A 110347-nucleotide genomic window follows, 5' to 3' on the forward strand; every position below is an offset into this window, starting at 1 on the left:
CGGCGAAGATGTGTCGCCGGTTTGCAGTCCACGACTCATGGCCGGCAAGCACCCGTTGCGGACACCCGAGGATCTCAAATATCACACCCTTATTCGCGACGGCTATCCGATCGATTGGGCGGCCTGGCTTGAGAGCGCAGGCGTGACGGGCCTAGACCCAAACGGGGGGCTGACCTTCGATTCCTACACCTTCGCGATTGAGGCGGCGGTTCAGGGCGAAGGCGTCGCGCTTGGCCGGACGATGCTTGTGGAAGGCGACCTCGCAGCGGGGCGGCTGGTCCGCCCGTTCGAACATGCGTTGAAGGCCCAATCCAGTTTTTATCTTGTTTACCCTCCCGATGCGATCCGGCAGCGCAAGGTGAAGGCGTTTCGGGACTGGCTTTTTTCCGAGATGGGTGAAGACGGATAGCCTGTAACTAGTCCGGCCCGCATCGTTCTCGATCCGTCGCGGCTTGCCCCGCCAAAAGCGGAGCGTACGCTGCGAGCCTGCGGGATACGAACTCCGTGAAGAGCCGCACGCGCTTCGTCTTGCGTGTCTCCCCGTGTGTGAGAAGCCAGAGCGTTCCGTACATGTGCAGGTCGGTGCCCGGCACCCTCACCAGGTGGGGATCGGCATCTCCGACGAAACATGGCAGCGTCGTGATCCCGAGCCCTTGCCGCACAGCAGCGATCTGCGCCTCGGCGTCCGTGACCCTGAAGGGAACCCCCGTGGTGCGAACCTCACCCGCGCTGGCCCAATCCGGAATTCCATGAATGCTTATGACGATCCACCGGATGGGATCAGGTGCGCCCGCACCCCATGCGGCTAGCCGATCGCGGGACATGTAGACGCCGCCAAACAGATCCGGTCCCTTCAGGCCGTGAAGATTGACCGGCAGGGTTTTGCGGTCGTAGACGACGCGGATCGCCACGTCGGCCTCTCGGTTGGTCAGATTTGCGAGCTCGCCGGACGACAAGATGTCCATCTCGATGTCCGGATGCAGACGCGCGAAATCGGCGAAGTCCGGCATCAGCAGGTGTGTCGCGAGGGTCGGGGCCAGCGTCACCCGCAGAAGCCCGCGCACGCTCTGGTCGCGCCCGAAGACGCGCGTCTCCAGCTGGTGCGACGACGCTTCCATCTGGTTGGCGAGTTCGAGGACTTCTTCGCCCGCAGCCGTCAGGCGGTAGCCGGAGGGCAACTTTTCGAACATCTGCGCCCCGAGGCGTTCCTCGAGCTGTGCGATGCGTCGCAGCACGGTCGAGTGATACACCCCGAGGTCCTCGGCGGCAGCCCGCACCGAGCCTCCGCGCGCCACGGCAAGAAAGTAGCGAATGTCATCCCAGTCGATCATGGTGCAATCCCGCACCGCGCGGTGCGCCTTCCCAAGCCCGTATCCAACGCGTCGTACAGCAGCACGGGCGGTCATCATAGCTTATGTGGGCATGTGCGGTCTGATTTCAAACGGCGGACACCGATGGTTGCGGTTGGCGTCATTCGTCCTGCCGGAGCGATTTTGCACCACCGATGTGCGCGCTTCCGCACTCAACGCCTGACTCCGTCGGACCTATCTGGAGGTTCTCGGGGCATCCCCGAACGACCAAAGGCAGAGCCTAGAAGGAGAAGTCATGGGAAAGCTTGAAGGTAAGATTGCAGTCATCACCGGTGGATCGAGCGGCATGGCGCTGGCAAGCGCCAAGCGGTTCGTTGAAGAAGGCGCCTATGTTTTCATCACGGGCCGGAGACAGGAAGCGCTGGACGAGGCCGTCAAGCTGATCGGCCGGAACGTGACCGGCGTGCGCGGCGACGTGTCCAATCTCGACGACCTCGACCGCCTGTTCGATACAGTCAAACGGGAAAAGGGCAAGATCGACGTCCTGTACGCGAGCGCTGGCACGGGCGAAGCTGTCCCCCTGGGCGAGATTACCGAGCAGCATTTCGATGCGACCTTCAACCTGAATACGCGGGGCACGCTGTTTACGGTTCAGAAGGCGCTGCCGCTGTTCAACGATGGCGGATCGATCTTCATGACCGGGTCAGTTGCTTCGCTGAAGGGTTTTCCTGGCTACAGCGTGTATGCGGCGAGCAAGGCGGCGCTGCACGCCTTCGCACGCGGGTGGCTCAACGAACTCAAGGGCAGGAATATCCGGGTGAACGTGCTGCACCCGGGGCCGATCGCCACGCCGATGCAGGACCAGGTTCTCACCGCCGAGGCGAAGCAAATGTTCGAATCCTTGATCCCACGGGGAACGATGGGTCGTCCTGAGGAAATTGCGGCGGCCGCGCTGTTCCTTGCTTCAGACGATTCGAGCTTCGTGAATGGGTTGGAGTTGTCAGTCGACGGCGGCTTCTCGGCCATCTGATTTCGCACCGGATCGCGGGAGGCGGCTGATCGGCGGGAACTAGCGTGTCCATGGTGAAATGACTTCCGCGTTGAACGGTCGGTCCGGCCGCTAGGAAGTCGTTCACGACGGGACGTCTACGCAAAGGTCGGCGCACGGCAACCCGGCGTCGTTGAGGGCGGGGAATCAATATCAACGCAGGAGAAACATTATGAGCTACGCAATTATAGGATTCGGTGCCGTAGGCCAGGCTCTCGCCCGTGCCTTCGCTCGTAGAAATATCGAGGTGGCCGTCGCGAGCCGCCGTCCGCCCGAGGCGTTTGCGCCGCAGGCTCGGGCGATTGGCTCCACGGTCGTCGCCAAGCCGCTGCGGGATGCAGTCGAGGCCGACACAATCATCCTGGCGGTCCCGTTCGGGGAGCATCGCGAGGTTGCGAAAGTCCTGCCGAGCTGGGAAGGCAAGACAATCATCGACGCGACGAATGCGTTTGGAGTTCCCCCTGAAGAGCTGGACGGCCTCCCGTCCTCCGCCTTCGTCGCGAAGTCGTTCACCGGCGCCAGGTTCGTGAAAGGTTTCAATCACCTGATTGCGGCCACCCTGGCTGCCGATCCGATCGTCGAGGGCGGGCACCGGGTCGTCTTTCTGTCGAGCGACGACGAGGGCGCGATCGCTCCCGTGGCGGATTTGGCCAAACAGCTCGGGTTCGCACCCGTCAAGCTCGGAAAGCTCAACGAGGGTGGCGCGCTGGTGCACGCACGCGGCCGCACTTGGGGCCAGCTCATATTCCAGGATTTGTTCAAGAAGGAGCAGTAATCGATCTGCGGCCGTGTGATCGGCGCCGAACACTGGTCGCGCGCTAACGTCTTTGGGCAGCGCGCGGCCGAATATTTGAAGGCCGCACAAGGTTGGGTGGCCTGACGGCCCGTGGGCGCCGTTCGCAGCCAGTGTCATGTTGCCGGGTTTGCCAGCCCTTCCACCAGCGTGTCCAGGGCCGCATCCAAGGGGGCCGATCCGACCTTCTCGGACACCAGTAGCCCATCGATCGCAAGCATGGTGATGCCGTGGATGAGCCCCCACCAAGCTGCTGCCTGACCTTCTATCGGTCGCTTGCGAATGCTTCCTTCGGCCTGGCCACGCCGAAGGATTTCGAGCGCCACATCGAAGACCGCAAGCGACCGCTCATTGAGATGTACCCCTTCGGCTTTCTCCTCCCCTGCGCTGAACATCAGGCGGTAGAGAGCCGGGTTGTCCGTTCCGAACGCGACGTAGGCACGAGATATTGGGGCAATTTCGTCGTGCAGAGTTTTGGGCGCTTCAGACTTCGTTGCCGATAGGGTCTCGCGCAGCCGGTCGAAGCCGATCATGGCGAGTTCTGCAAGCAGCGCCGCTTTGTCCGGAAAGTGCTTATAGGGTGCTGCGTGGCTGACGCCAGCCCGGCGCGCTACTTCCCGCAGCGTGAACTGCCAGCCCTTCTCCTCGGCAAGCATGTCCAACGCTGTCTCGATTACCGCGCGACGGAGATCACCGTGGTGATAAGGGCGGTTGGGAGCGTCTTGCATGATGCCTCAAAGTTTCTTGTGGTTACATTGTTGACAGTGGTTACTTAAACGCCTACGTCAAGAGCGAAAGTTTCTCCTGTCTACATTGGAGTGGACCATGAACGCAACCGTAAATACCGCCGACGCCGATCGGCTAGGCAGTCTCCTCGCGGCTCAGCGCGCTGCCTTCCTGCATGAGGGCGCACCGTCGCTGGCGCAGCGACGCGCTGATCTGACTAGGTTCAGGGCCGCGATCATCGGGCACCGCAAAGTGATCGAAGAGGCCATCAATGCCGATTTCGGGCATCGCTCGAAGTATGAAACGGCGATCATGGAGGTGGGAGGGGTCGCCGACGGCACCAAGTATATGATCCGCAACCTTGCCAAATTCATGGCGCCGACCCGCCGCCACGTTGCTCTGCACATGCGAATGGGCAAGGCCCGCATCGAATACCAGCCGCTTGGCGTCGTCGGCGTGATGTCGCCGTGGAACTATCCGGTAAACCTCGCGCTGATGCCGGTCGCAATTGCTATCGCCGCCGGAAACCGGGTGATGCTGAAGCCCTCGGAGTTCACGCCCGTCACCAATACGCTGCTCGCAAAAATGCTCGGCGAGGTATTCGCCGAAGATCAGTTCGCGATCGTCACTGGCGATGCCGCCGTGGGGGCTGCCTTCACGACTTTGCCGTTCGACCACTTGGTCTTTACCGGGAGCACTGCTGTAGGGCGATCGGTGATGAAAGCCGCAAGCGACAACCTCGTTCCGGTCACCCTCGAACTCGGAGGCAAGTCGCCGAGCATCGTTGCCAAGGGACACGCCCTCGACCAGGCGGCGGCGTCAATTGCCTACGGAAAGCTGCTCAGCGCCGGACAAACCTGCATCGCCCCGGACTACGCACTGGTCCACGAAAGCGAGGTTGACGCATTCGTCAAGGCATATGACCGGAAGGTGGCTTCCTTCTATGCGGATGGTCCGACGAGTGAACATTACACCTCGATCATCAACGAGCGGCACTATGCCCGGCTCCAGGGCTTGATCGACGACGCCCGCTCCAAAGGAGCGCAGATCATCGAGGTCGGCAATCGGCCCGGTGAAGCATCCCTTCGCCTCAACACGCTGGCGCCAACCGTGGTGCTTGGCGTCACAGATGACATGCGCATCGCTCATGAGGAAATCTTCGGCCCGATCCTGCCGATCTTTCCCTACCGCGACGTCGAAGAAGCGATCGCATACGTGAACGCCCGGCCTCGGCCGCTTGCGCTTTACTACTTCGGTGCGGATGACGAAGATCGACGCAAGGTGCTGAGCCGAACGACCTCCGGCAACGTCACCGTGAACGGCACGATCATGCACATCGCCCAGGATGACCTGCCTTTCGGCGGCGTCGGGACCAGCGGGATGGGCGCATATCATGGCATCGAAGGCTTCCGTACCCTCAGCCATGCCAAGGGGATCTACGAGCAGGGGCGTTGGAACCTCTCCAACCTTATTCGCGCGCCCTTCAGACAGCCGATCGATACCATCCTCAACGTGATGCTCCGGTGACCAGCATGCCGTCATCAAATCAAGCTCGGGAGCAAGAACATGACCAATGACGCGTCGTTGCCGTTACGCGGCTCATGCGAATGCGGCGCCTGCTCGTTCGAGGTGCATGCCTCGCCCAAAGCCAGGTTCCGGTGCCACTGCCTGATCTGCCAGGCGTTCAACGGCAAACCGTTTGCGGATGTGATCGCCGTCCGCGGCAAGGATGTCGTGCTGAAAAACGCCGGCACTATCTCATTCAAGAAATACCGACCCCCACCGAACTTCAATCGCGGGGTCTGCCGGACCTGCGGCAAGCCCGTTGTGGAGGTTGCCGGCTTCGGGCCTTTCAAGGTGATGTTCATCCCGGCGAGCAACTTCGAGCCCGAGGCCCGGCTGCCGCCGGTTCGGTTCGACATGTTCTATCATCGTCGAGTGCTGGACATGCCCGATAGCGTGCCCAAATACAGCGGCTATTTCGCGAGCGAGTTGGCGGTCGGGAAACTGATCATGGGTGGCTTATAGGGCTCCGGCTAAAGTACAGTTCGCGCGGGAAACGCCTCGTGAAGGGCGGCTTTCATTGGATTTCAAAGCTGCAAAAAAGTACTGTCAGACCGGGATGACGGCACTTAGAGCGAAAATCGCCGAATACGAACGCCGTTTCGAGACATGATGCCGCGCCCTTGGCAGGATGGAATCAATTTCCAAGCTATCCGCGCCGGTTAAGGCGCTATCCCTAAGGCGTTCAGTTCTTGTACTGCTTGCGAAACTTAATCGGGGTGAAACCGGTTTCGCGGCTGAAAAACTTGGCAAAATTGGTTGCCTCCTCGAAACCGAGGCCCTCTGCAATGAGGTAGATAGGTCTGTTGGTATGGACCAGGAGCCGTTTGGCTTCCAAGGCGATGCGCGCCGTGATGGCGTTTTTGGCGCTTTGCCCGGTCGCCTCCAACGCCGCTCGCGTCAGGCTTTTCTCGGTACAGCCTAGAGCTGCCGCATAGGCGGATACCTGATGCCAGCCGGCATAGTTTCGTTCGACTAGCCTGCGAAACCTGGCATAACGCTGCACACCCGGGCTTTGTGCCACGTCAATGCCCATGTGCTGATCCTGCAGGATGGCAAGGCGCAGAAGCAGCGCACAAAGTTCGTATCGCAGGAGCGCGTGTATATCCTTGGGCGGGGCAGGGCTCGCGGCGTCCTGCTGCATCCTGGCGATCGCCTCCTTTACAGCGCCGAAATCGGCAGCGATCAGGGATAGGTGATCCGGTAACCGATCCAGACCCAGGACAGGCAGCAGATCGGCAGTCGCCTGCGTCTCCGATGGGAGGAATTCTGCGCGGAACAGGACCATCCATCCGTCCCAACCTTTATCACTACCGAAACTGTGAACCTGCCCGGGCCTCAAGACGAGGAGGGATCCAGCCGCGCAATTGACTGGCTGGAAGTCCACGACCTGGGTCACCGCACCTTCGGTCACGCAGATCAGGGTGTGGAAGGAATAATGGTACAGCGCCAGGATTTGCTCGGAGCTCACGCGGCGCCGCAAGTCCGAAAAATGAAATATCTCAACATCCAGATCGCGCCCACTCGGACGGTAATTCAGTTGATCCAGCTTCGCTCGGCTCTTTGTCATTCGCGTTGCGCCAATTCCGGTCAGACATGTCCGATAAGTATCATATTTCGGCGCCTATGAACCACGATAGAATGGCATTCCACCCATTATTATCACTCTTATGAGCTGCGAAGGGCACTTCGCAGCAGGTTCTAACATCTGCAAATGAGAGACCGAAATGACCACTATCGACACCGGAAAAGCTTATATCAAAGCCGTCCAGACCGGCGATCAGGCCACGCTTGGCGAACTGCTTTCGCCCCAGGTCATTTGGCATCAGCCGGGCAACAACCAGTTCTCGGGCACCAAGAACGGCATTGCCGAATTTGGTGCCATGATGGGCGCCATGATGGCAAAGTCTGGTGGTAGTTTCGCGATCACCCATGCCCATCGTTATCTCGCCAACGGGGATCTGGTTGCCATCGAGATAGAGTTCGCGGGTCAACGCGAAGGCGCCAAGGTCGACCAGTCCGGTATCGATCTGCTGCGCGTGCAGGACGGCAAGATCGTCGAAGTCTGGCTGTTCTCCTCCGATCCGGAAGAAGAGGACCAGTTCTGGGGCAAATAAGTCACCGCATCTGGAGCAGCGGGACGAAAGTGGCCCTGCTCCAACGACTTGTCCATTTTCCAGGGAGCTTCGCGACGAGCGCGAACAACAAGCAGATCGTCACCGACGCCTACCGACGCCTACCAGCGAATTTTCGGTGATTTGGACGGCTCTGAAGTAGACAACAACATGAGCACCAAACGTTCGTCCGCATACGACACGTTACCTTCAACGACAGAATACGAATTCCCACGCCAGGCGACGCTAAATCCCTACTCCCACTCTATTATTTTTTCTGCACCAAGCATTTGTTTTTATTGACGAAAATTATTTCATGCGCTCCATGCACCGTGGAGGGGAACGTCAAAAAGTTAGCCTTATGATTTTACAGCGTTTTTCGACGCAGCTGCCGCACTAAAAATTCTGTGGACTATCGATATCTATCGACCATTTCGCGGGGTGCCGTAGGCGGCGAAGGTCGAATCTAGCCCGCCAACAAAGTACCGTCAAAACGGATAAAATCAATACACCCTCTCCCGTCCTGGGTTGGGGGATGGGGGTAGTGCCCACGCGTAAAATGCAGGGGTTGAAAGGATGACGATGGTTCTCGCGAACAGGAATAGCCAAAGCTGTCGGCTTGCAATCAGCGACCCTGTTCCAGACGATTGTTCATAATGAACGCCATCGACTTTCGCCGGACGGATAGGGCCGGCATTTGCGAACTGCATAATCGCAGCTTACCACCTTAGAAAGCGTCGGCCGGCAAAATACCCCGCAACGGCCACAATCAGTATGGCGATTGGATACCAGGTTGCGACGAACAACGGACTGTCGTCGGGGCAATTGGAGGCGTAAAGGGTGGCTGCAATACCGGCGGATGCCAATGCCGCGATTGCCCCAGCCTGACCGGGGTGATCCGGCGCACCATGGCGCATCACCAGAAAGAGGAATACGGTCGGCGCTAACGAAAGGATCGGGATGACCGTCAGGCAATGCAACGCATTGTGGCCAACCAGTCTGCTTCCCCAAAGATCGGCCGGGGTGACAATCATCTCGATGGCGGCGGCGGCGATCAGCAGCGCTGGTGCGAGCAGCAACAACCAGCGCCCGGCCGTTGCGCCGTGCCCTGGACGGATAAGGCTCTCCATCAGCGATGCCGCCACAAAAAACAGCGCCAGGGTGGCGATGAACTTGAATGCGAAACGCACAGTCAAGATGGCTTGAGCAAAATCAGGTCGAACACCCAGGACCGAAAAGAACACCAATCCCGCCATCAATGCGCCAGCAGCTGTCGCCAGAGCAAGCGCCCTCGTGAGGTTGACGGGCCGCCGTGTGTCCTCTGATATCAGATTGATCAGGTCTTCCGTGTTCACTCAAGTACTCCGTGTGCGGCCGGCTCGACGAGAACCGTTCCGCTTTGTTGCGCAACCTTACCCAGGATTGGCTATCTTAGCATCATCAATCAGGTTGCCATATCCGCAAGCGGATCTCGACCTCGCGTTCGACAAAACGCCATTCTTCAGTCGCACGCAATCGAAGGAGCATGGCATCAAATTGGGGGGCATCTTCCTCCGCGAATTCGAACCAGGTGAGAAAATCAAAAGGCTCGCCAAGATCACGACTGTGATAGAGTCGTCTAGCGACGGCAGGCAAATAGTCCATCCCGATCTGAAAATGCGCCGACCTCTCCTGAATGATGGCCCTGCGCTCGTCCTGTGCAAGAGACCACCAAAGATCCGACTTGCGGATCGGGATCAAGACCGCGAGGCATGCCGCTTTGCGGCCCAACGGAGGTTGGCGTTCTCCGAGCCGATCGAGCTCGACACGGGTCGTGTATCGCGCGCTGCCGGCTGTTCCGCGCAGAACCCAGGCCGCTGAATCGGGTAGTATGACCTGATTGGTGTCCATGACACCAAGACGAGGCGCAACATCCAGACCCTTACCAGCAATGGCGCGCGTTGCCTCGACCTGCCATTGGCCACTCTCACCAGCCACGAAGTATGTCGGCTTTACCATCATGACCTACCAGCGCAACAGTCTGTGGCCAAGCAGAGCACCGGTTCCGGCAACCATCGAAATGGCGATGGGGTACCACAACATTACAAAGAGCGGGCTGTCATCATCGCAATTGGCTGCGTAGAATGTCGCCGCGATCCCTGCCGCGACGAGCCCGGCAACAGCTCCGGCGACCGCGGGTCGGGTGGGGGCAGCGTATCGAAGCGCGTAGAGAAAACAGGCAAGAGGACCGACCGATAAGAAAGGGATAATCGTAAGGCAGAGGCTGGAATTGTGCCCGATCATGCGCGTCGCCCATGTCTCCGACGGCATGACCAACAGTTCAAAGATTGCCGCTGCACTTATCAACAGAGCTGGAACCGTCAAGCCCAATGCCATCAACCGAACCGGGACGCCCGGTCTTCCGATCCGGAACATGACCAGCCCACCGGTCAAGCCGAGAGATCCTGTGATCACGAATTTGAACAGGAAGCGGCCGGTCTCGATGGCCGTGCCGAAGTCCGCACGCAAGCCGATGGCGGCAAAGAACAAAATGGCGGCGATCAATGTGGCGGCTGTGGCAGCATGCATCAGGGCATGATCAAGATTCAGTCGAACCGGCGTATCCTGCACGAGCAGGTCGATCAATTCGTCAGTCTTCATGTCGCGCGCGCCGAATAAAGAGCAGCCAACCCCTTCAATGCCCTATGCAGGGAAACACGAACCGCCACCTCTGTCATTTCCAGCCGATGGGCGGTTTCCCGAACACTCGACCCTTCAATCGATATCGATTGAACGATCGTTCGTTGCGGATCCTTGAGCTTGCCCAGAATCTGTTCGATATCGATGCGATCCGAGGCTGCGATGCGTTCGTCTGTTTTGAGTGTTGCAATGACGTCCTCAAGCGGTACCGACTGCCTGCCACGGCGCCGCAGGCTATCGACCACCTTGTTGCGAACGATTGCCGATAGCCATGGCCCCAAAGGCCGTGACGGATCCCAGGTCCCCCGCTTGAGATGGATAGTAAGCAGCACTTCCTGAACCACGTCCTCAGCCTCGCTGGCCGGCGCACCGAACTGGTCACAACGCTTCCGCGCCATCACCCGTAAATGTGGTGTGAGGGCCGTCAGGAATTTGTGATAGGCATGGCTGTCGCCCGCAATCGCGGAACGCAACCAGGATGCCCATTCCTTCTCACGCGCCAGATCGTTCATCCGACATATCCTTCTTCGGCGGTTCTCGTGCAATTGTTACAGAGACCAGCCAGATTTTTTTGCGTGTGAGATATCGGGCCAAAGCGTGCAAGCATTTGAACGTTCATGTCATCGATCGTGAGATAAGATTGTCTGACTGTGATTGGGGTTCCAGCAGTGCAAAAATGGGCCGGATAAGACCTTCCAGAAGGTCTCGATCAGGACGCGTGCGCGCAAGCACACGAATACCAAGCAGCGTGCCGAGCAACGTGCCGGCCATGTCCGATGCATTTTGGCAACGATTGATGGATCCGTCTTTCTGGCCACTTTCGATGCAGCGCCTGAAGAAAGCCTCAACCTGCACCAGGACTTGAGCCACCACCCGCTGAAACTCATCATCATGTGGTGCGACCTCGAGCGCGGAATTGACCAGCATGCAGCCTTTCCGCTTGGTATCACTCAACGACCGGTCGATAATTTCGTTGAAAAATGCGCCAATCGCCTCACGCGGCGGTTTCGTCTCAAACCGGCCGACACGGTCGCCGAAGCTCCGTTCGACATAGAAATCGAGCGCTTTGCGATAAAATGCGCGCTTGTCGCCAAAGGCATTGTAGATGCTTGCGGTGGTCAGCCCGATTGCCTGGGCCAGATCGCGGATTGACGTTGCCTCGTAGCCGTGTTCCCAAAACCGCTCCACAGCCAGCAGCAATACTTTTTCTTCATCAAATTCTCTGGGTCTGGCCATACATCCTGTCTCCCAGAACATGGATCGAACGGGCGACTGCCCAGGGGCTGTTGCCAATCCATTTTAGAACATATGATCTAAAACTCAACCCATGCGGTTCGACCTTTGACTGCTTTCTACTTCATCAATCTCAGCGTCAGGCTGTTAAGGGCGGAGAGCAACCCGACAACGGCAACCCCGAAGATCACGTAGCGCAGCTCCTCGAACGGGGTGCCGCTCAGATAGCCCAGACCATACTGCCATGCGAGAATGATCATGATGATAGCAATCAGCGCCAGCAAAAGACCGAACAGATGGCGCCAGAATCCTCTGACATTCCGGGTCATGCTCCCGCCTTCTCGCTGAAACTGTCGATCTTGAAAATCAGCAGATCGTCGCGGCGTTCGATATCGCCTTCGAGCACCACCGGTAAACCGGTCTTGTCAAGCAAGGCCGCCGGCATCGGTCCTCCGTCCTTGGAAGCGAGAAGAAAGAAGATGTGGCCGTCCACGGGTGAAGCGGAAACGAAGACGGGTGGAACACCTCCGGAAATACACAGATTGGCGCAGGCCTTGTGCGCAAGGCCAGTCCCCGGCTTCATGGCGCCGGCACTGCATTTTCCATCACAGATCTCGCCCGTCAAACGCCACCGACCGAGATTCTCCGGCACGGACGTAACCGGCAGGGCCGGCATTTGCGGATCGCCTGCTTTCAGGTCGTCTTCGCCGCCGATCAGCAGCATGACCAGGTCTCCACGCTTAACGAAGATGCCACCAGCCTGTGCGGTTTTGCCCGCAAGTGGCAGCGCCCTGTCGTCCACCCCGAACTTGCCCGAGCCCGCCAGCATGACAGCGCGCGCGGGTTTTGTGCCGCTGGCGGGAATGCGCAGTATCGGATAGGGCTTTACCTCCATGGTGCCGATCAAATGCTCGCCGGAGAGCTCATCCGCATAACTGCCCGCGCCTGGGCTTTCGGTATTAAGGGACAGCAACACCGAAGTCGTCGCCATGGCGGCAATGAAGAACACGATGAACCCGATCATCAGCCCCCTGACATCGGCTGGGACTTTCTTGAAGTAACCGACAAAAAATCCGCGTTCGACGGGCTTCAGCATCAAACCGTTCCTCCATTCTTCGGCGCGGCAGCCGTGGGAAGCAACTCGGCGGGGATGGCCAACGGCACCAGCTTTGTGCCAAGCGGCAAAGGTTCCGGATCAACCAGAATGCTCGTGCCCTCCAGGCGAAGGCGATATTTGCGAATCCGCTCGCGGAACGGCGGCGGCGAACAACCGTCCTCGGGGCGATACTGATAGCCATGCCAGGGGCAGGTGATAAAGCCGATGACGACCTTGCCTTCGCCGACGGGGCCGTTCTGGTGCGAGCAGATATTGGATACGGCTGAAAGACCACCCTTTGAACGGAAGACGGCAATGCGCTCGCCGCCCGGTGCCATCCCGATGATCGCCCTGCCTTCGGCAATCTCGCTGACATCGCCGACGATCACCCAAGGCGCCTCGGTGGCCTTTCGCGACGCAGCCGCGTCAGCCGACGTCTCCCGCCGACCTGCGATAAGGTGCAGGACGCACAGCGTAGCCAATCCGCCGAGCGACAAAAATGCCAAAGCAAGATCCCGGCGATCGATCAGAGCGCCGAGCGCCACATGCAGGATGACCGCAACGTAGGCGAAGTAGACGCTCATGTGGATCGCCTTCCACACCGGCGGCGTCAGGAAGGAAAGCCAGAAATCGTGGCTCGTTACCGCAAGGACCGCCAGAATGACGAGCGCGAAGACGCCGAAGAGTTCGAAAGGAAAGCCAGCGATGCTCGTGAAGCTGGTATTGCTGGTGAAGAGCGCCGTGAGCTGTGGTGTTGGACTAAAGGAGAAATACCATCCGAGCACATAGTAGGCGTGCGTGGCTGCAATGATCGCGGTCATCACGCCAAAATGGCGGCGATTGTAGAGGAGCGGAACGAAACGGGCATCGATCCGCGCCAGCGGCCCGATTGCGAGGACGATGGTCAGCATCAGCAAGGCCAGCGACCCGAAGGCACGCATCCGTTGGATCGGCAGGTCGGTATCCCGCAGCGCAGAGGATATGACTGGGCCGAGCCGCAGGAAAATGAGGATGTAGATGAAGATCCCGGCCAGCATGACCGCGTCATAGACGATCTTGGTCTTGTTCCAGATGACCGGCGTGTAGGATAGGCTCACGGGTTGCTATCTCCCTGTGCTGCAGTGGCATCCAGGCGCACGGCCGGGGCATCGGCCGACAGTTTCGGAACGCTCGCGAAGATAACGACAAGCATGATCGGGAGAACGACCGCGATGCCTGTCCAGATCACGGTGTGAGCGCGACGGTGGCGGCGCTGCATACTACGGTTCTCCCCTGGAAAGGGTGATCCACCGCCAGACGACCAGCGGCCAGAGGAGAACGAGCCCGGGGATAAGGAGCGGCCGGACCGCATAGGCATCACGTGCGCCCGGATCGACCTTGTCGAATCCGAACAGCAGAAAGGCGACGGCGATGGCAAGACCGATGCCGGCCCAAAGCATCAATCCTGCGGAGACTGGATCGGAGATCGAAACCATGGGGCCCTCAGATGCGGCCGGTCGCCGGTATGGCCGCACCAGTGACGATGCCTGCTGCAGGCGAAATGAGGAACCCGATAAGCTTGGCGATATCCGTTGGCTGAATCCAGCTGTTCGTCTTCGCATTCGGCATCACTGAGCGGTTTTGCGGCGTGTCGATCGTGCCCGGCAAAATACAGTTGGCGGTAATGCGCTTGTCGCGGTTTTCCGCGGCGATCGCTTCGGTTAGCCGGATCACCGCCCCTTTGGATGCTGCATAGGCGGCTTGATTGGCGCCGGCCTTTAGTCCTGGCGCCGCCGCGACATGGACGATGCGGCCGTAGCCTGCCTGCTGCATCGGTTTCAGGACCGCCGCACTAATTGCATAAGCCGTTCTGGCATTCATGTGAAACAACCGGTCCCATTGGTGTACGCCCGTCTCGTCGACCGGTCCCGTCTGGAAGCCGCCGACGGTATTGGCGAGCGCGTCGAGCCGGCCAAATCTCGCGAGCGTTCTTTCGACCGCCTCCTGGCATGACGTCAAATCGGCGAGATCCATGCCGCCGATCAGCAGGATTTCGCTATTCTCGGGCAGGCTCTCTGCCAATTTCTCCAGGGCTTCCGAATTATGCTCGACACAGACGAGCCGCGTACCGTTCGCCGCAAGCTCCCTGACGACGGCGCTTCCTAGGTTTCCTGCTGCGCCTGTAACCATGACAACGGGGCTTGTTCCTGTTGCTTCACTCATGATGGTCCCGCCCTTTCGAGTTGAGGCCGCCTGCAAAGGCCAGCCCCGGTAATTCGCGGCACCACATGGTTTTGTTACATGTGTTTTCGAAAAATTCCCGCCCTCTATGCCACGTCAGGAAATTTTGGCGCGACTGCGAAAAAGTTCAGGACCGACTGTAACGAACCACCTGACGCGACCGTAAAGGTCTCTGTCGGACGAAGGGTAATGGGATCTCGAGGGTTCCCGATCGGCGTCCTCCTGAAGGAGCAAACGAATGAAGCGCGATGCTTACGGTCTCATGACCAGCACTGACAGCAACGAGGCACAACGGGCATTCGAGAATGCCGTTTTTGGTCTGGCGGCGCATCGGCCAAGTACTGGCGTGGCCATCCAGTCAACTTTGGCAGCCGACCCCCATCATGTTGCCGGCCATGCGCTGAAGGGCTTTGCAAATCTGATATTGGCGCGGTCGGAGCTCGACCAACCGGCTGCCAAGGCACTCGTTGATGCGCAGGCAGCGCTAGTGGTCAGAGGCGGAGGAACCGGTGACGAGCGCATCCTTGTGAAAGCACTGGAGGCCGCCGTCGAAGGCTCGTTTTCGCGTGCGACGGATATTCTCGACGACGGTTTCGAGGATCGGTCGGTGACGTTCTTGCCCTTTAAGATTTCGCAGGCTCTGCGTTTCATGCTTGGAGATGCCCGCGGCATGCTGCGGGCCAGCACACGTGCAGTCGCGCGCCTTGAGGCCGGCACGACGGCGAGGGGCTTTATACTTGGTTGTCATGCGTTTTCGCTTGAAGAGCATGGTCGGTATGCCGAGGCGCTTGCCGCGGGACAGCTTGCGGTTGCTCTGCAGCCCGATGATTCCTGGGGCCTTCACGCCGTCTCGCATGTCTTCGAGATGCGAGGGGATACGGAAGAAGGCATTGACTGGCTCGAGGCGAACCGCAAAGCCTGGTCGCGCTGCAACAATTTCTCTTTTCATATGGCTTGGCATCTCGGTCTGCTACACTTGGAACGCGGCGATCATGATCGGGTGCTGCAGATCTACGACGACGACGTTCGCCCACAGCAAACCGATGATTTCCGAGACATGGCGAATGCTGTCTCGCTCCTGTGGCGGATGGAGCAATCGGGAGCTCATGTCGGTGATCGCTGGACCGATCTGGCAGAAATGGCCCATCGTCGAAAGACAGACACGACCTTGATTTTTGCGGCTCTGCACAATCTCGCCGCCATGGTTGCCGTTGGCGACCGCGATGGAACTGTGGAGCTTGTATCGCATATAGAAGCCAAGGCGCTTGGCATGGATGACCAGGGCCGCGTTGCCGCCGAGATCGGTGTACCGATGGCGCGCGTTCTCACGGGTCTCGATGCTCCGGCGGACCGCCACATGCTCGAACGCATGGTGGCGAACCTGCCAAAGATCGGCGGCAGCAACGCACAGCGCGACTTCTTCGTCCTCGCGCTCGCCAGGGCGATGGCGACCGATGGCAATAATGTCGGTGTTTCGCGTATCGGCCAAATTCGCCAGCGGCTGAAGGCCGACGACCGATTGTTCAAGTCCATCGAACATTCGGTTGGCATGCGTTTGTCTGCCTGATCTCACCTCAAAGAAAGGAAAAACACGATGTCTATGATGGAAATGCAAAAGACGAGCGTCTTCCCCGAAATTCAACCAAGCCTCGGCCGGACGATTATTCTTTCCGGACTTGCCGCCAATATTACCTGGGAAATCTGGGCACGGCTGATCACCCCACTGTGGGTTGGCGGGCCACTGGAGCCGGCTGCTCTCGTTCAATCGGTGTTCGGGTTCAACAATTTGTTTCTGGCCGAAGCGATCCACGCGATCGTGGGCATCGTTTTTTATCCGATCGGCTACCTGTTCATCGCCCGCCCGTTGCAGCGGCTGATCGTCCCCAAGCTGCCGTTACTATTGACGGGTATCGGCTTCGGCATCGGTCTTTGGATCTTTGCCCTTTACGTCATGGCACACCTGTTTGGCGGCCAACCGGCATTTCTCGGTTTTGTTACTCTCACCTGGGCATCGCTGATCGGCCACATGCTGTTTGGTACGGTCGTCGCGTTCGTCGTCCGCCGCATGGAACATTAGACCCGTTGTGGGACTAGGCCTGCCCGGTTCCGTGAGCCACCGGGCAGGTTTTCTAACCGTGCAAGGGTCCAGTTGCCAGTGAGCGCTGAGCACTGCCCATTTCACCTGATTCGAGAGATTGATAGTGACCGCCGAAAGCTTCTTAACGCCGAGAGTTGCCGACATCGTCGCCAGCACGCTTCATGCCCACGGCGTCCGTCATGCCTTTGGCATGCCCGGCGGAGAAGTGGTCACGCTGATAGACGGCCTGGAGGCCTCGGGTATTGCCTTTCATCTTGCGCGTCATGAAACCGCGGCGGCGATCATGGCGGCAGGCGCAAGCGCGATGACGCAAAACCCGGAACTTCTCGTGACGACCGTTGGGCCGGGCCTTGCCAATGCGGTCAACGGCATCGCCGACGCTGCCCAGGAGCGCGTGCCTTTGATCGTCATATCCGGCATTGTCGACCGTTCGACCCGCGCGCGTTACACCCATCAGGTGATCGACCATGCGCAGTTGCTGCGACCGCTGGTCAAGGCTTCTTTCGAAATCGAGCCCGAGAGCGCTGCTTCCACGGTCGCTCGTGCACTCGCGCTTGCCCTGACAAAGCCGATGGGTCCCGTCCATCTCGACCTGTCTCCGGCGACGGCTGCCGCGGTCTCGCCAACCTTGAACGTCATTTCGCCTCCGAAGCTTCTGAAGTCCTCGGTAACAATGACGGATCCAGTTGTTCACACACTTTCCGAAAGGATTGGCCGGGCGCAACGACCGCTTTTTATCGCTGGTCTTGACGCTGTGCGAGATAATGCCGGTCCGGCACTCCAGCACCTGGTCGAAAAAATTGGCGCACCGGTTATCACGACATATAAGGCCAAGGGCATCATCCCGGAGGGCCACCCGCTGTCGCTTGGCGCCGCCGGATTGTCACCGCTGGCGGATCAAATTCTTCTGAACCTGGTCCGGGATTCGGATCTGGTCCTGTCAATTGGATATGACCCAATCGAAATGCGGCTCGGCTGGCTGGATTTCGTCGGAGATCCAGCAAAGCTGGTGGAGATTTCCGATACCGCTACGGACCACGGCATGCATCATGCCGGAACCAGAATCCAGGCTGCACCTCGCGCTTTTCTACAGGCTTTGGCTGATGTTCACGCGGGGCACAAGACCTGGACAGCTGGCGAACCTGCCGCCGTGAAAAACGAACTTGCCCGTTTATTCGCAAGCGATGATAGCTGGGGGCCCCACGCAATCATCGAGGCGCTCAATGCGGCTGCCGGTCAGGAATCGATCGTCACTGTCGACAGCGGGGCGCATCGGATCCTCCTGTCGCAGAAGTGGGTGGCGCCGCGGTCGATGTCATTGCTGCAATCGGCGGGCTTTTGCACCATGAACGCGGCCTTGCCGCTTGCGATCGGTGCCAAGGTCGCCGATCCATCACGTCCGGTTTTCGCGGTGATGGGCGACGGCGGCCTTGAGATGGGAATCGGCGAACTCGCTACGCTACGCGATCTTAATCTGCCTATCACCATCGTGCTTTTTCAGGACCGAAGCCTGGCGTTGATTGCTCTGAAGCAGGCATCCGCCGGCCTGAAATCGGCCGGCGTCACGCTCGGCGAAACTGACTTTGCCGCCGTCGCACGAGGTTTCGGCGGCTATGGCGTCAATGTGGAGAATTGTAATGACTTCCGTAACGAGCTTGAGGCAGCCCGCGAGCGCGAAGGCTTCACCCTCATCGCCTGCAAGTTCGATGCAGGCGCCTACGACGGCGCCTTCTGAACGCACCCAGGCGACAGGTTCAACCCCTCAGAAGCTCAAGCGTCCCCGTGATCCGCGGCTCGACTTTTTCCGTGGTGTCGGCATGCTGATTATCCTTCTGGCCCATATCCCGAACAACGGGTGGGCGCTGTGGATTCCGGCGCGCTTCGGTTTTTCCGACGCCACGGAAATGTTCGTCTTCCAGTCGGGAATGGCCTCGGCCATCGCCTTCGGCTCGACCTTCGACCGCAGCGGCGCGGTTGTGCTCATTGCCCGCGTCGCTCAACGTGTCTGGCAGATATTTTGGACCCACATTGCCGTCTTTGTCGTCGTTGCCGCCATCATGGTCGTCGCCGGAACCCGCTATGACGGGGTCGCTTATGTCGACAGTCTCAACCTCGTACCCTTCGTGAAGGACCCGGGCAATCTTCTCGTCGGCCTGCTGACGCTCAGTTATGTGCCGAACTATTTCGATATCCTGCCGATGTACATCGTCATTCTGGCGTTGATGCCAGCAATGATCCTTGCATCAAAGCTCCACCGCTTTCTGCCATTCGCCATGATGGTTGCCTTATGGCTGGCGACCCAGTTCGACCTGACCGGGCTGCCGGCGGAACCCTGGTCGGATCGCCGATGGTTCTTTAATCCCTTTGGATGGCAGTTGCTGTTTTTCACCGGTTTCTTCCTGATGCGCGGCAGCCTTCCGGCCCCCGGCTTCGACCGCAGGTTGATGGCGGTTGCGGTTGTCGTCGTGATCCTGACCGTGCCGTTTGCCTGGGTGTGGTTCCAACAAGCGCATCCAGCCTTCCAAATGGCCGCCAGCAAGCTTTTCCCACTCACCGACAAGACCGACTTCGGCCTGCTGCGCTTCGTTCATTTCATGGCGCTCTGCTACATCGCCGTGCATCTCGTCGGTAAGAAAGGCTCCCGGCTGCGTGGCCCTGCCGTGCGCGTTCTGACGGTCGTTGGCCAGCAATCGCTCGCCGTCTTCATCACCGGTATTGTGATTGCCCAGCCGATCGGTGTCGCGCTTGATCATGCCGGTCGCACCACTTCTGCAGAGGCAATTGGAAACCTGATTGGCTTCGGCGTGCTGATAGGAACCGCCTATCTCGTACGCTGGTTCAAGAGTTCGCCCTGGAAATCGTGAGAATCCCTTATGTCTGACCATCAAAAACCCGCCAGCCTCGAAGGTCTGCGCATCCTCGACCTGTCGCGGATTCTCGCCGGACCGACCTGCACGCAGTTGCTCGCCGATCTCGGGGCCGATGTCATCAAGGTCGAGCGCCCTGATACCGGCGACGACACGCGCAGCTGGGGACCGCCCTTCGTGCCGGATGCCGATGGCAGCGACAGTGATCTCAGCGCCTATTTCCTGTCCGCTAACCGCAACAAGCGATCGATAGCCATCGATCTCGGCAGCGATGAAGGCGTTACGCTTGTCAAGCGGCTGGCGGCTGTCTCGGACGTGGTGATCGAAAACTACAAGCCGGGCGATCTCGACCGGCGCGGACTGGGCTATGAGGATATTCGCAAGATCAAACCGGATATCGTCTGGTGTGCGATTTCCGGTTTTGGTCAAACCGGGCCCTATGCCGAGAGAACCGGCTATGATTTTCTCGTCCAGGCGATGGGCGGCATCATGAGCATCACCGGCGAAAGCGATACGGCCGGTGGCCGGCCCCTCAAGGTCGGCCTCGGCATTGCCGATGTCATGTGCGGCATGTATGCGACCGTCGGCATTCTCGCCGCTTTGCGCCATCGCGACCGCACGGGCGAAGGCCAGTATATCGATCTGGCGCTTTATGACACGCAAGTTGCCTGGCTTATCAATGCCGCGACGAACCATCTGGTTTCGGGAAAGGTGCCAGGGCGGATCGGCAACCGGCATCCCAACATCGCTCCCTACCAGACCTTCGCAACGGCTGCTGGAGACATCGCCATCGCAGTCGGAAACGATCGGCAGTTCGCCCGCTTCTGTACGGCGATCGGCCGTCCTGATCTGGCGGGCGACGAGCGGTTTCGCCATAACCGTGATCGCGTTGTAAATATCGATGCACTGGACCCGCTTGTGACCGAGGCCCTAAAAGCCGATACCGCCGAACGCTGGGAGCAGCGGCTTGTCGCTGCCGAAATCCCCGCAGGCCGGGTCGCCACGATCGATCAGGTCGTGGCCAATCCGCATACCTTGGCGCGCGAAATGGTGATGACCATGGAAACCGTAGACGGACAAACCGTCCGCCTCCTCGGCAATCCGCTGAAGATGTCTGCAACTCCGGTTCGCTTTGATCGGGCGCCGCCGCATGTCGATCAGGACAGGGACGATATCCTCCGGGAGCTCACGAGGCTCGAAGCCACGCGCGGAACTTAAATCGTCGTGGGCTCGCCCGTCAGGGTATGCGGTCCCGATACCAAAACGCTGCACCTGGTCTCTATCACCCACCTGCTCTTCGAACGACGAGTACCGCTGTTCAGCCAAATCGACGCCTATCAGCCATCATCGCGTCAAGAAGCGCAAACAGCGGGCACGCTGCGACGATCGATGATCGCTTTAAGAATACGCAGTGATAGTTTTGTGCCAGTCTCATGGCCTATCGTCGTTTTTCCGACGAATGTTTTTCTAAAACGGCAAGTTTATCAGAGGATAGATATGACATATACTGAAAATCTTTGGCTTTTCTTTTCACTTCTATTCGGCATCGTCATCGTTCCGGGCGTGGATATGATTTTCGTACTGGCAAACGCGCTGACACATGGTCGATCCGCGGGTCTTTTCGCCACGGCCGGTATCATCGTTGGCAGCCTCGTGCATTCCCTATTTGCGGCTCTGGGCGTCGGCCTCTTTGCCAGCCTCATGCCTGTGCTGTTTCGGCCGCTTCTGATCGTCGGTGCGCTTTATATGGCCTGGATAGGGTTCACTCTGATGCGGAGTTCGATCACCGTCGACCAAGTCCGCGCGACAGATGCCCGCTCGAATGGGGAGGCGTTTCGCCGCGGCATCGTATCCTGCCTGATGAATCCGAAGGCGTATCTGTTCATGCTGGCAGTCTACCCGCAGTTTCTGCGTCCTGATTTCGGCCCGCTTGCGCCACAGGCTGCGGTCATGGCTGCGATGACAGCCGCAACTCTCTTATTCGCCTATGGCGGACTGTCTGTGGCTGCGGGTCGGGCGCGAGAAGTTCTCGTTGGCAACGGTACTGCAACGATATGGGTCGGGCGGGCCGCAGGCCTGCTTCTGATCCTCGTTTCGCTTGTAACTCTTTGGGAAGGCGTCTCGGGCAGCATCCGATAATGAGACAAGTCATCGGAGTCCGTCACGGCGGGACGGAGCAGCGCAAGATATCCGCAAGACCGGGCCGAAAGTCGAGACAACCGAGCCGAATACATGCGTGCCAAATCCAGAGGGGCTCCCCGTGATGGCGAATTGCTGCTGCTCGGAATCGCCTGATGCGGGCGGTGTGGCTACAAACGGCAGGAGGTTGGCTAACCCCGTCGAAGTTATCATCCGTCAAAAGCTCATTCGTCCCGAGGGTTCCGCCAATGCCACCACCTCTCCGGCCGTTCACGAAAATTCCGGGACGAGTGCGGCAGCCGCTTCCTGTATCGCCTGCCAGACCATTTCTATATCGCTCGCAGCCGTCGTTATTGTGCCGATCGAGACGCGGACCATCCAATGCCCGGCCGCCGTTGCCGGCGTGATATAGGTCTGGCCCGAGGTATTGACCGCGTGCGCCCAGGCGCGAGTGAAATCATCGAGACGGTCGGACGCCACAGACTTCGGCCGATAAACAATACAGACGGTCTGCAGAACGACGGGCGCGATAATCTCCCAATCAGGGGTGGCTTCCACCTTCGACCGAAGATCCTGAGCCAGGCTAATGTCTCGCCGCAACCTGGCTTGCAACCCTGATACGCCCTGTTCGCGTATGGCGAACCACAGTTTCAAAGCCCTGAACCTTCGTCCCAAGGGAATACCGGTGTTGCGTAGGTTACGCACTTTTTCGTCGGCACTCGATTGAAGGAAGCTCGGATCGGCAGACATCACCCGAAGCAGATGAGGCTCGTCTCGGACGAAATAGAGCGAGCAATCAAAAGGGACTCCCAGCCACTTGTGCGCGTTTATAACCACGCTGTCTGCGTCCTCGATACCGTCCCACATCCAACGCAACTCCGGCAGGATCATCGCGTTTCCGGCCATGGCTGCATCAACGTGGAGCCACAAGCCGTGTCTGCGTGCGATGTCAGCGACGCTGGATAACGGATCGATGGACACGGTGGCGGTCCCACCGACGGCCGCGACGATCGCACAGGGAGTGGATCCGGAGCGGATATCCGCGGCGATGGCATGCTCGAGCGCCGAAGGATGCATCGCGAAATTGGGGTCGGTATCAACCATGCGGACATTCTCACGACCGAATCCCGCCAGCAGTGCCGCTTTTTCCACCGACGAATGGGCGCTCGCCGACGTGTAGATTGTGAGTGGCCGGTGTTCAGCTTGCAGGCCGCGCCGCGCAAGAGAAAATCTTGTCGTCCTCTCCCGAGCACAAAGCAAAGCGACCAAAGTGCTCGTTGATGCCGTGTCGTTGATAACGCCAAACCACGCCGACGATAGACCAACCATTTGCCTGAACCAGTCGACCGTAACCTCCTCGATCTCAGTCACCGCGGGCGATGACTGCCAGGATAAACCTAGCACCCCGAGGCCACTGCTCACCAGATCGCCCAGAATACCCGAGCCAAGCGAGTTAGAGGGGAAGTAGCCAAAGAACCGTGGGTGTTGCCAATGCGAAATATTCGGAAGAACGACCTTGTCGAGATCAGCGATTATCTGGTCAAAACCCTCAGCTTCTGCCGGCGGTACGGCAGGAAGCATCGCTTTGACATCACCCGGCCGTGTCCCAGGTTGGACCGGATAGTTAGATATCTTCGCATGATAGTCCGCGAGCCAGTCAATGATTTCATGACCTCTCTGCCGGAATTCTTCGGGTGTCATGTAGATCTCCTGCTTGTGCTTAAAAATTCGTGATGTAATTGCGAGCTTTCGAAAAGGTATCTCACGCGACTCCGTATGTTCTCCTTCTCGGACACACTTTCCTGATCATCTGCTCCATGCGGGTGTCGGCCGTGCGCGATATCTCCCAGTGAGCCTAGCGGCGATGATCAGCCGTGACATGACATGAGCCTCGGAGTGGGAAGGGGGAGAGCGTTGACGACTTTCGTGTCCTCAGTCGCGGTCGACAAGGATGTTGCTAGCCAGCGCCGCGATCTGGTCGCGATTCGCCCAGGCTACCATCACGCTCAGCGCGAAGAGCACGATTGCGGGGACGGGCGAACCCGGCAGCACGAAGAGATGGGTCAAGGTGGCGCCGACCATGATCGCGGCGAGCAGAAGCGCACCGAGCGAGGCCACAGCCGGGACGAGTAGCGCGGCCGCGCCAATCAACTCGAGTGTTCCGGTCAAATACCTAAACCACTGTCCGAGCCCGATCTGCTCGAAGTTCTGAACCAACATCGGCAGGCCGTAGAGGTTGGCGCTGCCGGCGGCGATGAAGGCCGCAGCAAGGAGAAGCTTGACGCTCCACAGTCCGATTTGACGCCAGCGCGGGGCGGGCTGCTCTGCCCGGGAGATCCAGGTTGATTCCGCCTCATTCTTTATCGTCGGGCTGTCTGAATTCTGCATGATAAACTCCCTCATATTGAACAATCAATTCTACGACTGCGTATGCATCTGCCTGAACACGGATTCATTGCGAACACATCGAGAGCGCCACCTTCAATTCCAGCTCCCGGATTTTGCGGTCCTTCTCGGACACTTGCCCGATCATCTGCTCCATGCGGGCGTCGGACGCGCGCGATATCTCCCAGAATGTCACGGTGAAAATCACAGGCATGGTGGTGGCAGTTTTATCGTCGATAGCTGCCAGTCGATCCGACTGCTGCGATGGACTTTCCGTCGCGACACGGCCCCAAAGCTTGAGGGTGCATTCGGCGCCTGCATCGCAGCGGATGAAGGCTTCCAGCGCCGCTTCGCGTCGGACAACGGTGCGGCGAAACGCCGTGCTTTCGACGTGTATGCGAAACGTGGATCCATCGATGACATGGGGAAGCATCGCAACGCTCGAGACGGTCTCGAACACAATCCCGGGGCGTATCCGGGAATAATTGATCGCCAACTCCCGCTGCGCCTGAACCAGATGAGCAATGCTCGGAGTGATCACCTGCCCCCAGATAGCCGCACCTTCTCCGAAATGATGAACGATGGCATGGCCGATATTTGGACATGTAATTGACTGCAGCATGAGGGGGTTCCCTTGTAATCCTCGAACGATCCGTCAGCATCGCGTCGGATCAGGTTTGCGACCTTGCTGCCTGCTAATTCGCGGGAATGCAGGCAGTTGTTACAAAGGATCTTCGTTTTTTTGCAACCCAGTGTTCATTTGGGAAAGCCCACCGCCGTCAGGCCAGCGTCAAGCATATCGGACCGGGCCTCGTGGCCACCGTTGTGGATGCACATGACACTGTCGCCCCGAATGCAGTCGGGGACATCGTCGCACTCGATGCTATCCAGCATGACTTTTTTCGCAGCCTTCATGTCGCATTTGCCACGCTCACGCAGAATGGCCAAGCTTTTGAACGCATCGCCCTGATGGAATTTTGTGCCAATCGCCCGACCGGCGAGCGGAAACGTCTCATCCGCGGTCCCATGAAAATGGATCATTGGAGGAAGATCGGCAACGCAATCATCCGGTTCTGGAAGAGGGTTCCAGAACACGCCGGAGAAAGTAACCATCGCCGCGGTTTTCTCCCCTTGCTGGCAGGCGGTGTACCAAGCCATCGATGCGCCGATGGAAAAACCCCCGATTACCGTCCGGTCCGGGGTAAAACCGTAGCGTTGCCGCAGGTCATCAAAGACATTCGTGATGAACGCTTTTTCATCGCGATCCTGGCGGGGACCGTGAGGAAAAGACCAACTCCCGTCGATGCCATCGACGGCTACATAGGCGAGATGATGCGCGAGCGTCATCTCGACCAGAGGGCGCTGCTGCATCTGCAATCTGGCGGCGCTTTTGAAACCATGGAAATAGACAAAGACGCCGCGAATATCGCCGTCGTGCGGCAACTCGATCCGATAGTCTCCGTCCTTGACGGGACAAGCAGTCTGCGCTCCGCAAAGCATTGCGGAAGAAACAGTAAGAGGCATGACGGCGATGAGGAGGAGAGCAGCGGGCAGGCATGTGCGCATGAAGATATCACCGATCTTATAATGAGAAGTCTGCCAGAGTCCTGGCGCGTGGCGAGCAGTTTGCGCGAGGCATGTTGCAATAGCGTGCGGGGCCGCGTCTTCAATTCTGGTGTGGCGTGCCGGCGCTGGAGGGAAAGTCGGCTCCGGGCCGGGCGGTGATCGGGAAGGAGGTAGAAAGTCCGGTCACAGCAGATATTCGCGCATGGGTCGCTGAGCGTTACATTCGACGGCGAAAAATAATGAGGACTTTGCGCGGGGCCACGACCACGCAATCATGGCCAGCGGCAGAGAGTTGCCGCTGAATGCCGTAGCCACAAGGTCCTGCTTCGTAGCAAAACTTGAGGGTCCGGCCCGACTGCGAAAGCTTGGCTAGCATGCGGCTCAAGGCCGTTGGTGTGTTTACGATCTGGCCAAACGCGCGCACGTCACCGCGCTTACCGCCATCGGCAAGTGCCACCGAAATCGTCTCTTTGTGAACATCCAATCCGATATATGTGATAGTCTCTTCCATGGCCCGTCTCCTATGCATGAGGCTCTGTGCGGGGTCACCTTACGCAACCCTCGATACCTGCATATTGTGAGACGGGTCACCCAGCCGCAGGCGAACATTTAGTCTAGAACTTACTACCCGTCCGACCGTTGGAAGAAGTCTCGTAGGCCCTTTCCTACCTCAACCCCCTCCTCGACGGCAGCGGCAACGCCGCCAGACACATCCTGCGGCGGGGGCTTGCGCTCGCGGCGAGCGGAGGCGATCCAGCCACCGGGCAGCCTCACCTGGACCATTAGGTCGACGCGCTCTGGCCCCTTCTCGCGGTCTAGGGCCGCGCTGAGGAAACTGAGGACCGGGTTCGTTGGCTCAGCTCAACAACCCGATTTTCCGAGGAGCCGAGCTAGTGCGGGCGTTCTTCGGACCGGCCCAGGTTGTGAAGCAGCGGCGAACTCGATAGCCCTCGGCGATTGCGGAAACCTGTCGCCGCCCGATTAGTCTAGGCGCGCGGCGCGTCGTCTTCGCCCTCGACCATCAGCTTTCGGATCAATTCGCGAACCCAGCGCTGCCCGGCATGGCCGTGACAACGCTCGTGCCAGATCAAGCCGATATCGAACCGTTCGCTCAGCCAGGGCAGATCGATGATCATCAGCCTTTCCGATTGGGCACGAAACAGCCGCCTGGGTACGAGAGCGACAAGATCGCTGCTGGAAACAATTTCGGGAATGAACAAGAACGAGCCCGCTGACATGACGACATTGCGCCGATAACCGAGAACTCCCAAGGCGTCGTCAACTGGTGTCTCGAAGTTGCCGCCTCGCCGTGAGACGACGATATGTTCCAGCCTGACATAGTTCTCGATCGTCAGACCAGGCTTCAGATCCGGGTGGCCTTGCCTGCCGATGAGGACATATGTTTCCTCGTAAAGATCACATGCACGTAGATGCGGCATCGAGGGATCGGGTGTGGCGATCACCAAATCGATATCGCCGTTCGCCAGCTGCTGTTCCATGAGGGCGGGGGACAGGTGCCAAACCGCCACGCGCACGCCTGGTGCTATCCGCCGGAGCGCCAAGACGAGCGGCATCACAACGGCTGCCTGGACATAATCCGAGCAAGCGATCGACACAGCGAGTTGCGCCGTTTCGGGATCGAAGTCCCTGTGGGACTGCAGTGTCGAGCGCACCCGATCCAACGCCTCGCGCAATTGTGGGGCAAGTTCTGTTGCCTTGGCGGTCGGGGTCATTCCGCGCTGGGCAGGAAGAAGCAACGGATCGTCGAACAAATCCCGCAGCCGCGCGAGTTGCGCACTGACTGCCGGCTGGCTGAGATGCAGCTTCGCCGCCGCCTTGGTGACGTTCCGTTCGGCGAGCAGCACTTCGAGCGTTGCCAGAAGGTTGAGGTCGATGCGGCTGGTATCCACCACATTTATTTCCGAATAAAATATAATCGATTTCAAATATCGCTGAAAAGCCTTCATCCTGCAAGCCTCGACGCGGGAGCTTCACCAATCCCTCCCGCGGGAGGCAAGGATGTCATCGTCAGTTTTCTTTATCCCAATACTGAGCAGGCACGCTTCGATGCCGCCTCGAGAAACATGTGCCCTTGGCCCTGGGCCTGCTTGGCGACGCCGTCAGAGGGGTGATCGTCGAAACCGGCCTTGGCGGCGCACAGCCGGGTGCCCCCGCGCCCTACATCGCCGCGTCTCACGCGCTGTTCGAGTCGCCGGACAGCTTCCAAAAAGCATTCCACGCGCACGCGGCCGAAATTCACGGCGACGTACCGAACTACACCGACATCGCGCCGGTCGTTCAGCTCGGGAATGTGAGCGTCGCGACGTTGATGGCCGACGCAAAGATCATCTCCAACTTCACCAACGCGCTGGCCCATACCGAGCTTGATGATCCGGTGAAGCCGCTGGCTTGGGTACATCCCAGCGAGCGCTGAAGCGCCACCCCACACTCCACGATAGAAACCAGAGAAGCATGATGAAGAAGAATATCCTTATTGTATCTGCGCACCCCGAAGCAACCTCGCTCACCCGGCAGTTGGTCGACGTTACTGTCGAGACGCTTGGCGCCGCCGGACACGAGATCGTGCAATCCGAACTTTACGGTATGAAGTGGAAAGCAGTGTTCGACGCCGACGACTTTCCCGTCCGCACCAATCCCGACCGGCTGTCGTTCATCATGGAATCGGGCCATGCCTATGCGACCGGCAACCAGACGCCGGATGTTGTCGCCGAACAGGCCAAACTCCTTGCCGCGGACGCGGTCATCCTGCAGTTCCCGCTGTGGTGGTATGGCGTGCCCGCGATCCTGAAGGGCTGGATCGAACGCGTCTATGCCTTTGGTTTCGCTTATGGCTACCAGAACGGCACCAACGAGTTTCGCTTCGGGGACGGCATCCTGAAGGGCAAGCGCGCGCTGGTAAATGTTCAGGCCGGTGGACCTGTGGCGGACTATGGCCCGCGCGGGATCAACGCGCCGATTGAGCAGCTGCTCTTTCCGCTGACCCACGGCGCGCTCTTCTATCCGGGCATGGATGTGCTGCCCACGCACGCTGTCTACAGCGTCGGCCATGTCTCCACCGCCGAAGAGGTCGAGGCGATCAAGGCGGGCTGGCGCGCGCGACTCGCCGGGCTGTTCACCGACGCGCCAATCCCGTTCCGTGCGCAGAACGGAGGCGATTTCCCCGATCGCCACACCATGGCGGATGACGTCGCGCCGGGCCAGACCGGCATCGTCGCGCATGTCGCCGAAAGGGTGGTCGAGACGGTTGACGCGTGAGGCACGACGATCATGAAGCCTGCGCTGATCGCGCTGGCCGCCGGAGCATTTGCCATTGGCACGACTGAGTTCGTGATCATTGGCCTGGTTCCCGGGATCGCGCGCGATCTCGGGACAACGCTCCCGGCGGCTGGTCTGCTCGTTTCCGGCTACGCCCTCGCCGTGACCATCGGTGCCCCCACGGTCACGGCGTTAGTCGGGCATCTGCCGCGCCGGCCGTTAGCGGTTGGATTGATGCTGCGGTTCGCGCTCGGCAATCTCTTGAGCGGCTTCGCGTCCGGCTATGGCGCGATGCTGGCGGGACGCATCATCACTGGCGTGGCGCACGGCGTCTTTTTCTCCATCGGCGCCACAATCGCGATGTCGTTGGTGGAACGGTCACGCGGGGCCCGTGCCGTCGCACTGATGTTCGCCGGCCTCACCGTCGCCATGGTGGTTGGCGTTCCGTCAGGAACATTCATCGGCCAGCGACTTGATTGGCGCGCGCCCTTCTTTGTCATCGCCGGGCTGGGCGCGCTGGCGGCGACGTTTCTGCACATTTTGCTGCCGCGCCAGATTTCCTTTGAGCCGTCGGCGGGCTTGCTCTCTCAGTTCAGGCTGTTGCAACAACCCAAGTTGCTCACGCTCTATGCCATCGCGGCGCTAGGATACGGCGGATCGTTCGCGGTCGTCACCTTTCTGTCGCCGCTCATGACCACAGTCACGCATGTGTCCGAGACGAGCGTGAGCCTGGCGCTGATGGTATTCGGCGCCGCCGCGGTGGTGGGCAATCTGGTCGGCGGACAATTGGGGGACGCGCTCGGGACGCGGCGTGGCCTCGCCTTTGCGCTCATCGGCCTTCTATTGGCGCTTGCGGCGCTGCCTTATCCTGCGCCGCACGCCGGCGTGATGTTCGTCAATATCTTCTTCTGGTCGGTCTTCTGCTTCTGCACCGGACCGATCGTACAGGCAGGCGTGATTGCTGTGGCGGAGAAAGAGGCACCCGATGCGGTCGCCACCGCTTCAGGGTTTAACATCGCCGCCTTCAATCTAGGCATTGCTGGCGCTTCGGCTTTGGGCGGAGTGATCCTCGCCGGGCCGGGGCGTGATGGTGACGCCGTTTGCAGCTATCGCCGCCGCCGCAACCGCTCTCGCCATCACCCCATTCGTTGGTGCTGTCGGCATGGCTGAAAGCGCGCCTGCTCTTCTGCCGATCAAGGGAAAGGAAATCGTATGAAAGCTTGGGTAGTCCGCGCGCCCGGTGGGTTCGACCGCCTGGAAATCGGCGAGCGCGATGATCCCGGCGTCCCTGCCCCGGGTGAGATCCGTGTCGCGATCCACGCCACCTCGCTCAATTTCCACGATCTGCTCGTTGCCAATGGCGGCATTCCGGCCGCCGACGGCCGCGTGCTGATGGCTGACGGTGCGGGTGTCGTCGAGGCGGTCGGCTTGGGTGTCACCGAATTCGCGCCCGGCGATCACGCTGTGTCGACCTTCTTCCCGCACTGGCCGGCAGGCGCGCCGTTCGATGCGGTCGGGAATTTCGCGGGCACACCGGGTGACGGCATCGACGGTATGGCAACAACCCATGTCGTGCGCGCCGCCACCGCCTTCACCCGTGCGCCAGCCGGGTGGAGCCATGCCGAGGCGGCGACGATCACTACGGCAGGTCTCACCGCGTGGCGCGCGCTCGTCGTCGACGGCGGGCTGCGCGCGGGCGCGACAGTGCTGATCATGGGCACCGGTGGCGTCTCGATCGCCGCGCTTCAGATCGCCAAAGCGATGGGCGCGACGGTGATCGCTACCTCGTCCTCGGGCGCGAAGCGCGAACGCCTCACAGCGCTCGGTGCCGATCATACCCTCGACTACCGCGAGATGCCCGAATGGGGCCCCGCGGTGCGTGATCTGACCGGCGGTCTCGGCGTCGATCATGTCGTCGAGATCGGCGGGCCGGGCACGCTGCCGCAATCGATCGCGGCGGTGCGCGTCGGCGGGCATATCGCGCTCATCGGTGTCCTCACCGGGCGCGAGGGGCAGGTGCCGACAATGGAGCTGATGCGTAAGCAGGCGCGGCTCCAGGGGCTGATCGTCGGCAGCCGGCGCGATCAGCAGGATTATGTGACGGCGCTGGAGGTGACCGGCATCCGCCCGGTCATCGACAGGAGCTTTGCCTTCGAAGAGCTGGCCGACGCCTTTCGCTACCAACTAAGCGGCGCGCATTTCGGCAAGATATGCGCCGAATGGTAGGCGGAGACTGATCCATGATTCGGCTCGGGCTCGCGAACGCGGCGACGATCGAGGCTCTGGCGTGGATCGCACGGCGGCGCATGCCGGCGATCGCATGCGGCTATCTCGAAAGCGGGACCGGCGCCGAGCTGGCGCTCGCGCGCAACCGCGCCGCGCTCGACGCGATCACGCTCGCACCGCGCTACATGCGCGATACCAGCGGCCGCTCGACCGCGCCGCACTGTTCGGCGGCGATTATAACCTGCCGATCGGCATCTCGCCCGTTGGTCTTGTCAACGCGCTGTGGCCCGGCGCTGATAACATGCTGGCGGCGGCGGCGCGGGCAGCGAACGTTCCCTATGGCCTGTCGACCGTGGGCACGACGAGCATCGAAGCGAGCGGCAGCGATGCTGCGCCCTCCTTCGCGATCGTCTCCTTCATCAATTCGGGGTCGTCTACCGCATCCGCTGTGACGTTCGCGACCAGCGCATTCGCTCTAATGATGACGCCCCGCTACGACTGATGACTAAGCAGGCGCAAACCGCATCCAAAGCGCTGTTCACTGACTATCTAAACGACGACTGCTTCCAGGAACGCACATAATTCGACTGAACGGCCGATTATGGGGCGCTTTGCTGCCTCGCTCGAATGCAGCCCATCCATTTACGGACAGGCCGCTCCGTTAAGATTTCCGTTCGCTCTGCAAGTGTCAGCGCATCTTCAATATCGACACCGAGGTACCTTGGCCGTGTTTTCGATTTTGGTGTGACCGAGCAAAATCTGGATCGCTCGGAGATTGCCGGTCGCCTTATAGATCATTGAGGCCTTGGTTCGGCGCATCGGCCCAACCCGGAGGCACCGGACGACCAATTCTGCCGTGCCTGTCCCGCTGGGCCTTCCCAATCGGGAAAGCCCTCGCACTGGTATCTCAGTATTGTGGTTTCGACCGTGTAACCCAGAACAGGAAGGCGGCGGGGAGAGCTGCGGTGATAGCGAAATGGCGCGTACTGGCTTCCGGCGACCAGCGGCTCGTCCACAGGCTGCGGTCAAAGGCTATTCCGCCAACGGCGTTCACCAGCCCATGCAGCCTGATGCAGGGGATCAGGCTGCCACGGCCGGTCAGCCATAGCCCGCGCCGATGCGGTCGTGACGACGCAGAGCATTGAAGCCCTGCGCCGCCAGCGCCACGCGCCGCGCTTCGGAAACGGAGAGCTCCACCTTCAGGAGCGCGCTCCCGACACCGTCGCGATAAAGGCGCGCAGGTCGGCCAGCATCAGTTCCGGCTCTTCCAGCGCGGCGAAATGGCCGCCCCGCGGCATGTCGGTCCAATGCACGATGTTGTAGGTCTTCTCCGCGAACGAGCGCGGCGGCGGCAAGAACACCGGATCGGGGAAGGCCGCAACGCCGGTCGGCACCTGGATGCGGGTGCCGGCCGGAAGCATCAGCGACTCCTCAAGCCGGCTGCCGTAGTAGATCCAGGTTGCAGTCACGAACGATGCCGGCGCGATGTAGAGCATGATGTTGGTGAGGAGTTCCTCCTCGGAAAACTTGCTCCAGACGTCGGGGTTGCCATCGGCGGTTGTCGGAAGATCGGCCCACTTGCCGAACTTTTCGAGTATCCAGCCCGCCGCTCCGACCGGGCTGTCGGCCATCGCGACGCCGAGCGTTTGCGGACGGGTCGCCTGCTCGTGAAAGTAGGCGCTCTCCCGGTCGGCAATCGCGGCGCGCTTGGCGGCGAAGGACTTCTCCTCGCCGGTCGTCGGAGCGGCGTCCTCCGCACGCACGGTCATCATGTTGATATGGATGCCGAGCAGAGCGTCCGGTCGATCATGCGCTGCCCAGGCCGCGATGCCGTGGCCCCAATCGCCCCCTTGAATGAAATACCGCGCGTCGCCGAACAGTTGGATCACCAGCCCATGCACGAGCACAGCAGCCCGCCGCGGGCCAATCGGGCGCGTGATCGGGTTGGAGAACGCGAAGCCAGGAAGCGAGGGGACGACAACATCGTGCCCGTCCGCCGCGAGCGGCTCCAACAGCCGCTCGAACTCGAGATACGAGCCCGGCCAGCCGTGGAGAAGCAGGACGGGCGGCTTGGAGCCGTCGCCTTTCACATGAACGAAGTGGAGGTGCTCGCCTTCCACGTCGGCCGTGAAGTTGGGGAGTGCGTTGAGGCGCCGTTCGACCGCACGCCAGTCGTAGCTGTCCCGCCAATACGCGGCGAGCCGCTTGAGGTCATCAACCCCGACCCCCGCTGACCAGCCCCCCGCATCCGGCAGCTGGCTCCAGTCATAAGCCTCGACCTTGGCTCTGATCGTGGCGAGCCGTTCGTCAGGGATGTTGATCGTGTAGGGTGAAATCATGATGTTTTCCGCTTAAGCTGGGATGCGGTTCGAGGGAGAGGGCGTCCACTAATCGGCTATCCGTATTATCGATGAATGTTTGAGAGCCGAAGGCCGCTCGGCATACTACTCGGTACGTCGCCGAGGTTGAAATCGAACCTTCTGCATGTTGTTATCCAACGAATGGATACCAGAAACCTCGATCTCGGCCTGCTCGTCACGCTCGAAGCCCTCTTGGCGGAAGGAAACGTTACGCGTGCCGCCCGGCGCTTGAACCTGAGCCAACCCGCCTTGTCGGCACGGCTGGCGCGGCTTCGCGATGAACTCGGCGATCCCCTCCTCATTCCGGCACAGCGTGGGATGGTCCTGACCCAACGCGCTGTCGGGCTTCGGCAACTGTTGCATGACGCGCTGGAGGGTGTCCGCAGGGTTGTGGCAGATGTAATGCCGTCCGACCCGGCAACCATGGAGGCCACCCTGGTGATCGCCGCGAGCGACTATATGCAGTATGCGCTGCTCACCCGCTTCTCGGTCGCGCTCAGGACAGAGGCACCCAAGGTCCGCATCGCCTGGCGTGCCCTGGACGTGCTGGCGCTCGCCACGCAGTTGGAGCGCGGCGAAATCGACCTGGCCTTGGCATCTCCAGACCATGCACCTGCGGCCATGCGCCAGCGCCAGCTCTTTCGTGAGGATTACGCGGTGATCGCTCGGCAGGGACACCCGGCCGTGCAAGGCCGTCTCAGCCTAGATGTGTTCTGCGCTTTGGAGCACGTTGTCGTGTCTCCCAAGAGCGGCGGGTTCTCAGGGCCTGCCGATGCAGCACTTGAGGCCGTCGGCCGCCGCCGCACAGTAGCCCTGTCCACGTCGGGCTTTCTGATCGTGCCAGAGGTCGTGTCACAGTCCGACATGATCGCTTTGATCCCACGGCGGATCGCCGATGGCTGGTCGGATCAGGTGCAGGTGGTGGAACCACCACTCACCATTCCTGGCTTTACTATCGCGAGTGTCTGGCACGACCGGACCACCAACAATCCGGCAAAACGCTGGCTGCGTGAACGGCTAACGATGTTGGCCGCCGAAGGGTAATACCGACTGAACTGAAGGCTGCGCACGACGTTTCCCGAAACGCCATCGTTTTCGAGACAACTGCCGGGGTAGCGAGCGGCAGCTATTCGCTGCGAGGCTCCTGATAGCCGCCTGGCAGAAAAGTCCCCAATATGAGCCGTTATATGCGAGCGGCGAGCAAGGTGAACGAACGACCGGTTTCGGAATGACTGGCCGGCAGGCGCGACGGCAGCAATTGGGCGCAAAGCTGACCCGCCTTTGTGCACGCTATTCTACGCCAGAGCACTTCCACCCATCGAAGCGGATTTACATCATCCTGATAGTGCGCACAGATCGGTGCCGTGAGACAGAAATGGAGTAGGCCAGCTCGATGCGAGTGAAAGACGGACGCGAACGGCAGTCAAGCGAAGGCGAAAACCACCGCCGAAACTACGCTATTGCCGCAGTTTGTATCCGTCACTCCCACTCGATCGTGCCGGGCGGCTTGCTGGTCACGTCGTAAACGACGCGGTTGATGCCGCGAACTTCGTTGATGATGCGGGTGGCCGTGCGGCCGAGGAAGTTCATGTCGTAGGGATAGAAATCCGCGGTCATGCCGTCGACCGAGGTGACGGCCCGCAATGCGCAGACGAAGTCGTAGGTGCGGTAGTCGCCCATGACGCCGACGGTCTGCACCGGCAGCAGCACGGCAAACGCCTGCCAGATCGTGTCGTAAAGGCCGGCCTTGCGGATTTCGTCGAGATAGATCGCGTCCGCCTTGCGCAGGATGTCGAGCTTTTCGCGGGTGACACCACCCGGGCAGCGGATCGCAAGGCCCGGACCCGGGAAGGGATGGCGGCCGATGAAGCTCTCCGGCAGGCCGAGCTCGCGGCCGAGCGCGCGCACTTCGTCCTTGAACAGTTCGCGCAGCGGCTCGACCAGCTTCATGTTCATGCGTTCGGGAAGGCCGCCGACATTGTGGTGGCTCTTGATGGTCACCGAAGGCCCGCCCGAGAAGGAAACGCTTTCGATCACGTCCGGATAGAGCGTGCCCTGGGCCAGAAATGCCGGAGAGCCCTTGCCGTCGGCGGCGATCTTTGCGGCTTCCGCCTCGAACACCTCGATGAACAGCCGGCCGATCGTCTTGCGCTTCACTTCCGGATCGGAAACGCCGGCAAGCTGGGTCAGGAACAGGTCGGACGCATCCACATGGACGAGCGGGATATTATAGTTGTCGCGGAACATACCGACGACCTGCTCGGTCTCACCCTGGCGCATCAGGCCGTGGTCGACATAGATGCAGGTCAGTTGGTCGCCGACCGCCTCGTGGATCAGGACCGCCGCAACCGAGGAATCGACGCCGCCGGAGAGGCCGCAGATCACCCGTTCCTTGCCAACCTGTTCACGGATCTTGCGGATCATTTCGGCGCGATAGGCGGCCATGGTCCAATCGGACTTGAGGCCGACGATCTTGTGCACGAAATTGGAGAGCAGCTTGGCGCCGTCAGGCGTGTGCACCACTTCCGGGTGGAACATGGTGGTGTAATAGTGCCGGCTTTCGTCGGCCGCGATCGCAAAAGGCGCATTCTCCGACGTCGCGATCACTTCGAAACCGTGCGGCAGTTGGGTGACGCGGTCGCCGTGGCTCATCCAGACCGGATAACGCCCGCCCATTTCCCAGAAACCGTCAAACAGCGGGCTCGCCTTTTTGATCTCGACGTCGGCGCGGCCGAATTCCGCCGCATGCCCGCCTTCGACGACGCCGCCGAGCTGGGTGCAGAGCGTCTGCTGCCCGTAACAGATGCCGAGGATCGGAACGCCGCTGTCGAACACCGCCTGCGGAGCGCGGGGGCTGCCTTCGGTGGTGACCGACGCCGGGCCGCCGGAGAAGATCACGCCCTTGGGCTGAAGTTTCTCGAATGCTGCGCTTGCGTGCTGGAAGGGGTGGATTTCGCAGTAGACGCCCGCTTCACGGATGCGACGCGCGATCAGCTGCGTCACCTGGCTGCCGAAATCGATGATGAGAATGCTGTCGGGATGAGCTATCTGGGTCATGCCGAGCCTTTAAAGAAACTTCCCGTTTCTGGCAACGGGGAATGAGGCGAAAATCGTGCCTTCAAAGCGCGATGGCGCCATCCTCCAGCCCTTCGAACAGGCTGTCGACCGCATCCGCCAGCTTCCTGTCGATCACATGCAGGTATTCGGTCCAGTCGCCGACATGCTTCAGCTCTTCCTTGCCGTCGGAAATGCCGCGCAGGCCGATCAGCGGAATCTCGAAAAGCTGGCAGCAGCGCAGCACCGCGAATGTCTCCATGTCGACCATGTCGGCACCGACGAGATCGTAGGCGGCACCGGAGACGATATTGCCGCCGGTCGACAGCGAGGCTTGTCTGACACCCGGGATGAGTAAGGGGAGCGGGATGATCGCCGGATGGTCGAGGAAGGGCGTGCGGCCTTTCTCGAACCCGAGCGGCGAGGCGTCCATGTCGCGATAGGCTACCGACGAGGCCTGGTAGATTTCTGTCTGCTCGAGGTTGCGGGAACCGGCCGAGCCGAGCGAGACGACGAGATCGGGCAGGTCGTCTGTCGCTTCCAGCCTCGTCAGCGCATGGGAAAGCACCACGGCTGCCTCGACCGGGCCGACCCCTGTCATCAATGGCTTGATGCGGGACTGGAGCGCCGGGCCGTATTCAGCGTCGACCGCCATCACGAAGAGAATGGACTTGCCGCCGGCAAGGCTCGGCTCGCCGAGGGGAAGAGAAGAAGTCATCCGGTTACGTCCTCTCGGCCGCGGATCACCATCATGGTGCCGGTCATGGAAGCGATGAGTTTGGCGGGGCCGTCGCCGATCGCATAGGCGCGGCCGTCGGCGACTATGATCGTCGAGCCCGGCTTGGTGATTTCGCCACGGAACAGAAAGCGTTCGCCGCGGCCGGGCGACATCAGGTTCACCTTGAATTCGATGGTGAGGATCGAGGCGTCCGGTTCGATCACCGTATAGGCGGCATAACCGCAGGCGGCATCAAGCGCTGCAGAAATCACGCCGGCATGCAGGAAACCGTGCTGCTGGGTAAGCTTGATGTCGAAAGGGAGCTCGATCTCGACTATCGCCTGTTCGACGCGTGTCAGCTCTGCGCCGAGCATCCCCATCGCGCCCTGCCGGGCGAAGCTCTGGCGCACCCGCTCGCGGAAGTCGCCCGTATCTTTCCCGTTCATGTTCCCGCCCCTTTCGCAGTTGCGAAATTGGCATGGCCGGCGATGTTCGGCAAGCCGTACGATGGAGCGTACTTAATTCATCAGAACGATCGACAGGTTGAGGAGCGTCGCGAAGGCGACCCAGAGTGCATAGGGCACGAAAAGCCACGCAGATTTGCGGTTTTCCCGCCAGCTTGCGCCGATGAAAAGCAGGATGGAGATCAGCAGCGGCACGATGACGACGAGGCCGAGAACGGGGCTTTGCAGGCCGAAGAAAGCCGGCGACCACAGGAGGTTGAGCGCGGCTTGTATGGCAAAGAGAACGAGCCGGCGGCCGTTGTTCTCGTCATACCAGGTTTCGGAAAGCACGACCCCGATCAGGACGTACAAAACCGTCCAGACGGGAGCGAAAATCCAGCTCGGCGGATTGAAGAATGGTTTGTCGAGCGATTGATACCACTCGCCAGGCTGGTTGCTTGCGCCGCTCAAGGCGCCGAGTGCGACGCAGGCGACGATGAAGGCGATCATAACGACGTTCTTGCTCATCCCGCCGCAATTAGGGCGCTCCGGCAGCCAGGAAAGGTCAGTTCAGCCGGACGATGTGCTGGTCCCAGGCAACTTGGCTGCGTGTCTCGTTGAACCGCCCGTCATAGGAGGAAACGGCAACGCCATGCGCGGCGGGCGCGACGCCGGCGGCCTCGCGGACGGTTTCTTCCTTCACCACGGCCCCGGTTTTCGCGTCGAGGGTGACTGCGGCCCCGCCGATCGGCGAGGTGAGGCCGACGACGCCGTCACGGCGGTTGACGGCGATAGCGCCGACATAATTGCCAAGCCGGACGGTCGTTTCCTCCGGCAGCGAGACGAACGAAAGGTCCTCGCCCCTGGAAAACCAGCCGGCAAGCGGCGGCAGCGCGTTGCGCGCACCTTCCCACTGACAGGCGAACCAGATGCGGCCGTTGTCAGTGATGTCGAGATGGCGGGTGGAGAGCTGTTTCAGCGAAGCGGGCAGGCGGTGCCGCTGGATAAGGGCGCCGGTCTTCGCATCGAGCAGAACCAGCGACGGTTCCATGCGGTCGACATTGAGCTTGGTGCGCCCGAAATCCGGATGGGTTTCGATGCCACCATTGGCGATGACCAACAGCTTGCCGTCGTCAGAGACGGTCATGTCATGGGTGCCGATGCCGTGCGCGTCGAACTCGGCGATGCGGTGGAATTTGTCCCAGGTGTCGTAGACGCCGATCGTGCCGCGATTGCCGTCGAAATCGTTCTCGCTGGCATAAAGCCGCGTGCCGTCCGGCGAGAAATGGCCATGACCGTAGAAATGCCGGCCTTCCGGCGAGGTGATCATGATCGGCTCAGTCTGCCGCGAGGGATCGAATACCATGGCAAACGTGCCGGGACGGCGGGCAAAAGCGACGGTGCGGCCGGTGGCGGTGCTATAGGCCATGCCGTGGGCGCGGGCGGGAAGGGCGACGCGGTCGATGATCTCGCCGCGTTCGGAAACGGTGGCGACGCCGAAAGAGCCATCCGGCGCCTTGAAGCCGGAGGCATAGACCGCATCGGTGCGTTCGAGCGCCATCAGCGAGCGCGGCGAAAGGGCGGCGGTGAAAATGACACCCGCCGCTTTCAGAAATCCGCGCCGGTCGATGGCCTCGCCGCGCCACATGGTCTTAGTCGCCGTCGGCAAACGAGAAGCCGGAGCTGAGCCCGATCGCGCCGCCATAACCGTCGTTCAGCTTGGTGATCACGTCCTTTCCGTCCGCGAGCAGCGTATCGAGCTTCTTGCGCTCGACGGCATTCTCGACCGCCTTTTCGAGATCCGGCGTGATCTTCGCCGAAAGCTCGATCATCGACGTCAGCTTCGCCTGCGTGGCGGCGACGATAGGCCGGTCCTTTTCCTTCAGCAGTTCCACCATCCCGGATTTTTCGAGCAGGGCCGAAAGACCTTCCAGGTTGCCCTTGACGGTCGCCCAGGTGTTTTCCGAGCGCCAGAACAGCGCCTGCTTGGGGAATTTCGCCTTTGCGGCGCCCTTGTAGAAGGTCTCGATCCGCTGGTCGCGCACGGCTTCGGCACCATGCACGAGAATGCCGAGCAGCGCCGTAATCGCCTCGCCGCCGGTGCGGAAATTGAGATTGTCAGGCCCCGGCTGTTCCCACGTCTTCTGAATGCCGTCGGGCGCGTCCCAGATATCGGAAAGCTCCTTGGCGACATTGGTGATATTGCCGGCGATGGCCGCGCCGTAGCGGCAGCGATAACTGTCCTTCGCGTTCAGAAGCTCGTCGGAGCCCGTGCCCGCAAGCACGTATTCCAGCGCCCCGAAACCCTGCATGGCGACGCTCTTGGTGCCAAGCGTAGCGGGATCGGTGGCGGTCTCGTCGACCTTGGAGAGGACCGATTGGACCTGCTTCAACCCGGTGCTCTTGCGGTCGGGATAAAAGAGGATGCGCTCGAAGCGGTTCTGCTCGATGACGGGACCGACACGTACCACCTCGATATGCGCCCAGCTGACCGCCGCATCGCGGAAGGCGCTTTTCGCGGCATCGTAGTTCGTCTTGGAGGGTGCCTCGCAGAGCGCCTTCATCGCCGTCGTCATCTTGCCCGCGGACTCGTGGAACGAGTCGTATCCGGGTCGGATGAACCCGTCCACCGCCGCCGTCATTACCTTGGTGACGTCAGCCATCGGCAGATCCACCAAGGGAGCGGGTTCACCTTCCTGCGCGAAGGCGATGGCGGGAAGCAGCGAGACGAGTCCGGCAAAGAATGTCTTGCGCATCAGAGAGACTCCAGGAATTTGAGGAGGGCGGCACGGTCTTGTCTTCCGAGCGCGGCGAAGGCATCGCGGGCCTTCTGCGCCTCGCCACCGTGCCAGAGGACGGCTTCGGTGAGGTTTCTCGCCCGGCCGTCATGCAGGAAGAAGGTGTGGGCGTTGACGGTTTCGGTCAGCCCTATGCCCCAGAGCGGCTGGGTGCGCCATTCGCTGCCGCTAGCAACGCCAACCGGCTGGCCGTCGGCAAGGTCTTGGCCCATGTCGTGCAGCAGGAAATCGGAATAGGGCCAGATCAGCTGGAAAACCTGCGCCTTGTTGCCGGCATCGCGGCTGGTCACGAACTTCGGCGTGTGGCAGGCGGTGCAGCCGGCCTGGTAGAACAGTTCCTTCCCCTTCAGAACCGTCTTGTCGCCGATATCGCGGCGGGCCGGCACCGCAAGGTTTTCGGAATAGAAGGTAACCAGCGGCAGGACCGGATCAGGCGCTTCGACCGGCCCGAGCCGCTGCTGCACGCCGGTCGGCATGGCGAGGCACGCAGCCTCGGCCTTGGTGCAGTCGCCGTGGTCGGACGGATTGTCGGGAGTGGAGATGCCGAGGTCGCCGGCAAAGGCTGACGAGCTCTGGTCACGGACCGAGGCATTCTGCGCCTTGAAGCCGAAGCGGCCGAGCTTCAGCTCGCCGGTCTTGTGGTCGCGCACCATGGCCGGCTTGCCGGAGATCCCGTCGCCGTCCTTGTCGTCCGGGTCGGCCAGGCCGAGAATGTCGGCATCGTGGATAGCCTGGATCAGGCCCATGCCGATCATCGGCGGCGCGATCCGCGGCGACAACGTCACGTCGCCTTCCATAGCACCGTAGCCGAGGTCGGCGACCGAATAGCTCGGCTTGCGCAGGTGGACGATCTCACCGTCGCCGAGCTTGACGGGGATTTCCTCGTAGGAAATCCGCATCCGGCCTTCTGAGGCGAGGCCGGACACGGCGAGGTCCTGCAACTGCTCGCCATAGATCGCGTCGGGAAAATTGAGCTTCCTGTAATCGGCAACAGCTCCGCGCTCATCGTCGGTGCGCGCCGGGCGGGCGAGCCGGAAGAACATCGAGGTCGCGTCGGCACCGCCTTCCGGCGGGTGGCCTCGGCCGTCCTTCAGATGGCAGCTCTGGCACGCGCGGGCGTTGAACAGCGGGCCCAGCCCGTCGGATGCCTGCGTCGAGGACGGCGCCGAGACCCAGAGTTTTGTGAACAGCGCATTGCCGAGCTTGAACGTCCCTTCTTCCTCGAAGGTGATGTTGGCGGAGAAATGCGAAAAGGCGTCGCCATTGACGTCGGCGCGGCTCGTCGCTGCCCCGCCCGACATGGTCTCGAATGGCTCGGGCTTGGAGAAATCGGTCGTCGGGCGGGTAACGCTCTCGACGCGTTTCTGGTCCTTCGGATTGAGATCCGTGCGGACGGTCGGGAAAAGTGCATCGCCACTGGTCGCGATCAGCGGCGTGAGAAGGAAAGCGCCCGAAAGCAACGGCAACAGGAAGATGAAAGACTTGGGCGTTCTCATGGGAAATCGGGCCGCAGGCTGAAGGTCAGCCGCGGCCCGCCTTTTCATTGCTTATTTGAAGACGGCGTTGGGATTATCGAGGCTGGCGGAACCTTCAAGCTCCACTTTGCCAAGCTTCAGCGACGCAATGACGCGCTCGACGCTCTTGCTCTGGTCGATCAGGCCGTCGATCGCCTTCTGGACGACCGCATTGCCCTCTTTATTGCCTTCGCCGATCATCTGGTCGTAGGCCTCGACCTTCTTCGCCCGGTCGGCCATGGCGTTCATGGCGGCGAGCGTCGCGTCGAGCTTGCCGAGCATCTCGGTGTCCAACGACTTGTCGGTCGCGGCAACCAGTTCGGAGAGCGAAGGCCCGGTCATCTTGGTGCCGTCGACGCGGGTATATTCGCCCGTATAGGCCGACTTGATGCCGACCGCGTCGTTGAGATGCGAGTTGTAGGTGTTGTCGGAGAAGCAATCGTGCTCCTCTTCCGGATCGTGCAGCAGCAGGCCGAGCTTCATGCGCTCGCCGGCAAGCTCGCCGTAGGAGAGCGAACCCATGCCCGTCAGGATGGCGGTCAGGCCCTTCTTGGAATTGGCCTCGACGTTCTTGGTCGCCTTGCCCTTCGGGCCCCAGGCGGTGACCATGTCCTTGAGGTCGGAGACCAGCAGGGCGGACGCGGCCTTCAGGTATTCGGCGCGTCGATCGCAATGGCCGTTGGTGCAATTGGCCTTGTCGTAGTCCGTATAGGGACGCTTGCCGGCGCCCGGTCCGGTGCCGTTCAGATCCTGGCCCCAGAGCAGGAATTCGATGACGTGGTAGCCGGTCGCGACGTTGGCCTCGATCTCGCCGGCCTCGTTCAGGCTGCGCAGCGTCTTGGCGTCGAACTTCGAAAGGTTGAGCGTCTTGCCGTTGACCTTGATCTTCGGGTTGGCAATGACATTGGCGGTGTAGAGCGCATTCTCGTCGCTCTCCGTGCCGTAGGAGGCATCGACATAGTCGATCAGGCCTTCATCGAGCGGCCAGGCATTCACCTTGCCTTCCCAATTGTCGACGATCGGGTTGCCGAAACGGTAGACTTCCGTCTGCTGGTAGGGAGCGCGGGCGGCGATCCAGGCGTCCTTGGCAGCCTTCAGCGTTTCGTCGCTCGGCTTGGCGATCAGCGCATTGACGGCCTTGTCGAGCGCTTGCGCTGTCGTCAGCGAATCTCCGTATTTCGCATGCGCCAGTTCGGCATAATGCTTGAGAACGGCTGCGGATGTGGTGGCGGCCTGCGCCTCTGTCACGACGAACGCCGCGGAGGCGGCGAAAAGCGCCAGGGCGGCGCCAAGAACGGTCTTGCGGATCATGTCCCTCTCCTTCACGGCCCGGATCTCTCCCCGGCCGTTAGAGGGTTCATCGCGCAATTGGAAACTGGTGTCAAACAATCTAGTTTAGAATAATTTGAAAGTAGAACTCGACTTTGTCTTCGCTTCCGCTGCATTCAAGCTCTGCGTTGCATGCGGCAGAAAAAGAATCCGTCGGTATCGGTACTTGCGGGCGTCAGCGTCACTGTCCGCGCATCTTTCGAGCGGGGCTGCGGGGCATCTTTTTCGAAGATGCTGTCCCAGTGCTCTGCTGCGGGGACGATCGAAAATTCCGGGTTTTCGACACAGAAGCGGGAAACCTGGGCGTCGTTCTCCTCCGGCAGGATCGAACAGGTGACATAGACGAGTGCACCACCCGGCTTCACGAAGACGGCAGCCTCGGAAAGCGCTTCCTGCTGCTGGGCGATGCGCTCGTCGAGGTTCTTCGGGGTCAGTCGCCATTTGGTGTCCGGACGGCGACGCCAGGTGCCGGTGCCGGTGCAGGGGGCATCGACCAGGACCGCATCGAGCTTGCCTTTCAGGCCATTGAGCTGGCGCGCGTCGTCGTGCACCTGAACGTTGCGGGTGCCGGCGCGGCGCAGCCGCTCGATGATCGGCGCCAGCCGTTTGCGGTCGGCGTCATAGGCGTGGATCTGGCCCTTGTTGTGCATCGCGGCCGCCATGGCGAGCGTCTTGCCACCGCCGCCGGCGCAATAATCGAGGACCTGATGATGTTCGCCGGGCTGCACGAGCTCGGCAACGATCTGCGAGCCTTCATCCTGAACTTCGAACCAGCCTTTCTGGAACGAAAGCTCGGCGGTGACGTTGGGCAGGCGGGACGCTCCCTCGCCAGCGGCAATCCGGATGCCGTTGCGGGCGATGCGCGAAGCCTTTGCGTTCGAGCGTTCAAGCGCCTTGACGACCTTTTCGCGGGATGCCTTCAGCGTGTTGGCACGCAGATCGAGGGTCGGACGGCCGGCCAACGCTTTGGCCTCAATCAGCCAGTTCTCGCCGAAATTGGCTTCGAAGGACGGCTGGATCCAGTCCGGAATGTCGCCCTGAACGTGCAGGGGCGCATCGTCGAGATTGCGGGAGGCAAGCGACGAAAGGTTCGCCTCGGTTAGAGCCGGCGGTGCAAAGCGGTCGTCCGTGAACTCGGCCTGGAGAGCGTCGGGCGTCAGGCCCCACTGCCGGATGAGAACCGCGTAGGCGAGGGCCGCCGGGCTTTCGTCGTCCATCAGCCAGGCATGCGAGAGCCGCATGCGCAGTGCGTCGTAGACGATATTACCGATCGCCGCCCGATCGCCGGAACCGGCGAAACGATGGGCGAGGCCCCAGTCCTTGAGCGCGTCGGCGACAGGGCGTTTGCGCGTTTCGATGTCGGCCAGCACCTCTATGGCCCCGGCAATTCGTCCGCCCAATCGCATGTCAGTCTCCGTCTCGGTTGCACCCGTATGGCACGGGTCGTAACCGCGATTGCGCGATAGGGCAAGAGGCCGACCTAAACGGTCTCTCTGAACAGCTTCAGCCGTCGATCGCTTTCAGGCCCTTGCCTGCGACCTTCTGATCGCCGGCATCGACGATCTGGTAACAGACCTGGGCGGTACCGGAACTGATCATGCCGATGTCCTTGGCCGCGGCCTTGGAAACATCGAGCACCCGGCCGCGGATGAATGGACCGCGGTCGTTGATGCGCACAACGACGCTTTTGCCGTTGCGCTTGTTCGTCACCATCACCTTGGTGCCAAAGGGCAGCGTCCGGTGGGCCGCTGTCATGAGAGAAGGGTTCATTCGTTCCCCGGATGCCGTCTTGGATCCGAGGGCATACCAGGATGCGTGACCGCACCCGGGCGCAGCATTGGCCTGCGCGGAGCCGAGAGTTGCAAAAGCAGCAATGGAGGCCGCGGCGAAAGTCGAGCGTCGAGTTGTTGTCAAGTCGGTCGTCCCCGTTCGTTTTGTCCCTGCACGTTGCGTGCAAAACGGCTAAGCGGGGCGAAAAGTGGCGAAAAAGTGAGGCTTTCGATCACGGAACATTACAGTCTGTAACATTTGTGATTAGATTGCCGCTGATCTTTTTAAGAAGCCAGCTAAGCTTCTGCGGAAGAAAACCTTTAAAAACAGTCAGAAAGCGGAATGTAGTTTCAGTGAGACTTGCAGGGAGTCCGTGATCACGAAAACCGCAGAAAAAAATTTGTCGCGATGCGTGATTTATTGCCTCATTTGGGCAAATTTTGTGACGCTCAGCCGTAAGTATTAAGAAATAATAACTAGATCAACCGATCAGGATGGAAATTTCAACCGTTTCATAATGGGAATTTTATCCTCGCCAGCGGCCCGAAGTCCACATTTCGGCGAGCGACATACGGTAATTGGGGAAGAGGAACTCGAACCCCGCGGCGCGGATTTTGGCATTGGAAACGCGCTTGTTGGCGCCATAGAAGGAACGCGCCATCGGCGTCATGTCAGCGGTCTCGAAATCCAGTTCCGGCGGCGGCTCGACACCCATCAGGCGCGCGGCTTCGACGATGACATCCTGCGGCGGACCGGGCTCGTCGTCGGTGACATTATATATGCCGCCCATATTGCCTCCGGCGAGAAAGAGCGCCGCGCCGCCGATGTCTTCGACGCGGATGCGGTTGAAGACTTGGTCTCTCTTTATAATGCGCCGCGCCGTGCTGCGCGCCAAGTTGACGAAAGCGTTGCGGCCGGGGCCGTAGATACCGGAGAGGCGCAGGCTGGCCACAGGTAGACCGGCGGCCCGCCCTTCGGTAGCCCAGGCATCTTCCGTATCGACCCGTTCGATCGACCGGCCCTGGATCGGGCTGCCCGGCGTCTCCTCGGTGACCCAGCCGCCGCCGTGATCGCCGTAGACGCCGACCGTCGAGAGATAGCCGATCCATTCGAGCTTCGGGCAAAGCGCACGCAGCCGTCCGGAGACGAGCTTCAGCAGTGGATCGCCCTCGGTGCCGGGCGGGATCGACTGCACCAGATGCGTCACCTCTTGAAGCTCCGCCAGCAGTTCGCCGCTGAACGGGCTGCCGTCGAACACGAAGGCCTTGATGTCACGGGCAGCGAGTTCCAGTGCCTTGTGGGCCGTCCTGACCGTGCCGGAGACCCGATGGCCTTCGGATTTGAAGGCCTCGGCGATTGCCTGGCCCGAATAGCCGCATCCGAAGATCATCACATTCATCAGGCCGCTCCCGCCAATCGCCATTCTTGCTGCACTTCCGGATCCTCTTCGGCGCTGCGCGCCTCGGCAAACCGCGCGAAGTCCACATCCGTCATCAAGCGCTTCAGGGCCCATATAGCCATGCCGCGCACCACGGGCGAGGGGTCGCCCGCAAGTTCGAGACATCGTGCGATGAGGCTGGCATCGCCGGAATTGCCCGTAGCGATCAGCACGTTGCGAATGAACCGGTCGCGGCCGATCCGCTTGACAGGCGAGCCGCTGAAAAAGGTCCGGAAGGTCGCATCGTCCAGGGTCAGCAGAAACGCGATCGATGGTTCCTTCAAGTCGTCGCGCGCCTGCAGTTTCATCTCCGAGGCGCTCGCCGCAAACTTGTTCCAGGGACAGGCGGCAAGACAGTCGTCGCAGCCATAGATGCGGTTGCCGATCAACGGCCGGAATTCCGGATCGATCGGACCTTTGTGTTCGATCGTCAGATAAGAGATGCAGCGGCGGGCGTCGAGCCGATAGGGAGCCGGAAACGCCGCCGTCGGGCAGGCGTCGAGGCATGCCCGGCAGGAACCGCAATGGTCGGCCTCGGGCGCGTCTATAATAAGGTCCGCCGTGGTGAACAGGCTGCCGAGGAAAAGCCAGGAACCATGGGTGCGGCTGACGAGATTGGTATGTTTGCCCTGCCAGCCGAGCCCGGCCGCCTCCGCCAGCGGTTTTTCCATCACCGGCGCCGTATCGACAAAGACTTTGACGTCCTCGCCGGCGCGCGCCGCAAAGCGCGTCGCTATCTCTTTCAGCCGGCCCTTGATGACGTCGTGATAATCGCGGTTGCGCGCATAGACGGAGATCGCGGCCTTGTCGGGCTTGTCGAGAATGCCGCGCGGGTCTTCGTCCGGCCCGTAATTCAGCCCGAACATCACGATCGAACGCACCTGATCCCACAACACTCTCGGATCGGCGCGGCGCAGCCTCGTCTCCGCCATCCAGTCCATGCTGCCGTGATGGCCGTCGGCCAGGAAAATCTCCAGCCTCTTCGGCGCCTGCGGAATGCTGTCCGGGCCTGTAATCCGGCAAAGATCGAAGCCTTGGGCCGCCGCTTCCTCGCGAATGAAGGCAGTCAGCTTCTCCCGCCGCCGGAGCGCCTTTTCTTCCTCGCGCGCGGGCGCGTCAGAAATCAAGGTCCGCATAATGGGATACCGGGGTGAGGCCGCGGATGCGTTCGGAAAGCATCGGCCGGAAGGAGGGTCGGGATTTCAGCCGCTGATACCAGTCCTTGGCGACCGGCGTCTCCGACCAGTCGATCTCGCCCAGATAGTCGAGGATTGAAATCGAGGCGGCGGCGGCGAGATCGGCATAACTCAGGCGGTCGCCCGCAAGCCAGGGCCGTGAGCCGGCAAGCCAGGAGAGATACTTCATATGCTGGCGGATATTGGCGCGGGACGTGCGTAACACTTTCGAATCCGGCGCGCCGCCGCCTTGAGCCGTCGTCATCTGCAGCTTGAAGACCCGCTCCCGGGTCAGCGGCCGGGTGACATCCTGCTCCATCTTCTGCAGGAACCATTCCGTCAGACGCCGGATTTCGGCGCGCTGCCACGGGTCTTCCGCCAGCAGCCGGCGGTCACGCTTCAGCACGCCATGGGTTTCGTCGAGGAATTCCAGGAGCACGGAAGGGCCACAAAGCACTCTCATGCTGTCGTCGACATAAACCGGGAGCGTGCCCGCAGGATTGAGCGTCAGGAATTCCCGCCGCTTTTCCCACGGTTGCTCCTCGACCAGGTCCGCCTGGAAGCCATATTCGGCGAGAATCAGCCGGACGAACCGCGAGGCCGAAGACATGGAATGATGATAGAGCGTGGGCATGGATACTTGAACTTCACGAATATCGTATACGAAGGATGGGGCACGTAGCGCGCCCGCGTGACATATGGCAGCTATATGGATTTGGTAGGTCCAACACAAGCAACGGCTCATAAACTGCTTAAAACTGTCCTTATCTGCTCAACAAAGGATTAAGAATGGCTGATCAGTCGATTATCAGCGCCCTCGTTCTCGGTGTGATCGAGGGTATTACCGAGTTTTTGCCGATCTCCAGCACCGGCCATCTCATCATCGCGGAACAATGGCTGGGTCACCGGTCTGATACGTTCAATATCGTCATCCAGGCCGGCGCCATCATCGCGGTAACCATCATCTACTGGCGTCGCCTGCTTAACCTGTTGCTCGGCTGGCGGGAGCCGGCAAATCGCGACTATGCCGCCAAGCTGATCGTTGCCTTCCTGATCACGGCGGCTCTCGGCCTGATCGTCAAGAAGCTCGGTTTCGCGCTTCCCGAGGACGCGGCACCGATTGCCTGGGCACTCATCATCGGCGGCATCTGGATGATCTTTGCGGAATGGGCCGCTGCACGCAGGCCGGCTTCCACGCAGATAACCTGGCTCGTCGCGATCCTGGTTGGCATTGCGCAGGTGGTTGCGGGCGTCTTTCCCGGCACGTCGCGTTCGGGTGCCACGATCTTCATCGCCATGCTGGCTGGTACCGGAAGCCGGGCCGCGGCCACCGAGTTTGCCTTTCTCGTCGGCATTCCGACCATGTATGCGGCCAGCGGCTACGAGCTGCTGAAGACGCTCAAGGACGGCAGCGCCGCTCATGAGGATTGGACCTCGCTCGGCGTGGCTTTCGTCGTGTCGACGATCGTCGCCTTCATCGCCGTGAAATGGCTGCTGACCTATATCCGCAGCAACCGCTTCACCATCTTCGCGATCTATAGAATCGTTCTCGGATTTTTGTTGCTCGGCCTGATCGCCCTGGGATCTGTCCCGCAACGCGGTGAACAGAGTGCCGTGGTCTCAAGCGCCGTCGCGCCGGCCGAGACTGCCCTGCGCCCTGCACTGCTAAAGTGAAGGGCGCTCAATTCTTCATGAAACAAAAAGGCTGCTAAGGAGCGGCCTTTCTGTTTTGTCGATGCTTAGTGATGAATGGATGCCGTGCTGCACGGATCGACACCGTATGCGGGCGTGCATTCGCTCTTGCCGGCTGCGCCCGTCGTCGGAGCCATGAACGAGCCCGCGAGGATGATCAGCGCTGCGCATGCAAAAAAGAGGGCGATGGGCTTGCCCATGGAGGAATGCCTTTCGATGGAAGATTTTATCGTCACGGTTGCGCCGCTTGTTTGGTGAGGGAGGATTTATGGGTTGGATTAGAAGAATTCAATAAAGGATTTTGCTGAACCGGCCGTTAACGCGACTGCTTCGGCCACTGCGACCTTTGTGCCACTATCCTTGCCCGAAACATGAGCGACAACAAAGGGGTGCCCGATTTTTCAGCGGGCACGACCGGAATGTCGAAGCGAAACAAATTGCTGGATATGGTTAATGATATCAGGCCGCGCGGCCAGAGCCTGTGTACTGGCCCTGCGGGCGATACTGCACAAGGTAAGATGGCAAGATAGAGGACGCGAGCGTCGGGCGGATGCCTATTCCCTGCAGTGTGCGGCCTTCCGTGGCGGCCGTATCGGAAACGACATTGTCGATCTTCAGGAGCTTCACTTGGTCACTGGTGATCGGCGGCTGGACGAAAGGGATCAACGACGCGATGCTGCCGATCAGCGATGCGATGCCGAAGGGCAGCGAGACGAGCGCATTGGTGCGATTGGTGACGCGCAGCATCGTTTCGAGACATTGGCGGAAGGTCATGACCTCGCCGCCGCCGAGTTCATAGATCTTGCCGGACGCGATCGTGCCGTCGACGGAGCGGGCGACGGTTTCGGCGACGTCCTCCACATAAACCGGCTGGAACTTCGTTTTGCCGCCGCCGATCAGCGGTAGCGCAGGGAAGGTGCGGGCCATCGAGGCGAACTTGTTGAAGAAGCTGTCTTCCGGGCCGAACATGATCGACGGCCGCAGGATCACGGCATCCGGCAGCGTTGAGAAGATAGTCGCTTCGGCGCGGCCCTTGCTGCGGGCGTACGACGATTGCGAATTGGCATCGGCGCCGATCGCGGAAATATGGGTAAGTCTGGCGCCGGCAGCACGTGCCGCATCGGCAACCGCGCGAGCGCCGAAATCCTGGACCGCATCGAACGTGTTGCGGCCGCTCTCGAACATGATGCCGACGCAGTTGACCACATGCGAAGCGCCTTCGGCGGCCTTCAGGACCGATTGGCGGTAGCGCAGGTTCGCCTGGACCAGCGAGATCTGCCCGACATAACCGGCGGGCAGCAGGAAACCGGCAAGATCCGGACGGCGAACGGCGACCCGGACGCGATAACCGCGTTTGGCAAGCGTACGCACCACATGCCTGCCGACGAAGCCCGATCCTCCGAAAACGGTGACGAGCGGCGGAAGGTTGTTGATGGTCATGGCGTGCTCCGGGAGCCTGTGGGACGAGATGAGTGCTGTTTAACCGAATCGCGGCACGGGTGGAAGTGTCTCCACTGCCGCACCGCTCGCGATAACCGGTTCCTAAAGGCCGTCGAGGACGACGATTTCGCCATCCGCCACTTCCTGGCGGATCTTGATGGCGATCGCATATTCGGGCGAATTGTAGCAGTCGATGGCAGCCTGCATCGACGGGAACTCGATGATGACGTTGCGGGCGCGGGATTTGCCTTCCATCGCTGCCATCGCGCCGCCGCGGGCAAGGAAATTGGCGCCGTATTTCTCGAAGGCGGGCGTGGCCGCTGCGATATAATCCTTGTAGCGTTCCGCGTCGCGAACATCGACGCGAGCGACCCAATATCCCTTGGCCATGGTATCTCCTCCAGCGTGTTTTCGGTTAGGACGACTTCCGGCAAATTCCCGGGCGAGTCAATATGGCGGGCGTTGCGTACATGTCCGGCGGCCACCGGGACTCATCCCGGATCGCGACCGGCAGGATATCTCTCCGGCAACGAAGGATTATCAGAGCACGCCCTGCATCTCGGCGAGGATGGCTTGCGCCGCCGCCTTCGGATCCGGCGCCTTGACGATCGGGCGGGCGACGACCAGATGGCTCGATCCGGCGCGCAATGCGTCGGCCGGCGTCATCACTCGCTTCTGGTCACCCGCTTCCGAACCCGCAGGGCGGATGCCGGGCGTGACGATCGCCAGATCAGGGCCGACAATCTTGCGAACCGCAGCCGACTCTTCGGCCGAGCAGACGATACCGCCCATGCCGGCAGCCAGCGCCTGTTCGGAGCGTCGCAGAACCAGCGTGTGCGGATCGTATTCGTAACCGGCATCGACGAGGTCCGTTTCGTCCATCGAGGTCAGGACGGTGACCGCGAGCAGGCAGAGGTCCGAACCCCTGGCCGCCTCGACCGCGGCGCGCATCGCCTTCGGATAGGCGTGCAGGGTGAGCATGGTCATGCCCATCTTGACGATGTTCTCGACGCCCTTCGCGACCGTGTTGTCGATGTCGAGCAGTTTCATGTCGAGGAAGACTTTTTTGCCATCCTCTGCCAGATCGCGTGCAAGTTCGAGACCGCCGGCAAATACGAGCTGATAGCCTATCTTGTAGAAGGAAACGGTGTCACCGAGCGTGGAGACCATCTTTTCGGCTTCGCTGATGGTCGGAATGTCGAGGCCTACGATGAGGCGATCATGAGCTGTCATGCCTGGAACCCTTCCCATTTTTCGATGGGCGTCCAGTCGCATGAGAGCGTCCGATCCGCAAGGGTGAAGCAGAAGAGATTTCCCCCGCCGCCCGGTTGGTCCCGGTCGCGAGCGATCGGCGAGCCGGTGAGGTGGCATTTCAACAGCGTACCAACGCCGCCATGACCGACGAAGGCGATCGGCGTGCTCGGGTCGTGATCCGCAAGAGTTCTGGTGACCGCCGAGAGGATGCGGCTCTGGGCGTCCACGGCGCGCTCCCAGCCTTTGAAGCTCTCTTCCGGATGGGCGAAAAACCAGTTGGCCGCATCCTCGAACTGCGGCGGCGGCAGAAAGCCTGTCGCCGAGCGATCGTTCTCATGGGTGTCCTCGGCGATCTCGATCGAAATGCCCGAGGCGAGGCTGAGGATTTCGGCAGTCTCGATCGCCTTCACCTCGTCGCTGGAGATGATCCGGCCGAGTTTCCTTGCCCATTCGGATTGGGCGGCCGCGCGAGCGCGGGCGGCGCCAACGTCGGAGAGCCCCCACCGAGGCACCGGCACGTTCGCATCGATGCGGACCTGCGGATGGGTGATGTAGAGGCCGAATGCCATGGTCAGCCGCGACTATAGGTCCAGAGCTGCGCCGGCGGAATATTGCGGACGACGAAATCGTAATGTTTGATCCGGTAGCGGTCGGGCTGGGCGATGATCGGCGAGACGGGGCCATAGGTGATCTGCATTACCGGCCGGCCAGCCGGGATGCGGTCGAGCAGGTCTTCGAGCAGCGCGATGCGGCGCTCCATCGGGAAGCTCAAAAGCGGGATTGCCGAAATGACGCTGTCGAATGTCGTGTCCTTCAAGGCGCCGAGAGTGCGGCTGAGATCGAAAGCGTCGCCATTGACGAACTTGACGCCCGGATAGGTGCGGACGAGATGCTGGAAGAAATCGGTCGAATATTCGATCGAGACCAGGTTTTCCGGCGAGATACCGTGCTTCAGGATCGCCTTGGTGATGATGCCGGTGCCGGGCCCGAGTTCGAGGACAGGCAGGCCGGAGGCCGTGTCGATGACGCTTGCCATGCGTTTGGCGGTGACGGAGGAGGTGGGGCAGATCGCGCCGACCCGTTTCGGGCCATCGATCCAGCCTTTGAAGAACCGGATCTCATCATCGAACTTGCGGCCAAGCCGCTCCTTCAAGCGCAGTTCCATTTTTTTATCCTCTCCCTTTTGCCCCATGTGGAACGCCAATGCCGCAAAAGCAAGGAAAAATGTCGCACCTGGGAAAACCGTATGAAAAAGGCGGCCGGAATTTCCGGTCGCCTTGATGATGTTAAACGCGCATCGGCATCAAGACATAAAGCGCGTCGTCGCCCGCGGTGTCTCGTACCAATGTCGGAGAACCGGCATCCGCCAGCATGAAGATCGCGTCGTCGCCCGAAAGTTGGGCGGTAATGTCGAGCAGGTATTTGGCATTGAAGCCAATTTCCATCGGATCGTTATCGTAACCGACTGCAACCTCTTCCGTGGCGCTGCCCGAATCCGGATTATTGACCGTCAGCATCAGCTGGCCGTCGGTCAGCGACAGCTTTACGGCACGGCCACGCTCGGAGGAAATGGTCGAGACGCGGTCGACAGCCCTGGTAAAGCTCTGGCAATCGACGCGCATTTCCTTGTCATTGCCTGTCGGGATGACGCGCTGGTAATCCGGGAACGTGCCGTCGATCAGCTTGGAGGTCATGACGATCGAGCCAATCGTGACCCGGATCTTGGCGTCCGAAACCTCGACCGTGACCACCGATTCCGGATCATCGACCAGTTTCTGGAGTTCGCCGACCGTCTTGCGGGGAATGATGATGCCCGGCATGCCTTCGGAACCCGATGGCGCCTTCACATCGGCGCGGGCCAGGCGGTGACCATCGGTTGCGACTGCGCGAAGCTTCAGGTCCCCATCGGCTTCGATCGTGTGGAAGAATATGCCGTTCAGGTAATAGCGGGTCTCCTCGGTTGAGATCGCGAACTGGGTGCGGTCGATCAGCATTTTCAGATCGGTCGCCTTCAGCTTGAACGTATGCGTGAAGCTGCCGGCGGTGAGGTCGGGGAAGTCCGATTCCGGCAGGCACTGCAGCGAGAATTTCGAGCGGCCGGATTGCACCGTCATCGAGCTGCCGTCAGGATTGGTGGCGAGCAGCACTTCCGAACCATCCGGCAGCTTCCGGACGATTTCGTAAAGCAGGTGCGCCGGAACGGTCGTGGCGCCGGCAGTCTCGACCATGGCCGGAAGGGCTTCGGTGATTTCGAGGTCGAGGTCGGTCGCTTTCAGGTCGAGACCGGCGCCGGACGCGCGCATCAGCACGTTGGAGAGGATCGGGATGGTGTTCCGTCGCTCCACCACGCGATGCACGTGGTTCAGCGACTTCAGAAGGTTTGACCGCTCAAGAGTAATACGCATGGACGCAATCGCTTTCGACCGTGGCGATCCGGCAGGGCCGGACCCTGATATTCTGCCGGCTTTGGGCCAGCCGGATGATGTGGACCGGCAAAATGGCAGACAACCCGTTCGAAAAGCAAGAGGTGAACAAGGCGTTAGCAAGTCATTTCGCATCTGTCTCACGCGCTGCACACAGAAAATATGCGTTCTCAACAGCTTGGGCTTTACTTGCCGAAGCCGGTCCGCTTGCCCATAAAGGCACATGACCATCCTTTTGTGCGTGACGCCCCTTGACCGATGACCTGAAGAGCAGCCAGCGCGGCTATCGCGTCGCCAATACTTTCGTGGCCGCGCGGCCATTGGAGCCGGCGCTTTATCTGGTCGCGACCCCGATCGGCAATCTCGGCGACATCACGTTGAGGGCGCTGGAGACACTCTCCGGCGCCGATGTGCTCGCCTGCGAGGATACCCGGGTGACCCGCGTCCTGCTCGACCGCTACGGCATCGTCAACCGGCCCTATGCCTACCATGAGCACAATTCCGACGAGGTCGGGCCGAAGCTGATCGCGGCTTTGGAAGAAGGAAAATCGGTGGCGCTGGTCTCCGATGCCGGCACCCCCTTGGTCTCCGATCCCGGTTACCGGCTCGGTCAGATGGCGATCCAGACCGGCCACAAGGTCGTGCCGATCCCCGGCGCCTCTGCGCCGCTCGCAGCGCTCGTCGGTTCCGGCATGCCGTCCGATGCGTTCCTGTTCGCCGGTTTCCTGCCGGTCAAGGACAAGGGCCGCCGCGACCGGCTGGCCGAGCTTTCGAAAGTGCCGGCGACATTGATCTTCTTCGAGTCGCCGCATCGTATCGGCGCGACGCTCGCCGCTGCCGCCGAAGTGCTCGGAACTGGCCGGCGCGCGGCGGTCTGCCGTGAATTGACGAAGACTTTCGAAGAGTTTCGCCGCGGCACGCTGGAGGAACTCGCCGCCTATTACCACGACGACCGTGTGGTGAAGGGCGAGATCGTGCTGCTTCTGGCGCCGCCAGAGGCCGAGGAACCTCCCGGCGAAGTCGAGGTGGACGTGCTGCTGCGCCAGCTTTCATCCTCCATGCCAGCCGCGAAAGCCGCCGCCGAGGCTGCGCGGCTCACCGGCCTTGCCCGCAAGGTACTTTATCAGCGGCTCCTGGAGTTAAAGGGCGAGGATGGCGGCGGAGCGCAATGACAACAGCCTGAAGCGGCGAAAGGCCGAGCGGCAGAAGGCTTATAAAAGAGGCCATCTCTCCGAGTATCTCGCCGCGCTCTATCTGTTTGTGAAGGGATACCGCATCCTTGCCATTCGCTATCGCACAAAGATCGGCGAGATCGATCTTATAGCCCGCAAGGGGGACCTTGTTATATTCGTCGAGGTCAAGGCGCGGAGAGGCGAAAGCGAAGCCATCGACGCAGTCGGCTACATGACCCAGAACCGTATTCGCGCGGCAAGCGCGCTGTGGCTTTCGAAGCGGAAGCATGTAGCGACGCTTTCGCAGCGCTACGACATTATTGCAGTGCTTCCAGGGCGTCTGCCGCGGCATTTTCCCGACGCATTCTAACGAACAAATCAAGTGTCCTTGCTCTGTTAGAAAAATGACATAAAACTGTAACGGTGGTGTCATGGGAGGACCCTATTTGGGGGCCGACACCAATCAAGGTGGAGGAAATAATAATGTTGAGAAAACTCTCAATGGCCGCATTCGCGGTCGCGCTGTCGGCAACGTCGTCGTTTGCCGCGACGGAAGTCACCTGGTGGCATGCCATGGGTGGCGAACTCGGCAAGAAGCTTGAAGAAATCGCTCAGAAATTCAACGAGAGCCAGTCCGACTACAAAGTCGTTCCGGTCTATAAGGGAAGTTATCCGGAAACGTTGACCGCCGCGATCGCCGCGTTCCGCGCTGGCCAGCAACCGGCTATCGTCCAGGTCTTCGAAGTTGGCACCGGCACGATGATGGCTGCCAAGGGCGCCGTCTATCCTGTCTACAAGCTGATGGCGGACGAAGGCGAACCCTTCGACACCAAGACATTCCTGGCTCCGGTTACCGGCTACTATTCCGATACGAAGGGCAACATCCTGTCGCTGCCCTTCAATTCCTCCACTCCGATCATGTATTACAACAAGGACATCTTCAAAAAGGCGGGCCTTGATCCTGAAGTTGCCCCGAAGACCTGGAAGGAAGTCGAGGAGTTCTCGAAGAAGATCGTTTCCTCCGGCGCTGCCAAGTGCGGCCTCACCTCGGCTTGGATTACCTGGGTCCAGACCGAAAATCTTTCGGCGCTGCATGACAAGCCTTTCGGCACGCTGCAGAACGGTTTCGGCGGCGTGAAGTCCGAATTCACCTTCAACGGTCCTCTGCAGGTCAAGCACTGGGCAAACCTGAAGAAATGGCAGGACGAAGGCCTGTTCAAGTATGGTGGCCCGGTCGGTGGCGACCAGGCGGCGACCATGTTCTATTCGCAGGAATGCGCCATCACGATGAACTCCTCCGCAGGCCGCGCCGGGGTCATCAACAACGCCAAGAACTTCACGCCGGGCTTCGCCCCGCTGCCTTATTACGACGATGAGATCAAGGAGCCGAAGAACTCCATCATCGGCGGCGCCACCCTCTGGGTGCTGAACGGCAAGGATAAGGCGACCTACAAGGGTGTAGCCAAGTTCTTCAGCTATCTCTCCAAGCCGGATGTCCAGGCTGATTGGCACCAGTTCACCGGTTATCTGCCGATCACCAATGCTGCTTACGAACTCGGCCAGAAGCAGGGCTATTACGAAAAGAATCCCGGCTCCGACATCGCCATCAAGCAGATCACTCGCGGTACTCCCTCGGAAAATTCGAAGGGCGTGCGGTTCGGCAACTTTACCCAGGTCCGCACCATCATCGACGAGGAATTCCAGGCACTTCTCGCCAACAAGAAGGACGCCAAGCAGTCGCTCGACAGCGCAGTGCAGCGCGGCAATGCGCTTCTGCGTGAATTCGAGGCGGCCAACTCGAACTGATCGTTCCGATCTCCGCAGGGAGGACCGGCTACCGCCGGCCCTCCCTTGCTCGCTTATTACGTTGTGGTGAGGGAACGGTGGATACCAAAAGAACAACCTTCAATAACCGCCTGCTGCCCTATTTGCTGCTCGCGCCCCAGCTCGCTATCACGCTCGTCTTCTTCATCTGGCCTGCCGCGCAGGCAGTGAAGTCTTCATTCGAGCGGGAAGATCCCTTTGGTTTCTCTACCGTTTTCGTCGGATTGACCCATTATCGGCAGCTGATCGAGGACCCGAACTATCTGGATGCTCTCTGGCGCACCGGCGTATTCGCGGTGTCCGTTACCATCCTTTCGATGATGCTCGGCCTTGCATTCGCGGCCGCGGTCAACCGCGTGACGCGATCCGCCAGAATCTATACCACCCTGCTGGTTTGGCCTTATGCCGTCGCCCCTGTCGTGGCGGGTGTCCTGTGGTGGTTTCTCTTCAATACATCCACCGGTCTGCTGCCCTTTTTCCTTGAGCGCGTCGGCATTCGCTGGGACCATGATCTCAACGGCACGCATGCGATGATCCTGATCATCATCGCGGCAGCCTGGAAGCAGATCTCCTACAACTTCCTTTTCTTCCTGGCTGGATTGCAGTCGGTGCCGCAGTCGCTGATCGAGGCCGCCGCGATCGATGGGTCAGGCCCGGTGAGGCGCTTCTTCACTATCTCTCTGCCGCTTCTGTCGCCGACGACGTTTTTCCTATTCATCATCAACGTCAACTACACGATGTTCGACACCTTCCCGATCGTGGATGCCACGACCGGCGGCGGGCCCGCGCAGGCGACGACGACGCTTGTCTACAAGGTCTATCAGGACGGTTATGTCGGTCTGAACATCGGTTCGTCCTCGGCGCAGTCGGTGTTGCTAATGTTGATCGTGATGCTGCTGACCTTTGTTCAGTTCCGCTTCGTCGAACGCCGCGTCCAGTATTGAGGAACGATCATGGTTGAAAACCGCCCCTTCCTGACTTTCCTCACCCACGCATTCCTGATCCTGGGATTTCTGGTGGTCGCGCTGCCGGTCTATGTCGCGATCATGGCGTCAACCCATGACGTCTCGACGCTGATGAGCGGGCCGGTCCCGCTTCTGCCGGGCTCGCATTTCATCGAGAACTATTCGACCATTCTGACGAGCGCCGCGGCCGCTCACGGCCTGCCCAATTATTCGCACATGGCGCTGAACTCTCTGATCATGGCGTTGACGATCACGGTCGGAAAAATTGCCATCTCGATCCTTTCCGCCTTTGCGATCGTCTATTTCCGGTTTCCTTTCCGGCTACTGGCGTTCTGGATCATCTTCGTCACCCTGATGCTGCCGGTCGAGGTGCGCATCATGCCGACATACAAGATCGTTGCCGACCTCGGCATGTTGAATTCCTGGGCCGGTCTGACCGTCCCGTTGATCGCATCGGCCACGGCGACCTTCCTGTTCCGCCAGTTCTTCATGACAGTCCCGGACGAACTTTTGGAAGCGGCCCGTGTGGACGGAGCCGGCCCTATGAAGTTCTTCCGGGACATCCTCCTGCCGCTCTCGCGTACCAATATCGGCGCGTTATGCGTCATCCTCTTCATCTATGGCTGGGTTCAGTACCTCTGGCCGCTCCTGGTGACCACCGACCCCGGTTATTACACGCTGATGATGGGGATGAAGCGCATGGTCACGGCGCAGGACGGCGTCATCGAGTGGCAACTCGTCATGGCGGGGTCCGTACTCGCCATGCTTCCCCCCATCCTCGTCGTGGTTTTCATGCAGCGGTTGTTCATCCGCGGGCTTACTGAAACGGAGAAATAACATGGCTGGCATTCACATTTCAGAGGTTTCAAAGGTTTATACCGGCGGCGTAAAGGCGGTAAGCTCCGTCTCCATCGACATAGCCGATGGCGAGTTCATCGTCCTTGTCGGTCCGTCTGGCTGCGGAAAGTCCACGCTGTTGCGCATGGTCGCGGGGCTGGAAGCCATTTCCGCGGGCGAAGTGAAAATCGCCGGCCGGGTCGTCAACGAGGTCGAGCCGGCCGAGCGCGATATCGCCATGGTGTTCCAGAATTACGCGCTCTATCCGCATATGACGGTGTATAACAACCTGGCCTACGGTCTGAAGAACCGCGGTACGCCGAAGGCTGAGATCGACGCGCGTGTCGCTGAAGCGGCCCGCATGCTGGAGATCACCCAGTATCTGGAGCGCAAGCCGCGCGCGCTTTCCGGCGGCCAGCGCCAGCGTGTAGCCATGGGCCGCGCCATCGTGCGCAAGCCGGCAGCCTTCTTGTTCGACGAGCCGCTCTCCAACCTCGATGCGAAACTGCGCGTTTCCATGCGTGGCGAAATCAAGCGCCTGCAGCGCCGCCTAGGCACCACGTCGATCTACGTCACCCACGACCAGCTCGAAGCCATGACGCTCGCCGACCGCCTCGTCGTTCTGAACGGGGGAGAGATCGAGCAGATCGGTGCGCCGCTGGAAGTTTACCACGCACCCGCCTCTACCTTTGTGGCAAGCTTTATCGGTTCGCCGGCCATGAACCTCGTCAGGGGGGAGTTGCATGGCGACAAGCTGGCGATCGGCCCGGCGATGATCAGCCTCAACGGTTTCGCGCCGACTTCGGGCGCCGTTACCGTCGGCGTCCGCGCCGAGGATCTGCGCATCGCGCGCGACGACGAAGAGGCCCTGCCTTTCCGCCTCGAATATACCGAGGAACTGGGCGCCCAGCGACTGATCCACGGCACCGTCGGCGATCAGCAGATCACTGCCGCCGTTTCGCCGGAGATTGCGCTCTCTGCGGAAATGCGCATCGCCGTCGATGCCAAGCGCCTGCACTTCTTCTCGCTCGATACGGGCAAGCGGCTGCCGGGCAACGTACCGGCCGAGGCAAAGCTCGCACCCGTCGAACCGGTTCTCTAAAGAGAGCGCGAAAATCAGGCCGATCGTTAAAATTGTACGATCGGCCTGAACAGCAGCCTTACTCTTTGCCGCTACATTTTCCCGGAATTGGCAACTTTTGGGGGGAAAGATGAGTTGGCACGTCCTCGCCGCGACCGCAGCGGCACTCGCATTCAGATACAGGTCCGACGCGCCGGAGAAGCCGAAGGTTAAGGCGTTCATCGGCGCCTGTCCGCATTCTCTGGAAATGAAGCCGATGCCGATCGAGCCCACCTGGGTGCTCGCCGGTGATCCGCGGGCGCGCGCCGCCTCCCACTCCACCGCAGAAGACGATTGCGCCACGACCGGCGTGTGGGAATGCACGGCCGGCGAGTTCCGCTGGTATTTCCACTGGGACGAGACGGTGGTGATCCTCGAAGGCGAGGTGCATGTGACTGCCGATGACGGCACGCAGCGCACGCTGACGGCAGGCGATGTCGGCTATTTCAAGGGCCGGACCTGGGCCACCTGGCGCATCGACAACTATCTGAAAAAGGTAGCATTCATCCGCCGGCCTTTCCCGAAGCCGATCGCTATGCTTTTCCGCCTGCGCAACATGTTGCGGGCAAAGTCGCAGGTCGGCATCTCCGCGTGATATCGGCCGATTGCAGTTGCCTTTGGGGGCTCGCCATCCTACATCAGGCGGGCCAATCCTAGGGGGCTGAAGTCATGGCGAAAATCCGCAAGGTCGCGTTTCAGATGGACCATATCTCCGGCATCAGCGTTGCCGGCGATTCCACCTTCGCCATGGCGCTCGAAGCGCAGGCGCGTGGTTTCGAACTCTTTCACTATACCCCCGACCGCCTGACGATGCGTGACGGCAAGATCTTCGCGGCCGTCGAACCGCTGCAGGTGCGCGACGTCAAGGGTGATCATTTCACGCTCGGCGACAAGGAGCGCGTCGACCTGTCGGAGATGGACGTTGTGCATCTGCGCCAGGATCCGCCCTTCGATATGGGTTATATCACCTCGACCCATCTCCTCGAGCGCATCCACCCGAAGACGCTTGTCGTCAACGACCCCGCCTGGGTGCGCAATTCGCCGGAGAAGATTTTCGTCACCGAATTTGCCGATTTGATGCCGGCAACGCTGATCAGCCGCGATCCGGGCGAAATCGCCCGCTTCCGAGAGGAGATGGGCGATATCATCCTCAAGCCGCTCTACGGCAATGGCGGCGCCGGAGTTTTCCATTCCGCCCGCGACGACCGCAATTTCACGTCGCTGCTCGAAATGTTCGGCCAGATGTATCGCGGCGAACCTTATATCGCCCAGGCCTATCTGCCGGCCGTGCGCAAGGGCGACAAGCGCATCCTTCTGGTCGACGGCGAGCCGGTCGGCGCGATCAACCGGGTTCCCGCCGAACACGACAGCCGCTCCAACATGCATGTCGGCGGCCGCGCCGAGGCGACCGAGATCACGCCGCGCGAGAAGGAAATCTGCTCCCGCATCGGACCCGCCCTGCGCGAACGCGGCTTCATCTTCGTCGGCATCGATGTCATCGGCGACTATATGACCGAGATCAACGTCACATCCCCGACGGGCATCCGCGAAGTCAAGAAGTTCGGCGGCGCCGACGTCGCAAGCCTCCTCTGGGATGCAATCGAGGCAAAACGCGGCTGATGAATGCAAGGCGTTTCGGATACGGATCGCCTTTGTTCTCGTGATACAACCGCCCGCAACCCGTTTGCAGCGGATGCGTGAAATTGTTCGGTTAATGTTCTTGTTTCATTCCTATTTCTATGCCAGATTGCAATTCCTGGCACGGAAAGCGTGTATCGCTGGCGTCCCGGACATGAAGTTAGGGGCGGGGTGGATATGGTTTCGCGCGTCAGCACAGTCGCATTCCAGGGCATAGAAGGCGTTCCGGTCGACGTGCAGGTCATGGTCGGGCCGGGCAAGATCAACATGCATATCGTCGGCCTGCCGGACAAGGCGGTAGCCGAGAGCCGCGAGCGGGTGCAGGCGGCTTTGCATGCCTCGGGCCTTGCCATGCCGCCGAAGAAGATCACCGTCAATCTGGCGCCGGCCGACCTTCCGAAAGAAGGATCGCATTTCGACCTGCCGATCGCGCTGGCGCTGATGGCGGCACTGGGCGCCGTTCCCGGAGATGCACTCACCGGTTATGTGGTGCTTGGCGAACTGAACCTCGACGGCACGCTTGCGCCCGTGGCCGGCGCACTTCCGGCGGCAATCGCCGCAAACGCCTTGGGAAAGGGCTTGATCTGCCCGGCCGACAGCGGCGCGGAAGCTGCCTGGGCAGGGGCCGAGATCGATATCATCGCGCCGCGCAGCCTGATCGCGCTCGCAAACCATTTCCGCGGCACCCAGGTCATCTCGCGTCCACAGCCGGCAATCCGCGCCTTGCCTGCCAATCTGCCCGATCTCGTCGACATCAAAGGTCAGGAAACCGCCAAACGGGCGCTGGAAGTCGCCGCCGCCGGTGGCCATAATCTTCTGATGGTCGGCCCTCCCGGCTCCGGAAAATCCATGCTGGCCGCTCGGCTGCCGTCGATCCTGCCGCCGCTTTCGGCTGCCGAACTGCTGGAAGTGTCGATGATCCATTCGATCGCCGGCCAGCTTTCCGGCGGCAAGCTTTCCGACCGCCGACCTTACCGCACGCCGCACCATTCGGCCACCATGGCAGCGCTCGTGGGTGGTGGCCTGCGCGCAAGGCCCGGGGAGGCATCGCTTGCCCATCACGGCGTGCTGTTCCTCGACGAATTCCCGGAATTCTCTCCGCAGGCGCTGGACGCGCTCCGCCAGCCGCTGGAGACCGGCGAATGCATTATCGCCCGCGCCAACCACCGGGTTTCCTATCCCGCCAGTATCCAGCTCGTCGCCGCCATGAACCCATGCCGCTGCGGCATGGCGGGCGAACCCGGCCATTCCTGCGCACGTGGACCAAAATGCATGTCGGACTACCAGGGCCGCATTTCAGGGCCGCTGATGGACAGGATCGATATCCGCATAGACGTGCCGGCCGTCTCGGCCGCCGATCTCATTCGCCCGAGGCCGGCGGAAAGCAGCGCGGATGTCGCCAGGCGCGTGGCGGCTGCGCGTGACAGACAGCGGGAGCGGTTCGAACAGGCTGGTTATCCGCGCGTGCTCACCAATGCCCGCTGCTCGACCGCGCTGATCGAGAAGATCGCCGAACCCGATCCTGGTGGTCTCCAACTGCTCAGGGATGCGGCGGAAAAGCTCAAATTCTCAGCCCGCGGATACCACCGCATTTTGAAGGTCGCCCGCACGCTCGCCGATCTGGACGGCAAGGATACCGTCGGCCGCCTCCATCTCGCCGAGGCGATTTCCTATCGCATGGCCGGCGAACGGCTGGCGACGGCCGCGGCGTGAGGCAGAAGGTTAGGGATGGGGGTTGCGAGGGCCGGGAGATGGCGATGAATTTGCTCTGCGGCCAGGGCAGTCGTCACCGATGACCAAGCTCCACTTAGGCGGACCGCCGCTTAGGCAGACGCGGATAACATACCCTTCCGTCGTCATCCTCGGGCTTGACCCGAGGATTCATCCGCCTGGCGACCCGCCCTAATGTAGTCAACCCTGGTGGGCTTGGCCGTGGATCCTCGGGTCAAGCCCGAGGATGACGACCTGAAGAAGTGCAGCTAACCACCCAATCCTTCAAACAGCGCCGTCGACAGATAACGCTCGGCGAAGGATGGAATGATGACGACGATGGTCTTGCCGGCGTTTTCTTCGCGGCTGCCGACTTCGATGGCGGCCTGCAGCGCCGCACCGGAGGAGATGCCGACCGGCACGCCTTCGAGCCTGGCGACCAGGCGGGCCATCTCCATCGCCTCACCGCTGTTGACGGTGATGATCTCGTCATAGATGTGCGTGTCCAGGATCTTCGGAGCGAAACCTGCACCGATGCCCTGGATCTTGTGCGGCCCGGGCTGTCCGCCGGAGAGGACCGGCGATTCTTCCGGTTCGACGGCAATGATCTTGAGTGCCGGGTTGCGCTCCTTCAGCACCTGGCCGGCACCGGTGATCGTGCCGCCGGTGCCGATGCCGGACACGAAGATGTCGATCTTGCCGTCGGTATCGTTCCAGATTTCTTCGGCCGTCGTCTTGCGATGAATTTCGGGGTTGGCCGGATTTTCGAACTGTTGCGGGATGACTGCATCCGGAAGCGAAGCGGCGAGTTCTTCCGCCTTGGCGATCGCACCCTTCATGCCTTTCGGGCCTTCGGTCAGCACCAGTTCGGCGCCGAGCAGGGCGAGCATCTTGCGGCGCTCGATCGACATGGTTTCCGGCATGGTGAGGATCAGCTTGTAGCCTTTGGCGGCTGCGGCGAAGGCGAGCGCGATGCCGGTATTGCCGGACGTGGGCTCAACCAGCGTCGTCCTGCCAGGCGCGATCTTGCCCTCGGCCTCCAGGCTTTCGATCATCGCCACCCCGATACGGTCCTTCACCGAAGCGATCGGGTTGAAGAATTCGAGCTTGGCCAGAAGGTTGGCCTTCACGCCCTTTTCCCTGGCCAGCTTGTCGAGGCGCACGATCGGCGTGTCGCCGATGGTTTCGGTGATCGAGGAATAGATTCGGCCGCGGCCCGGCTTTCTGGTCTCTGGCATGGTGCTCTCCCTGAGTTTGGAGAGAAGTTAGGGCGTGTTCCCCACGAATGCCAGCAAGGCGGAACCGGACGGAAAGAGAAATGGAAATTTTGTTCCCGGAAGTGGTCGGGAACGAAAACGCCTTTGCGTTCAAAGGCCGGTCGAGCCGAAGCCACCGGCGCCGCGTGCCGTCATCGAGGTTTCTGTAATCTCGGCCAGCCGAGCCTGTGTCACCGGCGCGATCACCATCTGCGCGATCCGCATGCCGCGGGTGATGACGAAATCCTCGTCGCCGAGATTGATCAACAGCACCTTCACCTCACCGCGATAATCGCTGTCGATCGTGCCTGGCGTGTTGAGACAGGTGATGCCGTTCTTGAAGGCAAGGCCTGAGCGCGGCCGCACCTGCGCCTCGAAACCTTCCGGAATTTCGAAAATGAAGCCTGTTGGCACCAGTGCTCTTTTGCCGGGGGCGATTGTCAGCGGCATGTCGTCTTCGACGGCGGCGCGCAGGTCCATGCCGGCAGCGCCGGCGGTTTCATAGGCCGGCAGATCGAGGCCGGCGCCGTGCGGGAGGCGGACGAGATTGAGCTTCGGCGAGGAGGGAGCGTGAACGTTCATCATATCATTTGTCGACCCACGGTCGCTCCGGTCAAACACGAATTGAAAGTTATCCACGGAGTCGTTAGATACGCGGCAACGTAAAGGATCTAGAAAAAATGCCCGAAACGATTGCCGAGGCGGTTTCCCGCCGCCGCACATTCGCAATTATTGCCCACCCGGACGCGGGCAAGACGACGCTGACCGAAAAACTGCTGCTGTTCGGCGGCGCGATCCAGCTCGCCGGTGAGGTGAAGGCGAAGAAGGACCGTATCCAGACCCGGTCCGACTGGATGAAGATCGAGCGCGAACGCGGCATCTCAGTCGTCACCTCGGTAATGACCTTCGAATATGACGGCAACGTCTTCAACATCCTCGATACGCCCGGCCACGAAGACTTCGCCGACGACACCTACCGCACGCTGACGGCGGTGGATGCCGCGGTCATGGTCCTCGACGCCGCAAAAGGCATCGAACCGCGGACGCTAAAGCTGTTCGAAGTCTGCCGCATGCGCGATATTCCGATCATCACCTTCGTCAACAAGATGGACCGTGAAAGCCGCGATCCGTTCGAGATCCTCGATGAGGTCGAGGAAAAGCTGGCGCTCGACACCGCTCCGGTCACCTGGCCGATCGGCCGTTCGAAGAGTTTTTGCGGTTCCTATAACCTGGCGGACAATACCGTCCGCGGCTCGGATACGGACGTCAAGGCGACGCCTGTCAACGGACCCCAGAGCATTGCCGACCGCCTGCCGGAAAACGAACGCGCGGCCTTCGTCGAGGAAACCGAACTGGCGATCGAGGCCTGCCGGCCGTTCGATCGCAAGGCTTTCCTCGAAGGCCACATGACGCCGGTCTTCTTCGGCTCGGCTTTGCGAAATTTCGGTGTGCGCGATCTCATCGATGCGTTGGGCGATTTCGCCCCGCCGCCGCGAGACCAGGTGGCGGACATCCGCACCGTGCACGCGACCGACGACAAGATGACGGCCTTCGTCTTCAAGATCCAGGCGAACATGGACCCGAACCATCGCGACCGTATCGCGTTTGCGCGCATCTGCTCCGGCAAGCTGGAGCGCGGCATGAAGGCGCGGCTCTCACGCACGGGCAAGCAGCTCGGGCTGACGGCGCCGCAGTTCTTCTTCGCATCCCAACGCCAGTTGGCCGATACCGCCTATGCGGGCGATGTGGTCGGCATCCCGAACCACGGCACGCTGCGCATCGGCGATACGCTGACCGAAGGCGAGCAACTGGTGTTCCAGGGCGTGCCGAACTTCTCGCCGGAAATCCTCCGCCGCGTGCGGCTGGAGGATGCCATGAAGGCGAAGAAGCTCAAGGAAGCGCTGCAGCAGATGGCGGAAGAGGGCGTCGTGCAGCTCTTCTCGCCGGAAGACGGCTCGCCAGCCATCGTCGGCGTTGTCGGCGCTCTGCAGCTCGACGTGTTGAAAGAGCGATTGCAGGGCGAATACGGCCTGCCGGTCTCCTTCGAAATGTCGCGGTTCTCGATCTGCCGCTGGATCTCGGCCGATCATCAGGCCGATCTCGACAAGTTCCTGACGGTAAAGCGCGGCGATATCGCCCGCGATCTCGATGGCGATCCGGTTTTCCTGGCGCAGGACAGCTTCTCGCTGCGCTACGAGTCGGAGCGTTTTCCAGCGATCAAGATGGTCGCGATCAAGGAATATCAGGTCGCCAAGGCGGCCTGATACCATCCCTGTGTTTTAGCCGAACTTGACCGCCGTCGTGTTGGAACCGCAGACCAGCACGCAGACGCGTTCGTCGGGGCCGGGAACATATTTGCCGGAAAGCAGGGCGGCGAAGGCCGCAGCGCCGCCGGGCTCGGCAACGATGCGGGCGCCGGACCACAGTGCCTTCTGAGCAGCGAGGATCTCGTCGTCGGTCACCAGCACCGGCGGCTGGAGGAATTTCTGGGCAACGGGGAACATCAGTTCGCCGACCTGCTTCGGCGCAAGCGAATCCGCGGCGATGCCGCCGGCCGGCGCATCCATCGGGTGACCCGCCTTGAAGGCTTCGTAAAGGGTTGGCGCACCGTCGGATTCCACCGCGACGATCTTCACCCGTCCGCGGAACCAGGAGGCGATGCCGCCGATCAGCCCGCCACCGCCGACAGCGACCAGCAGCGTCGTCATCTCCGGCAGGTCGTCCTCGATCTCCTTGCCGAGCGTGCCCTGGCCGAGCAGGGTTTCCACCTGGTCATAAGCATGGGCGGCGATTGCCCCGCTCGTCGCCACATAGGTCTGGCTCGCGGCCAATGCATCATTGTAGCGATCGCCGCCGACCACCAGTTCCGCGCCATAGGAGCGAATGAGGTCGATCTTCGCCTGCGAGGCCACGCTCGGCACGAAGATATGCGCCGGCACACCGAGCCGCATCGCCGCGTAGGCGACGGCCGCTCCATGATTGCCGCCGGACGCGGCGACGACGCCTGCCGCCGGGACATTGCGCGTCAAAAGGTTGGTGAAGGCGCCGCGAGCCTTGAACGAGCCGGAATGCTGCAGCAGCTCGAGCTTCAGGTCGACCGGCAGCGGTGCCCCGCCGAAATCCCGCATGTCGACGCGCATCACCGGCGTGCGGCGGATATGCGGACGGATGAGCGTTTCGGTTTCCGCAATACGTTCGGGCGTGACGGTATGTTCGATCGACATGATGGCCTCTTGGGAATGGAACGGCCATGGGTAGCCGCCAGGCCGCCGAAAGGAAAGTCCCTTTAGGCGCCGATCCGTTCGCTGAGAAAGTCGACGACGGCGCGCACGGCCGGAAGTTGCCCGCGTCGATGCGGCATCAGGATCGTTGTAGTGATGCTGCCGGCGGTCCAATCGGGCAACAGGCGGATCAGCCTGCCCTCGGCAAGCGCCTCGCGGCAGACGGACGTCGGCAGGCAGGTCAGGCCAAGGCCTGTCATCGTCGCCTTCATGATCACCATCGGCTCGTCGGCGGAAAGCACAGATTGAGGTGTCACCACAACCGCTTCGCCATCCTCGGAGGCCAGCTTCCAGACCGTATCCGTCGGGCCGGCAGTGACCGCCCTGTGTCCGGCGAGATCTTCCGGCTGCAAGGGCTCGCCATGGATGCGAACATAATCCGGTGAGGCGACGACGAAGAAAGAGTGCACCGCGAGCTTCTTCTGCAGAAGTGTCGAATCCGGCAGCGGCGCCTGGTGGCTGCGTACCGCGATGTCAAAACCTTCCTGAACGATATCGACGAACCGGTCGCTGACATGCAGCGAAAGATGCAGCTTCGGATAACGGGTCGAAAGCTCGGCAAGATGATCGGCGAGTACGAATTGCGCGGTTGGCACTGCGGCCGTCATCCGCACGATGCCGCTCGGTTCGCCGAGGTGGGTGCGAACGATGGTTTCCGCCATCTCCGCCTCGATCACCGATGCCTGGGCGTGCCGGAAGAAATCCCGGCCGAGGTCGGTCAGCGAGAAACTGCGGGATGTCCGCTGGATCAGCCGCACGCCAAGCCGGTCCTCGAGTTCCGCCACGCGTTTGCTGACGGTGGATTTCGGCACGCCGAGCCGGCGGCCTGCCGCGGAAAAGCCGCCATGCTCCACCGCCTGCACGAAGAAATAGAGATCGTTGAGGTTGGGCAAAGTCATTCTCAGCTTCCATATCTGTAGACTTAAAGGCGGAAAATTGGTGTCTATCGCGCCAGCGTCCACAAACTCATATTGCCGGGGCCTCAAAAATTTCAATCCAGGGAGTATAAAAATGACACCGATCCTGTTTTACGGCGTACCGGAAGGATGTTCCTTCGGCTCGATCGTCGCGCTCGAATGGACCGGCGCGCCCTATCGGCTGTGCCGCGTCGAAATGCCGGCCGTGGTTTCGAGCGAGGCTTACAAGCCGGTCAATCCGATCGGCGAAACACCGTCGCTGATGCTGCCGGATGGCCGGGTGATGAGCGAGAGCATGGCGATCCTCAACCACATCGCCGCGCGCACGGTGGGCAAGGGCTGGGGTTTCGATCCGAAGTCGGAAAAATTCGACCGGCTGAACCAGATGCTGGCTTTCCTCAATACCGCCTTTTTCAACGCCTTCGGTCCGCTCTGGCACACGGTGGAGCATGAACTCGACCCGCAGGCCAAGCAGGCGCTTCGCACCTATGGTATCGCCAAGGTCGAGAGGGCGCATGCGCAGCTCGAAACGCTCCTTGGTGGACGCGAATGGCTGCTCGGCGACGAGAAGAGCTTTGCGGATGCCTATTTCGCCGGCATCGCCCGCTGGAACGATTTCCACCAGGTCGTCGACCGGAGGCAGTTTCCGGCGCTCAATGCACTCTACGAGCGTCTGCAGCAGGACCCGGCGGTGCGGTTCGCCTGGGCCATCGAACATCAGGAAGAAGCGCAGACGAGCGGCCAGTTCCTCGGCCATGTGAGCCTCGACGAAGCGCTCGGATCTCTGAAGCAGGCTGCGTGATCGCCTATCTTCATGCGCAGTCATGGCGTCCTTGGGGCGCCATGACTGCGGTGACCTTCAGGGTTTTGAGGGGCTTACGCCGCCGTGAGATCCTTGAGGAAATCGTCGCACCAGCGCGTCACGTCGTGTTTGAGAAGATGTTCCATCATGCGGCCCCAGCGCTCCTTGCGCTCCTCGATCGGCATGTTGATGCCGCGCGCGATCGCGTTTGCCGTGCCTTCGATGTCATAGGGATTGACCAGCAGCGCCCCGCGCAGTTCCCGCGCAGCACCCGCAAAACGCGACAGCACCAGGACGCCTGGATTTTCCGGATCCTGTGCCGCGACATATTCCTTGGCGACCAGGTTCATGCCGTCGCGTAGCGGCGTGACGAGCCCGATTTTGGCGAGCCGATAAAGGCCTGCCAGAACAGGCCTGCCGATCGAGCGGTTGATATAGCGGATCGGTACCCAGTCGACCGTGCCGATCGCACCGTTCACGCGCCCCGCCTGCTCGGCCACCATCCGCTGCATCTGTTCGTATTCCGGCACTTCGGAGCGGGATTTCGGGGTGATCTGCAGGTAGGTGACGCGGTTGTGATGGGCGGGGTTGGATTTGACGAAGTGTTCGAAGGCATCGATCCGCTGGGTGATGCCCTTCGAATAATCCAGCCGGTCGACGCCGATGATCAGGTCCCGCCCTTCGATGCTCTGCTTGGCCTTGCGCACGATGACGTTGCTCGCGGCCTTCTTCGCATATTCCGCAAACATCGCCGTCTCGATGCTGATCGGGTAGTAGCCGCCCTTGAAGGTGCGCCCATAGGAGGTCAGTTTCCCGCCCTCGAGTGCGTCACCGATGCCCTCTCGCACGAGCCCGCCGACGAAATTGGCAAGGTCATGGTCTGTCTGGAATCCGACAAGATCGTAATACGACAGCCCCTTCATGATCTCCTCGTGGACAGGCATGGTGAAGAGCACGTCCGCCGGCGGCCAGGGAATGTGCAGGAAGAAGCCGATCTTGTTCTTGAGGCCCATCTGGCGCAATTCCGCAGCCAGCGGGATCAGGTGATAGTCGTGCACCCAGATGACGTCGTCGCCCTCTATGAGCGGTGCCAATTTATGGGCGATGAAGCGGTTGACGCGGAAATACCCGGCCATCTCCTTTCGTCCATATTCCGCAAGATCCATCCGGTAATGACAGATCGGCCAGAGCACCCGGTTGGCAAACCCGTGGTAATATTCCTCGACATCCGTCTTGGTGAGATCGGTGAGCGCATAGGTGATGTTGCCGTGCTGCTGCATGTCGAGCGGCGCCGGCTCCTTCGCGCCGCTGGATTTGCCGGACCATCCCATCCAGATGCCGCCGTGCTCCTCCAGAGCGGCCTGCAGCGCGACAGCCAGCCCGCCGGCTGGAGCATCGCCGCTCTTCTGCGGCAGGGAGACACGGTTCGAAACGACGACAAGTCGGCTCAAGATATTGTCCTTTCAGCTCACGCGGCGTCGGGCTTGACGCCACTCGCGAGCGCTTTGATTGCCGCGCGCAAGGCAGCGGCCGAGGGGAGGGTGGATTTGGCTTCCGTGTCACCCGGCGTCTCGGTGATGCGGATGGAATGGCCGCCGAGTTGGTTGGCGGTGCGGAACATCGCCTCGTCGGTCACGTCGTCGCCGATCGCGATCGGCTTGCGGCCCTTGAAGGGCGGTTGATCGAGAAAGGCCTGCAATGCGTGGCCCTTGCTCGCCTGGGCCGGCCTGATCTCCATCACCATCTTGCCGTGCTGGAGCGTGAAGTCGGGTCCTGCCATATCGAGGTAGCGGGGCATGGCCGCCTCGACCGCCTCGCGTTGCTTCGGCGCCTGGCGATAATGGGCGGCGACGGCCGCCCCCTTGTCCTCCACCAGAACGCCCGGCCACTGATGGGCTTCGCGGACAAGAGCCGCCTTCAGATCCTCGAACGCGGCACCGATCTCGACACGGCTGATCGCCCCGGAGGGATCGCGGCGCTCGGAGCCGTGCAGGCCAGCGATCGGGAATTTATACGGGGTGAAAAGCTGGTCGGCATAGGGAAGAGCCCGGCCTGTGACCAGCGCCAGCGCGCCGCCGAGCCTCATGGAAAGACGATGCAGGTTCTCGGGCAGATCCGGCGGCACGACGATCGCGTCCGGGGTCTCGGCAAGCTCAATCAGCGTGCCGTCGATATCGAGAAACAGCGCCCATCGCTCCGGTTCGAGCATCAGCCTGGCGAGAACGGGATCCCCCGGAAGGGGCGCTTCTGCAGTAGCTGGGCTCGGCTGTTCTTTACGCGACATGAGCCTCTATCTAGGCCGCCAAACTCCGGCGGCAACCTCGAAAGATCACGCTCTGTCGCAAAAAGTGATACATTCTTTAGCAAGAAGCTGGCATGTAACCATTGAATTCATGTTTCATTAAGCCTTTGTAGAGACCCTGAAATTCCTGGATTTTCAGGCCGCGGACGGGCGGCAACGTCGGAGCAGAAATACTCATGTGTCGTTGGGCAGCCTATCGCGGCGAACCTCTTTATCTCGAAGAACTCGTATCCTCACCGGCGCATTCCCTGATCGAGCAGTCTCATTGCGCCACCCGCGCCAAGACCGCGACGAATGGTGATGGTTTCGGAATTGCCTGGTATGGAGACCGGCCGGAACCGGGCCGTTACCGCGACATCCTGCCTGCCTGGTCCGATTGCAATCTGAAGAGCCTGGCGCGGCAGATCCGTTCGCCGCTCTTCCTCGCCCATGTGCGGGCGGCAACCAATGGCGCGACGCGGCGCGACAATTGCCACCCTTTCGTCCAGGGCCACTGGTCGTTCATGCACAATGGCCAGATCTCCGGCTTCGAGCGCATCCGCCGGCATATGGAGGGCATGCTTTCGGACGCGCTGTTCGAAGCCCGTAACGGCACGACCGATTCCGAGCTTCTCTTCCTGCTCGCCCTGCAATTTGGCCTGGATACCGATCCGTTCCAGGCCATGGAAAAGGCGATCGCCACGGTCGAGGACCTGTCTCTGGAAAAATCGGGCGAGGCGTTGGTGCGCTTCACCGCCGCCTATTCCAACGGCCGCGAACTTTATGCGGTGCGTTACGCTACCGACCATAAACCGCCGACGCTCTACGCGGCACCGATGGGCGGCAAGACGGGTTATTGCCTTGTTTCCGAGCCGCTCAACGATGAAGTCGATACCTGGGTGGAAATCCCGGACGGCAGCGCCGTCGTGGTTGGTGCCGATGGCCTGCAGGCCACGCTCTTCCGGCCGAAGGCGCTCTCGGAAGCGGCTTGAGATCTACCCGAGCTTCGAGGCGATCAGCGTAGCGAGACGCTCCGCCACCTCGTCCTTGTCAAACTCGGGCCATTCATCGACACCCTTGGCGCTGATGATCTTCACCCGGTTGCGGGTGCCGCCCATGATGCCGGTTTCCGGCGACACGTCGTTGGCAACGATCAGGTCGGCGCCCTTGCGCTCCAGCTTGGAGCGGCCGTTCTTCTCGACATCCTGGGTCTCTGCGGCAAAGCCGACCACCAGCTTCGGCCGCTTTTCGTGATGACCCACGGTCTTCAGGATGTCCGGGTTTTCGGTCAGCAACAGGGGAGGCGGGGCCTCGCCCGGCTGCTTCTTGATCTTCTGGCCGGCCGACGAGGCGACGCGCCAGTCGGCAACGGCCGCGACCATGACCGCGATATCGGCTGGCAGGCGCGACATCACCGCCTCCAGCATCTCCTCGGCGCGTTCCACATGTACGGTCTTGACGCCGACAGGATCAGGTATGGTGACCGGTCCGGAGACGAGCGTCACATCTGCGCCGAGCTTTGCGAGTGCCGCGGCGATCGCATGGCCCTGGCGGCCGGAGGAGCGGTTGGCGATATAACGCACCGGGTCGATCGGCTCGTGCGTCGGGCCGGATGTGACGATCGCCTTTTTGCCGGTCAGCGGTTTCGGTGCGCCGTCCAGCAGTTTGACCGCTGCCGCGACGATTTCCAGCGGCTCGGCCATGCGGCCGGTGCCGCTCTCGTTGCTTTCGGCCATCTCACCGGCCATAGGGCCTATGAAATGGATACCATCTGCCGTCAGCGTTTCAACATTGCGCCTGGTCGCGGGCGCTGCCCACATCTTCGGGTTCATGGCGGGTGCGACCAGGACCGGGCGGTCGGTGGCAAGCAGCACGGCGCTCGCCAGATCGTCGGCCAGGCCATGCGCCATCTTGGCCATCAGGTCGGCGCTGGCGGGTGCGACGATCACAAGATCGTTGTCGCGGGCGAGCCTGATATGGCCGACATCCTGCTCGTCCTCGCGGGAAAACAGATCGATATAGACGTGGCTGGCGGATAACGCGCCGACCGCGAGCGATGTGATGAATTCCTGGGCCGCCTTGGTCATGATCGGACGAACCGATGCGCCCCGCTCGCGAAGCCGGCGGATGAGATCGAGGCTTTTATAGGCCGCGATGCCGCCGGAGATGATCAGAAGAATACGCTTGCCGGAGAGTTCCATGCCGTTACCCGATACCAGAATGGCCGGAAGCTAAGCTTTCGGTCGCCAAGTTGCAATTGCCTTCCCCATTTGACGGCGTCACGGAACAGTTGCAGCCGATGGGAGTTCAACGGCAAAGGAGAGCCGTCATGAAAAAGAAGATCGTTCCGAAGAAGGTCGCGGGGTTCAAGGTGCCGAAATCCGTGCGCAAGTCGTCACTGCTGCGCAACATGCTGGCAAGCCGCACCGGTCGGCAGATGCTGGCGAGAGCCCTCGTCGCCGGCGCCAATGCCGCCGCCGCCGTCCTGACCGACGAGCGGGCCGATGTCCGCAAGCCCGGCAAGATAAGCGGCCGCAGACGCGCCCTTGCCGCAAGCGTTGCAGGAGAGGCGATCGAGAGCGCAACGGCAGCAGCGATCGACGTCGTCACCAGCCCGACGCGCTCTCTCTTCAAGGCAAGCGCAAAGGCGAAGGAGGGCCGGATTTTCCCGGAACCGGTCACGCACTGACGCGAAGGCGGTTTGGACATCTTGCGCTAGATTCTGGACTGCACTACTCCTGTTTGCGGCCGGATGCGGCCAGCCGCCCGCGGCGCCTCAAGCGCTAAGGTGAACGCATCCACCGCCTCTCATCCTTTGCCAATCCGGCCAGCGATGACGAACGGATCAGCAATGCGGGCGCTGATTGATGAGCCCAAAAGGCTTTCGTTCGTCCGTTGAAAGGATGATGAGATGCGCGATTTCCGCGATGCAAAACTGATGGCGAAAAGCCTGCGCGAGGCGCTTGCCGAACGTAAGGTCGAGCTGACGCATAGCCAGGCCCTGGAACTGGTTGCGACGCAGTTCGGCTACGACAACTGGAATATCCTTGCTGCAAAGATCGACGCGTCAGAGCCGCAGCAGAGGAAGCCGGATGCGGTGTCGATCCAGCCGGCGATCCCGATCTTCCGGATATTCTCCGTCGACAAGGCGATGGAATTCTACCGCGATTTCTTAGGCTTTACCGTGGACTGGGAGCATCGCTTCGGCGAAAACTTCCCGCTTTATTGCCAGATCTCGCGAAGCGGCATGCTGATGCACCTCTCCGAACATGCGGGCGACGCGTCACCGGGAGCCAGGGTCTTCGTGCCGATGACGGGTGTGCGCGCCTTTCAGCAGGAACTGATCGGCAGGAACTATCAGTACATGAAGCCAGGGCTCGAACAGGCGGATTGGGGCCTGGAAGTGACGGTCACCGACCCGTTCAGCAACCGCATCACCTTCTGCGAGCGGGAGATCAAGCCCCAAGCCTGACCTGGCCCCTCAAGGCTCAACGGGACGCTAGATCTTCTTCCTCGCCGTCGCGAGCGGCTCGGTCGTCAGCTTGAAATCCGTCATTTCCTTCGGTGTCAGATAATAGAGCCGGTCCGGCGGCGTTTCGAGCGCATGGATCCAAAGGCCCGCGCCAATTCCCATCTGGTCGAGATGCCGTGCGACCCGCGCGGTGGTCGCCTGCGCGGCGGACATCGCCTGTTCCGCCGACGGTCGGTCTTTGCTTCCATTGAACACCTGGTGCACGCCGATCACCGCATCCTTCTCCGCCAAACGCCCGACGCCGCCGGCAAATACGATCGGGCAGGAAGAGGCGCAGAGCGCTTTCGAAGCGACCTTCGTGTCGAGCTTCCTGTCGCGGATCAGCTTCGACATGGCGAGGGCATCGTCCACCGAGCCGCCGGGGGAGTTGAGCGTCACCGTCTTCACATATTCCCCGCGGGTCTCGATCTCCTTGGAGAAGCGGGCGGCGGCGCCCCGGTCGATCGTCCCTTCGGCGAGCAGCACGCCGCCTGTGATGAGCTCGAAGGTGATCGGCTTTCTCAGCACTTCCTTGGGGCTGGCCGGCTGCACCGGCGGTGCGGCGGGCACGCCTTCGGTCAAGGCAGGTGGCAGTACGGGCTGGTCTTCGTGCATCGGATCGAAGCCGGGCAAGGCGGCGTTCATCATCGTCATGTCGCGAATATCGACGACGAGGAAAACCGCGGCGGCCGAGAGCAGGATATAGAAGGCGGCGCGCATCAGCACGCCTTCGTCGAGTTTGCTGATCGCCTCACCGATCCTCATGCGTCCGGTCCCGACTGCGCGACTTGAGGTCGATGGCGGTGATGTTGTTCGGCTCGGTCTCCGGCGACGATTCCGGATTTGCCGTTGGTGTTTCGCTCTTCGCGTCTGCTTTGGAAACGGCCTGTTCGATGGTGACGCCGCTGGCGGTAACGGCGCGCTGCACCTCCAGCGCCCTGAGAAGTTCGGCCGCCGTGATCCGTTCCGCGAAGGGTAGGTTTTCTTCCTGGCGGCGGATAGCGCCATGCACGACGGCCAGGATGAACACCATCACACCAGGCAGCAGGTCGATGGAAATAGCGCCGGCCCAGGCGGGAATGAAGTCCTGCGCATAACTCAGCACGGCTTCGGCGGAGGAGAGCGGCACGAAACGACGCTCCTGCACGGGCGGCCGGGCGAGGATTTCGTCGGCAGCCTTGGCAAGCGCCTTGGATTGCGCGGTGACCGAGGTGCGGACGGTGTCCATCACCTGGTTTTGCCGGTTGACGAGATCGGCAGCGCCGCCATCCGGGACCGGCGCAATGAAGCCGAGCGACAGGTCGTCAGCCGCGCGGCGGATCGATGGTGCGATCGAGGTCTGGGCGAGCGAGGTAATGACGCCGGTCAGTGCCACGGCTTCGGTCGAAAACTGGTCGGCACGCGGCTCGATCGTGCCCGGGGCGGAAACCAGCGAACGCATAGTCTCAAGCCGTTTCTGCCCTTGGGCGAAGAGGCCGTCCACCTGCTCGCGCGAGGCGTTGATGCTGACTGACAGCGACTTCATCTGCGCCGACATCTGGCTGAGGAGCTGTACGACGCTTCCCGATCCGGTCGTGCCGGTGAGCGAACCAGACTGGCGCTCGACGCCCGCAAGCTGGGCGAAACGTTCGGACGCGCGCTGGATATCCGGCAACAGGTTTTGCGCCGCGAGCGCATTCTGGTGGGCGCGGTCGAGATCCGCGGTATAGTCCTCGACCGTCTCGGAAAGATGCTGTTCCACGGCTGCGGAGCCGGCAAGCGCCGCCGCGTTCAGCCAACTCGACATGGCAAGGATCATCGCAGCACCCACCGCCATGACGCCGAGCATGGCGGTGCGGCCGCCACGGCTCGTCACATGCGGGTAGAACCGGGCCATATAGGACCAGAAGGCATAGATGCCGACCGAGACCGAGGCGGAGTAGATGACCGCTGCAAAGAACACGGCCGTCGGCGACCCGTCGAGAATGCTGCGTGCCCCGAGATAGGTGTAGACTCCGGAAGCGAGCGCCAGGACGGCAAGCGCGAAACGGGTCATCGTCTCGACGGCCGCGACGCCGTCATGCAAGCGTTGAGTTGCGCCTAGCGCCATGAACTGTCTCCGAAAGGCGAATTCCAAAAGGAATGTATTCCTTAACAGAGGATGAGAACTCGGCGGAATAAAGGCCGCTTTGGAGTTGCACTATGGCAAAAACCCTTGTGGAGCAGGGTTTTTGCATCACTACGTGGCCCGGCAAAGCTCAGCTGAGCGTGAAGGCAATATAAAGCAGCGACAGCGCGATGATCCACAGCGCGACGCGTCCCGAACGATTGTGTCGCGCCTCCGACTTGCCGATGGCCTCTGTGGTCTCAGGATCGAAGCGCAGGCCGTGCTCGCTCATATAGACGAGTTCCTGGTGTAGCGTCTCCGTCTTGGCGGCGATCTCCGGCAGGGCTTCGGCGAGCTTGACGGCGGCTTTCACCCCGTCGCGCAGGTCCGAGACGATGCGTTTCGGCCCGAGATTGTCGCGGATCCATTGGCCGACGACCGGTTCTGAAGCCTTCCACATGTTAAAGCGCGGATCGAGCATGCGCGACACGCCTTCGACCACCACCATGGTCTTCTGCAGCAGGATCAGTTCGGTACGGGTCTGCATCTCGAACAGGTCGGTCACTTCGAAGAGCAGCGCCAGGAGCCGCGCCATCGAGATCGTTTCGGCCGGCTGGCCGTGGATCGGTTCGCCGATTGCGCGGATCGCCTGGGCGAAGCTCGCCACGTCGTGATGGGCGGGTACATAGCCCGCTTCGAAATGCACTTCCGCGACGCGCAGATAGTCGCGGGTGATGAAGCCGTAGAGGATTTCGGCGAGGAAGCGACGCTCTTTTTTGCCCAATCGCCCGACAATGCCCATGTCGACGGCGACGACCGTGCCGGCGGTGTCGACGAACAGATTGCCGGGATGCATGTCCGCATGGAAAAAGCCGTCCCGCAGCGTGTGGCGCAGGAAGGACTGGATCAGCACCTCGGCGAGCTTTTCGAGATTGTGGCCGGCGGCGCGAAGAGCCGCAACATCCGACATCTTGACGCCGTCGATCCATTCCATGGTGATAACGTCGCGGCCGGTGCGTTCCCAGTCGACCAACGGCACTCGGAACCCGGGATCCTCCTTGGTATTCTCGGCAATCTCCGAAAGCGCCGCGGCCTCCAGACGCAGGTCCATTTCCACCTTGGTGGTCTGTTCGAGCGTCCGCGTCACCTCGATGGGCCTTAAGCGCCGGCTGGAGCGCATGAAGCGTTCCTGCATACGCGCCAGGAGATACATGCTTTCGATGTCATGGGCGAAGCGCTGGCGCACGCCCGGGCGCACCACCTTGATGGCCACTTTCCTGTCATTGACGACGCCGGGATGGACCTGGGCGATCGAGGCCGCGGCGATCGGCTCGTCGAAGGAAGAATAGAGATCGCCGATCGTTCGGCCGAGCGATGCCTCGACCGCCGCCTTCGCAATCGCGGTCGGGAAGAAGGCCATCCGGTCCTGCAGCATGGCGAGATCGACGGCCCAGTCGACACCGACGACATCCGGACGGGTCGCCAGGAACTGGCCGATCTTGACATAGGAAGGCCCCAGCCGGTCGACGGCGCGGGTCAGCCGCTCGCTGCGCGCCTGCGTTTTGGAGCGGAACCGCGCCAAGGGCTCCACCAGAGCCTTGATGAGGCCGACGGAGGGCGGCATGTCCTGGGTCGGCAGTGCCGATACCACGCCCTCGCGCACCAGAACCCAGCCGACGCGGGCAAGCCGGAAATAAGCGCCGATCGTGCTCATGCGTTCAGAGTTTCCAGCCGGAATGCAGCGCCGCGATGCCGCCGGTATAATTGGTGTAGGTGACGCGCGAAAACCCCGCATTGCGGATCATCGCGGCGAAATTCTCCTGGTTCGGAAATTTCCGGATCGATTCCACCAGATATTGATAGGGTTCGGCATCGCCGGTAATCATCTTTCCGAAGCGCGGGATCGCCTTGAACGACCATTCCTCGTAGAAGCGCTCGAGAAGCGGCATCTCGACTTCTGAAAATTCCAGCACCAGCAGCCGTCCGCCGCGCTTCAGCACGCGATAGGCCTCCTTCAGCGCCACGTCGATATGCGGCACGTTGCGGATGCCGAAGGCGATCGTGTAGGCGTCGAAGGAGTTAGCCTCGAAGGGCAGGGACTCAGCGTTGGCCTCGACGAAGGCGAGGTTTTCGGAAAGACGTTTCTTCTCAGCGCGCTCGGCCCCGACAGCCAGCATCGAGCCGTTGATGTCGAGCACGGTCACATGCGCCTTGCGGTCGGAAGCCTCCACGATGCGGAAAGCGATATCGCCCGTGCCGCCTGCCACGTCCAGGGTTTTATAGCCGACGTCCTTTCTCGGATTGAGCGAGGCGATCAGCGCATCCTTCCAGACACGGTGCATGCCGGCCGACATCACGTCGTTCATCACGTCGTAGCGTTTGGCGACCTTATGGAAGACGTCGTTGACGAGACCCTGCTTCTCGCCGTCGGCGACCTTGCGGAAGCCATAGGACGTTTCCATCCCGCCGTCGGCGCTGGTACGAGCTTCAGTCATCGGTGAACTCCTAACGTCTCTCTTCTGGTCGGCGACCATAGCGAAATCGCTCATCCCACGCTATCTGTGGCGCGTGTCATTACATGGGTGCGACATCCGGTCCGGTCTATAGACCAGGCGCGATGTCGTTGAAACAGGAAGTTAGTCGATCATGCCCGAATTGCCAGAGGTGGAAACCGTCCGGCGCGGTCTCGCCCCGGCAATGGAAGGTGCGGTGATCGCCAGGCTGGAACTCAACCGTCCGGACCTGCGCTTTCCGCTTCCGGAGAATTTCGCCAATGCCGTCAACGAACGCCGCATTGTCTCGCTCGGCAGGCGCGCCAAATACCTGCTGATCGACCTGGAGGACGATCTCACCGTGATCAGCCATCTCGGCATGTCGGGATCGTTTCGGATCGAGAACGATGCGCTCGCCGAGTTCCACCATCAGCGTTCGAAAGATCAGAAACACGATCATGTCGTCTTCCATCTGAGACAGAATGAAGGCCTGCTGCGCGTCATCTATAATGACCCGCGCCGCTTCGGCTTCATGCAGCTGTGGAAGCGCAGCGAGCTCGATCTTTATCCGGCCTTTGCCGAGCTCGGGCCGGAGCCGACCGGCAATGCGCTAGATGCGGACTATCTGGCGACAAGGTTGGCAGGCAAGAGCCAGCCGCTCAAGGGCGCGCTCCTCGACCAGACGGTGATCGCCGGCCTCGGCAATATCTATGTCTGCGAGGCGCTGTGGCGCGCGCATCTGTCGCCGAAACGCGCGGCCGGCAGTGTCGTTACCAAGACCGGCAGGCCGAACAAGGAGCTGGTCCTCCTCAACCAGTCGATCCGCGACGTCATCGCCGATGCGATCGCCGCCGGAGGTTCGTCGCTGCGGGACCATATCCAGACGGATGGTTCTCTCGGTTATTTCCAGCACTCCTTCTCCGTCTACGACCGGGAAGGCGGCGCTTGCCGCACGCCGGGCTGCGGCGGTACCGTCGCGCGCATCACCCAGGCGGGCCGCTCCACATTCTATTGCCCGGCCTGCCAAAAATAACCGCTGCCCAGAGAAATAGAGCAGAAGAGGAGACATTCGATGAGCTATGAAACCCTGCTGACCGAAACCCGGGGCGCTGTCGCGCTCATCACCCTCAATCGCCCGAAGGCGCTGAACGCTCTGAATTCGACCGTCATGGCCGAATTGACGGAGGCGCTTTGCGCATTCGGCAAGGACGAGGCGATCGGCGCAATTGTGCTCACCGGCTCGGAAAAGGCCTTTGCCGCCGGCGCCGATATCAAGGAAATGCAGGGCATCGATTTCGTCGAAGCGTATGTGAACGACTTCATCTCCGGCTGGGAGGCGGTTGCCGCGACCCGCAAGCCGATGATTGCCGCCGTCTCCGGTTTTGCGCTCGGCGGTGGTTGTGAGCTCGCCATGATGTGTGATTTCATCATCGCCTCGGAAACCGCGAAGTTCGGCCAGCCGGAGATCACGCTCGGCGTCATTCCCGGCATGGGCGGTTCGCAGCGACTGACCCGAGCGGTCGGCAAGGCGAAGGCGATGGACATGGTGATGACCGGCCGGATGATGGACGTGGCGGAAGCGGAGCGGGCAGGGCTCGTGTCGCGCATCGTTTCGCCGGAGCGGTTGATCGACGAGGCAGTCGAGGCGGCCGCAAAGATCGCCTCCTTCCCGCGGGCCGCGGTGCTGATGGCAAAGGAGGCCGTCAACCGTTCCTTCGAAGGCACGCTTGCCGAAGGGCTGCGTTTCGAACGGCGGCTTTTCCATTCCTTGTTTGCGACCGCCGACCAGAAGGAAGGCATGGTGGCCTTCGTGGAAAAGCGCAAGCCGCAGTTCTCCAACCGATAAATCGTGCAACAGCGGATGGTCATCCACCAAAATGCGCGTTGACTGGGGCGGGTATTCCGGTTATATGCCCGCCCACAGTTGGGAAAGCCTGATCATGGCTTCCTCTATTGCTCCCGAATTGCTGGATTGATGGTCGCAAGGACCGGCGCGGCAACGGCGGAGTTTGGTTCGAATTCGTAGAGAGGCATGAAATGGCCAATACAACTTCGGCGAAAAAAGCGACCCGCAAGATCGCTCGCCGTACAGCAGTCAACAAGTCCCGCCGCTCGCGCGTTCGCGGCTTCATCCGTAAAGTCGAGGAAGCCATCGCTTCCGGCGATGTGGCCGTTGCTGCCGAAGCCCTCAAGGCTGCCCAGCCGGAAATCCAGCGCGCCGCCACCAAGGGCGTGCTTCACAGCAATACGGCATCCCGCAAGGTGTCCCGTCTTGCTGCACGTGTGAAGGCCCTTTCGGCCTAATTAATTTCACAAACTGTATCATAATGAAGCCTGGTCGTTCTGACTGGGCTTTTTGTGATTCTCTCAGGCCTCCTTATATTTATCCGGCTCATTAACAATTTCGTGTCATCGGCGTGACAGAAAATAGACTTAAATATCAAATGCTTACTGGAGGTCTATGAGTCTGTAGGTGACTTTGGGGGCCATCAAATGCCCTCGGATCGAGTCAAGAACATTTTTATTTTTTCTGTGAACAATCGTTCAGAATGTATGTCCTTTTTGAATCCCATTGATTCAACAGCGATTCTCCATGAATGCCTCTGTGACATTCAAATCACGCTCGCGGAGTCAACGCCCGGCTCTTAATTTTGCGTAAAATTCATCATTGATCTTGGCATTTGATCCTGCCTAAATGCCCTTCAGCAAGGGGCGCGGGGATTACTTCAGAGGCTGCCGATAACCGTCAAAGTGAAGGACGGGAAGCAGACTTTTGCCCTTTGCAACGGGGATAAATTCTCCCGTTTTCCTGATAACCATCGGTTGTGGTCCGGAAATTGGCATTTCCGGAAGCGGTCGGTCTTTGTCAATGCGAATCCGGGTCCTGTATCCGGACCAAGGAGGTGGAAGAGTTCGGACGGCTCATGATGAGGATGAGAGCGTTCGTATATGTGGGGTGGCTCCTGCAAGCGCAGACCGTTCACGAGGCGGGCTGGGCGGGACTTTTGATCGGCTGCGAGGACGAGAGAGAGTTTTGAAAAAAAGGGGACGGGCGGCGACGGTTCTCAATGATTGGGAATGGTTTTGCTATGCCTTGAAACGATGTTTGTTCTGGCGGCGTTAACGAGAACCGCCAGGCTACTAGATTTGGAAGGCGGCGAATTATGCATATGAATACTATATCGGCCCGTGCAGGTAATGGGGACCACGCACGGCAAGGATTTGATTCAAGTTGCTCCCAGGCGGCAGGGGAAACGACGGAGATGAAGCATAATGCTCTTTTTGAGCGGTTTAGCACGCGTTTGAAGGCACAGGTCGGCCAGGATGTTTATGCGAGCTGGTTCGGACGCCTGAAGCTGCATTCCGTTTCGAAGAGCGTTGTTCGGCTCACGGTTCCGACCACTTTTCTGAAATCCTGGATCAACAATCGCTACCTCGATCAGATCACCACCATATTCCAGGCGGAAGACGCGGAGATCCTGAAGGTGGAAATCTTGGTGCGCAGCGCAAGCCGCAACACCAAGGTACTTGTGGCAGGTGAAGAGCGCACTCTTGCGCCGGAGCCCGTCGTCGCGACCTCCTTCCCGCGCTCTCAGGCTCCCCGCGAGATCGGCAAGATTGCCGCTTTCCCGTCGCCGTCGGCTTCTCCTGCCCGCTCGGGCCACGTTCCGGGCCCGCTGTTCGGCTCACCGCTCGATAGCCGCTTTACCTTTGATACGTTCGTGGAAGGTCCGTCGAACCGGGTAGCGCTTGCTGCCGCCAAGACGATCGCCGAAGCTGGCGCCAGCGCGGTCCGTTTCAATCCGCTGTTCATTCATTCCGGCGTCGGCCTTGGCAAGACGCATCTTCTGCAGGCGATCGCCAATGCGGCGGTCGGCAGCGAGCGCATGCCGCGGGTCGTCTACCTGACGGCGGAATATTTCATGTGGCGCTTTGCGACCGCGATCCGCGACAATGATGCACTGACGCTGAAGGACTCGCTGCGCAATATCGATCTGCTGATCATCGACGACATGCAGTTCCTGCAGGGCAAGATGATCCAGAACGAGTTCTGCCATCTCCTGAACATGCTGCTCGACAGCGCCAAGCAGGTGGTGGTTGCCGCCGACCGTGCGCCCTGGGAGCTGGAATCGCTCGATCCGCGCGTTCGTTCACGTCTGCAGGGCGGTGTGGCGATCGAAGTCGAAGCGCCGGATTACGAGATGCGTCTCGAAATGATCAAGGGCCGCCTGGCGACTGCCCGCCAGGACGATCCGTCGCTGGATATCCCGGCGGAAATCCTCAGCCACGTGGCGAGAAATGTCACCGCCAGCGGTCGCGAACTGGAAGGCGCGTTCAATCAGCTCCTGTTCCGCCGTTCCTTCGAGCCCTCCCTTTCGATCGAGCGTGTCGATGAACTGCTCGCCCATTTGGTGGGTGCCGGCGAGGCCAAGCGCGTCCGCATCGAGGACATCCAGCGCATCGTCGCCCGCCATTATAATGTGTCGCGCCAGGAACTGGTCTCGAACCGCCGCACCCGCGTCATCGTCAAGCCGCGCCAGATCGCCATGTATCTGTCGAAGACGCTGACGCCGCGCTCCTTCCCGGAGATCGGGCGTCGTTTCGGCGGCAGGGACCACACGACCGTCCTGCATGCCGTCCGCAAGATCGAGGAGCTGATTTCGGGTGACACGAAGCTCAGCCACGAGGTAGAACTGCTGAAACGGCTGATCAACGAGAACAACGCTTAAAATCCATGTTTCTGCTTTCTGTTGCAATGATCTGGGCCGTGGCGTGCATAACGCCAGGGCCCAACACGCTTCTGGTCATGCGTTATGCGCTGACCGCGCCGCGTCGCGTGCCGATTCTCGCGGCAATGGGGACCATTACGGGCACGTTCTGCTGGGGTCTCGCCGGGTGGCTGGGGATCAATGTCCTCTTTCAGGCGGCACCTTTCGCCTATGTGGCGTTGAAGATCGTCGGCGGACTTTATCTTGTCTGGCTCGGATTGAAGATATTCCTGGATGCGCGAAAGTCGCGCCAGTCGGCTGATATAGCGGCGGCGCGTATCGACGTGCCGCTCAAGACCGCCTATCGCATGGGTCTGGTGACCAATCTTGCCAACCCGAAATCGGCGCTGTTCGTTGCCAGCCTTTTTGCCGCGACCATGCCGGTTGGAACGCCCTTCCTCTATGGCTTGGCGGCGATCGCGGTCATGGTCACCGTTTCGACCATCTATTATTCCTTCCTCGTCGCGCTGATCACCCACCGAACAGTGGCCGCAGCCTATCTGAAGGCGAAGAAGAAGATCGATCTGGGCGTCGGCATGGTTTTTGTCGGCTTTGGCACCAAGCTGCTGATGTCGCAGCGCTGAGGATCACGAATGGCCATGGAAAAGGATTCGACGGCGAGCTTCTACGGCGAAAACGCGGTGGCTTATGCGGAAAACTCCGTCCCGAGCACACGCCGCCTCAATAGCTTCCTGTCGAAACTTGTGCCTGGCGCTGCCATCCTCGAACTCGGCTGCGGCAGCGGGCGGGATAGCGAAGTCATGATCGCGCGGGGTTTCGACGTCACGCCCACGGATGGCACGCCGGAGATGGCGCAGGAAGCTTCCAAACATCTGGGCAGGCCGGTCGATGTACTGCGTTTCGGGGATATCGACGCGGTCTCGGCTTTCGATGGCGTCTGGGCCAATGCCTGCCTGCTGCATGCACCACGGGCTGAACTCGGCGGCATCCTCGGCCGCATCCACGAGGCCTTGCGCCCAGGCGGCGTCTTCTACGCGAGTTTCAAGGCTGGCAAAGCCGAGGGACATGACGGCCTCGGGCGTTATTATAATTACCCGTCCAAGGCCTGGCTAAGGGCGGCTTATGAGGCTTTCGCCTGGACCTCTATCGATATCGATGAGGTACAGGGCAGCGGCTACGACAAGAAGCCCACCGATTGGCTGCATGTTCTGGCGGTAAAAGCTTAAGCGCGGGTTTTCAGCAGGCGAGATCGGCCACGACAGCGTCAAGGATCAGCATTCCGGACGGTGTACAGCGCAGCCGCGAGTTGCCGATCCGCTCGATGAAGCCATATTCCAGCAACCTTTCCTCGCGGATCGGGTCGGGGTCCCGGCCGGAAAGCTGCTGCCAGCGGGCGAGATCGACGCCTTCCCGCAGGCGCAGGCCCATCAGCAGCAATTCGTCGGCCTGTTCTTCGAAGCCGAGGATTTCTTCGTCCAGCATCCCGTGGCCGACGCGTTCCACCTGTTCCAGCCAGGTTTCCGGACGACGTTCGGTGGAGGTCGCGATCTTGTTTCTGCCACGCATCAGCCGACCGTGGGCGCCGGGTCCGATGCCTGCATAGTCGCCGTAGCGCCAATAGGTTAGGTTATGGCGGCTTTCGGCACCGGGGCGGGCGTGGTTGGAAACCTCGTAGGCCGGCATGCCGAACCCCTCGGTAATCTGCTGGGTCGCTTCGTAGAGGGCTGCCGACTGGTCGTCATCCGGCACGATCAGCTTGCCGGCCTTGTGCAGGCCATAGAAGGGCGTGCCTTCCTCGATGGTGAGCTGGTAGAGCGACAAATGGTCGACCGCGTAGGAAACCGCTTCCTTCAGCTCCGCTTCCCAGGCCTCGACCGTCTGTTTCGGCCGGGCATAGATGAGATCGAAGGACATGCGCGGAAAGATCTCCCGCGCCAGTTTGATGGCCTTCAGCGCATCGGCAACGTCATGCAGCCGACCGAGGAATTTGAGGTCCGGATCGTTGAGTGCCTGGACGCCGAGCGAGACGCGGTTGACGCCAGCGGCCCGATAGCCGCGGAAGCGTGTCGCCTCGACGCTCGAAGGGTTGGCCTCCATGGTGATCTCGATGCCGTCGGGCACATGCCAATTCCTGGCAATGCCGTCGAGGATCGCCGAGACCGTGGCGGGGTCCATCAGAGACGGCGTGCCGCCGCCGAGGAAAATACTGGTGACGGTTTTCGGCCCGCTCATCCGCCGCATCACTTCCATCTCCTTCAGGAAGGCGGCGGTGAAACGCGGCTGGTCCACGGGCTGATGGCGTACGTGGCTGTTGAAGTCGCAATAGGGGCACTTGGCCGCACAGAATGGCCAATGCACATAGACGCCAAAACCCGGCTCGCCGGTATCGGGCAGAAGGGTGTCGCGCAGAAGAGGAGCGGCCGAGTTCAAAATGCCTCAAGCCTCCAGGCAGGTTTCGACGAAACGCTTGAAGGCGCGGGCGCGATGCGAAAGCGCTTCCGGTTCGCCAGGTTTCCAGCCGTGTTTCTGATCACTACTCATTTCACCGAAGGTAATATCATAGCCTTCCGGTTGGAAGACCGGGTCATAACCAAAACCCTGGGTGCCGCGCGGCGGCCACACTACGGTGCCTTCCACTTCGCCCCGGAACATTTCCGTGTGTCCGTCAGGCCATGCGAGACAGAGAACGCTGACAAAGCGGCAACCGCGCTGTTCCGGCTTGGTCGCGCCGCGTTCCCCGAGCGCCTTCTCGACCTTTTCCATCGCCATCTGAAAATCGCGGCTGCCATCCTCACGCTCCGCCCAGTTGGCGGTATAGACACCCGGCGCGCCATCGAGCGCGTCGATGACGATACCGGAATCGTCAGACAGTGACGGCAGGCCGGAGGCCCTGGCGGAGGCGAGTGCCTTGATCGCGGCATTTTCCTCGAATGTCGTGCCCGTCTCGTCCGGCTCGTCGAATTGCAATTCGGCGGCGGATTTGGCCGAGAAACCGAAGGGGCCGATCAGTTCGGCGATTTCGCGGATCTTTCCGGCATTGTGGCTGGCGACCACGATCGTCTTGGTATCGAGCTTGCGCATGATAATTCCTATTCGATATTCCAGAGCCTGGGCTCTGCGCATTCCAGGCTGTTGCCGGCCGGATCGCGGAAATAGATTGAGCGGGCACCGTTCGGCCAGCGGAAATCGCTTTCGATGGCAATCCCTGCCTTGTTGAGCTTTTCCTTGATCAAGTCAATCGCGTCGCCCGTCATGCGAAAGCAGACATGTCCCGGTCCCGTCGCGCCATGTGGCGGTACGGGCAGCGCATCGGCGGGCGGTGGCTTGATCGTCTCAGCCGGATTGAAGATCAGCAGGATCCCCGGCCCACAACGGAAGAACACATGTCTGGTGCCGGCGCGCAGCACCTTCTCAAGGCCGAGAATGCCGCCGTAGAACGCCTCGGCGGCATCGAGATCATCGGCGTAGAGCGCGGTTTCGAGAATGCCTTCAATCAAACCGCACCTCTTTCAGGTTCAGGCAATCGCCTGCTTCTGCATCGCCACCAGTTCCTGGGTGCCGTCCTGAGCGAGCGCCAGCAGCTTCAGGAACTCTTCCTGGCTGAAGGGCTTGCCTTCCGCCGTACCCTGCACCTCGACGATGCCGCCGGAACCGGTCATGACGAAATTGGCGTCCGTCTCGGCAGCCGAATCCTCGATATAGTCGAGGTCGATTACCGGCTGGCCGGCAAAGATGCCGCAGGAGATCGCCGCGACATGGTCCTTCAGCACCTTGTCGACCTTGGTCATCGAGCGGGCTTCCATCCACTTCAGGCAGTCGTAGAGCGCAATCCAGCCACCGGTGATCGAGGCGGTGCGCGTGCCGCCATCCGCCTGGATGACGTCGCAGTCGATGGTGATCTGCTTTTCGCCGAGTGCTTCGAGATCGATGACGGCGCGCAAGGACCGACCGATCAGGCGCTGGATTTCCTGGGTGCGGCCGCCCTGCTTTCCGCTAGCGGCTTCGCGCTTCATGCGGTCGCCGGTGGCGCGCGGCAGCATTCCGTATTCGGCCGTCACCCAGCCCTTGCCGCTGTTGCGCAGCCACGGCGGCGTCTTTTCTTCAAGACTCGCGGTGCACAGCACATGCGTGTCGCCGAACTTCACGAGGCAGGAACCTTCCGCGTGCTTGGAGAAATTGCGCTCGAACGAGACCTTGCGCATCTGGTTCAACTGTCTGCCTGAAGGCCGCATGCTTCACTCCCTGGATTTCTGTTTCCGCCTTCTACGGCCCCGGCCGAGCTTTTGCAAAGAAAAAGCCCTGATGAGTGTGCAAGCGAATGATCGTGACTGGCGCAATTTTCCCTTTGGAGAAGGCGCGTCGAATGACTATATTTTGTCGAATGATCAACGGAACGGTGAAGGTCTAGATGGGATTTTCGGCATCGACGGGTAGGGACAGCGGCTCTGTGCTCGATGACCGTTCGCGCGAAATTTTCCGCCGCATCGTGGAAAGCTACCTGGAAAACGGTGAGCCACTCGGTTCCCGCAATCTTTCACGGCTGCTGCCCATCTCCTTGTCGCCGGCTTCGGTGCGCAATGTGATGAGCGATCTCGAGGAGCTCGGCCTCATCTATTCCCCGCATATCAGCGCCGGGCGCCTGCCGACCCAGTCGGGGCTCCGGTTTTTCGTTGACGCCTTCATGCAGGTCGGGGACCTGTCGGCCGAGGAACGTGCCAATATCGACCGGCAGATCCGCCCGGCCGACCGAGATCAGCCGATGGAAAGCCTGATGGCGGAGGCAAGCCGTATGCTCTCAGGCGTCTCGCGCGGCGCCGGCATTGTCATCACCACCAAGAGCGATCCGGTTCTCAAGCATGTCGAGTTCATCCGCCTGGAGCCGACCAAGGCGCTCGCCGTGCTGGTCGGCGATCACAACCAGGTCGAAAACCGCATCATCGAATTGCCCGCCGGCGTGACCTCGTCGCAGCTGACCGAGGCGGCGAATTTCCTCAATGCCCACCTGAGCGGCCAGACCCTGCCGGAACTGCGTGGCCAGTTGAAGACCCTCAAGGACCAGGTCCAGGGCGAGCTTTATGCGCTCTCGCAGGAACTGGTCGAGCGCGGTCTGGCGGTCTGGTCCGGCGACAGCGAGGAAGGAAAGCCGACCCAACTGATCGTCCGCGGCCGGGCCAATCTGCTCGAAGGCCTGGCGGATGTTGCCGATCTCGATCGTTTGCGGCTGCTTTTCGATGATCTCGAAAAGAAGGACAGTCTGATCGAGATTCTTGATCTCGCCGAAAAGGGGCCGGGCGTCCGGATCTTCATAGGCTCGGAGAACAAGCTGTTTTCGCTTTCCGGCTCGTCGCTCATCGTGGCGCCTTATCGCGACGGCGAGGACCGCATCGTCGGTGCCGTCGGTGTCATCGGGCCGACGCGGCTCAATTATTCCCGCATCGTGCCAATGGTGGATTACACCGCGCAGCTGCTTGCCAGGCTGTCGCGCTGAATTTTGCGGCCGGACCGGCCCAAGTTTCCCAGCAAGCCTTGATTTTTCCACCTTAAACCTCGATATCGGGCACAAATCCAAGCCCGTAAATCGAAGTCAAGAATAACCGGAGACCGTCATGACCGACGAAACCAACAAGAACGGACCTGACGCAACTGCCGCGGAGAACGCCGCGGAAGCCGTAGCATCTGCTCTTGAGGACGCGGCCAACCAGAAGAATGCCGAGGCGCCTGCCGCCGAACCTGATCCGCTGGAATTGCTGAAGGCCGAAAACAACGAGTTGCGCGACCGTTTCCTACGGCTTGCCGCTGAGATGGATAACCTGCGCCGCCGCACCGAACGCGAAATCAAGGACGCTAAGTCCTATGCGGCGGCCGGCTTTGCACGCGACATGCTCGCCGTTTCGGACAACCTGCGCCGGGCGCTGGACGCCGTGCCGACCGAAATGCGCGCCACGGCAGATGCCTCGCTGACCACGCTCCTGGAGGGCGTCGAGATGACTGAACGCTCGATGCTGTCCGCTCTGGAGCGCCACGGCGTGAAGAAGATCGATCCTGAAGGCCAGAAGTTCGACCCGAACTTCCACCAGGCTATGTTCGAAATCCCGAACCCTGCTGTCCCGAACAATACCGTCGTCCAGGTCGTCCAGGCCGGTTTCACGATCGGTGAACGCGTGCTGCGGCCCGCTATGGTCGGTGTCGCAAAAGGTGGACCGAAGGCGGAAGCCTCTGCAGAAGCCGCTGGTGAGAAAAGCGCCTGAAGTCTTTGAGGAGCAGGCGATAAGCCTGCTTCTCATTTCAGCCCGGACACCCCCGTTGGTGTTTGCTCGTCGGACTGGCGATTGTTCCTGATCCGTTGAGTTTCCACGCATAATCCCCGCGGAATGTGGCTCAAAAACAAAACCGCCCGGCGCTTTGACAGCGGCCGGGCGGTTCGTCTCGTCCCCACGAATGTGTTATGCGGTCAGGCGGCGTGGTTGGCCTGCTCCTCGTTGAGGAATGCATAGATCGCCGAAGCGGAATCGGTTTTGCGCAGCTTGGCGACAAGGTCCTGGTCGCGCAACACGCGGGCAATACGCGACAGGGCCTTCAGGTGGTCGGCGCCGGCGCCTTCGGGTGCCAGCAGCAGGAACACCAGATCGACCGGCTCGTCGTCGAGCGCTTCGAAATCGACCGGCGCTTCAAGACGCGCGAAAATGCCCTTGATCGACGAGATGCTGTTGAGCTTGCCGTGCGGGATGGCGATGCCGTGGCCGACGCCGGTGGAACCGAGCCTTTCGCGCTGCAGGATGATGTCGAAGATTTCTCGTTCGCTCACGCCCGTCAACTTGGAAGCCTTAGCCGCCAGCTCCTGCAATAGCTGCTTTTTGGAGTTTACCTTTAGGGCAGGAATAATCGCATCTTGCTGCAGCAAATCTGCCAATGCCATTCTCTTCATCCTTCGTGCCGCAAGAGCTTGTGCCCTAGGCGAAGGGGAGCGCCGTCTCCGACGCTCTCCCCAAGTTGTTAGTTCTTGATATTGGTGGAATCGATCCAGCCAATATTGCCGTCATTGCGGCGGTACACAATGTTCAGATGTTCCTTGCCGGGGCTACGGAACAGAAGAACAGGCTCGTCTGTCATATCAAGTGCCATGACGGCACTTGCGACCGTCATCGTCTTCAACTGCTTCGAACTTTCCGCGACGATGGTCGGCGCGAAATCCTCGGGCACTTCCTCCCCTTCATCCGGTACGCTGTCCATAACAGTGTAGGCAACTTCCGCATAACCATTCACATGGTTGCCGGCATGATGATCCTTGAGCCGCCGCTTGTAGCGGCGCAGACGTTTTTCGATCCGCTGTGCTGCGGCATCGAAACTGATCTGCGGATCATTCGCCTCGCCGGCCGCATGCAGGACGATCCCGGTGTCGAGATGCACCTTGCAGTCGGCAGAAAAGCGCGAACCAGCCTTTTCCACGATGACTTGGCCTGAGTAGCCTCCGTCGAAGTATTTTGTAACCGCTTCTCCGATTTGGTCCTCGATCCTTTGACGGAACGAATCGCCAATTTCCATATGCTTACCGGATACACGCACACTCATGGAGTTCTTCCTTCTTGTCGTGACTTGCGTGTTCCAGTCTACGCCAAGCCGTCCCCGCATCCAAGCCGTTCACATGCGACTGGGCCAAATTGCTGCAATCGATGCATGTCTGGATAATGGGATACGTTTCGTGCCATGCCCCGTGCAGTTGCGGCGGGCTTCTAGCGCCCGATGTTTTAAATGTCAACGGCAGCGGACCTCAGGATTTCTACGTAGACCTGTGGAAACCCGGGTGTTTCGCCGGTATCTCAGAACGCCGCGACCCCCGCGATCGCACGCTTTTCGCGGCGGCGCTGGACGGACGAAGGAATGTTCATCGCCTCGCGGTATTTCGCGACGGTCCGGCGCGCGAGCTCGACCCCGCCGCGTTTCAGGCTGGCGACGATATCGTCGTCGGAGAGCACCGTCTCAGGCGTCTCCTGGGCGATCAACAGGCGAATCCGATGGCGCACCGCCTCCGCCGAATGGCTGTCGCCGCCCTCTTCGGCCGAGCCGATCGACACCGTGAAGAAATACTTGAGTTCGAACAGCCCCCGCGGCGTCAGCATGTATTTGTTGGAGGTGACGCGGCTGACTGTCGATTCATGCATCTTGATCGCTTCGGCGACGGTCTTGAGGTTGAGCGGGCGCAGGTGATCGACGCCGTGGATCAGGAAGGCATCCTGTTGCCGGACGATTTCGGCGGCCACCTTCATGATCGTCTTGGCCCGCTGGTCGAGGCTGCGCGTCAGCCAATTGGCATTCTGCATGCATTCGGAAAGGAAGTTGTGGTCGTCCCCGTTTTTCGGGCAGTGCTTGGACACCGTCTGGAAATAGCTGTGGTTTACCAGGACGCGCGGCAGGGTGTCCGGATTGAGCTCGACCATCCAGCTGCCGTCGGGCGCCGCGCGCACAACGATATCCGGCGAAATCGTCTCAGACATGCCGCGCTCGAAGCCGGCGCCGGGCTTCGGGTTGAGACAGCGGATTTCTGCCAGCATGTCGATGAGGTCTTCGTCGTCGACGCCGCAGATCTTTCGAAGCGAGGCGAAGTCGCGTTTGCCCAGCAGATCCAGATGTCTGATCAGCGCATCCATGGCCGGGTCGAGCCGGTCTTTTTCCCGAAGCTGGATTGCCAGACATTCGCTGAGCGATCGCGCGAAGACGCCCGGCGGATCGAGCGTCTGCAGCGAGCGGAGGATGGCTTCTACATTCTCGGCGCTTTTGCCGAGGCGGGCGGCGATCTCCTCGATATCGCCGAGCATATAACCGGCCTCGTCCAGCTGATCGACGAGATGCCGGGCAATCAGGCGGTCGGCCGCATCGACGATCAGGAAGGGGATCTGCTGGTTCAGGTGATCGCGTAGCGTCACCTGGCCGGCGACGAAATCATCCAGGTCGTAGTCTTCGCCGGCATCGCCGCCCGGCATCGATTTCCATTGGCTGAGCAGTTCCGGGGCGTCGGCGCGCCGCGCCGGGCCATCGTCGGGGAAGACGTTTTCGAAGCCGGTGTCGAGCCCTTCGCCGAGCCTCTCGGCGCTGATGGAAGAGGACCCCTCGTACCAGCCGCTGTCGACTTCGGCCACTGCCGAACTCTCGCGGCCTTCGGTCAGGTCAAAGTCGTCGGCGGTTTCGAAGCCTGTTTCCGCGTCGTTTTCGCTCTCGTTTGACGTAATTTCGAGCAGCGGGTTCTTTTCGACTTCCTGGGCGATGAACTGGTTGAGTTCGAAATGCGTCATCTGCAGCAGCTGGATGGATTGCATCAGCTGCGGCGTCATCACCAGCGATTGGGTTTGGCGTAGGAAAAGATTAGCGGATAAACCCATGGCGGACGCGAAACTCCCGTGCAATCCCCTTGAACCACCCGGTCATGGATGGCGGACGCTCGTTTTCGGCCAAGCCCCCACAAGGCCAAATTTGCATCTGGCACAAGAATTGCTTTTTTGACAGATTTGGTCAAGCGCTGCAGTGCGGGAAAGTAAATTTCTTTGGCGCGCTGCAGCGACCGGAGCAGCGTCTAGAGGCTGAACTTGTCGCCGAGGTAGAGGCGGCGGACGTCCGGGTTGTTGACAATGTCGTCCGCCCGGCCGTGGGTCAGCACTTCGCCCGCATGGATGATGTAGGCCCGGTCGATCAGGCCCAAAGTCTCGCGGACGTTGTGGTCCGTTATCAGAACGCCAATCCCGCGTGCCGTCAAGTGGCGCACGAGGTTCTGGATGTCGGAAACCGAAATGGGGTCGACGCCCGCAAAAGGTTCGTCGAGCAGCATGAAAGCGGGGTCGGTCGCCAGCGCTCGGGCAATTTCAAGGCGCCGGCGCTCACCGCCGGAAAGCGCAACGGCCGCCGTTTTCCGAAGCTGGCTGATATGGAACTCTTCCAGCAGTTCGTCGAGCTTGCGTTCCCGCTTGTCCTTGTCGGGCTCGTGGACTTCCAGCACCGCCCGGATGTTTTCCTCGACGGTCAGGCCGCGGAAGATCGATGCTTCCTGCGGCAGATAACCTACGCCCAACCGGGCGCGGCGATACATCGGCATGCGGGTGACTTCGTTGCCGTTGATCGCAATCATGCCTTCGTCCACCGGCACCAGGCCGGTGATCATGTAGAAGCAGGTCGTTTTGCCCGCGCCGTTCGGCCCGAGCAGTCCGACGGCCTCGCCACGGCGCACGACTAGCGACACGCCGTTGACGACGCGACGCGTATCGTAGGTCTTCGAAAGCCCATGCGCGACAAGCGTGCCCTCGTAGCGCGCTTTATCGCGTACGACGAAGGGTTCGGGCGCGGACGGCTTCCTTGCCGACAGACTGGTGATGAACGGTATTTTCACGTCAAATGTCTATTATTGCTTCGGTCGCGATTTCGGATCGAGCAGGATCTCGACACGCCCGCCACAGGCGTCAAGCTTGGCCTGGCCGGTTTCCATCAGGACGGTGAGTTTGCAGCCCTTGAAGACGTTGGGACCTTCAGACAGCACGACCTGTTTGCCGGAAAGCACGAAGGTTTGGGATTTCATGTCGAACTCGCCCTTTTCGGCGGTGGCCTGCTGGGTGCCCGAGGTCAGGAATACCGTCTCGTCGAGGAATATCTTGTCGATATTGGCGTTGCCCGAGGTCACCGAGCCACCTTCACCCGTATAAAGAACCGTCATCTTGCCCGCCTTCATCGTGGTCGTGCCCTGCACGACCTGGACGTTGCCGGTAAAATAGGCCTTCTTTTCCTGCTCCTTGATCTCGAGTTGGTCACTCTGGATCTGGATCGGTTGGTCGCCGGAAAGCTTCAGGCCTTCCATCTGGCTGGTGGTCGTCTGGGCATGTGCGGTCGCTGCTAGACAGGAAATAAATCCTGCCGCGATCAGAACTGCGGCATTGCGTTTAAGAAGGCGGCGATTGATCATGACGGCCGGGCTCTACTTGCCTTGGTTGCGGATGGTGGCTGGATCGAGATGGACGCGAACCTGGCCTTTGAAGGTGATGGTATGTCCCTTATCCGTTATCTTTAAAGACTCTGCAACGATAGAGCCTTCTTTCATGGCGATATCGACGTGCTCGGGTGAATTCATCACACCAGCATTGATATCGAGATGGGCGGACTTGAATCGGGCGGTGATCCCGTTGCTCAGATTGACATCGAACGGAGAGTTCAGATCGAGCATGTCCGTGCCGCGGTCGAAGTCGGCGCCGGTCGCGATGACCCGCGCGATAACGTCGTCGTTGACCGGTACGGCGGCCTTGACGTCCTCGAGCGTGATCATGTTCGAATTCTTGATATCCTGCAGCGCACGGCTGGCGGTCATCGAGTAGCTGATGCCGTCCTTGTTGCGGCCAGAAATCGCCGGTCGTTCCATGACGATCTTGCCGTTTTCGATCCGCGCGTTTTCAATCGAAAGGTTTTCCGGCAGGTAGGCGCGGACGATTGAGATAGCGATGAAGGCGGCAGAAATCACGCCGGCCAGGATCGGCAGCAGTATCTTGAGTTTACGCACGAGCGAGGAATGCGCCAGCGCCGCCTGGTAGGCATCCGCGCGCGGCTCCAGCGCCGCAGTAAAGCCTGCCGTTTTTCGAATATGCTGCAGCATGAGTGCCGGGTTGTTCCTTCTAGCTCGTTTCCACGCCCCATCTCGGCAATGCCGATGGAACCGGTAGGAGCTTTGCTTTGTCCGCCAATATGGTTTTTATTCAATCAACAAACAATAATGGGCAACATAAAAACGTGATGTGAGCCGCTGCAAAACGCGCTAGAGAGCCTATTTAGCAACGACGGTTCGTCTCGAAGGGTGATTTTATGGATCAAATGGCAATCGCGGACCGGCGCTCCCTGCGCCGTAAGCTGAGTTTCTGGCGGGTCGTTGCCCTTGTTTTCCTGGTCGGCATCGGTTTTGCGCTCTATCGTGCCGTTGCCGGCGAGAGTGGCGGATCTGCCTTGCCCCATGTCGCCCGCATCGAAATCTCCGGTTTGATCACCGATGACAAGGAATTGCTGGAGCGGCTCGCCAAGATTGCCGAAAGCAGCCAGGCCAAGGCGTTGATCGTCTCGATTTCCTCGCCGGGCGGGACGACCTATGGCGGCGAGCGCATCTTCAAGGCGATCCGCAAGGTTTCCGAAAAGAAGCCGGTCGTTTCCGATATCCGCACGCTGGCCGCGTCTGCCGGCTATATGATTGCCACCGCCGGCGACCAGATCGTCGCGGGCGAAAGCTCGATCACCGGCTCGATCGGCGTGATCTTCCAATACCCGCAGGTCGACGAGGTGATGAAGAAGATTGGCGTCTCGCTGGAAGAGATCAAGTCGGCGCCGCTGAAGGCCGAGCCGTCGCCCTTCCATCCCGCGAGCGAGGAAGCCAAGACGATGATCCGCAGCATGGTGATGGACAGCTATGCCTGGTTCGTCGATCTCGTTGCCGATCGCCGCAAGATGCCGCGCGACGAGGTGCTGAAGCTCGCGGATGGCACGATCTTCACCGGTCGCCAGGCACTCAACGTCAAGCTGGTCGACAAGCTTGGCGGCGAGGAGGACATCCGCGACTATCTGGAATCACGGGGCATCTCGAAGGACCTGCCGATCGTGGACTGGAAGGAGCGCAAATCTTCCTCGTCCTTCTGGCTCGCGAGTGCCATCAGCGAGGTGTTGAACCTCTCCGGTCTCGGCCAGGCAATCACTCCCGACGTCCTTCGCGTCTTCGGCGCCGACAAGTTGTTTCTTGACGGTCTTGTCTCCGTTTGGCAGGTTGGGCGCGGTTAAAAATCTAAACTTTTCAGGGGGCAACCGTGATCAAGTCAGAACTGGTGCAGATCGTTGCGGCTCGCAATCCGCATCTCTACCACCGCGACGTCGAGAACATCGTCAATGCCGTGCTCGACGAGATCACAGATGCCCTGGCAGGCGGAAATCGTGTCGAACTGCGAGGCTTCGGCGCGTTTTCGGTGAAGAATCGTCCCTCACGGTCCGGTCGCAACCCGCGCACCGGCGAGAGCGTGTTTGTCGAGGAGAAATGGGTTCCGTTCTTCAAGACAGGCAAGGAATTGCGCGAGCGCCTGAATCCGGGTCTCGACGACGAAGAGGATTGATCCTTCGCGCGCGGCTTTCGCCGCCCTTGAAACCCCACAAAGCGCGCCTATTCTGCAACAGATGCTGGTAAAACAGCAGACAGTCTGCTGGAGATTCAGATGGATAAGTTCAAAAGGATCGTCTCGCTCGTGGTCTTCGTGCCGCTCGGCATCGTGCTGATCGTGCTCGCAGTCGCGAATCGCCAGATGGTCACCCTGGCGCTCAACCCCTTCCGGCCTGAAGACGGCATGTTGGCGGTCAGCGCACCCTTCTTTCTGTTTCTGTTCCTGGCCTTGTTGATCGGGATGTTCATCGGCTCGTTCGTGACCTGGTGGAGCCAGGGCAAACATCGCAAACAGGCTCGCGTCGAAGCACGCGAAGCGGTCCGATGGCAGAACGAGCACAAGGCTGCCGTCGCTGGACGGCCGGCCTCGGCGCAACTTCCTTCGAAATGAATTCGGGTAAAGTAAATTAGGCTTGCGCGGCTTTGGCTACCACGGCCTTGTTGAAATCCGCGAAAAACTGACCGGCGAGCTTCTGCGAGGTCGAATCGATCAGTCGCGAGCCGAGCTGCGCGATCTTGCCACCCACCTGGGCCTTGGTGGAGTAACGAAGCAGCGTGTCGCTGCCGTCGTCGACCAGCGTGACAGTGGCGGAACCCTTGGCGAAACCTGCGATGCCGCCCTTGCCTTCGCCTGAGATCGTGTAGCTCTCAGGCGGGTTGATGTCGGAGAGGGTCACCTCGCCGGAAAAGCTCGCCGAGACCGGACCGACCTTCAGCTTGACGGTTGCCGAAAGCTCGGTTGGAGACTTCTGTTCGAGCGTCTGGCAACCGGGGATGCACTGGCGGAGGATTTCCGGATCGTTCAACGCCGCCCAGACCACTTCGCGGGGTGCTGCAATACGTTCTTCGCCGCCCATATCCATGTGATGATCCTCCGTCCACCGTTGCTAGACTTATTGCAAGGGCGATGATCTTTGCCAAGGGGGACAAAAGGCGGACATGCCGGGCCTCAATAAAACACGCCGCCATAGGCTCCCCGGCTTTGAAGAATGGCCGGCAAATGCTATCTGCTGCCCAAGTCTCAAAAATCCAAGCGGATGAACGTATTGAAGAACAAGGAAAGGCGGCCGGGTGAAAAAACCCGGAGCGAGGCCGGCAACAGGTCCTCCCGCGGGTACGCCGCCGCAAAACCCGCGTCGGCCGCAGCACCGGCGGAAACCCGCCCGCTTTTGCCGCGCAGCGGCGAGCGGCCGCCCGAGCGCGTGCCGATCATTCTCGAATCGTCCGGTGCCGGTGATTTTCACCTGGTCGACAGCGGCAACGGGCTGAAACTCGAGCAATACGGTCCTTACCGCATCGTCCGGCCGGAAGCCCAGGCGCTCTGGCAGCCGTCACTTCCCGCCCACGTCTGGGAAAAGGCGGATGCACTCTTCACCGGCGATACGGATGAGGACGGCATGGGTCGCTGGCGCTTCACCAAGGAAGCCCTTGGCGAAACCTGGCCGTTGTCGCTGCTCGGCACCGATTTCCTCGGCCGCTTCACGTCCTTCCGCCATGTCGGCGTCTTCCCGGAGCAGATCGTCCACTGGGAGTGGATGAAGAACCGCATCGAGGAGGCAAAACGCCCGGTGAAGGTACTGAACCTGTTCGGTTATACGGGCGTCGCCTCGCTGGTCGCGGCAGCCGCCGGCGCCGAAGTCACCCATGTGGACGCCTCCAAGAAGGCGATCGGCTGGGCGCGCGAGAACCAGTCGCTCGCCCGCCTCGACAAGGCGCCGATCCGCTGGATCTGCGAGGACGCCATGAAGTTCATCCTGCGCGAGGAGCGTCGCGGCAACCGCTACGATATCATCCTCACCGATCCGCCGAAATTCGGCCGGGGCCCGAATGGTGAAGTCTGGCAGCTTTTCGATCATCTGCCGCTGATGCTCGACATCTGCCGCGAACTGCTGTCACCGAAGGCAATCGGCCTGGTGCTGACCGCTTATTCCATCCGCGCCAGCTTCTACTCCATCCATGAACTGATGCGCGAGACGATGCGCGGCGCCGGCGGCGTCGTGGAATCGGGCGAGCTCGTCATCCGTGAGGCGGGGCTGGACGGCAAGACGCCGGGCCGCGCGCTTTCCACATCTCTTTTCAGTCGCTGGGTGCCGGCATGACCGACGATTTTCAGAAATCCGGACCACGACGGGTCGGTCAGGTGAAGGAAGTCACTTCGCTTTCCAATCCGATCATCAAGGACATCAAGGCGCTCACCAACAAGAGAGACCGCGAAGAGAGCGGCACCTTCATGGCCGAGGGCCTGAAGCTCGTCATCGACGCATTGGAGCTCGGCTGGGAAATCCGCACGCTGGTCTATGCCAAGGCGGCCAAGGGCAAGGCGCTTGTCGAGCAGGTGGCGGCCAAGACAGTCGCCCATGGCGGGCTGGTGCTGGAGGTCAGTGAGAAAGTGCTCTCGTCGGTCACCCGCCGCGACAATCCGCAGATGGTCGTCGGCATTTTCGAGCAGCGCTGGAAAAGGCTCGATGATCTGAGGCCGGGCAGGAACGAGACGCTGGTGGCGCTCGACCGCGTGCGCGACCCAGGCAATCTCGGCACCATCATCCGCACTGCCGATGCCGCAGGCGCCACCGGAGTGATCCTGATCGGCGAATGCACCGACCCGTTTTCGCTGGAAACCGTGCGCGCCACCATGGGCTCGGTCTTCGCGGTGCCGGTTGTCAAATGTTCGGCGGAAGAATTCCTGATCTGGCAGAAGCGCTCCGGCACCCAGGTCGTGGCGACCCATCATCTTGCCGGCGCCGTCGATTATCGCACCGTGGATTATTCGAAAAAGCCGGTCGTGCTGCTGATGGGCAACGAGCAGTCCGGCCTGCCGGACAATCTTGCCAGGGCCGCCGATCGCACCGTTCGCATTCCTCAGCAGGGCAGGGCGGACTCGCTCAACCTCGCCGTCGCGTCCGCCGTGATGCTCTTCGAGGCCCGCCGCCACCTGCTGACCCTGGACGAGAAGAAATGACCCCACGCGTAGCCCTTCTTTCGCGGCCTCTGGTGGCACTGATCGTCATCATCATAGCAGTCGCCATCGATCAGGTGGTGAAGATCGCCGTCGAGAATTATCTTCCGATGCAGGAAGCGGTGCCACTGCTGCCGCTTTTAGCGCTCTACCGTACCTATAATCTCGGCGTCGCCTTTTCCCTTCTGTCCGGCATGGAGCGGGAATTCATCGTCGGCATGCGGGTGCTGATCGTCGCCTTCGTGCTCTGGCTCTGGCGCCGCACCCCGAAGGAGCGGCCTTTCGCCCATGCCGGGTTCACGCTGATCATCGCTGGCGCGATCGGCAACCTGATCGATGGTTTCGCCTATGGTCACGTGATCGACTACATCCTGTTCCACACCGAGACTTGGTCCTTCGCGGTCTTCAACCTGGCGGACAGTTTCATCACCATCGGGGCAGGCCTGGTGATCCTCGACGAGCTGGTCGGGCCGAAAAAGGTCGATCAGTAAAATTTTACCTGATTGCTCTAAGGATTGGGAAAGAAACCTCGTTAGTCTTTCCCAATGCGAGATATTGCCGACATACATGAACGTATCTCCAAGGCGTTCGGGTCTTCCCCGGCGGCCGACATGGCCGAACCCGTGGTCGAAAAGGTCGTGCCCGCATTTGGCGTGCAGCGGGGTGAGGGAAAGCCTGCATCACGCAGCGTATTTGCCTCGCTCTTTTCCCGGATCTCCGAGTGGCGCCGCCAGCGCACGGTTCCCCGGCTCCAGCACGCCTTGAAGAATGCCGAGGCGGCCAGCGCTGCGAAATCCCGGCAGATCGCCACCGTCGTCCATGAAATCCGCACGCCGCTCAACGGCATTCTCGGCATGACCCATCTTCTCGGCCAGACCAAGCTGACGGCGGAACAGCAGAACTATCTGAGCGGCATTCGCCAGTCCGGTTATGCCCTGGCGCAGCTCGTCGAGGATCTCCTCGACTACTCGACGCTGGAAGCCGGCCGTTTCCGGCTCAACAACCGGGCGGAAAATCTTCGCCACCTCATCGAAAACGTCGTCGAGATGCTGGCGTCGCGCGCCCACGAGAAACGCATCGAGATCGCCGCGACGGTGGCCGCTGATCTGCCCGACCTCCTCGATTTCGATCCGGGACGTATCCGGCAAGTGCTTTTCAACGTCATCGGCAATGCCGTGAAATTCACCGCCCATGGCGGCGTACTGGTGCAGGCTGCGGTCGATGACGGCAATGTCGCTATCGCCGTCATCGATACCGGTCCCGGCATGGCGCCGGAGGAGCTGAACCAAGTTTTCGGTGAGTTCGAGCAGGCAGGCTCCGCGGAGGCCCGCAGCGGCGGCACCGGCCTCGGTCTAGGCATTGCCTCCCGCATCCTGGCGGAGTTCGGCGGATCGCTTTCCGTCGCCAGCCAGAAGGGGGCCGGCAGCACGTTCACCATCCGCTTCCCCTTGCATTTCGCAGAAACGGCGCAATCGGGCACAGGCGAACGCAACCAGTTGCTCGCGATGTCCCGCGTTCTGCTTCTGGCGCCGGAAGGGCCAGCCGCCAAGGCGACGGTCGCGACGATCGAAACGCTTGGCGGCCGCTGCCGGCACGTCGCCAACACGGCCGACGCGCAGATGCTGATCGACCGCGCCGAGACAGGGCCGCTGGCCTATACCGACCTGATCGTCGATCACCGGCTTGCCTCCGATTATGCCAATGAAAAGGCGCATGCGCCGCTTCATCGCATCCTGCTCGTCAACCCGGAGGAACGCGCTTCCCAGCCTCAAGATTTCTTCGACGCCTGGCTCATCCGGCCGCTCCGGGAAAAATCCCTGATCGATGTCTTGAGCGGCCGCCTGCGTGGCTTCGGCACACGCGACGCGCTCAATGATAACCAGGCCATGCCGGCGCCGCCCGTCATCGAAAAGCATGGCGAAGGGCTCGACGTGCTGCTCGGCGAGGACGATCCCGTCAATGCGCTGATCATCCGCTCGGTTCTGACAAAGGCCGGACATCGCGTCCGTCTCGTCGGTGATTTCCCCACCCTGATCGAGGCGGTACTCAACCGGGACACGCCGCTCGATCTCATCATTTCCGACATGTACATGCCTGGAGGGGATGTTTTCAACCTCCTGGCGGCACTGCGTGGCGAGGAGCAGAACGGCGTCCGGTCTCTGGTTCCGGTGATCGTGCTGACGGGCGAGAGCCGTGAGGCGACACATCGCGAGGCGCTTCTGAACGGGGCCAGCCGTGTCTTCGCAAAGCCGGTCGATCCGCTGACGCTACTGGAGGAGGTTCGAATTTTGGGAGTTCTCTCCACCGAGCGCCAACAGGCGCGTTGACGCGACCATTCCTGGAACCTATTATGACAATGGATGTCACGTTCTTGTCGCAGAGAAGTGATTTAAGGCGGTGATCAAACCGGGACGGGGAGAATCACCTTGGCAATCGAACTCCTGAACCGTGAAGTGATACCTGAAACAAACCAGGCGCCGGCCTCTGCTCCGGTAAGCGGCGATGTCTTCGGCCGCATTGGCACGCTCGAAACTCGGCTTGCCCGCAGCGAGCGTGAAATCGATGCCGCGCAGGCGGTTCGCTATCGCGTCTTCGTTGAAGAAATGCACGCGACACTCAGCCCCGACGCCATGCGCCGCCGCCGCGACGTCGATGCCTTCGATGCGATCTGCGACCACCTTCTGGTCGTCGACAATGCAATCGAGGGTGACATCGAAGATCAGATCGTCGGCACTTACCGCCTGCTGCGCCAGGAAGTGGCGTTAGCCAATAACGGCTTCTATTCGGCATCGGAATTCGACATCGAGCCGCTGCTTGCGCGTCATCCCGACAAACAGTTCATGGAGCTCGGCCGCTCCTGCGTACTGCCCGACTACCGTACCAAGCGCACCGTCGAACTGCTCTGGCAGGGCAATTGGGCCTATTCGCTGAAGCACGGCATGAACGCGATGTTCGGCTGCGCGTCCTTCCCGGGCGTTTCGCCCGAAGAACACGCCATGGCGCTGTCTTTCCTACACCATACGGTCTCGACCAAGGGCGATTGGGCGGTTTCGGCACGGCCGGAACTCTATCGCCCGATGGACCTGATGCCGATGGAGGACGTGAATACCCGCAAGGCGCTTTCCTTGCTGCCGCCGCTGATCAAGGGATATCTGCGCCTCGGCGCCATGGTAGGCGACGGTGCGGTTATCGACCACGCTTTCAACACCACCGACGTTTTGATCGTCCTGCCGATCGCCTCGATCTCCGACCGCTACATCAGCCACTTCGGCGCCGATGCGGGACGGTTCGCGAGCTAACGGACAAGCCTTATGGGACCGTCGTATTGGGCGATGGTTTCATCCGAAGTCAGCAGCAGCATGCCTTCGGAAATACTCTGCGCGATGAGAATCCGGTCGAACGGGTCCTTATGGATCGGAGGTAGGCTCTCGACAGCAAGAACATGCTCGGTGCTCACGTGTAATTCCTGAAATCCATTGTCGAGCAAAGCGCGATGTAAAACGCGCGGGCTGATATTGAAACCACTACGATTGAGCGCTCGTTTGATAATCAGCTCCCAGAGGCTGGCGGCACTGAAGAAAAGCTCATTTTCCTCATCTTCAATGATGGCGCGCATTTCGTCGGTGAGCTTTGGCGCATCGTCGGCGAACCAAGCGAGGATATGAGAATCCGGGAGAACTCTCATTCTCCGTAAAACATCTCTTCAATTTCCTTGGCGAACATTGTGTCGAAATCGTCGGGAACGGATGCATAGCCTTTTAGAAAGCCAGCCCGTCTTTTCTTCTTCGGCGCTTCCTCCAGCGGCACGACCCTCACCATCGGTTTGCCGGCCTTGGCGATGACGAAAGCTTCGCCGTTTGCTGCCTCTTCGACGAGGCGCGACAGATGGGTTTTGGCTTCATGAATGTTGATAGTTTTCACAAGCAAACCGCCGGGTGGACTTAGTTCAATAAACTTAGTCCACTCGGAGGTTGATTGCAAGAAAACCACCTACGTCCCGGCGTTGTAAGCCGCGATTGCTGCCATATTGACGATATCGCTGTCCTTGGCACCCATGGAGGTGATCTGTACCGATTTGTCGAGGCCGACGAGCAGCGGACCGATCACTGTCGAAGCGCCGAGTTCCTGCAGCATGCGGGTCGAGATCGAGGCCGAATGGATCGCCGGCATGACGAGCACGTTGGCTGTTCCCGAGAGCCGGCTGAACGGGTATTGCTCCATCCGGTGCGGGTTGAGCGCCACGTCCGCGGCCATCTCGCCGTCATATTCGAAATCCACGCGACGCTGGTCGAGGATCTTGACCGCCTCGCGAACCCGCTCCGAACGCTCGCCGATCGGCTGTCCGAAGGTGGAATAAGCAAGCATCGCGACACGAGGCTCGTAGCCCATGCGCTTTGCGACGCGCGCGGCTTCGACGGCGATATCGGCGAGATCCTCCGCATTCGGCATATCGTGGACGGCGGTATCGGCGACGAAGATCGTCCGGCCGCGTGAGATCACCAGCGATACCCCGATCACCTTGTGCCCCGGCTTCGGATCGATGCAGCGGCGGACGTCCTGAAGCGCCGTCGCATAATTGCGGGTCGTGCCGGTCACCATCGCATCCGCATCGCCGATGGCGACCATGGTCGCGGCGAAGTGGTTGCGATCGTTGTGGATCAGGCGCTGGACGTCGCGATAGAGGAAGCCTTCGCGCTGCAGGCGCGCGTAGAGATGATCGATATAGGCATCGAGCCGATTGGAAAGACGCGCGTTGACGATTTCAACGCCGGTGCGGTCGAGGTCGATGCCCGCCTTTTCCGCCGTCGTGCGGATGACGTCGTCGCGGCCGAGAAGGATGGCAGTGCCGAGCTTCTGGGTGGTGAAGGAAATCGCCGCGCGCATGACCTGCTCTTCTTCGGCCTCGGCGAAGACAACCCGTTTCGGAAAGCGGCGAACGCGTTCGTAGATGCCCTGCGTCGTCGCGGCAATCGGATCGCGACGGGCGGAAAGTTCCCGGCCATAGGCGGCCAGGTCGGCGATGTTCTTGCGGGCGACGCCGCTTTCCATCGCAGCTTCCGCGACGGCAACCGGGATCGCCGAGATGAGGCGCGGGTCGAACGGAACGGGGATGATGTATTGTGCACCGAAGCGGGGGCGGTTGCCCTGGTAAGCGGCGGCGACATCATCCGGCACGTCTTCGCGGGCGAGATTGGCGAGCGCATTGACGGCAGCGATCTTCATCGCATCGTTGATCTGGCTTGCCCGGACGTCGAGCGCGCCGCGAAAGATATAGGGGAAACCGAGGACGTTGTTGACCTGGTTCGGATAGTCCGAACGTCCGGTCGCCATGATTGCGTCGTCGCGAATGCGGGTGACCTCTTCCGGGGTAATTTCCGGATCGGGATTGGCCATCGCGAAGATGATCGGCCTGTCCGCCATCGAACGGATCATCTCTTCGGTAAAGGCGCCCTTTTGGGAAAGACCGAGCACGACGTCCGCGTCCTTCATGGCCTCGGCGAGGGTCCGCTTGGCGGTGTTCACCGCATGGGCGGACTTCCACTGGTTCATGCCTTCGGTACGGCCCTGATAGATGACACCCTTGGTGTCGCAGAGAATGACATTTTCCGAATTGAAGCCCATCGCCTTGATGAGTTCGACGCAGGCGATCGCCGCGGCGCCGGCGCCGTTGCAGACGAGCTTGGTGGTCTTGAGGTCCCGGCCGGTCAGTTCCAGCGCATTGATCAGGCCAGCGGCGGCGATGATCGCCGTGCCGTGCTGGTCGTCATGGAAAACCGGGATGTCCATCAGCTCGCGCAGGCGGCTTTCGATGATGAAGCACTCCGGCGCCTTGATGTCCTCGAGGTTGATGCCGCCAAAGGAAGGGCCGAGGAAGCGCACGCAGTTGATGAATTCATCGACGTTTTCGGTGTCGACCTCAAGGTCGATCGCGTCGACGTCGGCGAAGCGCTTGAACAGCACGGCCTTGCCTTCCATCACCGGTTTCGAGGCGAGCGCCCCAAGATTGCCGAGACCGAGGATCGCCGTGCCGTTGGAGATGACGGCGACCATGTTGCCGCGTGTCGTGTAGTCATAGGCGGTTGCCGGGTTTGCGGCGATGGCCAAGACCGGCACGGCAACGCCCGGCGAATAGGCCAGCGACAGGTCGCGCTGGGTCGCCATCGGCTTGGTGGGATTGATTTCGAGTTTACCGGGGCGGCCTTCCGAATGGAAATCGAGTGCTTCCTGTTCGGTTACGGAAGCGCGCGAACGTGCGGCCTTCTCCGTGGCCTTGTCCTTAGCAGGCATGTCTCCTCCAGCTTTTTGTGGGCAGCCGTCCTCTAGGCCGCGGCAGATGTTGTCTTTCAGGTGTCTTCATCGATAGTGTCGCAAGTTCCAGCGCGCAACAAAAAATCGGTTCCGTGACCCAGTTTGAAAGATTCCCCATCGACGCCCTGAATACTGCCGAGCTTGCCTCGGAGGAAAGCCGCGCCTCGGCAACGCCGATGATGGAGCAATATATCGAGATCAAGGCGAACAATCCGGGTTCGCTGCTCTTCTACCGCATGGGCGATTTCTATGAGCTCTTCTTCGAGGATGCGGTCGATGCGTCGCGCGCGCTCGGCATCACGCTCACCAAGCGCGGCCAGCATCTCGGCCGCGAAATCCCGATGTGCGGCGTGCCGGTGCATGCCGCCGACGACTATCTGCAGAAGCTGATCTCGCTCGGTTTCCGCGTCGCAGTCTGCGAACAGGTGGAAGACCCGGCGGAGGCCAAGAAACGCGGCTCGAAATCGGTGGTGAAGCGTGACGTCGTGCGGCTGGTGACGCCGGGCACGATTACCGAGGAAAAGCTCCTCTCACCGTTCGAGTCGAATTACCTGATGGCGCTCGCCCGCATCAAGGGAGCCGCCGAACCGCTTCTGGCGCTTGCCTGGATCGATATCTCGACCGGCGTCTTTCGGCTGGCGGAGACCGATCAGTCCCGGCTGCTCGCCGATATCCTGCGCATCGATCCACGCGAACTGATCCTGCCGGATACGATGTTTCATGATGCCGAACTTAAACCCGTCTTCGACGTGCTCGGCAAGGTCGCGGTCCCGCAGCCGTCCGTACTATTCGACAGCGCCAGCGCCGAGGGCCGCATTACCCGCTATTTCGGTGTCGGCACGCTCGATGGTTTCGGCAATTTTTCCCGTGCAGAACTAGCAGCCGCCGCGGCCGCTGTCGCCTATGTGGAAAAGACCCAGATCGCCGAACGGCCGCCGCTCGGACGTCCCGAGCGCGAAAGCGGCGCCTCGACGCTGTTCATCGATCCGGCGACCCGCGGCAACCTGGAACTGACCAAGACTTTGTCGGGGGAGCGGGAAGGCACGCTTCTGAAGGCGATCGACCGCACGGTGACCGGAGGCGGCGCTCGTTTGCTCGCCGAACGGTTGATGTCGCCGCTGACTGATCCCGACCGCATCAACCGGCGTCTCGATTCCATCTCTTTCCTGCTGGAAGAGCCCACGCTCTGCAGCGAGCTGCGCTCCGGGTTGAAGCACGTGCCGGATATGCCGCGCGCCCTGTCGCGCCTGGTGCTCGACCGCGGCGGCCCGCGTGATCTCGGCAGTATCCTGCAGGGGCTGGAAGCGGCCCGCGGTGTCGCGGGCTTTCTCGACAGGGCCATGCTGCCCGAGGAACTGGGGCAGGCGCTCGACGGCCTGAAGGCTTTGCCGCTTCATCTGGAATCCATGCTCGGCAACATGCTGGCGCGGGAACTGCCGCTTCTGAAGCGCGACGGTGGGTTCCTCGCCGATGGCGCCCATTCGGACCTCGACGAGGTGCGGGCGTTGCGCGACCAGTCACGGCGGGTGATTGCCGCGCTCCAGCTCCAATATGCCGAGGAAACCGGCATCAAGTCGCTGAAGATCAAGCACAACAACGTGCTCGGTTATTTCATTGAGGTGACCGCCGGCAATTCGGGCACGATGACCGATACGCCTGAAGGCAAGGCGCGCTTCATCCACCGCCAGACCATGGCGAGCGCTATGCGCTTCACGACGACAGAACTTGCCGATCTTGAAAGCCGCATCGCCAATGCCGCCGACAAGGCGCTGACGATAGAGCTCGAAGCCTTCGACAGCATGGTCGCAGCCGTGACCTCGGAGGCGGAGACGATCAAGGCCGGCGCCCGGGCGCTGGCGGTGATCGACGTCGCGGCGGGCCTTGCCATGCTCGCCGACGAATGGAGTTATCGCCGGCCGGTCGTGGATGCCTCGCGCATGTTCGCGATCGAAGGCGGTCGCCACCCGGTGGTCGAGCAGGCTCTGCGCAGGCAGTCCGTAGGCCCGTTCATCGCCAATGATTGCGATCTCTCGCCGCATAATGGCGGCGAGTTCGGGGCGCTCTGGCTGCTCACTGGTCCGAACATGGGCGGTAAGTCGACCTTCCTGCGCCAGAACGCTTTGATCGCCATCCTCGCGCAGATGGGTTCCTTCGTGCCGGCGGTCTCCGCCCATATCGGCATCGTCGACCGGCTTTTTTCGCGCGTCGGCGCGTCGGACGATCTGGCCCGCGGCCGTTCCACCTTCATGGTCGAGATGGTCGAGACGGCCGCCATCCTCAACCAGGCGAGCGACCGTTCGCTGGTCATCCTCGACGAGATCGGCCGTGGCACCGCGACCTTCGACGGCCTGTCGATCGCCTGGGCGGCGGTCGAGCACCTGCACGAGGCGAACAGATGCCGCGGCCTCTTCGCCACCCATTTCCACGAGCTGACCGTGCTCTCGGAAAAGCTGAACCGGCTTTCCAACGCTACGATGCGGGTGAAGGAATGGGACGGCGAGGTGATCTTCCTGCACGAGGTCGGCCCCGGCGCCGCCGACCGCTCCTACGGCATTCAGGT

Annotated in this window: 115 protein-coding genes and 3 pseudogenes (2 of these 118 running past the window's edge); 51 read left to right on the top strand and 67 right to left on the bottom strand. The window is 60.9% G+C overall.

Features of this window, described 5'->3' with window-relative positions; genetic code table 11:
* Window positions 1–409, top strand: the 3' portion of a protein-coding gene (locus ACZ9IU_RS01955; protein WP_038549974.1) for a transcriptional regulator GcvA. It extends 482 nt beyond the left edge of the window; the window shows 409 of its 891 coding nt (coding positions 483–891); its start codon lies beyond the left edge, outside the window; it ends in the stop codon at window positions 407–409.
* Between the two features lie 7 nt (window positions 410–416).
* Here the strand turns inward: ACZ9IU_RS01955 and ACZ9IU_RS01960 are convergent, their stop codons facing one another.
* The gene (locus ACZ9IU_RS01960; protein WP_038548383.1) at window positions 417–1331 is read right to left on the bottom strand and encodes a LysR family transcriptional regulator; all 915 of its coding nucleotides are present in this window, start codon (window positions 1329–1331) and stop codon (window positions 417–419) included.
* Window positions 1332–1605: 274 nt separating this feature from the next.
* On the opposite strand from ACZ9IU_RS01960, the gene ACZ9IU_RS01965 reads away from it, so the two are divergent.
* Window positions 1606–2340: an SDR family NAD(P)-dependent oxidoreductase gene (locus tag ACZ9IU_RS01965; RefSeq protein WP_038548386.1), complete on the top strand. Its 735-nt coding sequence runs from the start codon at window positions 1606–1608 to the stop codon at window positions 2338–2340.
* Between the two features lie 190 nt (window positions 2341–2530).
* Window positions 2531–3133, top strand: coding sequence for an NADPH-dependent F420 reductase (locus ACZ9IU_RS01970; RefSeq protein ID WP_038548389.1), 603 nt, complete (start codon window positions 2531–2533; stop codon window positions 3131–3133).
* Window positions 3134–3267: 134 nt separating this feature from the next.
* On the opposite strand, the gene ACZ9IU_RS01975 is transcribed toward ACZ9IU_RS01970, so the two are convergent.
* On the bottom strand, window positions 3268–3879 hold the full coding sequence (locus tag ACZ9IU_RS01975) for a TetR/AcrR family transcriptional regulator (RefSeq protein ID WP_038548393.1): 612 nt from the start codon (window positions 3877–3879) through the stop codon (window positions 3268–3270).
* A gap of 97 nt (window positions 3880–3976) precedes the next feature.
* Here ACZ9IU_RS01975 and ACZ9IU_RS01980 point away from each other — a divergent pair, with 97 nt between their 5' ends.
* Both ACZ9IU_RS01980 and ACZ9IU_RS01985 read left to right on the top strand, forming a co-directional pair.
* Entirely contained in the window at window positions 3977–5404 is a 1428-nt protein-coding gene (locus tag ACZ9IU_RS01980; protein WP_038548396.1) for a coniferyl aldehyde dehydrogenase, read from the top strand.
* A 39-nt stretch (window positions 5405–5443) separates the two neighbouring features.
* Complete coding sequence (locus ACZ9IU_RS01985; protein WP_038548399.1) at window positions 5444–5905, top strand: GFA family protein; 462 nt, start codon at window positions 5444–5446, stop codon at window positions 5903–5905.
* A gap of 220 nt (window positions 5906–6125) precedes the next feature.
* On the opposite strand, the gene ACZ9IU_RS01990 is transcribed toward ACZ9IU_RS01985, so the two are convergent.
* Window positions 6126–7010, bottom strand: a complete 885-nt coding sequence (locus ACZ9IU_RS01990; protein ID WP_038548402.1) for an AraC family transcriptional regulator — start codon at window positions 7008–7010, stop codon at window positions 6126–6128.
* Between the two features lie 157 nt (window positions 7011–7167).
* Between ACZ9IU_RS01990 and ACZ9IU_RS01995 the strand changes: the two genes are divergently transcribed.
* Entirely contained in the window at window positions 7168–7557 is a 390-nt protein-coding gene (locus ACZ9IU_RS01995; protein ID WP_038548405.1) for a nuclear transport factor 2 family protein, read from the top strand.
* A 716-nt stretch (window positions 7558–8273) separates the two neighbouring features.
* Here ACZ9IU_RS01995 and ACZ9IU_RS02000 read toward each other — a convergent pair.
* The 11 genes from ACZ9IU_RS02000 to ACZ9IU_RS02050 form a co-directional block, all read right to left on the bottom strand.
* Entirely contained in the window at window positions 8274–8909 is a 636-nt protein-coding gene (locus ACZ9IU_RS02000; RefSeq protein WP_038548408.1) for an NrsF family protein, read from the bottom strand.
* 85 nt (window positions 8910–8994) lie between these two features.
* On the bottom strand, window positions 8995–9555 hold the full coding sequence (locus ACZ9IU_RS02005; protein ID WP_437179039.1) for a chlorite dismutase family protein: 561 nt from the start codon (window positions 9553–9555) through the stop codon (window positions 8995–8997).
* A 3-nt stretch (window positions 9556–9558) separates the two neighbouring features.
* A complete protein-coding gene (locus tag ACZ9IU_RS02010; protein ID WP_038548411.1) occupies window positions 9559–10194 on the bottom strand; it encodes an NrsF family protein in 636 nt (211 codons plus the stop codon).
* Window positions 10191–10745, bottom strand: a complete 555-nt coding sequence (locus ACZ9IU_RS02015; protein WP_038548415.1) for a sigma-70 family RNA polymerase sigma factor — start codon at window positions 10743–10745, stop codon at window positions 10191–10193. Before ACZ9IU_RS02015 ends, ACZ9IU_RS02010 begins: the two co-directional genes overlap by 4 nt.
* A gap of 103 nt (window positions 10746–10848) precedes the next feature.
* Complete coding sequence (locus tag ACZ9IU_RS02020; protein ID WP_051900003.1) at window positions 10849–11469, bottom strand: TetR/AcrR family transcriptional regulator; 621 nt, start codon at window positions 11467–11469, stop codon at window positions 10849–10851.
* Window positions 11470–11585: 116 nt separating this feature from the next.
* The gene (locus ACZ9IU_RS02025; protein ID WP_038548417.1) at window positions 11586–11795 is read right to left on the bottom strand and encodes a hypothetical protein; all 210 of its coding nucleotides are present in this window, start codon (window positions 11793–11795) and stop codon (window positions 11586–11588) included.
* Entirely contained in the window at window positions 11792–12562 is a 771-nt protein-coding gene (locus ACZ9IU_RS02030; RefSeq protein WP_038548421.1) for a hypothetical protein, read from the bottom strand. Before ACZ9IU_RS02030 ends, ACZ9IU_RS02025 begins: the two co-directional genes overlap by 4 nt.
* Complete coding sequence (locus tag ACZ9IU_RS02035) at window positions 12562–13659, bottom strand: Rieske 2Fe-2S domain-containing protein (RefSeq protein ID WP_038548425.1); 1098 nt, start codon at window positions 13657–13659, stop codon at window positions 12562–12564. Before ACZ9IU_RS02035 ends, ACZ9IU_RS02030 begins: the two co-directional genes overlap by 1 nt.
* Complete coding sequence (locus ACZ9IU_RS02040) at window positions 13656–13820, bottom strand: hypothetical protein (protein WP_173426765.1); 165 nt, start codon at window positions 13818–13820, stop codon at window positions 13656–13658. Before ACZ9IU_RS02040 ends, ACZ9IU_RS02035 begins: the two co-directional genes overlap by 4 nt.
* A 1-nt stretch (window position 13821) precedes the next feature.
* Window positions 13822–14037: a hypothetical protein gene (locus tag ACZ9IU_RS02045; protein ID WP_038548428.1), complete on the bottom strand. Its 216-nt coding sequence runs from the start codon at window positions 14035–14037 to the stop codon at window positions 13822–13824.
* 7 nt (window positions 14038–14044) lie between these two features.
* Window positions 14045–14764, bottom strand: coding sequence for an SDR family NAD(P)-dependent oxidoreductase (locus tag ACZ9IU_RS02050; RefSeq protein WP_038548430.1), 720 nt, complete (start codon window positions 14762–14764; stop codon window positions 14045–14047).
* A 256-nt stretch (window positions 14765–15020) separates the two neighbouring features.
* On the opposite strand from ACZ9IU_RS02050, the gene ACZ9IU_RS02055 reads away from it, so the two are divergent.
* The 6 genes from ACZ9IU_RS02055 to ACZ9IU_RS02080 all read left to right on the top strand — a co-directional run bounded on the left by ACZ9IU_RS02055 (window position 15021) and on the right by ACZ9IU_RS02080 (window position 21886).
* Window positions 15021–16349, top strand: a complete 1329-nt coding sequence (locus ACZ9IU_RS02055) for a tetratricopeptide repeat protein (protein WP_038548433.1) — start codon at window positions 15021–15023, stop codon at window positions 16347–16349.
* 27 nt (window positions 16350–16376) lie between these two features.
* Window positions 16377–16859: a hypothetical protein gene (locus ACZ9IU_RS02060; RefSeq protein ID WP_038548437.1), complete on the top strand. Its 483-nt coding sequence runs from the start codon at window positions 16377–16379 to the stop codon at window positions 16857–16859.
* Between the two features lie 124 nt (window positions 16860–16983).
* Window positions 16984–18615: a thiamine pyrophosphate-binding protein gene (locus ACZ9IU_RS02065; RefSeq protein WP_038548440.1), complete on the top strand. Its 1632-nt coding sequence runs from the start codon at window positions 16984–16986 to the stop codon at window positions 18613–18615.
* Window positions 18587–19744, top strand: coding sequence for an OpgC family protein (locus ACZ9IU_RS02070; protein WP_038548443.1), 1158 nt, complete (start codon window positions 18587–18589; stop codon window positions 19742–19744). Before ACZ9IU_RS02065 ends, ACZ9IU_RS02070 begins: the two co-directional genes overlap by 29 nt.
* A 9-nt stretch (window positions 19745–19753) precedes the next feature.
* Window positions 19754–20965 (top strand): CaiB/BaiF CoA transferase family protein, encoded by a 1212-nt coding sequence (locus tag ACZ9IU_RS02075; protein WP_038548446.1) that lies wholly within the window; start codon window positions 19754–19756, stop codon window positions 20963–20965.
* A 279-nt stretch (window positions 20966–21244) separates the two neighbouring features.
* Entirely contained in the window at window positions 21245–21886 is a 642-nt protein-coding gene (locus tag ACZ9IU_RS02080) for a LysE family translocator (protein WP_038548449.1), read from the top strand.
* A 270-nt stretch (window positions 21887–22156) separates the two neighbouring features.
* On the opposite strand, the gene ACZ9IU_RS02085 is transcribed toward ACZ9IU_RS02080, so the two are convergent.
* The 6 genes and pseudogenes from ACZ9IU_RS02085 to ACZ9IU_RS02110 all read right to left on the bottom strand — a co-directional run bounded on the left by ACZ9IU_RS02085 (window position 22157) and on the right by ACZ9IU_RS02110 (window position 27747).
* Window positions 22157–23587 carry a pyridoxal phosphate-dependent decarboxylase family protein gene (locus ACZ9IU_RS02085; RefSeq protein WP_038548452.1) on the bottom strand — a complete coding sequence of 477 codons (1431 nt, stop codon included), beginning with the start codon at window positions 23585–23587 and terminating at the stop codon, window positions 22157–22159.
* A 231-nt stretch (window positions 23588–23818) separates the two neighbouring features.
* Entirely contained in the window at window positions 23819–24274 is a 456-nt protein-coding gene (locus ACZ9IU_RS02090; RefSeq protein WP_051900006.1) for a DoxX family protein, read from the bottom strand.
* A 64-nt stretch (window positions 24275–24338) separates the two neighbouring features.
* Entirely contained in the window at window positions 24339–24893 is a 555-nt protein-coding gene (locus tag ACZ9IU_RS02095; protein WP_038548455.1) for a hypothetical protein, read from the bottom strand.
* Window positions 24894–25027: 134 nt separating this feature from the next.
* Window positions 25028–25837, bottom strand: coding sequence for a CE1 family esterase (locus ACZ9IU_RS02100; protein ID WP_038548457.1), 810 nt, complete (start codon window positions 25835–25837; stop codon window positions 25028–25030).
* 253 nt (window positions 25838–26090) lie between these two features.
* Window positions 26091–26348, bottom strand: a pseudogene (locus tag ACZ9IU_RS02105) (hypothetical protein); the annotation flags it as partial.
* A 475-nt stretch (window positions 26349–26823) separates the two neighbouring features.
* Window positions 26824–27747, bottom strand: a complete 924-nt coding sequence (locus ACZ9IU_RS02110) for a LysR family transcriptional regulator (RefSeq protein ID WP_038548460.1) — start codon at window positions 27745–27747, stop codon at window positions 26824–26826.
* Window positions 27748–27923: 176 nt separating this feature from the next.
* Here ACZ9IU_RS02110 and ACZ9IU_RS02115 point away from each other — a divergent pair, with 176 nt between their 5' ends.
* The 5 genes from ACZ9IU_RS02115 to ACZ9IU_RS02135 all read left to right on the top strand — a co-directional run bounded on the left by ACZ9IU_RS02115 (window position 27924) and on the right by ACZ9IU_RS02135 (window position 31841).
* Complete coding sequence (locus ACZ9IU_RS02115) at window positions 27924–28271, top strand: EthD family reductase (protein ID WP_173426766.1); 348 nt, start codon at window positions 27924–27926, stop codon at window positions 28269–28271.
* A gap of 38 nt (window positions 28272–28309) precedes the next feature.
* The gene (locus ACZ9IU_RS02120; RefSeq protein WP_244447461.1) at window positions 28310–29113 is read left to right on the top strand and encodes an NAD(P)H-dependent oxidoreductase; all 804 of its coding nucleotides are present in this window, start codon (window positions 28310–28312) and stop codon (window positions 29111–29113) included.
* 12 nt (window positions 29114–29125) lie between these two features.
* Window positions 29126–30283, top strand: a complete 1158-nt coding sequence (locus ACZ9IU_RS02125; protein WP_065814784.1) for an MFS transporter — start codon at window positions 29126–29128, stop codon at window positions 30281–30283.
* A 42-nt stretch (window positions 30284–30325) separates the two neighbouring features.
* Window positions 30326–31339 (top strand): zinc-dependent alcohol dehydrogenase family protein, encoded by a 1014-nt coding sequence (locus tag ACZ9IU_RS02130; protein WP_038548466.1) that lies wholly within the window; start codon window positions 30326–30328, stop codon window positions 31337–31339.
* A gap of 94 nt (window positions 31340–31433) precedes the next feature.
* Window positions 31434–31841 (top strand): alpha-hydroxy-acid oxidizing protein, encoded by a 408-nt coding sequence (locus ACZ9IU_RS02135; RefSeq protein WP_367396526.1) that lies wholly within the window; start codon window positions 31434–31436, stop codon window positions 31839–31841.
* Window positions 31842–32004: 163 nt separating this feature from the next.
* Here the strand turns inward: ACZ9IU_RS02135 and ACZ9IU_RS02140 are convergent.
* A pseudogene (locus ACZ9IU_RS02140) lies at window positions 32005–32158 on the bottom strand (integrase); the annotation flags it as partial.
* A gap of 380 nt (window positions 32159–32538) precedes the next feature.
* Window positions 32539–33678: an epoxide hydrolase family protein gene (locus tag ACZ9IU_RS02145; RefSeq protein WP_038548472.1), complete on the bottom strand. Its 1140-nt coding sequence runs from the start codon at window positions 33676–33678 to the stop codon at window positions 32539–32541.
* A gap of 126 nt (window positions 33679–33804) precedes the next feature.
* On the opposite strand from ACZ9IU_RS02145, the gene ACZ9IU_RS02150 reads away from it, so the two are divergent.
* Window positions 33805–34743, top strand: a complete 939-nt coding sequence (locus tag ACZ9IU_RS02150; RefSeq protein WP_498956615.1) for a LysR family transcriptional regulator — start codon at window positions 33805–33807, stop codon at window positions 34741–34743.
* A gap of 435 nt (window positions 34744–35178) precedes the next feature.
* Here ACZ9IU_RS02150 and guaA read toward each other — a convergent pair whose 3' ends face one another.
* The 13 genes from guaA to ACZ9IU_RS02215 all read right to left on the bottom strand — a co-directional run bounded on the left by guaA (window position 35179) and on the right by ACZ9IU_RS02215 (window position 48572).
* Window positions 35179–36756 carry a glutamine-hydrolyzing GMP synthase gene (guaA, locus tag ACZ9IU_RS02155; protein ID WP_038548478.1) on the bottom strand — a complete coding sequence of 526 codons (1578 nt, stop codon included), beginning with the start codon at window positions 36754–36756 and terminating at the stop codon, window positions 35179–35181.
* Window positions 36757–36817: 61 nt separating this feature from the next.
* A complete protein-coding gene (locus ACZ9IU_RS02160) occupies window positions 36818–37471 on the bottom strand; it encodes a 5'-methylthioadenosine/S-adenosylhomocysteine nucleosidase (protein ID WP_038548481.1) in 654 nt (217 codons plus the stop codon).
* Window positions 37468–37917: a PaaI family thioesterase gene (locus ACZ9IU_RS02165; RefSeq protein ID WP_038548484.1), complete on the bottom strand. Its 450-nt coding sequence runs from the start codon at window positions 37915–37917 to the stop codon at window positions 37468–37470. The genes ACZ9IU_RS02160 and ACZ9IU_RS02165 overlap by 4 nt, the downstream gene beginning before the upstream one ends.
* Window positions 37918–37989: 72 nt before the next feature.
* On the bottom strand, window positions 37990–38442 hold the full coding sequence (locus ACZ9IU_RS02170; protein ID WP_038548487.1) for a TspO/MBR family protein: 453 nt from the start codon (window positions 38440–38442) through the stop codon (window positions 37990–37992).
* Between the two features lie 37 nt (window positions 38443–38479).
* Entirely contained in the window at window positions 38480–39562 is a 1083-nt protein-coding gene (locus ACZ9IU_RS02175; protein ID WP_038548490.1) for a DUF1513 domain-containing protein, read from the bottom strand.
* Between the two features lie 4 nt (window positions 39563–39566).
* Window positions 39567–40670 (bottom strand): imelysin family protein, encoded by a 1104-nt coding sequence (locus ACZ9IU_RS02180; protein WP_038548493.1) that lies wholly within the window; start codon window positions 40668–40670, stop codon window positions 39567–39569.
* Window positions 40670–42208, bottom strand: coding sequence for a di-heme oxidoreductase family protein (locus ACZ9IU_RS02185; protein ID WP_244447462.1), 1539 nt, complete (start codon window positions 42206–42208; stop codon window positions 40670–40672). The genes ACZ9IU_RS02180 and ACZ9IU_RS02185 overlap by 1 nt, the downstream gene beginning before the upstream one ends.
* Before the next feature lie 51 nt (window positions 42209–42259).
* Window positions 42260–43537 carry an imelysin family protein gene (locus tag ACZ9IU_RS02190; RefSeq protein WP_038548499.1) on the bottom strand — a complete coding sequence of 426 codons (1278 nt, stop codon included), beginning with the start codon at window positions 43535–43537 and terminating at the stop codon, window positions 42260–42262.
* 134 nt (window positions 43538–43671) lie between these two features.
* Entirely contained in the window at window positions 43672–44961 is a 1290-nt protein-coding gene (locus ACZ9IU_RS02195; protein WP_038548500.1) for an RsmB/NOP family class I SAM-dependent RNA methyltransferase, read from the bottom strand.
* A 97-nt stretch (window positions 44962–45058) separates the two neighbouring features.
* Complete coding sequence (locus tag ACZ9IU_RS02200) at window positions 45059–45469, bottom strand: septal ring lytic transglycosylase RlpA family protein (protein WP_051900011.1); 411 nt, start codon at window positions 45467–45469, stop codon at window positions 45059–45061.
* 382 nt (window positions 45470–45851) lie between these two features.
* Entirely contained in the window at window positions 45852–46724 is an 873-nt protein-coding gene (locus tag ACZ9IU_RS02205; protein WP_038549981.1) for an SDR family oxidoreductase, read from the bottom strand.
* The gene (gene queG / locus ACZ9IU_RS02210) at window positions 46724–47899 is read right to left on the bottom strand and encodes a tRNA epoxyqueuosine(34) reductase QueG (RefSeq protein WP_051900013.1); all 1176 of its coding nucleotides are present in this window, start codon (window positions 47897–47899) and stop codon (window positions 46724–46726) included. The genes ACZ9IU_RS02205 and queG overlap by 1 nt, the downstream gene beginning before the upstream one ends.
* Window positions 47880–48572: a glutathione S-transferase family protein gene (locus ACZ9IU_RS02215; RefSeq protein ID WP_007775165.1), complete on the bottom strand. Its 693-nt coding sequence runs from the start codon at window positions 48570–48572 to the stop codon at window positions 47880–47882. The genes queG and ACZ9IU_RS02215 overlap by 20 nt, the downstream gene beginning before the upstream one ends.
* Before the next feature lie 155 nt (window positions 48573–48727).
* Between ACZ9IU_RS02215 and ACZ9IU_RS02220 the strand changes: the two are divergent.
* Window positions 48728–49528, top strand: a pseudogene (locus ACZ9IU_RS02220) (undecaprenyl-diphosphate phosphatase); the annotation flags it as partial.
* A 149-nt stretch (window positions 49529–49677) separates the two neighbouring features.
* Here the strand turns inward: ACZ9IU_RS02220 and ACZ9IU_RS02225 are convergent.
* The 7 genes from ACZ9IU_RS02225 to dnaN all read right to left on the bottom strand — a co-directional run bounded on the left by ACZ9IU_RS02225 (window position 49678) and on the right by dnaN (window position 54729).
* Window positions 49678–49830 (bottom strand): hypothetical protein, encoded by a 153-nt coding sequence (locus ACZ9IU_RS02225; protein WP_007763306.1) that lies wholly within the window; start codon window positions 49828–49830, stop codon window positions 49678–49680.
* A 259-nt stretch (window positions 49831–50089) separates the two neighbouring features.
* Window positions 50090–51070, bottom strand: a complete 981-nt coding sequence (locus ACZ9IU_RS02230; RefSeq protein ID WP_038548505.1) for a complex I NDUFA9 subunit family protein — start codon at window positions 51068–51070, stop codon at window positions 50090–50092.
* A 102-nt stretch (window positions 51071–51172) separates the two neighbouring features.
* A complete protein-coding gene (locus ACZ9IU_RS02235; protein WP_038548507.1) occupies window positions 51173–51460 on the bottom strand; it encodes a DUF1330 domain-containing protein in 288 nt (95 codons plus the stop codon).
* A 150-nt stretch (window positions 51461–51610) separates the two neighbouring features.
* Entirely contained in the window at window positions 51611–52303 is a 693-nt protein-coding gene (pyrF, locus tag ACZ9IU_RS02240) for an orotidine-5'-phosphate decarboxylase (protein ID WP_038548509.1), read from the bottom strand.
* The gene (locus ACZ9IU_RS02245) at window positions 52300–52893 is read right to left on the bottom strand and encodes a histidine phosphatase family protein (RefSeq protein WP_038548511.1); all 594 of its coding nucleotides are present in this window, start codon (window positions 52891–52893) and stop codon (window positions 52300–52302) included. The genes pyrF and ACZ9IU_RS02245 overlap by 4 nt, the downstream gene beginning before the upstream one ends.
* 2 nt (window positions 52894–52895) lie before the next feature.
* Window positions 52896–53489, bottom strand: coding sequence for a phospholipid N-methyltransferase PmtA (pmtA, locus tag ACZ9IU_RS02250; RefSeq protein WP_038548514.1), 594 nt, complete (start codon window positions 53487–53489; stop codon window positions 52896–52898).
* A 121-nt stretch (window positions 53490–53610) separates the two neighbouring features.
* Window positions 53611–54729: a DNA polymerase III subunit beta gene (gene dnaN, locus ACZ9IU_RS02255; RefSeq protein ID WP_038548517.1), complete on the bottom strand. Its 1119-nt coding sequence runs from the start codon at window positions 54727–54729 to the stop codon at window positions 53611–53613.
* A gap of 92 nt (window positions 54730–54821) precedes the next feature.
* On the opposite strand from dnaN, the gene ACZ9IU_RS02260 reads away from it, so the two are divergent.
* The 10 genes from ACZ9IU_RS02260 (at window position 54822) to ACZ9IU_RS02305 (ending at window position 64016) form a co-directional block, all read left to right on the top strand.
* Window positions 54822–54974, top strand: coding sequence for a hypothetical protein (locus ACZ9IU_RS02260; RefSeq protein WP_155414618.1), 153 nt, complete (start codon window positions 54822–54824; stop codon window positions 54972–54974).
* Between the two features lie 24 nt (window positions 54975–54998).
* Window positions 54999–55919, top strand: coding sequence for a 16S rRNA (cytidine(1402)-2'-O)-methyltransferase (gene rsmI / locus ACZ9IU_RS02265; protein WP_038548519.1), 921 nt, complete (start codon window positions 54999–55001; stop codon window positions 55917–55919).
* Window positions 55900–56289: a YraN family protein gene (locus tag ACZ9IU_RS02270; RefSeq protein WP_051900016.1), complete on the top strand. Its 390-nt coding sequence runs from the start codon at window positions 55900–55902 to the stop codon at window positions 56287–56289. Before rsmI ends, ACZ9IU_RS02270 begins: the two co-directional genes overlap by 20 nt.
* A gap of 113 nt (window positions 56290–56402) precedes the next feature.
* Window positions 56403–57725, top strand: coding sequence for a sn-glycerol-3-phosphate ABC transporter substrate-binding protein UgpB (gene ugpB / locus ACZ9IU_RS02275; protein ID WP_038548522.1), 1323 nt, complete (start codon window positions 56403–56405; stop codon window positions 57723–57725).
* A 77-nt stretch (window positions 57726–57802) separates the two neighbouring features.
* Window positions 57803–58687 carry a sn-glycerol-3-phosphate ABC transporter permease UgpA gene (gene ugpA, locus ACZ9IU_RS02280; protein ID WP_038548525.1) on the top strand — a complete coding sequence of 295 codons (885 nt, stop codon included), beginning with the start codon at window positions 57803–57805 and terminating at the stop codon, window positions 58685–58687.
* Between the two features lie 9 nt (window positions 58688–58696).
* The gene (gene ugpE / locus ACZ9IU_RS02285; protein ID WP_038548528.1) at window positions 58697–59545 is read left to right on the top strand and encodes a sn-glycerol-3-phosphate ABC transporter permease UgpE; all 849 of its coding nucleotides are present in this window, start codon (window positions 58697–58699) and stop codon (window positions 59543–59545) included.
* Between the two features lies 1 nt (window position 59546).
* Window positions 59547–60647, top strand: a complete 1101-nt coding sequence (locus tag ACZ9IU_RS02290; protein WP_038548531.1) for a sn-glycerol-3-phosphate import ATP-binding protein UgpC — start codon at window positions 59547–59549, stop codon at window positions 60645–60647.
* Window positions 60648–60756: 109 nt separating this feature from the next.
* Window positions 60757–61260 carry a cupin domain-containing protein gene (locus ACZ9IU_RS02295; protein ID WP_038548534.1) on the top strand — a complete coding sequence of 168 codons (504 nt, stop codon included), beginning with the start codon at window positions 60757–60759 and terminating at the stop codon, window positions 61258–61260.
* 74 nt (window positions 61261–61334) lie between these two features.
* Window positions 61335–62285: a glutathione synthase gene (gene gshB / locus ACZ9IU_RS02300; RefSeq protein ID WP_038548537.1), complete on the top strand. Its 951-nt coding sequence runs from the start codon at window positions 61335–61337 to the stop codon at window positions 62283–62285.
* A 195-nt stretch (window positions 62286–62480) separates the two neighbouring features.
* Window positions 62481–64016, top strand: coding sequence for a YifB family Mg chelatase-like AAA ATPase (locus tag ACZ9IU_RS02305; protein ID WP_038548540.1), 1536 nt, complete (start codon window positions 62481–62483; stop codon window positions 64014–64016).
* Window positions 64017–64282: 266 nt separating this feature from the next.
* On the opposite strand, the gene cysK is transcribed toward ACZ9IU_RS02305, so the two are convergent.
* Together cysK and dut are read right to left on the bottom strand one after the other, a co-directional pair.
* Entirely contained in the window at window positions 64283–65251 is a 969-nt protein-coding gene (gene cysK / locus ACZ9IU_RS02310; RefSeq protein WP_038548543.1) for a cysteine synthase A, read from the bottom strand.
* A gap of 129 nt (window positions 65252–65380) precedes the next feature.
* Window positions 65381–65851 (bottom strand): dUTP diphosphatase, encoded by a 471-nt coding sequence (dut, locus tag ACZ9IU_RS02315; RefSeq protein WP_038549991.1) that lies wholly within the window; start codon window positions 65849–65851, stop codon window positions 65381–65383.
* Window positions 65852–65949: 98 nt separating this feature from the next.
* Between dut and ACZ9IU_RS02320 the strand changes: the two genes are divergently transcribed.
* Entirely contained in the window at window positions 65950–67533 is a 1584-nt protein-coding gene (locus tag ACZ9IU_RS02320) for a peptide chain release factor 3 (RefSeq protein ID WP_038548546.1), read from the top strand.
* A 15-nt stretch (window positions 67534–67548) separates the two neighbouring features.
* Here ACZ9IU_RS02320 and ACZ9IU_RS02325 read toward each other — a convergent pair whose 3' ends face one another.
* Window positions 67549–68493 carry a threonine/serine dehydratase gene (locus tag ACZ9IU_RS02325; RefSeq protein ID WP_038548549.1) on the bottom strand — a complete coding sequence of 315 codons (945 nt, stop codon included), beginning with the start codon at window positions 68491–68493 and terminating at the stop codon, window positions 67549–67551.
* A gap of 62 nt (window positions 68494–68555) precedes the next feature.
* Window positions 68556–69449, bottom strand: a complete 894-nt coding sequence (locus ACZ9IU_RS02330; protein ID WP_038548552.1) for a LysR substrate-binding domain-containing protein — start codon at window positions 69447–69449, stop codon at window positions 68556–68558.
* A 112-nt stretch (window positions 69450–69561) separates the two neighbouring features.
* On the opposite strand from ACZ9IU_RS02330, the gene ACZ9IU_RS02335 reads away from it, so the two are divergent.
* On the top strand, window positions 69562–70269 hold the full coding sequence (locus ACZ9IU_RS02335) for a glutathione S-transferase family protein (RefSeq protein WP_038548555.1): 708 nt from the start codon (window positions 69562–69564) through the stop codon (window positions 70267–70269).
* Between the two features lie 74 nt (window positions 70270–70343).
* Here the strand turns inward: ACZ9IU_RS02335 and otsA are convergent, their stop codons facing one another.
* Both otsA and otsB read right to left on the bottom strand, forming a co-directional pair.
* The gene (gene otsA / locus ACZ9IU_RS02340; RefSeq protein ID WP_038548558.1) at window positions 70344–71720 is read right to left on the bottom strand and encodes an alpha,alpha-trehalose-phosphate synthase (UDP-forming); all 1377 of its coding nucleotides are present in this window, start codon (window positions 71718–71720) and stop codon (window positions 70344–70346) included.
* Between the two features lie 17 nt (window positions 71721–71737).
* Entirely contained in the window at window positions 71738–72553 is an 816-nt protein-coding gene (otsB, locus tag ACZ9IU_RS02345) for a trehalose-phosphatase (protein WP_038548561.1), read from the bottom strand.
* Window positions 72554–72747: 194 nt separating this feature from the next.
* On the opposite strand from otsB, the gene ACZ9IU_RS02350 reads away from it, so the two are divergent.
* A complete protein-coding gene (locus tag ACZ9IU_RS02350) occupies window positions 72748–73542 on the top strand; it encodes a class II glutamine amidotransferase (RefSeq protein WP_038548565.1) in 795 nt (264 codons plus the stop codon).
* 3 nt (window positions 73543–73545) lie between these two features.
* On the opposite strand, the gene coaBC is transcribed toward ACZ9IU_RS02350, so the two are convergent.
* The gene (gene coaBC, locus ACZ9IU_RS02355; protein WP_038548567.1) at window positions 73546–74751 is read right to left on the bottom strand and encodes a bifunctional phosphopantothenoylcysteine decarboxylase/phosphopantothenate--cysteine ligase CoaBC; all 1206 of its coding nucleotides are present in this window, start codon (window positions 74749–74751) and stop codon (window positions 73546–73548) included.
* A gap of 128 nt (window positions 74752–74879) precedes the next feature.
* Here coaBC and ACZ9IU_RS02360 point away from each other — a divergent pair, with 128 nt between their 5' ends.
* Both ACZ9IU_RS02360 and ACZ9IU_RS02365 read left to right on the top strand, forming a co-directional pair.
* Window positions 74880–75239: a hypothetical protein gene (locus tag ACZ9IU_RS02360; RefSeq protein WP_038548570.1), complete on the top strand. Its 360-nt coding sequence runs from the start codon at window positions 74880–74882 to the stop codon at window positions 75237–75239.
* Window positions 75240–75461: 222 nt separating this feature from the next.
* The gene (locus ACZ9IU_RS02365; protein ID WP_038548573.1) at window positions 75462–76022 is read left to right on the top strand and encodes a glyoxalase superfamily protein; all 561 of its coding nucleotides are present in this window, start codon (window positions 75462–75464) and stop codon (window positions 76020–76022) included.
* A gap of 27 nt (window positions 76023–76049) precedes the next feature.
* Here ACZ9IU_RS02365 and ACZ9IU_RS02370 read toward each other — a convergent pair whose 3' ends face one another.
* The 4 genes from ACZ9IU_RS02370 to ubiE form a co-directional block, all read right to left on the bottom strand.
* Window positions 76050–76826, bottom strand: coding sequence for a COG3904 family protein (locus tag ACZ9IU_RS02370; RefSeq protein WP_038548576.1), 777 nt, complete (start codon window positions 76824–76826; stop codon window positions 76050–76052).
* Window positions 76813–78150, bottom strand: coding sequence for a hypothetical protein (locus tag ACZ9IU_RS02375; protein WP_038548579.1), 1338 nt, complete (start codon window positions 78148–78150; stop codon window positions 76813–76815). Before ACZ9IU_RS02375 ends, ACZ9IU_RS02370 begins: the two co-directional genes overlap by 14 nt.
* Before the next feature lie 148 nt (window positions 78151–78298).
* Window positions 78299–79861 carry a 2-polyprenylphenol 6-hydroxylase gene (gene ubiB, locus ACZ9IU_RS02380; RefSeq protein ID WP_038548582.1) on the bottom strand — a complete coding sequence of 521 codons (1563 nt, stop codon included), beginning with the start codon at window positions 79859–79861 and terminating at the stop codon, window positions 78299–78301.
* A 4-nt stretch (window positions 79862–79865) separates the two neighbouring features.
* A complete protein-coding gene (gene ubiE / locus ACZ9IU_RS02385; protein ID WP_038548585.1) occupies window positions 79866–80642 on the bottom strand; it encodes a bifunctional demethylmenaquinone methyltransferase/2-methoxy-6-polyprenyl-1,4-benzoquinol methylase UbiE in 777 nt (258 codons plus the stop codon).
* A 151-nt stretch (window positions 80643–80793) separates the two neighbouring features.
* Between ubiE and mutM the strand changes: the two genes are divergently transcribed.
* The 6 genes from mutM (at window position 80794) to ACZ9IU_RS02415 (ending at window position 86595) form a co-directional block, all read left to right on the top strand.
* Window positions 80794–81672, top strand: coding sequence for a bifunctional DNA-formamidopyrimidine glycosylase/DNA-(apurinic or apyrimidinic site) lyase (mutM, locus tag ACZ9IU_RS02390; protein WP_038548588.1), 879 nt, complete (start codon window positions 80794–80796; stop codon window positions 81670–81672).
* Window positions 81673–81711: 39 nt separating this feature from the next.
* Window positions 81712–82485, top strand: coding sequence for an enoyl-CoA hydratase (locus ACZ9IU_RS02395; protein ID WP_038548591.1), 774 nt, complete (start codon window positions 81712–81714; stop codon window positions 82483–82485).
* A gap of 191 nt (window positions 82486–82676) precedes the next feature.
* The gene (gene rpsT, locus ACZ9IU_RS02400) at window positions 82677–82943 is read left to right on the top strand and encodes a 30S ribosomal protein S20 (RefSeq protein WP_038548594.1); all 267 of its coding nucleotides are present in this window, start codon (window positions 82677–82679) and stop codon (window positions 82941–82943) included.
* Window positions 82944–83803: 860 nt separating this feature from the next.
* The gene (gene dnaA, locus ACZ9IU_RS02405) at window positions 83804–85369 is read left to right on the top strand and encodes a chromosomal replication initiator protein DnaA (RefSeq protein WP_038539080.1); all 1566 of its coding nucleotides are present in this window, start codon (window positions 83804–83806) and stop codon (window positions 85367–85369) included.
* Window positions 85370–85407: 38 nt separating this feature from the next.
* A complete protein-coding gene (locus tag ACZ9IU_RS02410; protein WP_244447463.1) occupies window positions 85408–85992 on the top strand; it encodes a LysE family translocator in 585 nt (194 codons plus the stop codon).
* 9 nt (window positions 85993–86001) lie between these two features.
* Window positions 86002–86595, top strand: coding sequence for a class I SAM-dependent methyltransferase (locus ACZ9IU_RS02415; protein ID WP_038539087.1), 594 nt, complete (start codon window positions 86002–86004; stop codon window positions 86593–86595).
* Between the two features lie 10 nt (window positions 86596–86605).
* Here ACZ9IU_RS02415 and hemW read toward each other — a convergent pair whose 3' ends face one another.
* From hemW to rph, 4 genes are read right to left on the bottom strand one after another with little or no spacing between them, the layout of a single operon-like run.
* Window positions 86606–87799, bottom strand: coding sequence for a radical SAM family heme chaperone HemW (gene hemW, locus ACZ9IU_RS02420; protein WP_162182324.1), 1194 nt, complete (start codon window positions 87797–87799; stop codon window positions 86606–86608).
* A gap of 6 nt (window positions 87800–87805) precedes the next feature.
* Window positions 87806–88450, bottom strand: coding sequence for an RdgB/HAM1 family non-canonical purine NTP pyrophosphatase (rdgB, locus tag ACZ9IU_RS02425; protein ID WP_038539094.1), 645 nt, complete (start codon window positions 88448–88450; stop codon window positions 87806–87808).
* A gap of 8 nt (window positions 88451–88458) precedes the next feature.
* Window positions 88459–88866: a VOC family protein gene (locus tag ACZ9IU_RS02430; RefSeq protein ID WP_038539097.1), complete on the bottom strand. Its 408-nt coding sequence runs from the start codon at window positions 88864–88866 to the stop codon at window positions 88459–88461.
* A gap of 18 nt (window positions 88867–88884) precedes the next feature.
* Window positions 88885–89601, bottom strand: coding sequence for a ribonuclease PH (gene rph, locus ACZ9IU_RS02435; protein ID WP_038539100.1), 717 nt, complete (start codon window positions 89599–89601; stop codon window positions 88885–88887).
* A 176-nt stretch (window positions 89602–89777) separates the two neighbouring features.
* On the opposite strand from rph, the gene hrcA reads away from it, so the two are divergent.
* Together hrcA and grpE are read left to right on the top strand one after the other, a co-directional pair.
* Window positions 89778–90857: a heat-inducible transcriptional repressor HrcA gene (gene hrcA, locus ACZ9IU_RS02440; protein WP_038539103.1), complete on the top strand. Its 1080-nt coding sequence runs from the start codon at window positions 89778–89780 to the stop codon at window positions 90855–90857.
* A 118-nt stretch (window positions 90858–90975) separates the two neighbouring features.
* Window positions 90976–91617, top strand: coding sequence for a nucleotide exchange factor GrpE (gene grpE, locus ACZ9IU_RS02445; RefSeq protein ID WP_038539107.1), 642 nt, complete (start codon window positions 90976–90978; stop codon window positions 91615–91617).
* A gap of 203 nt (window positions 91618–91820) precedes the next feature.
* Here grpE and ptsN read toward each other — a convergent pair whose 3' ends face one another.
* The 6 genes from ptsN to lptC form a co-directional block, all read right to left on the bottom strand.
* Complete coding sequence (ptsN, locus tag ACZ9IU_RS02450; protein ID WP_038539110.1) at window positions 91821–92285, bottom strand: PTS IIA-like nitrogen regulatory protein PtsN; 465 nt, start codon at window positions 92283–92285, stop codon at window positions 91821–91823.
* Between the two features lie 77 nt (window positions 92286–92362).
* The gene (gene hpf / locus ACZ9IU_RS02455) at window positions 92363–92938 is read right to left on the bottom strand and encodes a ribosome hibernation-promoting factor, HPF/YfiA family (RefSeq protein ID WP_038539113.1); all 576 of its coding nucleotides are present in this window, start codon (window positions 92936–92938) and stop codon (window positions 92363–92365) included.
* Window positions 92939–93186: 248 nt separating this feature from the next.
* Window positions 93187–94743, bottom strand: a complete 1557-nt coding sequence (gene rpoN, locus ACZ9IU_RS02460) for an RNA polymerase factor sigma-54 (protein ID WP_038539116.1) — start codon at window positions 94741–94743, stop codon at window positions 93187–93189.
* Window positions 94744–94934: 191 nt separating this feature from the next.
* Entirely contained in the window at window positions 94935–95717 is a 783-nt protein-coding gene (gene lptB / locus ACZ9IU_RS02465; RefSeq protein ID WP_065814785.1) for an LPS export ABC transporter ATP-binding protein, read from the bottom strand.
* Between the two features lie 36 nt (window positions 95718–95753).
* A complete protein-coding gene (locus tag ACZ9IU_RS02470; RefSeq protein WP_038539123.1) occupies window positions 95754–96308 on the bottom strand; it encodes an LptA/OstA family protein in 555 nt (184 codons plus the stop codon).
* 12 nt (window positions 96309–96320) lie between these two features.
* The gene (gene lptC, locus ACZ9IU_RS02475; protein ID WP_038539126.1) at window positions 96321–96989 is read right to left on the bottom strand and encodes an LPS export ABC transporter periplasmic protein LptC; all 669 of its coding nucleotides are present in this window, start codon (window positions 96987–96989) and stop codon (window positions 96321–96323) included.
* 206 nt (window positions 96990–97195) lie between these two features.
* On the opposite strand from lptC, the gene sppA reads away from it, so the two are divergent.
* The 3 genes from sppA (at window position 97196) to ACZ9IU_RS02490 (ending at window position 98913) form a co-directional block, all read left to right on the top strand.
* Window positions 97196–98152, top strand: a complete 957-nt coding sequence (sppA, locus tag ACZ9IU_RS02480; protein WP_038539128.1) for a signal peptide peptidase SppA — start codon at window positions 97196–97198, stop codon at window positions 98150–98152.
* Between the two features lie 26 nt (window positions 98153–98178).
* Window positions 98179–98478, top strand: coding sequence for an integration host factor subunit beta (locus ACZ9IU_RS02485; RefSeq protein ID WP_007759833.1), 300 nt, complete (start codon window positions 98179–98181; stop codon window positions 98476–98478).
* A 99-nt stretch (window positions 98479–98577) separates the two neighbouring features.
* Entirely contained in the window at window positions 98578–98913 is a 336-nt protein-coding gene (locus tag ACZ9IU_RS02490) for a lipopolysaccharide assembly protein LapA domain-containing protein (protein ID WP_038539136.1), read from the top strand.
* Window positions 98914–98929: 16 nt separating this feature from the next.
* Here the strand turns inward: ACZ9IU_RS02490 and ACZ9IU_RS02495 are convergent, their stop codons facing one another.
* Complete coding sequence (locus ACZ9IU_RS02495; protein ID WP_038539139.1) at window positions 98930–99385, bottom strand: SRPBCC family protein; 456 nt, start codon at window positions 99383–99385, stop codon at window positions 98930–98932.
* Window positions 99386–99559: 174 nt separating this feature from the next.
* On the opposite strand from ACZ9IU_RS02495, the gene ACZ9IU_RS02500 reads away from it, so the two are divergent.
* From ACZ9IU_RS02500 to olsB, 5 genes are all read left to right on the top strand, one after another.
* Window positions 99560–100621: a class I SAM-dependent methyltransferase gene (locus ACZ9IU_RS02500; protein WP_080719258.1), complete on the top strand. Its 1062-nt coding sequence runs from the start codon at window positions 99560–99562 to the stop codon at window positions 100619–100621.
* Complete coding sequence (locus tag ACZ9IU_RS02505; protein ID WP_498956639.1) at window positions 100618–101481, top strand: TrmH family RNA methyltransferase; 864 nt, start codon at window positions 100618–100620, stop codon at window positions 101479–101481. The genes ACZ9IU_RS02500 and ACZ9IU_RS02505 overlap by 4 nt, the downstream gene beginning before the upstream one ends.
* Window positions 101478–101969, top strand: a complete 492-nt coding sequence (gene lspA / locus ACZ9IU_RS02510; RefSeq protein WP_038539145.1) for a signal peptidase II — start codon at window positions 101478–101480, stop codon at window positions 101967–101969. The genes ACZ9IU_RS02505 and lspA overlap by 4 nt, the downstream gene beginning before the upstream one ends.
* A 120-nt stretch (window positions 101970–102089) precedes the next feature.
* The gene (locus ACZ9IU_RS02515) at window positions 102090–103805 is read left to right on the top strand and encodes a hybrid sensor histidine kinase/response regulator (RefSeq protein ID WP_162182325.1); all 1716 of its coding nucleotides are present in this window, start codon (window positions 102090–102092) and stop codon (window positions 103803–103805) included.
* A gap of 99 nt (window positions 103806–103904) precedes the next feature.
* The gene (gene olsB, locus ACZ9IU_RS02520; protein ID WP_038539147.1) at window positions 103905–104777 is read left to right on the top strand and encodes a l-ornithine N(alpha)-acyltransferase; all 873 of its coding nucleotides are present in this window, start codon (window positions 103905–103907) and stop codon (window positions 104775–104777) included.
* Here the strand turns inward: olsB and ACZ9IU_RS02525 are convergent.
* The 3 genes from ACZ9IU_RS02525 to ACZ9IU_RS02535 all read right to left on the bottom strand — a co-directional run bounded on the left by ACZ9IU_RS02525 (window position 104774) and on the right by ACZ9IU_RS02535 (window position 107766).
* A complete protein-coding gene (locus ACZ9IU_RS02525; protein ID WP_038539150.1) occupies window positions 104774–105163 on the bottom strand; it encodes a type II toxin-antitoxin system VapC family toxin in 390 nt (129 codons plus the stop codon). The genes olsB and ACZ9IU_RS02525 overlap by 4 nt on opposite strands.
* Window positions 105160–105399 carry a type II toxin-antitoxin system Phd/YefM family antitoxin gene (locus ACZ9IU_RS02530; protein ID WP_038539154.1) on the bottom strand — a complete coding sequence of 80 codons (240 nt, stop codon included), beginning with the start codon at window positions 105397–105399 and terminating at the stop codon, window positions 105160–105162. Before ACZ9IU_RS02530 ends, ACZ9IU_RS02525 begins: the two co-directional genes overlap by 4 nt.
* A 69-nt stretch (window positions 105400–105468) precedes the next feature.
* Window positions 105469–107766 (bottom strand): NADP-dependent malic enzyme, encoded by a 2298-nt coding sequence (locus ACZ9IU_RS02535; RefSeq protein ID WP_038539157.1) that lies wholly within the window; start codon window positions 107764–107766, stop codon window positions 105469–105471.
* A gap of 197 nt (window positions 107767–107963) precedes the next feature.
* Between ACZ9IU_RS02535 and mutS the strand changes: the two genes are divergently transcribed.
* Window positions 107964–110347 carry the 5' portion of a DNA mismatch repair protein MutS gene (gene mutS / locus ACZ9IU_RS02540; RefSeq protein WP_244447545.1) on the top strand. The gene runs 265 nt beyond the window's last position, so 2384 of the gene's 2649 nt are visible here — the first part of the coding sequence; its start codon is at window positions 107964–107966; its stop codon lies off the right edge, out of view.

The organism is Mesorhizobium sp. USDA 4132 (genome assembly GCF_056279545.1).

Bases quoted from the DNA above. Each gene is read 5' to 3' on its own strand.
- ACZ9IU_RS02525 (WP_038539150.1), bottom strand. From the start codon at position 105,163: ATGAGAGTTCTCCCGGATTCTCATATCCTCGCTTGGTTCGCCGACGAT.
- ACZ9IU_RS02295 (WP_038548534.1), top strand. From the start codon at position 60,757: ATGAGTTGGCACGTCCTCGCCGCGACCGCAGCGGCACTCGCATTCAGA.
- ACZ9IU_RS02500 (WP_080719258.1), top strand. From the start codon at position 99,560: ATGAACGTATTGAAGAACAAGGAAAGGCGGCCGGGTGAAAAAACCCGG.
- ACZ9IU_RS02495 (WP_038539139.1), bottom strand. From the start codon at position 99,385: ATGGATATGGGCGGCGAAGAACGTATTGCAGCACCCCGCGAAGTGGTC.
- guaA (WP_038548478.1), bottom strand. From the start codon at position 36,756: ATGACCCAGATAGCTCATCCCGACAGCATTCTCATCATCGATTTCGGC.
- ACZ9IU_RS02505 (WP_498956639.1), top strand. From the start codon at position 100,618: ATGACCGACGATTTTCAGAAATCCGGACCACGACGGGTCGGTCAGGTG.
- ACZ9IU_RS02130 (WP_038548466.1), top strand. From the start codon at position 30,326: ATGAAAGCTTGGGTAGTCCGCGCGCCCGGTGGGTTCGACCGCCTGGAA.
- ACZ9IU_RS01980 (WP_038548396.1), top strand. From the start codon at position 3,977: ATGAACGCAACCGTAAATACCGCCGACGCCGATCGGCTAGGCAGTCTC.
- pyrF (WP_038548509.1), bottom strand. From the start codon at position 52,303: ATGACAGCTCATGATCGCCTCATCGTAGGCCTCGACATTCCGACCATC.
- grpE (WP_038539107.1), top strand. From the start codon at position 90,976: ATGACCGACGAAACCAACAAGAACGGACCTGACGCAACTGCCGCGGAG.
- lspA (WP_038539145.1), top strand. From the start codon at position 101,478: ATGACCCCACGCGTAGCCCTTCTTTCGCGGCCTCTGGTGGCACTGATC.
- ACZ9IU_RS02470 (WP_038539123.1), bottom strand. From the start codon at position 96,308: ATGATCAATCGCCGCCTTCTTAAACGCAATGCCGCAGTTCTGATCGCG.
- ACZ9IU_RS02095 (WP_038548455.1), bottom strand. From the start codon at position 24,893: ATGCTGCAGTCAATTACATGTCCAAATATCGGCCATGCCATCGTTCAT.
- ACZ9IU_RS02245 (WP_038548511.1), bottom strand. From the start codon at position 52,893: ATGGCATTCGGCCTCTACATCACCCATCCGCAGGTCCGCATCGATGCG.
- cysK (WP_038548543.1), bottom strand. From the start codon at position 65,251: ATGCCAGAGACCAGAAAGCCGGGCCGCGGCCGAATCTATTCCTCGATC.
- gshB (WP_038548537.1), top strand. From the start codon at position 61,335: ATGGCGAAAATCCGCAAGGTCGCGTTTCAGATGGACCATATCTCCGGC.
- ACZ9IU_RS01960 (WP_038548383.1), bottom strand. From the start codon at position 1,331: ATGATCGACTGGGATGACATTCGCTACTTTCTTGCCGTGGCGCGCGGA.
- ACZ9IU_RS01995 (WP_038548405.1), top strand. From the start codon at position 7,168: ATGACCACTATCGACACCGGAAAAGCTTATATCAAAGCCGTCCAGACC.
- ACZ9IU_RS02350 (WP_038548565.1), top strand. From the start codon at position 72,748: ATGTGTCGTTGGGCAGCCTATCGCGGCGAACCTCTTTATCTCGAAGAA.
- ACZ9IU_RS02175 (WP_038548490.1), bottom strand. From the start codon at position 39,562: ATGTGGCGCGGCGAGGCCATCGACCGGCGCGGATTTCTGAAAGCGGCG.
- dnaA (WP_038539080.1), top strand. From the start codon at position 83,804: ATGCATATGAATACTATATCGGCCCGTGCAGGTAATGGGGACCACGCA.
- pmtA (WP_038548514.1), bottom strand. From the start codon at position 53,489: ATGGAACTGCGCTTGAAGGAGCGGCTTGGCCGCAAGTTCGATGATGAG.
- ubiB (WP_038548582.1), bottom strand. From the start codon at position 79,861: ATGAGCACGATCGGCGCTTATTTCCGGCTTGCCCGCGTCGGCTGGGTT.
- ACZ9IU_RS02055 (WP_038548433.1), top strand. From the start codon at position 15,021: ATGAAGCGCGATGCTTACGGTCTCATGACCAGCACTGACAGCAACGAG.
- ACZ9IU_RS01970 (WP_038548389.1), top strand. From the start codon at position 2,531: ATGAGCTACGCAATTATAGGATTCGGTGCCGTAGGCCAGGCTCTCGCC.
- ACZ9IU_RS02235 (WP_038548507.1), bottom strand. From the start codon at position 51,460: ATGGCCAAGGGATATTGGGTCGCTCGCGTCGATGTTCGCGACGCGGAA.
- ACZ9IU_RS02080 (WP_038548449.1), top strand. From the start codon at position 21,245: ATGACATATACTGAAAATCTTTGGCTTTTCTTTTCACTTCTATTCGGC.
- ACZ9IU_RS02415 (WP_038539087.1), top strand. From the start codon at position 86,002: ATGGCCATGGAAAAGGATTCGACGGCGAGCTTCTACGGCGAAAACGCG.
- ACZ9IU_RS02160 (WP_038548481.1), bottom strand. From the start codon at position 37,471: ATGACTTCTTCTCTTCCCCTCGGCGAGCCGAGCCTTGCCGGCGGCAAG.
- ACZ9IU_RS02125 (WP_065814784.1), top strand. From the start codon at position 29,126: ATGAAGCCTGCGCTGATCGCGCTGGCCGCCGGAGCATTTGCCATTGGC.
- ACZ9IU_RS02045 (WP_038548428.1), bottom strand. From the start codon at position 14,037: ATGGTTTCGATCTCCGATCCAGTCTCCGCAGGATTGATGCTTTGGGCC.
- rpsT (WP_038548594.1), top strand. From the start codon at position 82,677: ATGGCCAATACAACTTCGGCGAAAAAAGCGACCCGCAAGATCGCTCGC.
- hpf (WP_038539113.1), bottom strand. From the start codon at position 92,938: ATGAGTGTGCGTGTATCCGGTAAGCATATGGAAATTGGCGATTCGTTC.
- ACZ9IU_RS02370 (WP_038548576.1), bottom strand. From the start codon at position 76,826: ATGAGGATCGGTGAGGCGATCAGCAAACTCGACGAAGGCGTGCTGATG.
- lptC (WP_038539126.1), bottom strand. From the start codon at position 96,989: ATGCTGCAGCATATTCGAAAAACGGCAGGCTTTACTGCGGCGCTGGAG.
- ACZ9IU_RS02165 (WP_038548484.1), bottom strand. From the start codon at position 37,917: ATGAACGGGAAAGATACGGGCGACTTCCGCGAGCGGGTGCGCCAGAGC.
- rph (WP_038539100.1), bottom strand. From the start codon at position 89,601: ATGCGGCCTTCAGGCAGACAGTTGAACCAGATGCGCAAGGTCTCGTTC.
- ACZ9IU_RS02270 (WP_051900016.1), top strand. From the start codon at position 55,900: ATGGCGGCGGAGCGCAATGACAACAGCCTGAAGCGGCGAAAGGCCGAG.
- ACZ9IU_RS02060 (WP_038548437.1), top strand. From the start codon at position 16,377: ATGTCTATGATGGAAATGCAAAAGACGAGCGTCTTCCCCGAAATTCAA.
- ACZ9IU_RS02335 (WP_038548555.1), top strand. From the start codon at position 69,562: ATGACACCGATCCTGTTTTACGGCGTACCGGAAGGATGTTCCTTCGGC.
- mutM (WP_038548588.1), top strand. From the start codon at position 80,794: ATGCCCGAATTGCCAGAGGTGGAAACCGTCCGGCGCGGTCTCGCCCCG.
- rpoN (WP_038539116.1), bottom strand. From the start codon at position 94,743: ATGGGTTTATCCGCTAATCTTTTCCTACGCCAAACCCAATCGCTGGTG.
- ACZ9IU_RS02205 (WP_038549981.1), bottom strand. From the start codon at position 46,724: ATGAATGTGATGATCTTCGGATGCGGCTATTCGGGCCAGGCAATCGCC.
- ACZ9IU_RS02375 (WP_038548579.1), bottom strand. From the start codon at position 78,150: ATGGCGCTAGGCGCAACTCAACGCTTGCATGACGGCGTCGCGGCCGTC.
- ubiE (WP_038548585.1), bottom strand. From the start codon at position 80,642: ATGACTGAAGCTCGTACCAGCGCCGACGGCGGGATGGAAACGTCCTAT.
- ACZ9IU_RS02195 (WP_038548500.1), bottom strand. From the start codon at position 44,961: ATGCGATTGGGCGGACGAATTGCCGGGGCCATAGAGGTGCTGGCCGAC.
- ACZ9IU_RS02005 (WP_437179039.1), bottom strand. From the start codon at position 9,555: ATGATGGTAAAGCCGACATACTTCGTGGCTGGTGAGAGTGGCCAATGG.
- ACZ9IU_RS01975 (WP_038548393.1), bottom strand. From the start codon at position 3,879: ATGCAAGACGCTCCCAACCGCCCTTATCACCACGGTGATCTCCGTCGC.
- ACZ9IU_RS02100 (WP_038548457.1), bottom strand. From the start codon at position 25,837: ATGCGCACATGCCTGCCCGCTGCTCTCCTCCTCATCGCCGTCATGCCT.
- ACZ9IU_RS02360 (WP_038548570.1), top strand. From the start codon at position 74,880: ATGAAAAAGAAGATCGTTCCGAAGAAGGTCGCGGGGTTCAAGGTGCCG.
- queG (WP_051900013.1), bottom strand. From the start codon at position 47,899: ATGCGGACCTTGATTTCTGACGCGCCCGCGCGCGAGGAAGAAAAGGCG.
- ACZ9IU_RS02040 (WP_173426765.1), bottom strand. From the start codon at position 13,820: ATGCAGCGCCGCCACCGTCGCGCTCACACCGTGATCTGGACAGGCATC.
- ACZ9IU_RS02290 (WP_038548531.1), top strand. From the start codon at position 59,547: ATGGCTGGCATTCACATTTCAGAGGTTTCAAAGGTTTATACCGGCGGC.
- ACZ9IU_RS02030 (WP_038548421.1), bottom strand. From the start codon at position 12,562: ATGCTGAAGCCCGTCGAACGCGGATTTTTTGTCGGTTACTTCAAGAAA.
- ACZ9IU_RS02395 (WP_038548591.1), top strand. From the start codon at position 81,712: ATGAGCTATGAAACCCTGCTGACCGAAACCCGGGGCGCTGTCGCGCTC.
- ACZ9IU_RS02365 (WP_038548573.1), top strand. From the start codon at position 75,462: ATGCGCGATTTCCGCGATGCAAAACTGATGGCGAAAAGCCTGCGCGAG.
- ACZ9IU_RS02515 (WP_162182325.1), top strand. From the start codon at position 102,090: ATGGCCGAACCCGTGGTCGAAAAGGTCGTGCCCGCATTTGGCGTGCAG.
- ACZ9IU_RS02260 (WP_155414618.1), top strand. From the start codon at position 54,822: ATGGCAGACAACCCGTTCGAAAAGCAAGAGGTGAACAAGGCGTTAGCA.
- ACZ9IU_RS02305 (WP_038548540.1), top strand. From the start codon at position 62,481: ATGGTTTCGCGCGTCAGCACAGTCGCATTCCAGGGCATAGAAGGCGTT.
- ACZ9IU_RS02120 (WP_244447461.1), top strand. From the start codon at position 28,310: ATGATGAAGAAGAATATCCTTATTGTATCTGCGCACCCCGAAGCAACC.
- ACZ9IU_RS02010 (WP_038548411.1), bottom strand. From the start codon at position 10,194: ATGAAGACTGACGAATTGATCGACCTGCTCGTGCAGGATACGCCGGTT.
- ACZ9IU_RS02085 (WP_038548452.1), bottom strand. From the start codon at position 23,587: ATGACACCCGAAGAATTCCGGCAGAGAGGTCATGAAATCATTGACTGG.
- ACZ9IU_RS02015 (WP_038548415.1), bottom strand. From the start codon at position 10,745: ATGAACGATCTGGCGCGTGAGAAGGAATGGGCATCCTGGTTGCGTTCC.
- ACZ9IU_RS02535 (WP_038539157.1), bottom strand. From the start codon at position 107,766: ATGCCTGCTAAGGACAAGGCCACGGAGAAGGCCGCACGTTCGCGCGCT.
- ugpE (WP_038548528.1), top strand. From the start codon at position 58,697: ATGGTTGAAAACCGCCCCTTCCTGACTTTCCTCACCCACGCATTCCTG.
- ACZ9IU_RS02070 (WP_038548443.1), top strand. From the start codon at position 18,587: ATGCAGGCGCCTACGACGGCGCCTTCTGAACGCACCCAGGCGACAGGT.
- ACZ9IU_RS01985 (WP_038548399.1), top strand. From the start codon at position 5,444: ATGACCAATGACGCGTCGTTGCCGTTACGCGGCTCATGCGAATGCGGC.
- otsB (WP_038548561.1), bottom strand. From the start codon at position 72,553: ATGTCGCGTAAAGAACAGCCGAGCCCAGCTACTGCAGAAGCGCCCCTT.
- ptsN (WP_038539110.1), bottom strand. From the start codon at position 92,285: ATGGCATTGGCAGATTTGCTGCAGCAAGATGCGATTATTCCTGCCCTA.
- ACZ9IU_RS02490 (WP_038539136.1), top strand. From the start codon at position 98,578: ATGGATAAGTTCAAAAGGATCGTCTCGCTCGTGGTCTTCGTGCCGCTC.
- dut (WP_038549991.1), bottom strand. From the start codon at position 65,851: ATGAACGTTCACGCTCCCTCCTCGCCGAAGCTCAATCTCGTCCGCCTC.
- ACZ9IU_RS02170 (WP_038548487.1), bottom strand. From the start codon at position 38,442: ATGAGCAAGAACGTCGTTATGATCGCCTTCATCGTCGCCTGCGTCGCA.
- coaBC (WP_038548567.1), bottom strand. From the start codon at position 74,751: ATGGAACTCTCCGGCAAGCGTATTCTTCTGATCATCTCCGGCGGCATC.
- ACZ9IU_RS02215 (WP_007775165.1), bottom strand. From the start codon at position 48,572: ATGCCCACGCTCTATCATCATTCCATGTCTTCGGCCTCGCGGTTCGTC.
- ACZ9IU_RS02075 (WP_038548446.1), top strand. From the start codon at position 19,754: ATGTCTGACCATCAAAAACCCGCCAGCCTCGAAGGTCTGCGCATCCTC.
- ACZ9IU_RS02180 (WP_038548493.1), bottom strand. From the start codon at position 40,670: ATGCGCAAGACATTCTTTGCCGGACTCGTCTCGCTGCTTCCCGCCATC.
- ACZ9IU_RS01990 (WP_038548402.1), bottom strand. From the start codon at position 7,010: ATGACAAAGAGCCGAGCGAAGCTGGATCAACTGAATTACCGTCCGAGT.
- ACZ9IU_RS02190 (WP_038548499.1), bottom strand. From the start codon at position 43,537: ATGATCCGCAAGACCGTTCTTGGCGCCGCCCTGGCGCTTTTCGCCGCC.
- ACZ9IU_RS02325 (WP_038548549.1), bottom strand. From the start codon at position 68,493: ATGTCGATCGAACATACCGTCACGCCCGAACGTATTGCGGAAACCGAA.
- ACZ9IU_RS02330 (WP_038548552.1), bottom strand. From the start codon at position 69,449: ATGACTTTGCCCAACCTCAACGATCTCTATTTCTTCGTGCAGGCGGTG.
- ACZ9IU_RS02090 (WP_051900006.1), bottom strand. From the start codon at position 24,274: ATGCAGAATTCAGACAGCCCGACGATAAAGAATGAGGCGGAATCAACC.
- ACZ9IU_RS02135 (WP_367396526.1), top strand. From the start codon at position 31,434: ATGCGGCTATCTCGAAAGCGGGACCGGCGCCGAGCTGGCGCTCGCGCG.
- ACZ9IU_RS02025 (WP_038548417.1), bottom strand. From the start codon at position 11,795: ATGACCCGGAATGTCAGAGGATTCTGGCGCCATCTGTTCGGTCTTTTG.
- ACZ9IU_RS02185 (WP_244447462.1), bottom strand. From the start codon at position 42,208: ATGAGAACGCCCAAGTCTTTCATCTTCCTGTTGCCGTTGCTTTCGGGC.
- ACZ9IU_RS02050 (WP_038548430.1), bottom strand. From the start codon at position 14,764: ATGAGTGAAGCAACAGGAACAAGCCCCGTTGTCATGGTTACAGGCGCA.
- ACZ9IU_RS02225 (WP_007763306.1), bottom strand. From the start codon at position 49,830: ATGGGCAAGCCCATCGCCCTCTTTTTTGCATGCGCAGCGCTGATCATC.
- hrcA (WP_038539103.1), top strand. From the start codon at position 89,778: ATGGGATTTTCGGCATCGACGGGTAGGGACAGCGGCTCTGTGCTCGAT.
- ACZ9IU_RS01965 (WP_038548386.1), top strand. From the start codon at position 1,606: ATGGGAAAGCTTGAAGGTAAGATTGCAGTCATCACCGGTGGATCGAGC.
- ugpB (WP_038548522.1), top strand. From the start codon at position 56,403: ATGTTGAGAAAACTCTCAATGGCCGCATTCGCGGTCGCGCTGTCGGCA.
- sppA (WP_038539128.1), top strand. From the start codon at position 97,196: ATGGATCAAATGGCAATCGCGGACCGGCGCTCCCTGCGCCGTAAGCTG.
- ACZ9IU_RS02230 (WP_038548505.1), bottom strand. From the start codon at position 51,070: ATGACCATCAACAACCTTCCGCCGCTCGTCACCGTTTTCGGAGGATCG.
- rdgB (WP_038539094.1), bottom strand. From the start codon at position 88,450: ATGCGCAAGCTCGATACCAAGACGATCGTGGTCGCCAGCCACAATGCC.
- dnaN (WP_038548517.1), bottom strand. From the start codon at position 54,729: ATGCGTATTACTCTTGAGCGGTCAAACCTTCTGAAGTCGCTGAACCAC.
- ACZ9IU_RS02020 (WP_051900003.1), bottom strand. From the start codon at position 11,469: ATGGCCAGACCCAGAGAATTTGATGAAGAAAAAGTATTGCTGCTGGCT.
- ACZ9IU_RS02320 (WP_038548546.1), top strand. From the start codon at position 65,950: ATGCCCGAAACGATTGCCGAGGCGGTTTCCCGCCGCCGCACATTCGCA.
- ACZ9IU_RS02145 (WP_038548472.1), bottom strand. From the start codon at position 33,678: ATGATTTCACCCTACACGATCAACATCCCTGACGAACGGCTCGCCACG.